Source organism: Chryseobacterium joostei (assembly GCF_003815775.1).
Taxonomy (GTDB): Bacteria; Bacteroidota; Bacteroidia; order Flavobacteriales; family Weeksellaceae; genus Chryseobacterium; species Chryseobacterium joostei.
The window spans coordinates 230,686-346,028 of record NZ_CP033926.1 but is presented as its reverse complement, the minus strand read 5'-3'; the positions used below and the strand labels follow the sequence as shown (position 1 = coordinate 346,028).

The window sequence follows — 115,343 nt, the reverse complement described above, 5'->3', positions numbered from 1 at the left end:
CTGAACTTTTAAAGCAAAGTCTTATATTAAAACCAGAAACTACTTTTATCATGATCTCAGGTCACGCAGATATTGATTCTGCTGTTTCCTGCTTGAAAGAGGGCGCATATGACTTTATTTCCAAGCCAATTGACATCAATAGACTGATCACCAGTGTAAAAAATGCGCTGGCTAAGGAAACCCTGAAGAAAGAAAACAAAAATCTTCAGACTGAAAACAAAACCTTAAAGAGAAAAGTTAGCAAAAAATACCAAATGATCGGTACCTCTCCTGCCCTGCAGAAGATTCAGGATATGATCGAAAAGGTAGCCGTTTCCGATGCCAGAGTTTTGATTACAGGACCCAATGGTGCAGGAAAGGAATTGGTAGCTCATGCTATCCACAACCAAAGTGAGCGTGCAAGAGGACCAATGATTGAAGTAAACTGTGCTGCAATCCCATCTGAACTTATTGAATCTGAGCTTTTCGGACATGTAAAGGGATCTTTTACAGGTGCTATCAAGGATAAGCAAGGAAAATTTGAACAGGCTAATGGCGGAACTATCTTCCTTGATGAAATTGGAGATATGAGCCTTATTGCTCAGGCTAAGGTATTGAGAGCGCTTCAGGAAAGCAAAGTTTCTCCTGTGGGAAGTGATAAGGAAATAAAAGTTGACGTAAGAGTAATTGCGGCGACTAATAAAAATATGCAGAAAGAGATTGAGGAAGGGAAATTCAGAGAAGACCTTTACCATAGACTTTCTGTAATTGAAATCTATGTTCCGCCATTGGATGACAGAAAAGACGATATCAAATTATTGGTTGAGCATTTCTCCGGTATGATTGCTGATGAGCATGGTACTGCTATGAAAAAGTTTGATGATAAAGCTATTGATGCTTTAAAAGCACTTTCATGGACTGGAAATATCAGAGAATTAAGGAATGTTGTGGAAAGATTAATTATTCTTGGTGGAAATACTGTTTCTGCGGATGACGTTGCAAGTTTTGTAAGGAAATAATAAAGCTATTATTTACAATATTATAAAAATTTGCAGTATCACTACTGCAAATTTTTTTTTGGACTGTTTGAATTATAAACTATATGAATCTTAAAATATTATGAAATTTTTAAACAAAAACTACACAAAAGAATGCCTGACTTTGGCTCTGCCTGTGATGCTCACCCAGGTAGGGCAAGTTTCAGTAAATTTATTCGACAATATTATTGTTGGAAAACTTTTGGGAGCAGATGCCTTGGCGTCTGTTTCATTAGGAAATGCAGTTTTTTTCTCCATATTTGTATTGGCACTTGGATTTTCATTTGCAATCCCGCCACTGGTTTCAGAAGCACACTCAAAGGAGGATCATGCTACTATTAATTCCGTGTTTAGTCATGGTTTTGTCATCAATATGGCAGTGGGAATTATTCTTATGCTTGTCTTATTTGCGGTAATGCCTCTACTTCATCATTCCGGACAGCCAGCGAAGATTATTCCGGACACCATAGGCTTTTTAAGTATTATGGTGGTCAGCATGATACCCATTATGGCTTTCCAGACGCTTCGTGAAGTATCAGAGGGCCTATCCTATACAATTGGTGTTACTAAGGCTACTATTATTGCTAATATCATCAATATTGCCCTAAACTATGTGTTTATCAAGGGACTTTGGGGAATACCTCCAATGGGGGTAAAAGGATCTGCGCTAGCAACTCTGATCTCTAGAATATTTATGGTTGTTTTCCTTTATTTTGTATTGATTAAAGAAGAGAGAACAAAACGTTATATCAAAGACTTCTCATTGAAAGTACAGGACTTCTCTAAGGCTATGTTTGATAAAATGGTAAAACTGGGATTACCTACAGCTTTACAGATGTTCTTTGAAGTAACTGCCTTTGCAGGCGCTGCCTTTATCTGCGGATTGATCTCTGCACATGACATTGCTTCTCACCAGATTGCATTGAGTATGGCTTCGTTTACATTCAACCTTTGCGTTGGGTTCAGTGTAGCTTCTACCGTTATGATTGGAAGAAAATTGGGTGAACAGAATTTTGTTGAATTAAGAAAAGTCGGAATCAATAATTTAAAGATTGCATTTATATTTATGTGCATCTGCGGATTATTCTTCGTACTAGGCAGAAATATATTACCGACATTCTTCACGAAAAAAGAAGAGGTTGAAGTCATTGCTCTGGCTTCAAAACTAATGATTATTGCTGCTTTATTCCAGCTTTCTGATGGAATTCAGGTAACAGCATTAGGAATGCTGAGAGGTTTGCAGGATGTTAAAATACCATCCATTTATACCTTTATCGCTTACTGGGTTATTACGATTCCTTTAGGATATTTCTTCTGTGTTACCCTGGAAATGGGAGCCTTTGGAATGTGGATCGCCCTTGGACTTGGATTAACGGTATCAGCTGTTTTCCTTGTTAAACGATTCCTGAATATGTCTGCCAAGAGAATTAAGCAGAATATATAATACTGAAAAAGGCTGTTTCAATAGAAGCAGCCTTTTTTTATTATTATAAACTTATACGTTATAACTTTTCAAATATTAATTAATCGAATTAAATTATAATCCCGCCATATCCTATATACGTCAATTTTGCACCTTCTACAAATTCATTAAAACTTGTATTTATATCAGCATTTTCATTGTAGAGTTCAAAATAATATTCATCAGGATTCACACTATTCTTCAATAAATTCTCTAATTTTTCTTGTTTTAAGGATCCATTTTCCTGAACAAACACCCATAGCTTAAATCTTTTAGTTTGAGGATCTGTACTAAGTAAAGGTAATTCATCTATAACTGAAATTCTTAGTACTGGACTTCCGTTAATCCTTACTGGATTTAACAATCCATTTTCAAGAATAAATTTATATTTATCATCCAAACTTTCAGAAAATTCAATAACATTAATAACATTCATGACAACCCTATTCTTTTCAATTCTGATTTGTGATCTCAAAAATCTTGAATGTTCTTGCCTTTGATATTTGGTTTCAAAATGCTCTTTTGCAGAATGATATTTTCCGCTATTAATATGGTCTAATTGTCCTTTTCCTTGAATAAAAAAAACAAAAGCAAATAGAACCATTAGTATATTATTCATGGAAAGGAAATTAATATTCTATTTAATTCTTTTACCTAAAATCACCAAACTTCTTTCAACCCCATCCAAAACAGCTACATCGGGAAGCTTTCCCCAATCTTCAAATCCAAAGTACCTAAACAACTTCAGACTTGGCTCATTATGAAGAAAGATAAGCGCTACAAGGTTGTTCACTCCAAATTTTCCGGTATTATCAATACAATACTGAAGAATGGTCTTACCATAGCCTTTCCCTCTACAGCTTTCATCCAGATAGATACTCACTTCCACCGTTCCGTTGTACGCAGGTCTTTCGTGGAATGAACTAAAGCTTACCCATCCTATAATCTGATCTTCGTGGTCTTCAACAATCCAGAGTGGCCTTGTTTCAGGATTATGCTCATTAAACCATTTCTGCTTGCTTTCTACAGAGACGTCCTCCACATCAGCTGTCACCATTCTTGAAGCAATTGTGGAATTATATATGGCCACGATTTTATCTAAATCTACCAACTCAGCATTTCTGAACTTTAATTCTTCCATTGATATTAAATCAAACTTATTTTAATACAAAAATAATAAATTTTCAAAACACCCCTTTAGAATTCAACTATTTTATATAAATAATAATGTTAAAATCAATTAAACCCCTTAAAAACAAAAACCAAAACCTTTTTTTTTAATATTTAAATTCGCAAAGGCGCGATGGATCTGATCGTATTTGATATTTTAAGACGCAAAGATTTTATCTCCGATAAAATTGAATACTGCTCATTTTACTACTCCCATTTCCAACGAAATTATTTCAAATCTTTTAAAATTCTATTTAAGCTTCTCACTGTAATTCCCAGGTAGGCAGCCATATTTTCCTTTGAAATTTGGATATTCTGTTTTGACTGCATTTTAAGCAGTTGTGCCAATGTATGTTCTATGGTATAAAGTTGCTGATAAGAAGCCCTGCTGGAAGTATTAATAATCCTTTCAGCAAAGGAATCTAGTAGCAAGTTGTTCAGGATAAGATCACTTTTAATCAGGTTCTTAAAATGATTCAGATTGATGGTATACACTGCAACATCAGTCAATGCTTCAATACCACACAAACAAGGAATATTTTTTATCAATTCTACCTCTCCAATAATCTCTCCATTCCCCAAAAACTCAACAATATATTCCTTACCATTTTCTTCTCCAAAATAACATTTTACAATGCCATCTTTAATGAGCATGACTTTGGAAAGAGGCTGATCCTGATTTAATAACCTTTCTCCCTTGGGAAAAGACTGTAACACAATATCTTCTCCATTCTGGTTATGATAAAGCTCTTCAAGATAGCTTAAAAATGATTGATTCGTCCGTAACATATTCATTCGGGACAATTGTCCTTTTCTGTTTTATTTTTTATGTTGAAATTTGAACCTGAAAATTACAAAACTAAAATGAATAATCACATTACGACTATAGCCTTTGATGCAGATGATACTCTTTGGGTGAATGAGCCTTATTTTCAGGAGGCAGAAAAAGAATTCTGTATACTCTTAGAAGATTACCTTCCTCAGCACTCTGTTTCTCAGGAATTATTTAAGACCGAAATGCAAAACCTGCATTTGTATGGGTATGGGGTAAAAGGCTTCATGCTTTGTATGATTGAAACCATCAGCAGAGTTAGCAATAATACAGCCTCTTTACAACTGGTTAACAAAGCCATTGAATTGGGCCAGGAACTTCTGCAAAAACCCATTGAGCTTTTGGATGGAGTTACGGATACGCTGGACAGTTTAAAAGGGAAATACAGACTGGTTGTAGCAACAAAGGGAGATTTACTGGATCAGGAACGGAAGCTTAAAAATTCGGGATTACAGGATTATTTCCACCATATTGAGATCATGAGTGACAAGAAAGAAAATGATTATAAAAAGTTATTGAAGCACCTTGACTGTCAGCCAGAAAATTTCCTGATGCTAGGAAACTCCATTAAGTCTGATATTCTACCTGTTTTGGAAATCGGAGGATCTGCAGCACATATTCCTTATCATGTAACATGGAACCATGAACAGCATGATGTGAATCTGGAGCATGAGCATTTTATGGAACTGAAAAGCATTGATGAAATATTAAAATACTTATGATTTTTAAGCTTTAAGGCTGCATTTTTTCACTTAAATAAAAAAGAGGTTGTTTACAGTAAACAACCTCTTTCTATATATTATTTTTTCAAACATTTTTCAAGGAACTGATCCTGTTCCCATAAAACATGCAGAATATTTTCTTTAGCCTGGTATCCGTGGGATTCTTTTGGAAGAAGAACCATTCTTACCGGAGCACCAAGGTTTTTCAAGGCCTGGAAATATCTTTCAGTCTGTAATGTAAAAGTCCCTGGGTTGTTATCTGCATCACCATGAATTAAAAGTAATGGTGTTTTCATTTTATCAGCATTCATAAAAGGAGACATCGTGTTATAAACCTCCGGAACATCCCAATAATTTCTTTGCTCACTCTGGAATCCGAATGGAGTCAATGTTCTGTTATATGCCCCACTTCTAGCAATACCACATGCAAAAAGATGAGAATGAGTCAAGAGATTGGCAGTCATAAAGGCCCCATAGGAATGCCCTCCTACAGCCACTTTCTTTTTATCAATATATCCCAGTTGATCTACCGCGTTGATGGCAGCATCTGCATTGGCAACCAACTGAGTAATAAAGGTATCATTGGGTTCTGTTTTTCCTTCTCCAATGATTGGGAAAGCGGCATGATCCAGCACAGCATATCCCTTAGTAGTCCAATATACAAAAGATCCGTAAGTTGGAAATGTAAAGTCATTATCATTCTGAGTACTTTGACCTGCTGTATTTTTATCTTTATACTCTCTTGGGTAGGCCCAAATTAACAATGGAAGCTTTTCTTTTTTCGCTTTTCTGTCATAATTTGCGGGCAGATAAAGAATACCACTCAGGGTAACACCATCATTCCTTTTGTAGGTAATAACTTCCTTGTAAATATCCTTGATACTTTCAAAAGGATTCGCAAAATAAGTTACAGCTTCTGTTTTATTAGATTTAATATTCTTTTTAAAATAATTTGGATACTGGTTTGAAGCCTCCTGAGTTGTCAAAATCTCTCCTTTCGATGGATTTAGAATATCAACGATATTTTCCTTTGCATTCTTGATGTTTGACGTATAAAGTCTTTTCTTTTTCAGCGATTTAACATCCATTTCATCAATAAAAGGATGCTGTCCGTCTTTTGTAAATCCGTCACCTATCAGATAAGTCTTCCCTCCTTTCATATCAATAACAGACTTTCCGTATTGATTTTTTACCTTGTTAAATTTCCCTGGATCACTATAGACATCCTGAACATTTCTGTCATCAATAACTCTTGCTTCTCCATTATTAAGGTCAATCAGGAATGATTTTGTGTTTCTGGTGTCATACCATTCTTCAGAAACTACAGCGTAATGATCATTGGTCCAATTAATATCTTCATATCTCTGCTTCATTTTAAAGAAAGACTTTGGAGCCGTTGTAAATGGAGCTTCCCATGTAAAGATTTCATCTCGATATTCGGCAGCTTTATGTTGATTTCCTCCGTCAAGTGCTTCAGTATACACTAGAGTTGCCGGAGCGTCGCTTCTCCAATTCATATCTCTTTTTCCTGTTCTTACTGATGAAAACCCCTTTGGCATAATCTCATTAAGCGGAACTTCGTTTACCACTTTCACAACATTTCCCTTCGTATCATACACAGTTGATGTTGAGGGAAATCTGTTCAGTGGAACAATATAGGAGAATGGTTTTTTGATTGTGGTTGTCAATAAGTAATTACCATCCGGAGAAAAGCTTAACCCTGAATACATATCTTTATCCATAAGCTTTTTAAGGTTTCCGTTCAGATCTACGTTATAAACTTCAGAAGATACAAGAACCTCAAAGTTCTTCTCATCCTGTGGATTTTTTAAAAGATCCTGATATGTTCTGTTTTGTGAAACCTTTCCATCTGCTGTAGAAACAATAGGTCCTGTTGGAAGATCCTTGCTTGAATCAATCAAGGCAGGTCTGTTCTGAGGAAGCGTTCTTATCAATAGACTTTGTGAATCATTATACCAGATATATGGATATCCTAAGTTTGCGTTCAGGGTATCTTGTGTAATCTTTTTTGCAGTGGCAGTTTGCATGTCTATGATCCACAGCTCTACTCCTTTATCCGTAGTATTGGTAAAGGCTAGTTTTTTTTCATCCGGTGAAAATAAAAGATGTGCAATTTTAGCTTCTGATGGTAGATTTTTTACCTGAGTCTCATTTTTATCCCCGATCTTTCTTATTTTAAGATTATTAAAATAAGTAACCGTACTGGCAATATTAGTAACCGGATTGATTCTTAGTCCTCCCAGTTTCATTTCCTGCTGGTTAAGATCATTCAGAGTTTTATAAGCCGGTCTATAGGTAAACACAACCCAGTCTTTCTTACTGTTCATCAAAACGGCAGGCGGCCTGTCATAATCTGCCAGTTTCAGAATTTCTGCAGAAGGCTTTTGATAGGTAATATTCTCCTGTGCATCATAAAAATTGAGAAATGCCAGAAGGCAAATTGTCAGCTTTATCTTCATATAGATTCATTTTCCACGAATGTAGTGATTTTTGAATAATTACCAACATACCAAATCACGTAGAACATCTGAAAACAAAGACAATTTCAAATATAACTCCAATAAAAAAAGAGCATCAATTGATGCTCTTTTATATTATATTCAGTAAGTTTATTACCAGTCTGAAGCTCTTTTTCTTCTTTCAATCATATGATCTACAGAAACCTTTCCGGCTCCGATAATCATCAGGAGAAGATAAACAGAAAGATAAATAAGACTCATTTCTCTTTTTTCAAAAGGGTCTGCCCCATGAACTACAAATCCTGCAATGACCATCGTAAAGATCAAAAAACCTAAGGAAATCCTTGTAAAAAGTCCTAATATCAGTAAGATTGAACAAGCAAATTCAGCAATTACCGTAAGAATCAGTGAAATCTGTGGACCTAATCCCATAAAATCGAAAAATTCAATTTTACCGCCCGCCAATAACATTTGGAGCTTTGGATATCCATGAGAAAGCATTGCAAAACCTACAAACACTCTCACTGCCAATAAAATAATATCTTTAGGTATTGAGCTTGAATTTGAATTATTATAGTTCATTTACTAAAAAATTTAGACTAAGTTAATAAAAATCTTTTAATACAAAGGAATCTACAGTGTTTTTAGTCTATCTGTACCCGAAATTCTTCAGGTCTCGGTCATTCTTTCTCCAATCCTTTTTCACCTTTACGAATAAATTCAGGTGAATTTTTTTGGAAAAGAATTTTTCAAGATCTAACCTCGCATCTGTCCCTACTTTCTTGATAGCCTCGCCTTTATGCCCAATAATAATTCCTTTCTGGGTATCTCTTTCTACATAGATAATAGAATCTATAAAGATAATTCCCTCTTTTTCCTTAAACTGCTCGGTAACCACTTCCACAGAATATGGAATTTCCTTGTCATAGTTTAAAAGAATTTTCTCACGGATAGCCTCATTTACAAAGAACCTTTCCGGTTTGTCTGTATACTGATCCTTATCATAGTAAGGTGGATTTTCAGGTAATAAAGACTTTAACTTAGGTAGGATAATTTCTGTATTAAAGGCATTCAGGGCAGAAATTGGAAGAATTTCAGCTTTAGGAATTCTGTTGTGCCAGTCTTCTACCAGTTTTTCAAGACCAGCCTGATCTGTTTGGTCTACTTTGTTTAATAAAAGAAGTACAGGAACAGGAATTTTATTTAATTTATCAATCAGGAACTCTGATGGTTCAGCTTTATCAGTTACATCTACAATAAACAGGAATACATCAGCATCCTGTAGGGAATCCTTTACAAAATCCATCATTTTTTCCTGCAATCCGTATTTAGGATCCAATACTCCGGGAGTATCAGAAAATACGATTTGAAGATCCTCTTCATTATAAATACCAAAAATTCTGTGACGGGTTGTCTGGGCTTTCTGCGTTACAATCGCCAACTTCTCTCCCATCAATTGGTTAAGTAGTGTAGATTTTCCGGCATTCGGCTTTCCAACTATATTTACAAATCCAGCTTTGTGCATAAAAATAATATTACGAACTGCAAAGTTACTAAAACAAAATTGGTCTTTACGGTTAATCTCAATATTTAAAAGAAAAAAGAGAGTTATATAATCTTATGATATGCTGCAAAGAGATATTTTAATAAAAACAGGATTAACATTTTTAATCAAAAGATTACAGTACAACCAAATTATTTAATATCGTTATAAAAAATCATCAGATTATTTTGTATCACATTACTTAAAACTGATACTTTTGAATATTAGAATTCATATTTATGAATATAGACCAGATTCTTGATCAAATTTATATACTTCCTGAGGCTTCCAAAAATAGCTTAAAAGAATATATCACAGAAGTTTCTCATCCAAAAGGATATTGCCTGATGGAGGCAGATAAGGTGATACCACACCTCTATTTTATCCGTAAAGGAATTGCACGTGCTTATTCTTCAACATCCGACAATGATATTACATTCTGGTTCGGAAGCGAGGGACAATGTATACTTTCCATGAAAAGCTATGTGGAAGACAAACCCGGTTATGAAAGCATTGAGCTGCTGGAAGATTGTGATTTATACAGACTGGAAACAGAAAACCTCAGAACATTGTTCAATGAGGATATTCATATTGCCAACTGGGGCAGAAAACTTGCGGAAGCTGAAATGATAAAGTCGGAAGAGCTCATCATTTCAAGACAGTTTAAAACATCATTGGAACGGTATAAGGATATTATCCTGTATCAGCCGGATTTATTAAAGAGGGTTCAGCTGGGTCACATAGCCTCTTACCTTGGGATTACACAGGTAAGCTTAAGCAGAATTCGGGCAGAGATAAAATAGTTTTTTTTAACAATTGTAAAATTTTTTCTGCTCATAAATTCTGAAATTTGCAGTAGAAAAATTTACAAAATGAATTGGATCATATTAGTTATCGCAGGATTATTTGAAGTTGCCTTCGCTTCATGTTTAGGAAAGGCAAAGGAGACATCAGGAACAGAGATGTATCTTTGGTACACAGGCTTCCTGATAACGATGACTATAAGCATGCTTTTGCTTATCAAAGCTACCCATACATTGCCTATCGGTACGGCTTACGCTGTATGGACAGGAATTGGAGCGGTAGGAACTGTCTTAATGGGAATTTTCTTCTTTAAGGATCCGGTAAGCTTCTGGAGAATATTCTTTATCATTACCTTAATTGGTTCTGTAATTGGATTAAAAGCGGTTTCTTCTCACTAAGAAACAGGAACTGTAAAAATAATTTCTATCTAGTTTAAATATAAAACCGCCTTCGTGATGAAGACGGTTTTATTTTTTCAGCGTATTGCTTTATTATTTCTTGAAAACTACAGGAAGAATCTCATTGCTTCTCAACCCGTATTTTTTTATTTCTTCTTCTGAAAATTTCTGTGAGTAGAAATTAGGTTCTGTTTCAAAACCGGCTTTTCTTAAACGGTCGAAATAATCCATTCCGTACCAACGAACATGATCGTATTGGCCGAAATGCTTTTGACGTTCCTTTGGGTCTTTTATGGTAAAATCTTCATAGGTTTTCTCCAATGAATTTCTCATCGGAACCTGAAGAATTCCCCATCCTCCGGGTTTCATTACTCTGTATAGTTCACTGATTGCCTTTGCATCATCTTCAATATGTTCCAGAACGTGGTTGCAGAAAACAATATCAAAGCTTTCATTTTCGAAAGGAAGATCCAAAATATCAGCTTTCACATCTACAATTGGAGAATATAAATCAGCAGAAATATAGTTCAGGTTGCTCATTCTCTTGAATTTCCTTAAAAATTCCTGTTCGGGAGCAATATGCAGAACTTTATAGCTTTTAATAAAGAAATCGGTTTCATTTTGAAGATACAGCCACATCTGACGGTGTCTTTCCAGACTTAAGGTTCCGGGAGAAAGGGCATTTTCCCTTTGCTTTCCGTATCCGTAAGGCAGAAATTTCCGGTATGATCTTCCATCAATAGGATCATAGAATGTATCTCCTTTAAAAAACTGATAAATAAGCGGTCTTGCCCAGATGCTCATTTTAATCAGCATCGGACGTGGAATTTTATTCAGTAAAAGCTTAGTTATCTTCTTCATTAAAAATCCAGTTGGAAAGGCTTTTCTTCGTCACTTACAATCCCTAAAGCTTCGTATACATAGTCAAATGTTGAAAGCAATACCGGCTTACCGTTGATTACTGCTACGTCATGTTCAAAGTGAGCAGACGGCAGATCATCCAAAGTAGTTACTGTCCAGCCATCACTATGGAATTTCACCTTTTCAGTTCCAAGGTTAATCATAGGCTCGATGGCAATTGCCAAACCGTCCTTGATAACTTTTCCGCTTCCTTGTTTACCGTAATTAGGTACTTGTGGATCTTCATGCATTTTTCTTCCTAAACCATGTCCTACAAGCTCTCTTACTACTCCATATCCTTCCTTTTCACAATGTGCCTGGATAGCATGGGAAATATCCCCGATTCTCTTTCCTCTGATACATTGCTCAATCCCTTTGTAAAGAGATTCTTTAGCAACCTGTAATAATTTTTTCACCTCTGGTTTTACTTCACCAATCTCGAAGGTATAAGCGTGATCTCCTACAAAACCGTTAAGAATAACGCCACAGTCTACAGAAAGAACATCTCCTTCTTTTACAACCTCATTGTTTGGGAAACCATGAACTACCTGCTCATTTGGAGAAATACACAGGGAGTTTGGAAAACCTCCATATCCTAAGAAAGCAGGTTCAGCACCATGATCTTTGATAAAATCATGAGCAAGTTTATCCAAATATAATGTGGTAATTCCCGGTTTTATTTCCTTTGCCAACATTCCCAATGTTTTAGAAACCAATCGGGCACTCTCCTTCATCAGACGTAGTTCGTCTATTGTTTTTAATTGAATCATTGTATTAATTTACCAATGTATTAATATATCAGTGTAACAATATTGATTGATGAATTGGTACACTGTTAGATTGTTATATTTTTCTTACCAGAAAAGACCTTTTTTCTTTTCTTTTTTAAGTTTTGAATAGGCAAGAACTTCTTTTCCTTCTACACGGAATTCTATTCTTTCCTGAATGATATTATAGATTTCACCCCATCCCGGGAATCCACCAATGTTTCTATCATCGATGAACCAGTCTGCATCCAATTTTCTGGATTGATTGGCAGGATCAAAAACTTCTCCTTCGAAACTTGAGTTTACCGCATAAAATTCTATCCCATTCTTTTTGCAGAATTCTACTGCTTCATCTAGCGTTTTTCCGTGTCTGTATGTCCAAAGAATAAGTCTGAAGCCTTCTGCCTGAAGCCTTTTTAATGTTTCAAAGGCGAAAATTTTCGGTTTACCAATTGCCGGATAAGCATCATCCACAACGGTTCCGTCAAAGTCAACAGCAATCTTTTTATTATTTAACATTTTGTTCTTTTTTAGCTTTGCAAAGATAAGAAATAAAAAAGAGTGCCAAAAAGAAAGGCACTCAATAGTTTTATAATTTAAATAATAATATGGTTCTACTAGCTCTTTACCCAGTTAAACTGGAACTGAAGATCAGGTGTTGAAACTCTGTCTGTGATCTTCTGTAGTCTTGCAGGAAGCTTCATCAGGTATTCCTGAGCTTTTTCTGCTTTTTCTGTAAGGCCTTTTACGTGTTCAATCTTCCATTCATCAAGAAGATCTTTCATAATATTAATATAATCATGACCGGTGTATACCATACATCTTTGTGCAGCATCTGAGAAATGCCCCCACAGTTCTCCAGCTTTCTGTCCTGATTGTCTCATCAGGTGAGCCGGCATTACAATCTTCTTACGCATCATGTCTTCAAACGCAAGAATCATTTCTGATGGGTCTATTTCAAGGATTTTAGCTACGAAATGCTTGTAAGCTTTAGCGTGTCTTGCTTCATCAGCTGCAATCACTCCGCACATTTTAGCTAATTTTCCGTTTCCGGACTGTTTAGCCAATGTTCCTACTCTTCTGTGAGAGATATTGGTTGCTGTTTCCTGGAAACTTGTATAAATGAAGTTTCTGTACGGATCCATACTTGTACCCAGGTCGAAGCCATCATTAATAAGATATTGAGTAGTGATCTCAACTTCTCTCATGTTCACTCTTCCACACAGATATAGATACTTGTTTAATAAGTCTCCATGTCTGTTTTCTTCAGCTGTCCAGGCTCTCACCCAGTTTGCCCAGCCTACTTTTTGTTCCTGATTTACTCCATCCACTCCCATTAGCCAAGACTCATAAGATGGTAGGGCTTCTTCAGTAATACAGTCGCCGATTAATGTTACAAACAAATCATACGGCATCTCACGGGCAAAAGTCTGAATCTCTTCTAAATCGTGTTTAAAATCATCGCTTGAAGGATCTGGCAGGTAATCAGAAGGCTGCCATATCTTTTCAATTGGCGTTAAAAATTTATCAAGAAAAGAACCTACTTCCTTTTCCAATATTCCCATTACTTCTTTCCTAACAAGCTTTTGATACATTTTACTATTCAGTTTTTAATTAACAAAGATATGATTTATTTATTATTTAACGCATAATAAAGTATGCAAGTCATACCTTATCTGACATAAATCATGAAAAAATGCCGATATATGATTATAACGGCATTTTTTTAACATTATTATTGAATTTTAGCTAACTAAAATATCTCCAGTCATGGCATTTGGTATTTCTACTCCCATTACCTTTAGGATTGTAGGTGCTACATCACCCAGTTTTCCTGGCTTTAAGCTCCATGTTTTGTCTTTATCCATTACAATAAAAGGGACCAGATTGGTTGAATGCTGTGTATTAGGAGTTCCGTCCGGATTTAGCATGACATCGGAATTTCCGTGGTCGGCCAAAATGAATACCGCATATCCGTTTTCATAGGCGGCAGTTGCTACTTTTTCGATGCATTGATCTACAGTTTCTGCTGCTTTTACCGCTGCTTCAAAAACACCTGTATGGCCTACCATATCTGTATTGGCAAAGTTCAGGCAGACAAAATCAGCTGTACCTTGCTCCAATTCTGGTACAATGGCATTTGTGATATCATATGCTGACATTTCCGGTTTTAAATCGTAGGTAGGAACATCCTTAGGGCTTGGACATAATAGTCTTTTTTCTCCTTTGAATTCTTCCTCTCTTCCTCCTGAAAAGAAGAAAGTAACATGTGGATATTTCTCTGTTTCAGCAATTCTGATCTGAGTTCTGTTGTTTTTCTCAAGAACTTCACCCATAGTCTCCTCTAAAACATTTTCGTCGAAAACAACCTGAACATTTTGGTAGGTCTTATCATAGTTAGTCAACGTAACATAATAAAGGTTTAATTTCTTCATAGAATATTCCGGAAAATCCTTTTGAGAAAGAACTTCTGTAATTTCTCTACCTCTGTCTGTACGGAAGTTGAAGCTTATTACCACATCATTGTCTATGATTTTTGCTACCGGAACAACATTTCCTGTTTCAGTGGTATTAACCAGGATAATTGGTTTAAGAAACTCGTCGGTTACATTATTTTCGTAAGAATCCTTAATCGCAGCTAACGCGTCTGTTGTTTCAAATCCTACTCCCTCCACAAGGGCGTCATAGGCTAATTTCACACGCTCCCATCTTTTATCTCTGTCCATTGCGAAGTATCTTCCTACCACAGTTGCCAGTTTTCCTGTGGTGGCCTCCATATGGTTTTGAAGTTCTTCAATGAATCCTAATCCTGAATGCGGATCACAGTCTCTTCCGTCTGTAAATGCATGTACAAAGACATTGTCATTCAAGCCGAATTCCTTTGCAGCAGTTAATAATCCTTTTAGGTGATTGATATGTGAGTGTACTCCTCCATTGGATACCAATCCGATGAAATGTACTTTTTTATTTTCTTTTTTAGCGTATTCAAAAGCATCCTGAATGACTTTCTCCTGACCAAGGGTTCCGTTTTCAACGGCCATGTTCAGTTTTACCAGATTTTGATAAACTACCCTTCCGGCTCCAAGGTTCATGTGTCCTACTTCAGAATTCCCCATTTGTCCTGCAGGAAGTCCAACAGCCAAACCACTTGCTTCAAGTGTGGTGTGTGGAAATTTTTTGTAACAGCTGTCTATGAATGGTGTGTTTGCTTTGTCTATGGCAGAAACGTCCGGGTTTGTTCCCAATCCCCATCCGTCAAGAATTGCTAATATTGCTTTTTTTGACATTTTGTAAAACTTTAGTATACAAATTTACCTAATTTCCGATGAATAGAAGAATTTGAAATCCTTAATTTCATCTACACCTCATAATCAACATCATAAACCTCTTATAAAATAGAATTCTATAAAATATTTGATTGTATGATCTTATATATTAAGTGGCTCTGATGATGAAACTCTATAGAGTAAACTTATCATTTATGTTTTCTTTAGTATGACGTTACAAAAAATCTGCATCATTTGCACAGTCTGCGAGAGGATTTAATGTATTTTCTCGCAGATTAAACAGATTGAGCAGATCTTATATCATCACTTATGAATATTCTTTAAAAAAGTCATCAAATTTCATATTATTCTTCTTTGTATACTCTCTGATATACTGATCCAAAAAGCCACTTTCCTTTAGGAACATCAAAGGATCGGTGATATTTAGAATATCATGGATTGCTTTGTGCTTATCGGTCTGTTTATTGAAATAGGCTTCTGTAATCTTATACCCCATCCAATATCCAAGGTCATTGGGACGATCATCTTTTTTACTTGTTCCATAAAGCCAGTCTGTAGAATCTGCCGTTTTTAGTGCGGTCACAAATTCTCTATATAATTTATCTGAATGAGCCTCACCGTACTGATAATAATGTGTACTGGTATTAATCGTTTCTCCGGAGATCAGTTCACTGATAAAATCTGCGCTTCCTTCCTTTATAGCATATTTAATTAAGATATCCTTTCCTTTATTATCTTGTTGATAATGGATCAATTCATGGGCAATAAGGGATACAATACCATCCAGATTGTTCAGTTTTTCTGTTCCGATGATAATTCCGTCCTTAGAAACGGTTCCTCCTGAATTGAATCTTCCATATACAAAATATACGGGTGGAAATTTAGCTTCAGGGTACCAATACTTCAATGCCGTATAAATAGCTCTGACTCTTTTTTCTTTTTGATTGATTCCGGCCAGAACATTACGACTCTTAAGATAGTCTTCTTTCCTCTTTTTTACCATTGTATACAATGAATCGGCATTGATAATCCTGTTGTTCGTAAAGCCTTTTACTCCGGCAGAACCATCCTTCATATAATCTACAAAAGGATTTTGCTTTGAGGTTTCCATTTTATCGAATGCCTTCCAGAAGTTATTGGCATCCTTTGTTTCAAAAACAGCGTTTAAAGGATCACTGGAAAAACCTGTTTGGGCGTTGGTTATCCCAAAAGTCAGAAGCAAAACAGCAAGAGCATGATTGATTTTCATATGAGTTTTTAAGGTTATAATAAGCCCAAAAATATAAAAAACTTCAACATCTTTTCCTAAAAAGGATTTACAAACCTCATCTTTGAAAAAACCTCTAAATTTCATAAAGATTTCCCTCTATAAATTCGTAAAATCTTTTTAATTTTGTCTTATGGATTTACGTGACCAACTGAAGAATCTTTTTCCTGCACACGAAGAGCAGGATTTTGAAATGCCCGAGGAAGAATTCAAGCAAAAGGATGCCTTGGTATGCAAGTTTGAGAAAAAAGGCAGAAATGGAAAGCCTGTAACCATTATTGAAGGATGGGAAGGCAGTGAGGATGAGCTTAAAAAGATCTCTAAGAAAATAAAAACCACCTTAGGAATAGGCGGTTCTGAGAAAGATGGAACGATTATCATTCAAGGGGACAACCGTGATAAAATAATGACTATCCTTAAAGATATGGGCTATAAAACCAAACGTGTTGGCGGATAGGTTTAGAAATAAACCTGGGTTTCCGGCAGTAAGGTTTTAAGTTTTTCAATTTTAGATTTTTCCATAGGATTTCCTGTAAGAATCAAGGTTTTTAATTTTTTAAGCTGACTGATTTCTACAGGAATTTCTTTTATATTATTATTGGCTAAATTCATACTCACCATCTTCTTTAGTCCTTTTATTCGGGATGAAATTTCTGTGATATTATTACCACTTACATTCAAAAATTCAAGTTCCTGAGCTTTAAAAAGGTTTTCCGGAAGTTTAACTATTGCATTTTGCTGCAGTTCAAGATATTTTAGATTTTTAGGAAAAGAAAGATTTCCCATATCATTAATCTGATTATCCGCAAGATTTAGGAATTTCAGGTTTTTGATGTGATCAAGTCTATCGGCAATAAAACTGATCTGGTTTCCCTGAAGATTGATTTCTTCCAAGGCAGGGATTTCCATAAGGGCTTCGGGAAAAACATTCAGGTTATTGGCATCAAAATGAACAACTTTTAGCTTCTGAAGTTTTGCAATATTGGGATTAATGCTGGTTAAGCTATTCAGGTTCATTGAGAATGTGGTCAATTTCCCAAGTTGGCTTATTTCATCAGGAATGTACTTAATGCTGTTTTCATTCACATTTAAAATCTCAAGCTCTTTTAATGCAAATAGTTCCTGATCCATTTTTTCCAGTTTATTGGCCATGATATTTAAAAAGAAAATAGAATCCAGTTTTACAAGCTGAGGCGGAAGATTGAACAATCCTTTTTCTCTAAAGCTCATACTGTAAACTGTTTTTTCACTTTTCAGGGCATCATCAATATTGGTGAATGTAGGATACTTAACAGGATCAATCTGAGCATGAACCTGAGAAAGTGACAAGATGGAAATAAGTAGGAATAGCTTTTTCATAAACAGAAAATGTCTGCCGACAATAAAAGGTATCGGCAGACAGGAATTATTAATAATTTACTTCTTTAAAAGTTTCACCGTTTTTTGGAAACCTCCTTCTGCTTCAATATTTAAAATTAAAACACGAGAACTTTCCAGCTGCTGTGTAAAATCAAGGTCTAATCCCTTGTTTGTTCCGTTGAATTTCTTCGTATAAACAATTTTACCATCCATACTGTAAGCGGTTACTGAAATATCTTTCAGACCTTTTGGTGAATTGATTTTTACAATACCTGAAGTAGGGTTTGGTGCTACGGTTACTGTATTTTCAGTGTTTTTGGTTTCGATGGTTCCTAAACCTCCTTCGATTCCTAAGTTTTCTTTAAGTGCAATAACAATGGTTGCAGACTTTCCTCTATAATCAATCGCATTTCCTGTTGCATCAACGTCTGTAGAGATTGTAGAATCCGGATGCTGGATTGAGAAGAATCCGAATTTATGATCTGGCGTAAAAGTTAATCCAGTAGGTTCAGATCCTGCCGGCATAGAAGCAAATAGTCTTACTTTTGGATTGGCCTGAGTATGATCTGGAGCAATTACCCAGATGTAGTTTTTACCTCCATCCTGAAGTACCCAAAGGTTTCCTAGTTCATCAAAGGTAAGGTTGTCATTTCCATCTCCCCAAGCTTCAGACTTCGTTCCCTGAGCTGTATTGAATGAATATACTGTAGATCCACCACCTACAAATGTTTCTACTTGTGAAGCCGTTGTTCCGTTATCCTGTAAACGATATACTCTATCTAATCCTTTTGCTGTAAAATAGATTCTGCCATCTAACGGGCTGATGTCTACGTCTTCTACTCCATTAAATTTAGTACCTCCCAAAGAAAAGGCAAGGTTTGCTGTATTGTTTTGGTCTGCCTGCTCTTTATTCGGAACCGGAATCCATGTTGCTGTGGTACCTACCGGATCCCCTGCTGTAGTTAACCCTTGATCTAATTTCAATACATAAAGGTTTCCTGAAGAAAGGTTATTCGGGGTATCCATTACATATTTATACACCATGTGAGTTCCACCATCTTCACCGTAGTATGCTATAGTTCCGGCATTGTTAATCACCACGTTTTCATGGTTCATGATTCCCATCTGCCAAAGTTTTCCTTTGGAACCGTTTGCATTTTTAGAAATAACCTGTGCTGTTGCAGGGTCAATTTCTACAAGCCATCCATAATCCTTGTAACCGTCTCCGTTGGTATCATTAGATGTAACAGATTCTTCTGCTGTAATTACAGTTCCCCAAGGAGTAATTCCTCCAGAACAGTTTCTGATAGTCTGCACCAAGCTAGGATCTGAAAAACTTACCGCTCTTGATTTTGTTAGCTGCCAAAGTTTTGTAGCTGCATTATAGTTAACCTCAGCCATAGTAACACCACCCGGATTTGTTTCATGGTTTACAGAAAGGAATCCGTTTGTACTGCTTCCTGATCTGGCAACATAAGCTGTAAAGTCATTTTGTCCTCCTACTAATCCACCCCCTTCAGTATAGCTATCCCCTTCTTTTAAAATAAGTTGGTACTTGTGTTCTGCAGGAATGATAAGTTTATTGGTTTGTGCTGTGGGAACAATAGATGTAAAACAGCTGATATGAGAACCATTGCATACAACAGGTGTTGTTGTATTGGTTGTGGTTTTCAGGTAAGCATCAATTCTAAGGTCAGAACTTGTAACACTTCTGTTATGTAATTCAATAGAGATTCTGTTGACTCCGTTTACAAATTTTGATTTTGGAATAGAGAAGATATTATAAACACTCTCTGCAGCCCCATCAATTATTGTACTGGAGAAAGTGTTGAAAGTAATGGTACCTGCAGGCATATTATCTCTTACCACTTCTTCTCCGTTAAGATAAACTACAATACCATCATCTCTCATTACACCAAGCTCCACATTATCTGAAAGCGTTGCCAGATCTACCGTAATATCTTTAGCAAAATAAGCTGTAGTAAGGCTTGAAGCAATGGTAGTAGTTACAGGATCTCCGTATCCTAAAGGTCCGTTTCCAACCGCCCAGGTTGAAATATCATACGTTTTAGACTTCCAGTCATCGGGTTGTGCCTGGTTGTTGTCTTTATAGCTCCAAGATGCATTCTTATTAAAGATAAAAGTCTGTGCCTGAATGGTAGTACCAGCAAGTAAAGCCAACATCCCAATTGTTAGTAGTTTTTTCTTCATTTTAATTTTGATTTATTAGACCTTGCAAAACTATTTTTAAAAGGCTTTCTTTCTGTTAATAGGACTTTAAATATAATTGGGAGAATATTAATTAATTCGAAACCCAATGTTAAGGGGATTAATTTTCTGTTAATTTGAGTTGAGAATGATGCATAAAAAGAGGTCTGATATTTTATGGATATAAGAATACTTTCTTCTAACACCATAAAATAACAGACCTCCTGTTTAATAATTTTTTTCTTACTTTGCTTTACTCACATCTGTAAGCGAATTCAAAAAGGCAATAATCTGATTGATTTCCGTTTGGGTAAGATTCAATTTATCCGGAGCAAGTGTCTGGTTTTTCATCTTTAATCCCAATCCTTCTCCGCCTCCTTCATTATAAAAATCAAGAACTTCCTCCAAAGTATTGAAAGCTCCGTTATGAAAGTATGGTTTTGTAAGGGCAATATTTCTCACTGTAACCGTTTTGAAAGAATAATCATAAATCCAAGACTTTTCCTTTTTCACAGGGCTATTTCCTCTCCCAAGATCCTGATCAAGCTCAATAGGAAGCTGCTTAATTGGTTTTGCAGTCACCCCCAGTACTTCAGATTCATTTTCATTAAAGAATGGAGGAACCAACCCTGAAAAATGAGGGGCAAAATGACAGGTTGCACAACTCGCTTTCCCCATAAACAGATTGAATCCTTTTTTCACATCATCTGAAACATCCTTTTCATTCCTCATAAAACGATCAAAATCACTATTAAAAGAATACAAGGAAGCCACATAAGAGCTTAAGGCCTTTGAAAAATTCTCCTTATTGATCTTTCCATCCTTAAAGGCAGTACGAAATGCTTTCTTATATTCTGGTTTTGTTTTCAGCTTCTGAATGATGCTTTCATAACTTGTATTGAATTCGTCTTCATTATAAATCACGTGTTCTGCCTGTTGTTCAAGGTAAAAAGCGCGAAGATCATAGAAGAATCTCTTGGCAAAAACAGCATTATATAACGAGGGTGAATTTCTCAGCACTGTTTTTCCCTCCACATTGCTTGGCGACTTAGCTTTAAGGTCTGTAAAGGCATTTTCCGGAAGATGACATGTGGCACAACTCATTTTTCCGTTACCACTTAAATTCCCGTCATAGAAAATTGATTTTCCAAGGTTACGAAGGTCCGGATTATCTTCTGATGATTTCAATAAAGTATAAAAATAAGGATCTAAAAAATCACTACTGAAAAGGTTTTTATTATTGACATTCCAACCGGAGAATTCTTTCAGGTCATCAGGTCTTCCATCCCATTTCCCCAATTCTTCGTACAAAGGCTGAATATATTTTTTATAAAATTCAATTCTGTCAAAGGTTTCAAAATCCTTATTTTTTGAAAGGTAGCCTACAGCTTCCGTTAGTTTCTGATCAGCCTTTTCAGTATTATAATTTTTAAAATAGGGATCATCATTGATATATTTTTGAATTCCCAAAAGCGCATGGCTGGCTTCTTCTGAAATATTAAGGGAACCCGGTGTATCAAAACCTGTTACCCCCAGGCTATAAATTCTGATAAGTTCTATACGCAAGGGTAATGTTTTATTATTCCCTTTACTCAATCCATTTTTTATGGTACTCAGATAAAAGCCGGAATAGCTGTTGTATAAAAAGTCTGTGATTGTTTTAATTTTTTCCTTTTCGTCTCCGGCTTCCTCCGAAAATATCAATTCATCCAAAACCTGTAACCCTTCCGGGGGAAGTGTATAGGCCGATGTACCTGCAGCTTCAATGTGGAATAAAGGTGCTGCATTCACATGCGTCTTTGTAAATTCAGGGTAATGGTAGGCAATATAGAATTCTATTTCCTTAAATGAGTTCCTTGTACTGCTTAGGGATTTTTGTAATTCTTCAAGGGAAATACGGTCTTCTGAGAATTGATGAACATCAGATTTCAATTGTTCAAGTTTACCCTTAAAATCGGATAAGCCTTTATTCACAAAGGTATTCTCACTTTTTTCTCCTTTATAAACCGGATTAAAGGACATTACTGCAAACCCTATAAAAAGGATAATTACAAGCAGTGGATAAGATCTCATTAATTTTTAGCGGCAAAGCTATTCATTACATGTTATCTCAGTTTTAATAGCAGATTAAATAATGTTTATATTTCTGATACAATATTTTTTACTAATTTTAAACCCCGAAATCAAATTCATTATTCTTAAGGAAGCCGGTTTATTCTTAAATACCGTCAAAATAATGGGGAGAGGTTATTGGGAGAGGATATTTTAATTAAATTCAAAACATCAAAACTAATATAGGAGTATGAAAACAAAACTATTGTTTGCTATTACATATGGCTGCTCCTTATAAAGAAGCAATTTTCATTAATTAAAAACAAAAAAATATAAATTATGCTAAACAAACTTGCTGCTTCAGAACTTGTTCTGAATGAAGACGGAAGTGTATACCACTTGAATCTTTTACCTGAAGATATTGCGGATAAAATCATCCTTGTGGGTGATCCGGACAGAGTGGCAAAGGTTTCAAAATACTTTGATACTGTAGAGATCAAAAAAAATAAAAGAGAATTCTATACGCACACAGGAACACTTCGTGGCGAAAGAATTACGGTAATGTCTACAGGTATCGGAACTGAAAACATCGATATCGTAATGAACGAGCTTGATGCCCTTGTAAACATCGATCTTCAAAACAAGGAGTTTAAAACTGAACACAAAGCCCTTGAATTATTCCGTATGGGAACATGTGGCAGTGTGAATCCTGATGTACAGGTTGACAATATGCTTGTTACTCAAAACGTAGTAGGTTTAGACGGATTGATGCACTTCTATCAGGATTACAACTTCGAGAATGAGTTTTCTAAGAACTTTTTAGAGAAATTCCCTTACGAAAGAATCAAGCCAATGCTTTATTTCTCAGACTGGGCAGAAGAAATGGGTGAATACTACAAGGATGCCAAATACCACGGAAATACAGCTACATTCCCAGGATTCTATGCTCCACAGGGAAGACAGCTTCGTCTAAAGGCAGTGGATGATAAATTCCTTGAAACGTTAAATGATCTTGGAATTACCAACTTTGAAATGGAAACTTCTGCTATCTATGCCCTTTCAAAATTATTAGGTCACAAAGCGATTACCGTAAACAACGTAATTGCCAACAGAAGACGTGGAGAATTCTCTGCAGATCACCACGCTTCTGAAAAGAACCTAATCACTTGGGTACTTGACAGAATTATTAAATAGATATTGGATTCATTTCCCTATTAAAATACAAGCCTTCGAATTAATTTCCGAAGGCTTTTTTATAGGCTTGGGCTAAAGCCCATTTCTATTGAAGATTTTTCTCTCTTGGATTATTCAGTTTTCTATTTATGAAATTCACGAGGATCAGGATATTGAAAAACATAATCCAGTTCTGAAATTAATTTAGAAGACAGGATTATTTTTCCTTTCAATTCCGGAGTTTTTTCTACTGTATCCTGAATGTTATTCTGAGCATTAATCACTTCCGATTTTCTAGGATGAATCGGGGCTGCTACATTATACAATCTAGCTTCTGAACCTGTTTCCATCATCTTAAGGAGAATTCCGATAATATCAGCATAATGAATGTGATTCACGGCAAAATCCGGATTGCTCACCTTATAATTTTTCAAAAGCCTGTTGTCTCCCATCAATCCACTTAATCTTAAAATATTGGTCTGTGGATACTTATTTCTAATCATCCTTTCCCCGGAAACCTTTTCCCAATGCAGATCTTCTTCAGTAAACTCTTGTGATAAATCCGGATAAACACCGGTGGAACTCATTAAAAAGACTTGACCTTTATAGTCTCCGATAAAGGAAGACAAGTTCTGAATTCTATTATATAAAGAGCTTACACAACAGCTTTTTTCTGAAATAGGAATTGTAATGATTATAGCATCCAGCTTTTTTATCTCATCCCATTGTGGAATTGGATCCTTCAATTGATAATCTGCAAAGCTTGCCACTACGGCATTAAATCCTTGTGCATTCAGTTGATCAGCCTTTTCCTGTGTGGTTACGGTAGAATAAATTGTATACTGGTCTGACATGGAAGCAGCAATTCTGGCTCCCAGCCAGCCGTACCCTATGATTCCTATTTTCTTCATATTATAGAGGTAGATTGTGTTGATAATATTTCGTCCAGAACAGACTTTAATTGTTTCTTCTTTTCTTCATCAAGATGAAAACATTTTTGAACAGCCTCCGGAATATGCTTGGCCTTATCTTTAAGACGTTTTCCTTTATCTGTAAGGTCAATAAGCACTACTCTTTCATCATCCATACTTCGTGTTCTGCTTAGAAGACCGTTCTTTTCCATGCGCTTCAGCAAAGGAGTAAGTGTTCCGTTATCCAGATGAAGATGATCTCCTATCTTACCTATATTCATTCTTCCGTTTTCCCACAATACCAGCATAACCAAATATTGAGGATATGTTAATGAGATTTCGTCCAGGTAAGGTTTATATAGGCCGGTCATATACCTTGAAACGGCATAGGTTTTAAAGCATAAGTGATCCGAAAACATAATCATAAGCTATTTTTTAATCTTACAAAAATACTTAATTTATTTTGCGCACAATATTTTTGTTTAAAATATTATATTTCAACTGAAAAATTGGTCAGGATGGGAATTATATTATAAAAAATATCACTACACTTTAGGGTATATTTAAATCATTGTTGCATTTTTTTCACCCAAGTCAGTTTTATGATTTACCTTTTTTATTAATTTAGCAAAAAACTAACATCCCTAAAACTAACTATTACACATGAAAAGTACAAAGCTATCTGACTTATCCATTGATGAGTTAACCCAAGAAGAAAAAAAACGCTGTGCCATCTATATTTCCTTTTCTATTCTTCTGGGGATAATGGTGGGTGCAGCCATCTACACTACTACAAAGAAAGGTTTCGGTGCCATTACTACACTCCCGCTGGTCTTCATCCCATTATATCTGATAATAAGGAATAGCTGGCAAAGCGTACGTAAAGAAATTCTGTCGAGAAAGGCTAACTAAAAAGCTCTTACAACATGTACGATAAATGTTTAAACTGCAGCCAGCCTGTCTCTACAAATTTTTGTAGTAATTGCGGCCAAAAATCCAGTACTCACAGGTATTCCTTAAGGCATTTTATAGAGCATGATCTTATCCATGGGGTATGGCATGTGGATAAAGGTATTTTGTTTACTGTAAAAGAGTTATTCACAAGGCCCGGAAACAGTGTGCGTGAGTATATTTTAGGAAAAAGGGCTAATTACTTTAACTTCATTACTCTATTGCTATTAACAGCTACTGTATCAGCGGTACTTTCACATTATTCCACCATAGAGTACAGCTCATTGGTTTCTGAAGAGGGGAAAGCCTCTGTGAATTCTTTTGAAAATCTGGTAACCTCCTATCTTAAGTTTTTTCTTTTACTTTCCATACCTTTCAATTCTTTTTTCAGCTATATATGGTTTAGAAAGGCTGAATTTAACTATTCTGAACACCTTGTACTCAACTCCTATAAAACGGCTGCTGAAATGATTGCCTCCATAGTACTTACTGTCATTGCATTATTTTTCAATAGTACCCCTATTGTTGTCAGTATTTATTTTACAGCATTCTGTATATTTAGTCTTGGATATGGAATATGGTTTTATTCTCAGTTTTTCTCTCAATCTGGATATTCCAGAGGATCTTTAATTTTCAGAAGTCTTATGATCCCTGTTTCATTTATGCTCTTCCAGTGCATCGTGGGACTTATTTGGGGCTTTTTGGCATTAATGTTAAAATAATACACTTTTAAAAAAGACAAATCTTATAATTTTTTTTTTCTGAATTTCATATAAAAAAGGCTTCCAAAAACGGAAGCCTTAACACCATATCAACTATAATAAAACTTATTATTATCCATTAAAATTCATTAATCATCACATAAAAATGGCCAGAGTATAAGCTGTTCGCACTTCCCGAAATATTGGTAAGATTAACAGTAATACCAGAAGTTGAAGTCATTCTTGGATTAGATATTGAAAATGTTGAGTTACCAGCAAAATCTCCGGCTGGGGAAACCACAACAACTGCTCTTGTAGAACCCGGTTGAAATCCTGCAGGAACAGCAATGTCCAATGTTGCAGATTTTCCGGGAGGCAAATTATTAATGGATACACTCGGCCATACTTCAAAAGTAATCTGATTTTTCTGTATACTTCCTTTCTCTCCCAATTTATACTGTCCGTTTACATCCAGTTTTGCAGAAGTATTTGGAGCCTCAGTTCCAATCCCTACGTTAGCAATATTATTCCCCAAAACAATGGCATTAGCCTGTGAAGTGGTTGCTCCATATCCTATTGCAGTAGAATATTGTCCCAAGGCATTAGCCCCGGAACCTACAGCAGTAGAGTTTTCTTTATTGGTGACAGCGTTATATCCTAAAGCCGTTTCACTATTTGTATTTGTCTTTGCATTATACCCCAGTGCTATAGATTGAAATCCTCCTGCTGAAGCATTGTTTCCAATTGCAGTAGATTCATTTTTGCTGGTCTGGGCATTGTATCCAATTGCTGTGGACTTAAAAGCGCCTGCTGTTGATTTATTACCTATTGCAAGGGCCTCATTGGCAGAAACTGCAGCAGCACTTCCTATGGATATCCCCTGAAATGCAGAACTTGAACTTCCAATGGCAATTCCATTCTGACCGGCATTAGCACCTAACCCAAAACTTACCGAGTTATCAACCCCCAATCTTCCAGCTGTTGCGGAATTCACCTTAAAAATAAGGTCATCCATAGTATTTGTACCCAGGGAAAGCGTTGTATTTGAGCCACTATAGTTACCACTGTTGGTACCCATTGTATTCCAGCCTGCTCCATTATCATTGGTATTAATATTTTTCCCTGTATTGCTAGACAATTTATTCCATTTAGATTCAAACCAATAGTAGAAACCGGCATCCTGTAAACTTCCGCTCCCATTGTTCCAAACAATAAGCCCATCTGCAGGAGATGGCACTGTAACATTATCTGTTGTTGAGTTTAAGGCAATGCTTGGAAGAAGTACCCCCTTATCTTTTGAGTTTACGTGAAGCATAGCAGAACGATCTGGACTAGGCAAACCAATCCCAACCTGAGCATACGCAAAAAGAGTAAACATTAAAAAGAGAAGATTAAGTAATAATTTATATTTTCTTTGCATCACCCATGTTTTTCGGAGTGCAAATATACGAATTTTCAATAAATTAGCAATTATTTTATCAAATTCACAATTAAAAACACACAACAGTGATTAAAACAATAATTACTCACCATACATTGAATATTATTTAATTTCAGCAAGTTACACAATCCTTTATCCATTAGCATTTAAAGAAAAATTCCATTTAACAGCAGAAATATGCAATTGTATAATCATCAAAAAACATCACCATAAATTGAATAAAAAGCATCATTTATTTTCTTATAAAACAACTTTCAATATGATCATTGATCATACCAGTGGCCTGCATATGGGCATAAATAACCGTGGAACCAACAAACTTAAATCCTCTTTTCTTCAAATCCTTGGAAATAGCATCGGAAATTTCTGTGGTTGCCGGTACTTCAGATAAAGACTTCGGCTTGTTATCAACAGGTTTTCCGTCTATAAACCCCCAGATATATTGAGAAAAACTACCAAATTCCGCTTGCACTTCCATAAATTTCTGTGCATTGGTGACTGCAGCAAGTATTTTAAGCCTGTTTCTAATAATACCTGCATTGTTCATCAACTCTTCTATTTTTACGTCAGAATAAACAGCCATTTTTCTATAATCAAAATAATCGAACGCCTTTCTAAAGTTTTCTCTTTTGGAAAGAATGGTATACCAGCTCAATCCGGCCTGAAAGCTTTCAAGAATAAGGAACTCAAATATCGTTTCATCATCATATACAGGTCTTCCCCACTCTTCATCATGGTACTTTCTGTACAAGTCATCTTTTTCACACCATCCACAACGTATTTTTTCCATAATTATCATATTTTGTAAGATAAAGATAGGGTGGATTTAGAAAAGGATAACAAAAGATTATGAAAAGTTTAACAAAGCAATTAAATTTTAGGAATGGTTATTGTTAATTCAATGATACCAAACAAAATTTATAATATTATGAACAATTCAGATTATAACAAAGCGGAAAATGCAGTAAATAATGTAGAAAATTCTTTACAGGATGCAGCGGACAAAACCAAATGGAAAATCAATGAATTGGCAGATAAAGCCAAGGATTACCTTAATGAAAAACGAAATAATGATGAAGAGGCAAGTCAGGAGGATTGGCTAGACAGGGTAAAAGCTAATGTATCGGATGCCTGGGAAGACATTAAGGATAAAGCAGATGAGGCTTGGGAAAAAACCAAGGATGCAGCAGAAGATGTAAAGGCAGAATGGAACAAGAAAACCAATTAAAATTTCAGTCATATAAATATTTTCAAGAAAATGGAGTCTTATAATTGATAAGGCTCCATTTTTATTATGTCATAACCACAATTATTGCTACATTTGTATTTCAATAAACATTAAAAAATTATGTCATACGGTTTACTTAAAGGCAAGAAGGGAATTATTTTTGGAGCCCTTAACGAACATTCTATCGCATGGAAGGTTGCTGAAAGATGTCATGAGGAAGGCGCAGAGTTTATCCTATCTAATGCTCCTATTGCAATGAGAATGGGAGAATTAAATGCTTTAGCTGAAAAGACAGGATCTGAGGTAATAGCTGCTGATGCAACTTCTATGGAAGATCTTGAGAAACTTTTTGATGCTGCTGTTGCAAAATTTGGTAAAATAGACTTTATTTTACACTCTATAGGAATGTCCGTCAATGTAAGAAAAGGAAAACACTATACAGATATGAACTACGACTGGTTAGAAAAAGGCTGGGATATTTCTTCTGTATCTTTCCACAAAGTAATGCGTCTGGCGTGGGAAAAAGACTGTATGAATGAATGGGGAAGCATCCTTGCTCTTACTTATATTGCAGCTCAGAGAACTTTCCCTGACTACAATGATATGTCTGACAACAAAGCATATCTTGAAAGCATTGCAAGAACTTTCGGATACTATTGGGGAGAAAGAAAAGTACGTGTAAACACTATTTCCCAGTCTCCTACTCCTACTACAGCAGGAAGCGGTGTAAAAGGTTTCGGAGGATTCCTTGGTTATGCTGAAGAGATGTCTCCACTAGGAAATGCTACAGCTCTGGACTGTGCTAACTACTGTGTAAGCATGTTCTCTGATCTTACCAAAATGGTAACTATGCAGAATTTATTCCACGATGGTGGTTTCAGTAATTCTGGAGTTACTCAGAAAGTAATCAACAGATATGATGTGGAATAATTAATTTCAAATCATTCGTTATAAAATTGAATCGGCGGCCTCAAAGAGGCCGCCGATTCTGTTTAAAATAATATTAATATGATGTTATAAAATTACGGTTTGTATAGAATGAGCAGGTGCATTCAGCTTTGCAGCCATTCCTTCGATCCAAAGATTCGTTTCAATATCATTATCTGAATCGTTCATAATGACCGTAACCAATTGCCCGTTTTCATTCATGAAGGCAGAAGAGGTAAGGGCTGCCCTGTTGGAAGAGCTTCCTATTCTTTGTGCATTAGGTTTGATATATTTTGAAACATGTCCGATGTAATAGTATTCATAGGTATAGAATACCTCCCCTGTTTTGGTATCAGCAATGATTGGTGCAAAACAGAAGTTTCCTTTATGATTGGGACCTCCGGTTTCATCCAACAAAATGTTCCAGTCTGTCCATAGGGCATTTCCTTTATTGAAATCGTTCAGCATATTCTTGCTATACAATTCTCCTAGGCTTACATCATAGATTTTATCCATTTTGAATTGCTCTTTACAACCCTCAGTAAATGCCAGGAATTTATCAGGAAAGGCTCTGTGCGTTTCTGCAAGGTTATCAAAAAGCTGGGTTTTGTTATTCCATGTTTCATACCAGTGATAACCGATTCCGTGGGCATATTTTGAAGTTTCAGGATCGCTGAGCGTTGTTGTTGCTCTTTGGTAAATCAGGTCTCTGTTGTGATCCCAGATCATCACTTTTTTATCTTTGTAACCATTTTTCCAAAGGGTTGGGCCAAGATTATTCTTTAAAAACTCTCCCTCTTCTTCAGCGGTGTAGATACAAGATTCCCAGGATTGTGTGGCCATAGGCTCATTCTGAACGGTTAATCCCCAAACATTAATTCCTCTTTTTTCATATTCTTTGATGAATTTAATGTAATAATCTGCCCAAGTCTGATAATATTCATTTTCCAGTCTTCCACCCTTATATAAACTTTTATTAGATTTCATCCAGGCTGGTGGGCTCCACGGTGAGAAATAGAAAGTAAAATTATTCCCAATAGCCTTTTGAGCCTCCTTAATCATAGGGATCTTGTACTTTTCGTCGTGGGCAAGATTGAAGGTTTTCAGGGCCGTATCATTATCTTCCACATAAGTATAAGAATCACTGGAGAAATCACAGGAATTCATATTGGTACGAACAACGGTATATCCCAAACCATTTTTTCCAAAGTAGGCATCCAGAATTTCTTTTTGCTTATTCTTTGGCATTTTGTAGAATGTTTCTGCCGATGCATCTGTAATAGCCCCACCAATTCCTATCAGCTTTTGATATTTAAAATCAGGAGCTACAAAAATACAGGCTTCTGTTTCCTTTGGCTGTCCAAATTTCTCAAATTTAACTGGACCTTTATCTGCCATTTTTTCATTAACCTTAGAATTGGTAAGAATTACCTTAGCTGTTTTTCCTTCATGTTTTTTCCAATAATTCTGGGCATTCACATTCACGGCAATACCTACTACAAAACAACTTACGATTAGTTTTCTCATGATTTTAATTTAAAAAATATATGTGGCTGCTGAACTTCCTGGAATGGTTACAGCAGCGGTTTTCCCGGCAAATTTAATATTAAAATTTTCAGCTGCTTTATTATCGTTCTGAACAATGACAACAGTTTTCCCTGAAGGCGTTTTAAAAGCTGCCGTTGATAAATATTTTGTCTGTGTTGAAGCAATACGCTGAGAGCCTGCAGGAACAAATTTAGAGGCATGGGCTATGATGTAGTAAGCAACATTTCTGGTAAAATTTTCACTATTAGAAATGGTAATGGCTCCCTTACATTCTGTACAGCCGCCATCTGTATGAGGTGCATATTTTGGGTCGTTGGCAAGGTTCCATTCCAATGCAGTTTTGCTCCAGTTTCTCATAGAACCGATGATTACATTTCTCGTATGCCAGTTCAGATCTTCGTTAAAAGTTCCTTTAGAACCTGTCCATTGTTCAGTAAAATATAGGTTTTTATCAGGAAAAGCATCATGAACTGTACTTAGTGCTGAAATATCACCTTCATATAAGTGAAAGGCAGATCCGTCTACATATTGATAGGCTTCAGGATCTTTCAGGATATCAAGAGCATATTCAGGTTTGTTGCAATTGTGGTCGTATACCACAATTTTAGTTTTGATATTGTTTGCTTTAAAAACGGGACCTAAATGACCTTTTATGAAATCTCTCTGCTGATCAGACGGCATATAAAGACTTGGATTATTTCCAGGGTGCAAAGGTTCGTTTTGAGGAGTAATTGCATCAATGGTAATCCCCTCTTTTTTCATTCCCTGAATATATTTTACAAAATAATTGGCATAGGTTCCATAAAATTCAGGCTTTAAACTTCCTCCTTTTGATTTTCCGTTATCTTTCATCCAAGCCGGAGCTGACCAAGGAGCAGCAATGATTTTAATATGAGGATTGATAGACAGAATTTCTTTCAACATCGATATTAAGGCTCTGTCTTTTGCCAAACTGAATTTTGAAAGAGAATCATCGGTTTGCCCTTCAGGCAAATCATCATAGGAAAATACTTCACCATCAAGGTCTGAAGCCCCTATACTTAATCTTAAATAACTGATCGAAATAGAATTTTTATCGTTACCAAAAAGTTCATTAAGCAAAGCTTTTCTTTTTGTCGTAGACAAACGATTGATCACTTCAACACTTCCACCCGTCAATGTATAACCAAAACCGTCTACATATTGAAACTTCTGGGTATCGTCAATTTCAATATTCTGAAAGTTGTTGGTATTATTTATAAATCTGACAGAAGCCTGAGCTTGTAATTTTACACTTTCATCGCCTTTTGTAAGCCAATACTGGATTTCATTTCCTTTATTAGAAGTAACAGATGTACATGATAAAGGAAAAAGTGCCACACCACTAAGTAGTGCGGCACCTCTAAAGAAACTATATAAGTTGTGAAACTTCATGTTTAGTAACCTGGGTTTTGGGTTAAGTTTTGATTATTATCTCTCTGTCCTTGCGGAATAGGCCACAACAGCCTGTTTGGATTAAGATTACCTGCATAAGGAAGTATATTCCCATTACCATCTTTCTGCTGGGAAAGAATGGAAATAGCTGTACCTGTTCTTTTTAGATCAAACCAACGAACTCCTTCAAAGGCAAGTTCCAGTTTTCTTTCTTTAAGCACTTTACCGATTCCGTCTGTTTCAGAGGAAATGGAAACTGGAGAAAGCCCGACTCTTGTTCTTACCTGATTAATATATCCGGCTGCTCCAGTGAAATCACCAGTTCTTACGGCTGCTTCTGCCTGCAGTAAAATGATGTCTGCATAACGAAGAATATAGAAATTTTGGGTTCCGTCTGTTTTTCTCATTTTATACATGAAAGGATAGTTATTACTTGGCCAGTAATTATCAGACCAGGCTACCGGAGAGAATTTAACGGAAGCATTTTTTCTCTGAATATCTCCTTCATCATCAAATGTCTTGACTATATCGTTGGAAGGAACATTAAATTTTTTCCAGTCTGTCCCAAAAAACATCGAGGTTCCCCAAGCCCATACACTTCCTGCATTACCATTGGCTTCAAAGATAGATTCTGCATTTGCTTCGTGATTTCCGTCAAAAAGATTATCATAAACAGGTAGCAGGCTTACACCTGAAATATTGGATGCATATTGTTTTACTTTAGCCCAGTCCGGATTGGGTTTTGATGCATTAGCTTTAGCCAGAAGTCCATAAGCAAGGTTTTTATTGGCTCTGTATTTTTCACTTCCTGCAGGTGCATTAGCCACAGCACTTTCAAGATCAGCAAGAATCATATCATATGCTTCCTGAGCTGATTTTCTTGCAGGATAAACCTGGCTGTATACCTCATCAAAGTTATCTGCATTTACTCCTATTACAGCTTTGGTTACCAAAGGAATATCTCCCCATAACTGTACAGCATGAAAATAATACATTGCTCTCATGATGGATGCCTCAGCTTTCATTTCAGTTTTTCTGGCTGGTGTAAGTGCAGGATCGTTAATTTCATCGATATAATTAAGGATCATATTACAATCATTGATGAATCCGTATAAATATTTCCAGTCTCTTTCTACATTGGAATTGGTCGCAATAATACGATATTCATCCTGCTGAAAATTTTGTATGTTATCGGCTCCTGCATAGGAGACATCCGTCTGTGCATCTCCATTCATGAAATAATCCAACTGCCAGTATTCGTTTCCGAATGCAGAATAAATGGTATTCATTCTGTTTTCTGCATCAGCTGCTGTCTTCAAAGGGTTTGTAACAGAAACACCCTGTTCAGTAATAGGCTCAGTATCCAAAAAATCATTACAGGAAACCGCAGTCAAAAGAACTGATGCTCCAAATAGGTAATATATTGCTTTATTGATTTTCATTGTAAATAGTTTAAAAATTAGCTTTTAACCCGATGATAAAGGTTCTAACCTGTGGATAAGTACCATAATCTATTCCAAAAACAGCTCTTTCTGCACCTGTAGTACCATTGTTAGGACTGAATGCATTCACTTCTGGGTCCATTCCTGAATAATTGGTAATCGTGAAAAGGTTTTGTCCCGTCACATATACATTCAGTTTGCTTACCCCTTTGAAAGGACTCATGAAATTGTATCCTAATGTTACTGCTTTCAGTTTCAGATAAGAACCATCTTCTACAAAACGATCAGAAATAAACTGTGCAGAAGCAGAGTTCGCTCTTGGTACATCTGTAATTTGTCCGGCTGTAGTCCACCGGTTTAATACTGCTGTAGATTGATTTTTATAATCATTCATCATTTCCAGATCAAATCGGGTTGCATTAAATATATCATTTCCTACTGATCCTGTAATAAGCATATCCAGATACCAATTTTTATATTTGAAATTATTGCTGAAACCAAAGGTAAAGTCGGGGTTAGGGTTTCCAATATATCCTCTGTCTTCAGGTTTCAACTCTGTATAAGAAACTACTTTTCCGTTGGCATTTACATACATCATATCTCCATTATTAGGATTTACTCCGGAAGTTTTATATCCGTAGAACATTCCTAAAGGCTGTCCTTCTTCAAATCTAACCAAGGTTCCCATTCCTTCAATATTGGCAGCAGGAATTGTTCTAAGTTCTTTATTAAGATGGGTTATTTTATTATTTGTAAATGAGATATTAAATGAAGTATTCCATGTGAAATTCTCATTTTTAATATTCATTGTATTTAAAGACAATTCCAATCCTTTATTTTCAAGGGAACCTATATTTCTGTAAATTCTAAGCTTCTGAGGACCTAAATCAAATGGTGTAATCAAATTATCCGTCTTTCTTTGATAGGCATCAATACTGAACCTGATACGGTTAGTAAGCAATCCTAAATCTAAACCAATGTTACTATCTGTTGTGGTTTCCCAAGCCAAATCTCCACTGTCATACTGGGAGACTGTATAAACAGGAACTCCATTGGTCCAAAATGGATTGTAAAGATTAAAGTGAGAATAAGCAGGAATTGCAGATGCATTACCGGTTTTTCCCCAGCCTCCTCTTAATTTCAACTCACTAATTACCTTACTATCTGCTAAAAAATTTTCTTTGGAAATCAACCAAGAAGCAGAAGCTCCCGGAAAAAATCCCCATTTATTGCCAGAGGCCAAAGCTGAGTTTCCATTTTGTCTGAAGACCCCCATTACGGTATATTTCCCGTTAAGTGTATAAAGGGCTCTTCCGAAAAATGAAACCTGTCTCAGAATTTCTTTACGGATATCATAGCTTTGATTTTTTGCCAAATCATAACTAAAATTAAAAGTATCATTAGGGAAATTATCACCTCCATAATATTTGCTCTGAAAGTTCCTTTCATTAATCTGAATACCTCCAAGCAAGGAGAAATCATGGATGGATCTTTTCAGGGTATAATTCAATGTATTTTCAAAATTATATTCCTGGAACTGGGTGAATTCCTGAGAACCAATTCCAAATTTTGATCTTCCGTAACTTGTCTGATAACCGTCTGTAAACTTAGTATTTCTGGAATCTATCATATCAAAGGAAACAGAGGGTTTCCAGGTAAGATCTTTTAGAAGTCTCACTTCAAGCCCTAAATTGCTTAAAAACCTCTGAGTAAGTGTTTTATCCTTTCTAGATTGATAAGCTACAGGATTTTCCCATGATGATTGATAAGGATTGGGACCGTACTGCCCTGGTTTATAACCATCTTTTATTGCTCCTGTCACCGGATCATATATTTCAGGATCTGAAGGATTCATTATAACCTGGTTTCCGTATACAGGAAGAAAAGTAGGGGTATTAAATGCACTTAATACAACACCTCCTCTTGCTGTACTTAGATTATCATTCGTATTCGTAAGATTGGTAATAAAATAGTTCACGGTTGAGTTTAATTTTAACCACGGTAAGATAACAGCGTCCAGATTAACTTTTGCCGATGTTCTTTGAAATCTTGAAGGTTTTATAATCCCATCAATATCCTGGTAACCCAATGCAGCGTAAGCTTTAACATTTTCATTGCCAAAGGCATAATTTACGTTATAGTTTTGATCAAAACCTGTTTGGAAAACTTCTTTTGTCCAATCTGTATTAATTCCTGCATAACGAGGATTGTTTGCTGTAGAAAGGTAATCTCCACCACCATTCAGCTTGATATCTCCTAATAACGATCTATATTGATCCTGATTAAGAACATCAATATTTTTCATGGTTTTAGAAAATCCCCAATAGGCATTAAAGTTCAATTGAGGTTTTCCGATCTTTCCTCTTTTGGTTGTAATAATCACAACCCCTGAAGAACCATTGATTCCATAAATTGCTGTAGAAGACGCATCTTTTAGAATCGTCATATCGAGAATGTCATCGGTATTGATCCCGCTGATATCATTGGTCTGTATGCCATCCACCACATACAAAGGGCTTACAGATGATGAGATAGAATTATTACCCCTTATTTTAACTTCTACTCCTGCTCCGGGCTTTCCGGAAGCCTGGGTTACATTCACTCCTGCAGCCTGCCCTTGCAATGCTTGCCCTACATTGTAAATAGGCCTATCATCAAAGGCGTCTGATTTTACAGTAGAAACAGCACTTGTAAGATTCTGCTTTTTAACCCCTCCATACCCTATCATTACAATTTCTTCTATTTTGTTTTCTTTAGAAACCGTGTCCTTCTTGGTTTGGGCACTGAAGTTAGCCGTAAAATAGAGGACGGCAATCACTCCTAGGCTTCTCGATATTCTTACGTTCATATACAGCTATTTGTTTTAATTCTCAAATTGAGACAATAAAAATATATTTTTTTTCATTCAATTAACATTAGATTCACAAATATTTTAATTTTTCGTTTATTATTGAGGGTTAAAAGCCATATCTTAGCACCAATAATTCATAAAAAGTTATAAAAATTCATAAAGCTAATCCCCGAAATGACCGCCAAGATCTCTCATATTTCCCTTCCGTTAAAATTAACTTTTCTTATTTTCTCTATGGTTTTAAACTGTATGGGGCTTATTATCCTACAGCTTTCAGAAGCCAATATCACCTATGGAGAGCTGGGATTTCTGGAATCTTTTAAGGATCTTCCCATTGCTTTTATCTCGCTTTTTGCAGTGGGATTCATCAACAAAACGGGTGCAAAAAAGGCATTGATCTCTGCATTGGCTATTGTGGGGCTATGCTCTTGTCTTCTCCCATTTATAGCAGATTTTTGGTTTTATAAATTATGGTTTGCCATCATCGGAGCCTGCTTTGCTATTGGTAAAATCTGTGTATTTGGGATCATCAGGAATAATATTTCGGATGAAAAATCATTGGCAAAAACAATGAATAGCGTGGAAGCCTCCTTTATGATAGGGATCTTTGTGGTGAATACAGGTTTCGGATGGCTGATTTCAAGCCAATATTCTGAATTCTGGAAATTTGGGTTTCTACTGATTGCCGTTTTATCTGCTGTTACCATTTTTCTAATCTCAAAGACAGAAATAACAGAGTCTAAGCCCTTGGAAAATAAAAGTATCTTCACTGAGCTATCTGGATTTACGACTCCTGTTGTAGCCTTATTTCTGGGTGTCGTTTTCTTTATTGTATTTGTAGAACAAGGTTTCAACTCATGGTTACCCTCTTTTTATAAAAACCATTTGAAAGTGAATTCATTTTTTGCTCTTCAGGCGACTTCTTTTCTTTCTCTTTTTTCATATGCAGGGAGAACAATTACTGCCAATGTCATTCGCAGGTTTTCATTATCAGGTTACTATATTTCGTGTATATTTTTAATTATTGCCTTGCTGCTTACCATTTTAGGAATTCAGTACTTTGGTACTGAAGATTCAAGACTGATCCTTTTCTTATTTCCGGTAATAGGTTTGTTTTTATCGCCGCTCTATCCTGTCATCAATTCAAAAATGATTGCACAGGTTGATAAGGAAAAAGTAAATCTGTTTACTTCTCTTATTGTTATTTTCTCTTCCCTGGGGAGTTCCGTAAGCTCTATTATTATGGCTATACTCTTTGGGAAACAACTGCTAAACTTTTATCCATTATATATTTTATTCTCTGTAATTCTTCTTTTTGTGATTAGTTTGATGTATTTTAACGTCTCAAAAAGATTATATAGAAAATAGTTTTATTTTTACAACCATGAAAATCAAAGACACAAAGAACAAAGAAACACTTCGGGAACTTATAGACACAAAAGATTTCGTTGCTCATATCTCTGTTGACTGTACTATATTCGGCTTTCACAATAATATTCTGAAAGTATTGTTATTAAAGTATCATGATCTGGATCTGTGGTCACTTCCTGGAGGTTTTGTTTTTAATGATGAGGATCTGCGGGAAGCTGCAGAGAGAGTACTTTATGAGAGAACACATCTTCAGAATTTATTTTTAAAGCAGTTTCATACGTTTGGAAGAATTGACCGTACCGAAAATAATGTACATCAAATCCTGCTTAAAAATAAGGGTATAGAAGTACCAGAAGATCACTGGATTTTTCAAAGGTTTATTACCGTGGGTTACTGCAGTCTTATTGATTTTTCAATAACAGATACGTTTCCGGATGCCTTTAATGAAAGCTGTGAGTGGTTCGAAGTCAGCAATTTGCCCAAGATGGCATTCGATCATGACAGAATTATAGAAACGGGTTTGGAATATCTGAGAATGAATATCAATACTGAAGTGGCGGCCAGTAATCTTCTCCCTGAGAAATTTACAATGAAAGACCTTCAGGCTCTTTATGAAACTATTTTAGGCCAAAAATTCAGAAGAAATAACTTCCAGCGAAAAATTTTAAGCCTGAATATTCTGGAGAGACTGGAAAAGCTCTATGATGGTTCGGCCAACAAGGCTCCATACCTGTATAAATTTAAAAGTGAGGTTCACAATGCTACCAACCAGTACCCTATCTCCAATGATGAGGAGATCTAAAATGTGAAATTTATCTCTAAAACAGGGAAAACCTGAATTATCTATTTGAAAACCAGCGTTAATATAAGTTTTCAAAAAAATTTTTCAAACACCACGAAAAATGTTATTTTTAACAAAATCAAAAAATCATGTCATATTATCCTCTTACAAGCATCCCTGATTATTATGGAATTGATGCTTTACTTACTGAAGAACACAAACTGATCCGCCAATCTGTAAGAGACTGGGTTGAAAGTTTTGTAATGCCGCAGATTGATCAGGCAGCCCAAAATCATACAGATATTCCGGGCTTAATGAGAGAATTGGGGAAAATTGGAGCATTAGGTCCCTATATTCCTGTTGAATATGGCGGTTCCGGATTAGATCAGATTTCTTATGGTCTTATCATGCAGGAATTGGAAAGAGGAGATTCTGCAGTACGTTCTGCTGCTTCTGTACAAAGTTCTTTGGTGATGTTCCCAATCAATGAATTTGGTTCAGAGGAACAGAAAAAGAAATATCTTCCGAAGCTTGCTGCAGGAGAAATGATTGGTTCTTTTGGATTAACTGAACCGAACCACGGTTCTGATCCAAGCTCTATGGAAACCTACTTTAAGGATATGGGAGACCACTATCTTTTAAATGGTGCTAAAATGTGGATTACAAATTCTCCTCTTTGCGATATTGCAGTAGTATGGGCAAAGAATGAGGAAGGAAAAATACAAGGATTAATCGTTGAAAGAGGAATGGAAGGCTTCACAACTCCGGAAACGCACAATAAATGGAGCTTAAGAGCTTCCAAAACAGGAGAATTGGTATTCAACGATGTAAAGGTTCCGAAGGAAAACCTGCTTCCGGGAGCTACAGGATTAAAAGGACCTCTATCTTGTCTGAATTCTGCAAGATATGGAATTTCATGGGGAGTAATTGGTGCTGCTATTGACTGCCACTGTACTGCTGTTCAGTATTCTAAGGAAAGAAAGCAGTTTGGGAAACCAATTGGTTCTTACCAGCTTCAACAGAAAAAACTGGCTGAATTTTTAACAGAGATCACAAAGGCTCAGTTATTATGTCTTCAGTTAGGAAATCTTAAGAATGCACACAAGGCTACACCTGCTCAAATTTCAATGGCGAAACGTAACAACGTAAAAATGGCGATTGATATTGCAAGAGAATCAAGACAGATTCTTGGAGGAATGGGAATCATGGGGGAATTCCCGATGATGAGACATGCTGCTAATTTAGAATCTGTAATTACCTACGAAGGAACTCACGATGTTCACTTGTTAATTACCGGTTTGGATATTACAGGAATCAACGCTTTTTAAATAAAGCTCACAATATAATTAAGGAGTCTGATCTACTGATCAGACTCTTTTATTTTACTCACATTTTAGAGAATTGATATTCAATGAATAGCTATTGATGCCTTAATATTTTTGCGGATTTGATAAAACCATTACCTTAATACCACTTAAAAGACAACGATATGAAGAAAATCACTACTTTTCTATTAGGATTTACTGCTCCGTTCTATTTTGCCCAACAGGCAGGCGATGTAGTAAGCGCTGAACAAAAACTGGATTTAACCCCACAGGGCGTTATTAATTTTATTGCCAACAATCTCGGTGAACAAGATGCTCCAGACTTTGCAAGTTATCTCAATAGCTTCAATGTAGGTTTAAAAGGTTATAAAATCACCTATTACACCAAAAATGAAAATAATGCCCTTGTAAAAGCTACCGGACTTCTCATGTATCCCAACGTAGGCTATAAGCTCTCCACTGTTGTATCTGATCACGGAACTACCGACAGCAGGCAGAATGTTCCTTCTAATTTTAAAGGGGCTTTAACTGCCGGATTTGTGGTTGAACTTTCCTACGTCCTCAATGGTTATATTTTGATGGCCCCTGACTATGTAGGGATGGGAACAGGAGATGGTGTTCATCCTTATGTAGACTATGCTACCGAGGCTGGAGCCACCATAGATTTTGTTACGGCTGCTAATAAGGTATTGGCACAATTGGGTATAAAACGTTATGATGAATATTTTTTGGCCGGATATTCTCAAGGGGCGCACGCAGCAATGTCTACCCTAAAAAGATTAAGTATCTCCAACCCTACCAATCTGAAATTTAAGTATGCCTACATGGGAGACGGACCTTATGACTTCTCCGGAGTTACCTTGAATAAAGGAGTTTTAGAAAAAGATTTTTATCCGTTTACTTCATTTCTTGCCAATGTTCTTCATACCTGCAACAATACAGGGTTCAAAACTTATAATACAGATATTTCTGAAGTAATCTCTGCGGAATACCTTGACAAATACAACTACCATGTGGTTCAGGATAACGGCGGTTTATTATGGGGGCCTGTGATCTGGAAGAAGCTCTTCACCAACAATTTCATCAATGATGTCACCAATAACCCGAACAACAAGCTTAGACAGTGTATGAAGCCTAAGGATGTGTACGATTGGTATAACAAAACCCCAATGACACTGGGCCACTCAACCGTTGATTTGGCCATCCCGCCTGAAAACACCTCCAAAACCATTGATGTACAAAGAGGATATTACGCCTGGTGGGATTTGAATAAATATAAACTGGATTCTTTTTATTGGGGACCAATAGGTCATGTTGGCGGAATTCTTCCCTTTACATTAGCGTCCAATGCGAAATTCAATACGCTAAGAAGCGGAGGTCTTCTTAATCAATGGGCAATAGCAGGATCTGTTTTTGGTAAGCAGGCTGCAAACAGTACTGATCAGGAAACCCCTCCTCTATACTCCTCTCAGATCAAGCCTCAACTGGGAAATATGGAACTTCTAGAAATCACAGATTTTAATAAAGAAAAAGCAGCAAGTAGATCCGCAGCAAACCGTAGCCTGTCCTCTTTAGAAGATGGTGTTTATCTTTTAAAAGTGTCGGAAAACAATGAAAGCAAAATGATTCCGTACATTAAAAACACCCCAAAGGAAGTAGCAGAAAATGAGATTGTACAATCAGAAAGCGCAACGCTTTTGAAATTAAAGATCAATCAGGATGAGCTTTCTTCCATCAATATCTTTGACGAAAATAAATCTTTGGTTAAAACTATTTCTAAGGATCAATATCTGAAACAAGACGGGATCAGCCTGCAAAATCTGGATTCCCAGAAGTATACGTTTGAAGTGATAACTTCTTACTACAATCTACAGTTCAGCAAGTCTCTTGGAAAACCATCTGAAAACAATGCTGATATCTTTACACAAAACCGACAGATCAAGGTCAGGGCCAATCAAGACATTAAAAACATCAGTATCTACAACATTTCCGGAGCTTTAATTCTTCAGCAGGAAGTCAATGCTGTTCAATTTGAATCAAGAAGTTTGGATTCCGGAGTTTATGTAGTACAGGTTATCCTTTCCAATGGAAAAGCAATTAATAAAAAAGTTAAATTATAGCACCTAATCCATTTTCTATAAATATCATTTCAAGTTAATTTTTGCACTCCAGCAATGGAGTGCTTTTTATTTTTAAAAAACATTTTCAATTTTTAATATCTCAACGCTGCAGGCTGTTATCTCTTTTACAAAACACAGATAACTCAAAAAAAAATAATTGAAAATATTATTTAAAATCCATAATAATTCCAAGGAAATAAAAAGTTCACAGATGGTATAAAAAAAAGAACCTTATCCGAATAAATAAGGTTCTTTTTTTGTTTTAAAACTTAAACCCTATACTGAAATAGATTCGCGAGAAATCAAGCTGATTATTTCGGGAGATATTAAGGTTAATAGGTCCTAAAAGTGATTCGTAGCCTAAGTTCACTCCATAGCCAAACATGTCATAGCTATCATTAAAGGGAGAAAACTCATCACTCACCTTACCATAGGTAAAGGATGGACTTAGGTATAGCTTTTTCATAATTCTGTACTGAAGAGACAACCCTACTTTAGCTACAGACGTCATTGGTAGCTCTTTTTGACGAAGACCGTTAAATTCCGGGTTTAAAAGGTCAGAATTATATTCACTGCCTCCCAGGTTATATTTTTGGTTTAGAAACAAATAAGGAACCTTATCTTCTCTCTGTGCGCCAAAGCTTGTTCCTAGAAACACATTGGCTTTAGCAGCAAGTCTCCTTGTAATTGGGTAGGCAAAATTCTCATTCAGTGTAAATGAAACCAGATTCTTAGGCTCATAGTAATAAGAGTCCTTAGGATTCAATAAAGGGTATAATAAAGGCTGTACTGTTTCAAGATCATACAATTCATATTGGTTTCCGTAGTAGAATCTTGTGCTCACCTGAAGATGATTTCCTCTTGTAAAGAAGTATCTTTTATTCAGATTATTCTGCTCGAATTTCAAAAATGTATTAAAATTACTGTGATTGTAAAGCTTTTTGCTATAATTATCAAACTTTGCCTGATCTACTTTATCCAGTAAACTGTACATCCTTTCAGTACTGAACTCTGTTCCAAGAGAAATAACAGCATTAGGACTGATATTATAATTTACAGCAATTTTCCCCGTTATGTTTCGGTACATGTGGTTAGGGAATCTTGTATTATAATCCTCATCAAGGCTAAATACCCTGAACGTTAAATCATTACTTTTAAGATGAACAATCTTGGCTTCAAGATCCAGCCACCAATGATCACCGCTTCCCAAGAATCGCTGATAAGCTAATCGAGCCTTAAAACGCTCTGAAACATCGATTGTCGCAAGGAATCTTGATCTGTTGGCAAGAATATTTCTGTAGGTATAATTAACAATAATTCCTACAGACTGTTCAGTATCATAATGAAGAGCCAGCTTAAAAGCTCCTTTTTTTATCTTTTTAACAAAAATATTCATGACAAGGCCATCTCCTGCATTGGTATAGGTATAGTATACCTTTTCATACTGACGCATCCCGAAAACCCTATCTATTGCTTCGTTCACTGTTTTTGCATCATAATACTTTCCTTCGGATAATCTCAGTTCTTTTTTAATAACATCTATTTCAACAGGATCAGTAAGCGGGGTCCCATTTTCTTCGTTAAACGTAAATTTTAAGGTTGGCAGCTTAACCTCTTCAATCATTTCGTGTTCATATGTAATCCCTGCTTTTCGTTGGGCTTCTGCCAGTGCTACAAACTCAGGAAGATGCTTTCTGGCCTCTGTTTCACCAATTTTAATGATTCTTCTGAATCTGGCAAAGTCCTTTGTTGTAATATCTCCCAAAGGGTCTACAAAATCCACCAGAACATTAGAAAGTGCTTTCTGATGCTTGAAATCCTCTACAGAACGAATCGCATGAGTCTGATAGATCATCTTCATCGGATTTTCAATTTCCTTTTTGGTGAAAAGTCTGAAGCCGGTGTATCCTCCGATCACAAAGTCAGCACCCATCTGGCGGACTTCATTGGCAGGATAATTACGATCCAATCCCCCATCTACCAATAGCTTTCCATCAATATAAACCGGTGCAAATGCAGCAGGTATTGCCAATGTAGAACGGATGGCTAATGGCAATGATCCTTTTTTCTGCATAATCAAACCTCCATTTTCAATATCTGAAGAAGTAAGTTCCACAGGAATACGTAACTGGCTGAAATCGTTGATGTGTTTTGCATTAAATGTAAGGGTATTCAGAACCTCACCCATATACTGTCCCTCAATGTAGGAACTCGGAAGCGTCGGAACTCCTTTTACTACCGGAAACTCAAGAATATATTTATCATATTCATCCTTTTCACTGATATTAACCTTGCTATAAGGGATTTTGTTGCTTAAAATTCTGTTCCAGTCTACCTTATAAATAGTTTTCTTTAGTTGATCAGCATTGTAACCCATTGCATATAAACCGCCAAGAATTCCTCCCATACTGGTTCCTGTAATATAATCCACTTTAATTCCCAGAGAATCAATCATCTTCAAAATACCGATATGTGCAAATCCCTTTGCTCCACCTCCACTCAGTGCCAATCCAAACTTGGTATCCTTAGTGATATTTTGTAATCTGACATTCAGGGAATCGTTTATTTGCTGGGATTGAAGTGATAAAGAAAAAACGATTGTAAAAAATATCAGGAGCTTTTTCATGTGACTGCCAATTTTATAAGGTAAAAGTGAAAAATTTTGCAGTAAATATACAATTATACTCCAAAATTTAAGAAAAAAACAACAGCCATCACCCTCAAAAAAAGCTTAAAAAGTCATTAAAATATCTGCTTAAAGCATACGAAGAGTACCGTAACAGGAATGTATTTTTACCTAATAAGATTTTATACTCTCTACAAAATTGATATCCGGGTTCAGAATCTCCAGAATAAGACTTTTCACAGACTTCATGGCATCATCAATATCTCCTTTATCAAACTGTAAGGATACCATTCCCTTTTTAGCCTCAGCAAAACTCCAGATTCCTGTTTCAATCGGGAATCCCCAAAACTCAGGAAGATGCTGCACCACATAATGATAAATACAAAGCTGAAGAGCCTGCTTTCTATCACTGTTATGGAAATAGTCAGCCACATTATTTTCATCAATCTTTACATTGAGATTTTTGATCTTGGCTGTTTTATAGTCAATGATTCTTAGCGTCCCGTTTAACTTATCGATCCTGTCAATGAATCCCAGAAATGAAATTTTGTCATTTCCATCCAAATAAAAATCTACATTTTCAAACTTTCTTTCGATGTCTACAATCTCTAATTTATTTCCTTGTTGTACCAATTCAAGATCATGGTTCAGGACATTTTCAATCACCTTTTTGGCAATAGCTTTATGGATGTAGTTCATCCCCTTTTCGTAGAATTCCGGTTGATGCTTAAGCTTCTCAATAGCTATTTCTATATACCTATCTATCGCTTTAACTGAATCTTTTAAATCGCTTTCTTTTAAAACCTTACCCTTAAGAACCTCATACACTTCTTGAAGTGAATAATGCACCAGGTTCCCATAGTTTTTTACAGACAGTTCTTCCTCAATTTCATCCGACTCTGAAGTATTTAAAATCTTGGATAAGTAAAAATCTATCGGGTTATAAAGATAACTTGTAAGGTGGGAAGCGGATACTTTTTCCTTCCATTTTTGGAGACGTTCCTGTACAATTTCTGTCTTGGAAATTTCTATTGGTTTGGTAGCAATTGGCTCAGAAGAATTTTCAATAATTAAATGTTCAATCTCATGTGAGCTTTCCATTTCAATCTGCGTAATAAACCTGCTCTTCTCTCCCGTATTAACTCCAGAACTTAGAGCATTATACAAAAGGTGAACATTTTTCGCATCCTGAATCAGCCTATAGAAGTGATAGGCATAAATACTGTCATTTTCCAGGAATGTATGAAGATCAAAGAATCTCCTGATATCGAAGGGAATATAAGTATTCTGTGAATTCCCCAATGGCAGCTTCCCTTCATTAACGGAAAGCAAAATTACATTTTCAAAATTCAGAAGACGCGTTTCCAGCAATCCCATAATCTGTAGTCCCCTCAATGGCTCTCCCTGAAAATCTATACTCTCAGAATTAATATGCTGATTAATCAGAATTTCCAAGGTTTCCATTTTAATCTGGATATTGTATGGGGTCAACTGGTTCTTAATAATCCTGAACGCATTTTCAAAATGAGAAACATTCTCATACTGAATATCATCAATTTTAAGCCATTTTACTTTCTGACAAAAGTCTATAAGCACATCCAGATAAACATTGGTACTTGTGGCCTTTTGAAGAAGTCCGAAATAAGACAAACTACCCAACAGCTCATGTAAAAGCTTTCTGGAGATATAAACAATATTTCGTTCTTCTATCTTGGTCTTAAAATCATTGATAATCTGCTCATCTTCAGCAGACTTAGGAAGCTCCTCCAGAATTGGAAATATATCTCTGTAGTAATAAGACGATTTATTTTTCTCCAGCTGCTTTTGCAGATAGAAAAGTCTTTTCACTGCATTAGAAAAGGAAAGATTCTTCAACGGAAAACCCATTGTAATATTCAGGTTGTCAACACCGTGCATTACATCCAGGCTCGCAGGAAGAAGATTTTCATCCAACAGTACTACCGCCGTATTGGAATAGGTTTTATTGTTAATTTCCTTAAAGATCTCCGGCAAAACCTTAGTCTGCGTCACATTTCCGGAAACTTCATATACCTTGATCTTTTTGGGTTGGTTAAAATCATCCTCAATCCATTGAAAAGCTCTGTTATCATCAAACTCTTTCCATGTTTTATGATTTCTGAGGAATTTTCCGGCCTCTTGTCTTTCATCATCAAAATAATAACGGTCTGCCTGAAAGAAGCACTGTGCTTTATTCCATTGTAAAAGACTTCTTACCAATTTCTCTTCAACCGGCGTAAAGGCATTAAATCCGCAGAAAACAAATTGCTCTGAGGTATTCTTTGCAAAATCTATGATACTCGCTTTAGCAGCCTCGTGGATCATTCCTGAGGTAGCCCAGTTCTTCTCCTTTAGTCTTTCTTTTAATGTTGGAAGAAAAACATTCATATTCTGCCAAAAATTAAGGAACTTCTTTCTCGGAACATCATCATCCTCTCCCAAATCCTGTGCCCATTCCTTGATCCTTTCCTCATCAAACATATACTGCAGAACCGCCTGATCATTATCTGAAAATTTCAGAATATCATCCCAGTCTTTCTGTAAGGTGGGAAACCATTTCAGGAATTCTGCAAAATCATCATTGGGAATAAGATTAAGGCTTCGGTACACATCAAACGAAAAAAGCCAGAGTGGAATTCCCTGGATAACCTGTTTGTCTGCAATGGTATTAATCAGCTCCTCTACTGTAAAAAAGTTGGGAAGAAATCCCGAATAATTATTTTCCTCAAGAATCTGTCTTATAAATACAATGGGACGCTTTCCCGGCAGAATAATGTTGAACGCAGAGAGATCCGGGTTTTGGTCCAGCAGTTCGTGTATGATCTTATTGAGGAATTTCAAGGGGTTTGATAGCTTTTAAGGTTTTCTAGTTCTTCAGAAATGAGGGCATTATATTCTGCCTGCTTTTCCTTGTTCATCCCATGACGGGTTTCTTTATCATAGGAAATCTGAAAATTTTTATAGTTGTTGGATATCTCGTTATAAACAGCTTTAAATAATTTATTATAATCGCCGGAGGTTCTTACTTTTTCAGAAACAATCTTCCGAAATTTTCTTACAAAAAGTTCCGCAATATCAAAATGCTTTTGCTCATGCAGCAAGATATAATCATTTATTTTTTTTGCATCTTTCCAGGACTTGTCTTCGTTGAAGATGGTTTTTATTTCAATTTTAACGGGTGACTTTGGGTTTGTAGATTTTACTACAGAATATTCCCAACCACAATTGGTATACGCTGCCACGTCCGGATTATTTTTTCTATTGATCGGGCTTTTAAAATTATCCCACATCAGTTTTTGGTCTTCCTGCCAGTAAATTTTCTGCCCAAAGATCATATTGGCAGTCAGTAAACAAAATGCAAAAGTTAATTTCATTATTTTACCACAATGGTTTTGGTAATCCAGCTATTTCCTCCATTCCAGAATTTGAAAGTATACTTTCCTTCCAGTTGTGGGCGGAAATTGATTTGATTAGCTCCAGTAAAGCTCTGTTGGGTACAAGGGCCACCAGTAATATACTTGTAGGCAGTAATAGACCTCCCAAACGGACTATCATGAATATAATCATATCCATAGAATCCCTGACACTGAGAAGAATATCTGGAATATGTCTTGATACTCTGTACCGCAAAAACATCCATGGTATCGCTTACAATTTTCACACTGTCTATTTTGATTTTGTCAATAGATTCAATGGTCTCATAATCATCATCATTACAAGACACTGTAAGTAAGCCAAACAATAGTGCTGAAAAACCAATATTTAAAAGTTTTTTCATAACCTTTAATTTTGCGATTATTAATAAATATTTAGCAAAAATTATTCCTTAATTAAACAAAATTAAGAATTAAAATTACCTTTTGATAAATAAACTACTTTTTTAGTATCAAAAAACTCTTCGTCAAAATAATTTTTAAGATTGAAAATTTCACATCTAAGTCCGGCAAGCTCTTCTGCAAGATCACCGCCTTTTAAATATAAAATTCCATTATGCTTAGGATTAAACTGTTCTTTTTCAAACTTCCCTTTTAGCCATCTTAAAAATTCCGGCATCTGAGTTACGGCTCTACTGACTACAAAGTGGAATTTTTCCTTTAATTTCTCTGCTCTTCCGTGGATGGCAGTTACATTTTTCAATCCAACTCCCTCAGCAACAGCATTTACCACGCTGATTTTTTTTCCAATGGAATCAATAAGCGTAAATTCTGACTCAGGAAATAAAATGGCCAGTGGAATCCCAGGAAAACCTCCTCCGGTACCAATATCCAGTACTTTAGTTCCCGGTGCAAATTCCATTACTTTTGCTACACCCAAGGAGTGTAGAATATGCTTTTCATACAACGATTCCATATCTTTTCTGGAAATCACGTTGATCTTTTCATTCCATTCATTGTACAGTTCTTCCAGTTTTGCAAACTGTGTTAGCTGTGTTTCTGTAAGATCCGGAAAATATTTTAATAGTAACGATGTAGACATGTGAATTATTATAATCTACAAAAATAAGTTTTATTTCTCTTGTAGTCAAATCTACTTTTCCCGATCACTCTCAAAAATCAAATCACCAATCACAATATTATTTTGCAATATTCGGAATTACAGGCACATTCAGATTTCCGGACTGGCTGACTGTCTGTATAGCAAAAATATAATTATCCTTTGAAAATGGTATTCTGGCAGAAAGTTCTGTTGTAAATATTTTCTTTTGCCACACAGGACTGTCTGTTTCCCGAATCAAGACAAAATACCCTGCCGGTGTTCCTGATTTTGGTTTTTGCCAGTGAAGCGTTGTAAAGTTAGTAAGTTCCTTAACGTCCATTTCTACCCGCTCGGGTTTCGAGGTAGACTTTGCAAGACTTGCCAGCACGGCAACATTGGCAGCAACGTTTTTTTTCAGATACTTAAAATCTATAAATTCTGGCAGATCACCATATTGCTTGTTGTTTTCTACTCGTATGTCCTGATGCTGATGATCATAATTTTCGTAATATTCTGTAAGTCTTACTGATGGAAACCCATTGGTAACAAAGCTGGTATGATCTCCTCCGCGTAAAAACCGGTCATTCCTGTAGATCATTTTTACATTAAGGTTCTTTACATATTGTTCTGTAATTTCTTTGATGTAACGGGCAAGTTGTCTGGAATCACTATCATTTTCAAGTCCCAGATTTCTAATGGTTGGTGCTTTTTTATCCATCTCCATGTACGGCAACCCTTCACTGAATACTCGTAATGTGCCGGTATTGATTTCCCCCGTCTCACTAGCTTTTGGATTACCAATCATATCATTATTCAGAACGGCTTCTAACTGTAGATTTTCTTTTTTAATTTTCTCTGCAAGAAGTCTGGAACCCAGCAGCGACTGTTCTTCCCCTGAAAAAGCGACAAAAATAATGGAAGCCGGAAACGAGGATTTGCTTAGTATTCTTGCAGCTTCTATCACAGCACTCACGCCACTGCCATCATCGTTGGCACCAGGGGCTACTGAAGTTCTGTTCATCACATCTGTCACCCTTGAATCTAGATGTGCTCCAATCAGGAAAACTCTTTTATCATTAGGATCTGTACCTTTCAGGAAGGCAATGGCGTTGCCTAGGTTCACCGTCTTATCAATACGTTTTCCATCCGGCTGCAGATCTTCCTGCTGAAGATACACCTCCATTCTTCCACCTGAGTTTTTCGCATAGCTTTTAAATTGTTGAATAACCCAGTTCCTTGCAGCTCCAATCCCTTGTTTTGGATCATCTGTTGTACTTAAAGTATGCCTTGTCTGGAAACTTACAAGTTTGCTGATATACGACTTTAATGAATCTTCATTTACCTGTGAAACGTATTTCTTTACTTCATCATCTTTTAAACGTCCCTGAGAAAAGACTGTACAGGAAATTAACAATAGAAAAACGGAATATTTCATAAAATAGATCTTAGATAACTTAAAGATACAAAACCCTGAGTTTTGGAAGCATCTTTTTATTCTTTTATTAGCTATCTTGAAAGTTGAAGCAACAAAAAAACCTAGTAAAAAGGCATTATATGGCTTAAATGCCCTCAAATTCACCAATAGAAAGTTATATTATTTCCAAACAAGGTGATTTGATTGAAACCTGACAAATATCTTTAAAGCAACCCTATTTTTATTACTTCTACAACATGTTTTTATTCTATATTTGTTAAAATTCAAAAAATACATGGACAAACTTTCAGATAGAGTAAAAAGATTAGGTTACTCACAGACTTTTGTAATGTCTAATAAAGCCAGAGAAATGAAAGCTAACGGAATAGATGTTATTAGCTTAACTCTTGGCGAACCGGATTTTGATGTTCCGGATAATATCAAACAGGCAGCCTTTGATGCCATCAATCAAAACTATAGCCACTATTCTCCTGTTCCGGGATTTCTTGAACTACGCGAGGCTATTGCTTACAAATTAAAAAGAGATAACAACTTAGAATATAAACCAACACAAATCTGTGTTTCCAATGGGGCTAAACAGGCTATTTTAAATGTTCTTGCAGCCATTATTAATGATGGGGATGAAGTTTTACTTCCTGCTCCTTATTGGGTAAGCTATGATGAAATGGTAAAAATGATGGGCGGAAATTCTGTGATGCTTCCAACATCTTACGTTACTGATTTCAAGGTTACAGCAGAACAGATTGAGTTGGCGATTACAGATAAGACCAAGGCCATTCTTTTCAGTTCACCATGTAACCCTTCTGGGGGATACTACACCTATGATGAATTAAAATCTATCGCCAAGGTAATTGCCAAATATCCTCACGTTACGATTATTTCAGATGAGATCTATGAATTCATCAATTATGAAACAAAAACCACTTCCATTGCCCAGTTCCCTGAAGTGTATGAACAGACTGCTGTAATTAACGGAATGTCAAAGGCCTTTGCAATGACCGGATGGAGAATCGGGTATTCAGCTTGTCCGGAATGGTTGGCAAAAGCTTGCGAAAAAGTACAGGGACAGATGACAAGTGGTGCAAATACGATGGCTCAAAGAGCATCTATCACAGCTTTAAAAACAGATCCATCAGAATACAAATACATGATTGATGCCTTTAAAAAGAGAAGAGATCTTGTATATGAACTGATTAAGGAAATTCCTGGTTTCAAAGTATTGCTTCCAAAAGCTGCATTTTATTTCTTCCCGGATATTTCTTATTACATCGGAAAGACATTAAACGGAACAGAAATTAAAAACTCTGATGACTTTGCTATGTTTCTTTTAGAAAATGCTCGTGTTGGATGCGTGGGAGGTTTTTCATTCGGAAGTCCTGAGTGCATCAGATTCTCTTATGCTGCCTCTGAAGAAGATTTAAGAGAAGCAATGAAGCGAATTAAAGATTTGTTAGACCAATTCAATTAAGAATTTTAAAAATAAATAAAACACATCTCAACTACAATGAATCTGTTAAAAAAACTAACAATCGTTTCAAGCATTGCTGCGGCAAGTTTTGCGGGTCATGCTTTCGGACAGGATTTTCAGTGGAAAGAAGCTACTTCCAATGGCTATAAGTACAGGTATGTTACCAACGACCCTACTTCAGCAAGATATTATACTTTAAAAAATGGGTTAACTGTTATTCTGAGCCCTACCAATAAGGAGCCAAGGATTCAAACCTATATTGCTACAAAGGCAGGAAGCAAAACAGATCCCGCAGATCATACAGGGCTTGCTCATTATCTTGAACACATGCTCTTCAAAGGAACCAATCAGTTTGGATCTAAAGACTGGGCAAAAGAAAAACCTCTTTTAGACCAGATTGATGCTCTTTACGAGAAATACAATCAGACAAAAGATGAAGCTAAAAGGAAAGAAATCTACAAAGAAATTGACAGAGTTTCTGGAGAGGCTGCCAAGTATGCTATTGCCAATGAATATGACAAAATGATGGCCGGTATGGGCGCTGATGGCACCAATGCCTTTACTTCTTTTGAACAGACTGTATACACAGAGGATGTTCCCTCTAACGTTATTGATAAATTTCTGGCTGTACAGGGAGAAAGATTCAGGGAGCCGGTACTTAGACTTTTCCATACGGAGCTTGAAGCGGTATATGAAGAAAAAAACAGATCTCTTGATGATGATGGAGATAAGGTTTTTGATATGATGTTTGCGAACCTTTTCCCTAATAACAATTATGGAAAGCAAACTACTATCGGAACCATTGAACACCTGAAAAACCCTTCTCTGCATGCCATCAGAGAATATTATAACAATTACTATGTTCCCAACAATATGGGGATCATCATGTCCGGAGATTTCAATCCTGATGAAGTAATTACCAAGATTGACAAGGCCTTCTCTTACATGAAATCCAAGCCTGTTCCTGAATACAAAATCGGACAGGAAAAAGCGATAGCTTCTCCGGTAATCAAGGAAGTTGTAGGACCAGATGCAGAAAGTGTAATGCTTGGCTTCAGATTCCCAGGAGCTTCAACAAAGGATGCAAGATTATTAAATTTTGTAGGAAGCATGCTTACCAACGGTCAGGCAGGGCTAATTGACCTTGATTTGGTGAAAAAACAAAAGCTGCTGGGAGCCTTTGCTTTCCCTTATGCTCTGAAAGATTATTCAGTTTTATTACTACAGGGAAAACCTACTGAAGGACAATCTTTGGATGAAGTAAAAAATCTTCTTATTCAGGAAATTGATAAATTAAGAAAGGGTGAATTCTCTGATGATTTAATTCAATCCATCGTAAACAACGAAAAGAAGAACATCATTCAGAAAGATGAAAAATATTCTTCAAGAGCAAGTCTTTTGATGGATGAGTTTACTTCAGAAGTTGATCACAAGGCCAACCTTGAATATGTTGAAGAAATCTCCAAGCTGACTAAAAAGGATATCATGGATTTTGCAGCGAAATATCTTCAAAACAACAATTATGTAGCAGTTTACAAGAAAAAAGGTGAAGATAAGAGCATTGTAAAGGTAGACAAACCTACCATCACTCCGGTTTCTGTAAACAGAGAAGACCAGTCTCCTTTCCTTAAGAAAATTGACGAAATGCCGGAAAAAGCCATTGCTCCGGTTTGGCTGAACTACGATAAAGATATCACCAAAAATAAACTGGGTGATGTAGATGTACTTTCTGTAAAAAATACAGATAATGCTTTATTCAGAATGTACTATCACTTCGATTCCGGAAAATGGAACAATAAAATGCTTCCATTGGCTGCAGAATATCTTCAGTATCTTGGAACGAATGATAAGTCTTCTGAAACCATCAGTAGAGAATTCTATAAACTGGCATCTAGCTTTAATGTAAGTGCCGGAAATGAAGAAACCTATGTATCTATAGAAGGCTTAAATGAAAACTTTGATAAGTCCATTGCACTATTTGAGGATCTGATCAGAAACTGTAAGGCAGACCAAGCTGCACTGGATGCTTATAAAGCGAGACTAAAAAAAGCCAGAGCCAATGCCAAGCAAAACAAGGCAACGATCATGGCAGGATTGAGAAGCTACGCACAATATGGCGCGCAAAATCCATTCAACAATGTATTGAGTGATGCTGAGCTTGATGCATTAAAAGCTGAAGATTTGATTAATATTCTTCATGATTTATTCAACTTTAAACATAAGGTATTGTACTATGGACCAAAGTCGGGAGATGAACCAGTAGCTTCACTGAAGCCTATTCATAAACTTCCTGCAAGCCTTAAGGAGCTTCCTAAGACCAAGACGTTTGTTCAGATCCCAACGGATAAGAATAAGGTACTATTCGCTCATTACGACATGGTACAGGCCGAAGTATTCTGGGTAAGAAATTCAGATCAGTACAATCCTACCCTTACCCCTACTGTAAGCTTGTTCAATAACTACTTTGGAGGAGGAATGGGATCTATTGTATTCCAAACCATCAGAGAATCTAAAGCACTAGCCTATTCTACTTACTCTTATTTTGCTCTTCCAAGCAAGAAATCGGATAAAGACATGGTGATGGCTTATGTAGGAACTCAGGCAGATAAATTCAACGAGTCTACTACGGCAATGAATGAACTTCTGACAACACTTCCAAAGTCTGAGCAATTGTTTGAAACAGCAAAAAGCGGATTGAAAAAATCTATAGCTTCTGAAAGAATTTCTCAGGATGGCATCATCTTCTCCTATCTAAAGGCCCAAAGACTTGGAAATAACTTTGATATGAGAAAGAACGTCTATGAACAGGCACCAAAATTGTCTTTCGCTGACATTAATGCTTTCCACGACAAGGAAATGAAAAATAAGAATTACACCTACTGTCTTGTCGCAGCACAAGATAAAGTAAATGAAGCCGATATGCAGAAATTAGGCGAGGTAAAAAAACTCAATCTAACAGAAGTATTTGGTTACTAAAATCAACAAAAGGTCCTGATTTCAGGGCCTTTTTATTTAATAACATGTCAAAAACAATTATAGATTTTATTTATCGATATTCGTTTGTTCGATAGATAAAACTTCTCTATATTTGCATTAGAAATTTAAATATAAAAACAGAAAATTATGTCTTTAGTAGGAAAAAAATTCCCGAATTTAACAATCGACGCAATGTCTGAAATGGGTGACGATTTAAAAATCAACATCCTTGAAGAAGCAACAAAAAACCAACAGAAAGTACTTTTATTCTGGTACCCTAAAGATTTCACTTTTGTATGCCCTACTGAGCTTCACGCTTTCCAGGAGGCTTTAGGTGAATTCGAAAAAAGAAACACTAAAGTAATCGGTGCATCTTGTGATACTAACGAAGTACACTTTGCATGGTTGAACACACCAAAGGATAACGGTGGTATCGAAGGGGTAACTTACCCACTTTTAGCTGATACTCACAGACAATTAGCAAACACTTTAGGAATCGTAGATCAGGATTTCGAATATAACGAGGAAGGAGAAGAAGTTTTCACAGGTTCTAACGTAACTTACAGAGCAACTTACCTTATCGACGAAACTGGAAAAATCTTCCACGAAGCGGTAAACGATATGCCTCTAGGAAGAAACGTAAAGGAATTCTTAAGATTAATCGACGCTTACACTCACGTTCAAAAACATGGTGAAGTATGTCCTGCAAACTGGGAAGAAGGTAAGGATGCTATGAAAGCTGACAGAACTTCTACAGCAGAATACTTAGCAAAAAATTAATATTTTAATATAACAATGTAACAATCTAACAGGATAACAATTTTAAAAGTTTTTTTGAATTGTTAGATTGATAAATTTTTAGATTGTTACATTGTTTATTTTCTAAAAATAAAATTATGTACACAGAATTAACAGAAGATACATTACAGAATATTGTAAATGACAACGAAAAAGTAGTTGTTCAATATGGTGCAACATGGTGCGGAAACTGCAGAATCATGAAGCCAAAATTCAAGAAATTAGCATCTGAGAATGACGCCATTCCTTTCTTATATGTAGATGCCGAAAAGCTTCCTGAAAGCAGAAAACTAGCAAAAGTAGACAACCTGCCTACATTCGCGATCTTTAAAAATGGTGAATTGGTAAACCAGGTTCAATCTAACCAGGCTGAAAGTTTAATTAACCTTTTTAACGAATTATCATAATGAAATTACCAGTAATCAGACAATTCTATCAGAATCAGACCCCTGAGAACCTTGAAAAAACATTAGAAGTTCTGGAAAGCTTCTGCGAGTTCAGAGGAACAAGTGAAGAAGACCTAAATGTTGCAGGAGAGCTTATTACAAACATTTGCGGAGCTTTGGAAGTTCATGCTAATGTACAAAACGGAATGAGCGAAAAAGACGCCCTAAACTCATTTGCACAAAAGGTTTTAGGCTCCATCGATAAATAATCTTTTACTTACTAAAGATTATAAAAACACAAAATACCTGAGGTTTTCCTCATTACTATACTTTTTCTTTATTCTTTATGATCCACCTGTATCTTACTTCAAAAGGCTTTTTGCCCTATGAGGTCAGGAATTACATGGGCATCAATTAAAGAATATCCAACAAAATCCCGATGAACTGTCATCAGGATTTTTTGGTTCAATCCTAAAATCAAATATTCTTTTCGTTAATATCAGCAATACAAATAACACTGTGTTATTCGTGACCCTTGTGTTAAGACAACTATTTAAGAATAAAAAATCCTGATGATATGATCACCAGGATTAGTATTAAGAAATTCAATATTGAATTAACTTCTCTTGCTCATTAAAATATTCAGAATATACCAGAACAAAAGCATAATAGATGCAAAAAGCTGTAATGCCGCTCCTACATACTGATTTGTTCCATAAGAATCCTTTAGCTTACTTGTTTGATATAAAATAGTTGCCGAAGCCAAGATCACCATTCCAACAGAGAACCACAATCCTAAGTTGAAACCAAATGCCATCCCGCCAACGATTAATCCGATTGAAATAAATCCTCCGATTACAATAATATTCCTTAAAAAAGAAAAATCTCTCTTGGAAGTAAATGCAACTGCAGAAATACCGGCAAACATTGCCACAGTTAAAGTAGCAGCCTGGAAAATCACATTAGCTCCACCCGCCATATTAGTAGCAATAAAAAGCAAAGGCATAAAAATGATAGCTTCCAATACAATGTAAAATCCTAATCCTAAATATTGCGTTGATTTACTTTGTGAAAGTGACCATTTAGAGGCCAAAATAGAAGCCAGCCAAAACACACCAATGATTAATAACCACGTATATCTCTGACCGAACATCATTGCAATGATCTCTACAGGTACAGTTTTCAATAAAATAGTTTCAACTCCAATAAATGCAAGTATTGACAAAGCAACATGCAAATAGGTTTTCTTGTAAAAGCTCGCTTTCTCCACATCCGAAGAATGAGCAACTAAAACATCTGTCATCATAGTTAATATTTTTTTAATTTAATCGAAAATAAATCTATTGATCAACCCCAATCGGCATCACTCCTAAAATTTTGCCGTTATCTTCAAATATTGCACTCAATACCTCCTTTGAAGAAGCATCCCCTGCATATTTATACTTGATATTGGGATGATTCAATCCATCCATTGTTGAATAATAGCCAACCTTTAGAACTTCAAGCTTTTTACTGGGATCAATACCATCCTTAACTTTCTTAAGGATATCTTCTGTAACAATCTCTTTTACCTTATCGGAAATTAACTCATCAACAGTCTTCTGGTCAGAAGATTGCAAAGCATCAAGGAATTTAAATAGATTACTGTTATATAGATTTATTTTCTCCTTGCTTATTGTTGCCGGTACTTCTTGCTTCTGGTTTTTGTCGACCTTTAACCCTACAACCTTTTGGGCAAACATCAGCTGCCCACCCACAATCGCAAGACTTAAAAATAATTTTCTCATACTGTTCATTTTGTTATTTAGTGATATAGGTCATGGAAGATACGAAAATCAGACCACTTCTAAAAATTTCATAGTATCCACATTATCCGCATAGGTATCTAGACTTGGGCTTTGTGCTTCTCCAAAAGAAATTGAATTCAATCCAAGTTCACCCTTAGCTACAATACACTGAATGTCTTCTTCATTTTCAGCAATAAAGTTTTTCACTTCATCCAAAGATTCATATCTGCTGAAATTAATGACAGAAAGTGGACTAAACAGCTTATCATCTTCTTTCAGCATCACAAAGTTATTATCCCAGAATTTATCCTGATTCAGAAGATATACAGCCCTGTTGTAATCATAGTTGTTTGCATATTTATTATGATGGATAATATCCTGGAAATCAAGGAAGCTCTCAAACAACCTATCGATAACAAAATCCTTTGGAATAAAGATTCTTGTTACATTTCTGCATCCCAATCCAAAATATTGGAAAATATCATTAGCCAGAAGTTGCAATTCTTCTTCTGTTTCATCTCCTTTTAAAACAGCAATTGAAGTTCTGTTTTTACGGATAATGCTTAAATGATTTTTAAAATAATACTCCAGATATCTTGCTGTATTATTACTTCCTGTGGCAATTACAGCATCAAAATTCTCTAATCTCTCTACAAATTCAAACTGGATGGCATCATTAGAAAACTCTTTCCATTTTTTTAATAGAAACGGAAGCATTGTTTTATCTTTTGAAGACAATTTAATAAGCGGAATATGATTACTTAAAATCACGGAAATCACATCATGAAATCCTACCAAAGGAATATTTCCCGCCAAAATAAGTCCAACTTTCTTTGAAACTTTAGAGATTGAATAATTTTGAAGCCAGTTTTTTATATTCTCTTCAGTCAGTAAATCAGTCCATTGCCGTAAAGCAAATTTCTGATTATCAATTGTAAACCATGGATTTTCTATTTCAGACTTCTTTAATAATAATTCAATATTAACATCATCTTCGTTATAATCATCTGGTTTCTTCGCTAAAAACGCTTTTATATAATCACTTAATTTAATAAGTCCTAAAACTTGATTTTCGGTATTCATAATTACTTTAAAATTGGGGAATATTTTGTAATTTTGTGCAAATTTAAAAAAAATTAGCGATGGCTATTAAAATAACTGATGAATGCATTAATTGTGGGGCTTGTGAACCAGAATGTCCAAATAATGCAATATATGAAGGAGCCGTAGACTGGAAAGCTTCGGAAGGTACTGCACTTCAAGGCACTATAACATTGCCATCAGGACTTACTGTAGATGCAGATGCATCACAGGAGCCTGTAAGTGATGATGTATATTTTATTGTAACAGACAAGTGTACGGAATGTAAAGGGTTCCATGAAGAACCACAGTGTGCGGCTGTATGCCCTGTAGACTGCTGTGTTCCTGATGAGGATCATGTAGAATCTGAAGAGGCTTTGCTTAACAAAAAAGCATTCTTACACGGCGAATAAAAAAATTCCGTCTCATAAATTTGTGAGGCGGCTTTTTTTAACCGGGAATTCAACAAAACCAAAAATAAAGCTAAGGAAATCCAATTCCGGATGCAACCAAAAAATAAAAATATGAACAAAAAGCACAACTTCAGCGCGGGACCATGTATCTTACCACAAGAAGTATTCGAAAAATCGGCACAGGCAATCTTAGACTTTAATGGTATAGGATTATCACTTCTTGAAATTTCTCACAGAAGCAAGGATTTCGTTGCTGTAATGGACGAAGCACGTGCTATTGTAAAAAGATTAATGAATCTTGGTGATGATTATGAAGTTCTTTATTTAGGAAGCGGAGCCAGCATGCAGTTCGCAATGGTACCTTATAACCTAATGAAAGTGGGTGGAAAAGCAGCTTACCTGGACACAGGAACATGGGCAGCCGGAGCCATTAAGGAAGCAAAAAAATTAGGAACAGTAGATGTAGTAGGTTCATCAAAAGAGGAAAACTATTCTTTCATTCCTAAAGATTATACGGTGGGTTCAGAATACGATTATTTCCACTGCACCTCCAACAACACAATCTATGGTACACAGATGAAATCTTTCCCTGAAGTGGATACCCTGATGGTGTGTGATATGAGTTCAGATATTTTCTCCAGACAACTTGATTTTTCAAAATTTGATTTAATCTATGCAGGGGCACAGAAAAATATGGGACCAGCAGGCGTTACATTAGTAGTGATCAAAAAAGAAATCCTTGGGAAGACAGGAAGAGAAAACATGCTGTCTATGCTGGATTATTCTCAACATATATCTAAGGAATCCATGTACAATACTCCACCGGTATTCCCTATTTATGCTTCTTTATTAACGCTTCAATATCTTGAAAAAAATGGTGGTATTGCAGCTGCAGAACAAAGAAACGAGGCAAAAGCCAAACTTCTTTATGGTGAGATTGACAGCAATCCATTATTTGAAACATTTTGTGTAGAAGAAGACCGTTCATTCATGAATGTTTCTTTCAAAATTACAGATGAAAGCAAAAAAGAAGAATTTGACAATGCTTGGAAAGCAGCAGGAATTAGTGGACTGAACGGACACAGAAGTCTGGGAGGATACAGAGCCAGCTTATACAACGCTTTACCCATTGAAAGCGTACAGGTATTGGTAGATGTAATGAAGTCGATAAAATAACTTATATTAGGCGACCAAAAAATTAAAAAGATTATTAGATCACAGCTATCACATTTCAGACTTTGAAAGTTCCGATTTTGACAGCTCAAATCTAACATCTATAATAAAATAACACATGAAAGTTTTAGCAAACGATGGAATCTCAAAAGCAGGAGAACGCGCTTTAAAAGAAGCCGGAATTGAAATTCTGGACAATAGAGTGGCCCAAGATCACGTTATTAATTTTATCAACGATAATAATGTGGGTGTTCTTCTTGTAAGAAGTGCAACAAAGGTAAGACAAGACCTGATTGATGCATGCCCAAGCCTTAAAATTATAGGACGAGGAGGCATCGGAATGGATAATATTGATGTTGAATATGCAAAAAGCAAGGGTATAAAAATAATAAATACCCCTACTGCATCTTCAAAATCTGTAGCAGAATTGGTATTTGGGCATTTTCTTTCATTGGCAAGATTCCTTCACGAATCAAACAGATTAATGCCTTTGGAGGGAGAAACCCACTTCAATGCCATGAAAAAGTCATTCAGCAATGCATATGAACTTTCAGGAAAAACATTAGGAGTAATAGGCTTTGGAAGTATTGGCCAGGAAGTCATCAAAATAGGAATTTCCCTGGGAATGAAAATTCAGGTCCTTACAAGAAGCCCAAAAACAGAAGTTCTTACGTTGAATTTCTTTGATGGACAATCTGTAAATTTTGAAATCACTTCCACCAATGATATGGAGGCATTTCTTAAAGAAGCAGACTTCATTAGCATCAATACTCCTAAAACGAACGAATACATTATAGATACTCCACAATTTGAAAAAATGAAAGATGGTGTCTATATTGTAAATACTGCAAGAGGCGGTGTGATTAATGAAGTAACACTGATTGATTTCATAGATTCAGGAAAAGTTGCAGGAGCGGCATTGGATGTTTTTGAAAATGAACCCAGCCCAGAGCTTCCTTTATTAATGAACCCAGCACTATCACTTTCTCCCCATGTAGGAGGAAATACGGTAGATGCGCAAGAGAAAATCGGTATCGAACTTGCAGAACAAATTATTAAGCTACAAAAAGAAACTATAAGATAAATATGCCTGTTTTTAAACCTTTCCGTGGAATAAGACCTCACAGAGACTTTGAGGATACTTTCCCTACCCATCCACTGGATAATTTTACCCAGGAAGAAATCGCTGAGAAAGCTCAGGTTGAAAATACCTACATCAATATGATTAAGCCATATGTTGTAAGTAAATCCAAGGATATTGACCGGAACCTGAGGAAAATCCGTTCTACCTTTGAAGAACTGCTGGACGAAAAAAAATTGGTCCAGGATAATTCTGCATACTATCTTTATGAGCAGATATATCCTAATAAGCAGATTTTCAGAGGACTTCTGGGATTGGCAAGTATTGAGGATTTCTGGAATGGAAAAATCAAAAGACATGAAAGTACCATTCCACAGAAAAAGGAAAAACTGGCTCATTACCTTGAAAAAGTAAATCTGCAGGCAGAACCTGTACTTCTTACCTACCCTGCCAACTCAAAAATTGAGTTGCTGATGAACCACGAGGAAAAAAACGTTCCCATCTTCAATCATGTAGACACCATTGGGATCAGACATAAAATCTGGAGAATAGACAACCGCTTAAAACTACAGCAGTTTAAAGAAGTGATTGACCAGATTGATTCATTTTATATTGCCGACGGACACCATAGAATTGGCTCTACAGCAATAAATGCAAAACGTCACAAAGATAAGAACAAGAGACATAACGGCACAGAACTTTACAACTTTGTATACAGTTTTATTGTTTCCAACCAATCCATTAAGATTCACGATTACAACAGAATCTTGCACGACCTGAATGGGATTTCAAAAGAAGATTTCCTAAAGCAGCTTGAAGAATATTTCCTCATCCACGAAAAAGGAGAAACATCGTATTTCCCATCTCAGAAATTCCATATTTCAATGTATTTAGATGGTAAATTCTATTCTCTTCACGTGAAGCATGATCTTCGTTCAAAGGAAATGTCATTGGATAACCTGGATCACCATTTATTAGACAAGTACATATTCAAGGGTATTTTAAAAATAGAAGATCCGGATAGCTCTGAATTAATTTCCTATGTGAAAGGTACATCTAACCTTAACGGAATTAATCTTTTAAAAGAAAAGGTAGATAACAACGAAGGCAAGGTAGGTTTCGGTATTTATCCTGTAAGTTTTAATGATATGATTAAAATTTCAGACTTAAAATTAAGTATGCCTCCAAAATGTACATTCATCGAGCCAAAATTGATTACAGCCCTGTTAATGTACGACATGAAACCTTAATAAATTCCTATTTTTTCCCTACTTTTAACATCGGAAAAAGAAAGGTAAATAAAAAATGAAAAAAATATTCATTATACTTCCACTCTTTTTGAGTGGATTTTTATTTTCTCAGAAAAAGCCACATAAAAATCCGGCAAAAAAAAATACCACAGTCAAATTCAACTACCATGATGAATTCAAAAATATCTCTGACGAGATCTTAACTAATGGTACAGCCTATGAAAACCTTGCAGAACTTACCAAAGGAATAGGTCCACGTTTCAGTGCTACTTCGGGATACGCAAAAGCAACCGAATGGGCGGAAAAAAAGTTCAAGGAAATTGGTATTAACATGATCTGGCGGCAAGAAGCCAAAGCTCCCATCTGGATCAGAGGAAAAGAGTCTCTACAAATAAAAACAGAAAATGGAGATTGGAAAAATATCAGAATGCTATCTTTCGGAAACTCTGAAGGAACAGGAGGAAAAGATCTAATGGGGGAAATTATTTTAATTAATTCCACTTCAGAACTTAATGCCATGTCAATAGGTCAACTAAAAGACAAAATAGTTTTCGTGAATGTACCTATGGATCCTACCATTGTGAATACAAGTGATTCCTATTTACTGACAGCAAAATCAAAATTAATTTCCGCGTCCGTAATTGCGAAAACAGGTGCAAAAGCATTAATTATAAGATCATTAACAACCGCTAATGATGACACCCCTCATGCCAAAATGATTTACTACGAACCAGATGATAAAGTGAAAATACCAGCTTTATCAATAGGAGTAAGATCAGCGGATGAATTAGAAAAAACATTAAAAAAGCAAAAAGTTACGGCTAAAATCAACATGACAGCCGAATCTAAAGGCAGCACAACAAATCCAAATATTATTGCTGAAATTCAGGGTAAAAAAGATTCTAAAGTGATTGTTTTAGGTGCTCAGCTTGATTCTTGGGATATTGGCGAAGGAGCCATTGATGATGGAACAGGAGTTGCCCAGTGCATTGAAGTTTTAAGAACCTTAAAAGCCCTTGGGTATGAAAATAATCACACCATCCGGGTGGTTTTGTATGCCAATAGTGAAAACGGTGGACAAGGTCGTGAAATGTATGCTGCTTATGTGAAAAAGAAAGAAGAAAAACACGTATTCGCCTTAGGAACAGATGCTGGAGGGTACTCTCCAAGAGGATTCTCGTTGGACATGCCTCCACAAAGACGAAAACAAATTTTCGAATGGAAAAACTACTTCCTCCCTTACGGAATTTATGACTTCGATCAAACCTACGCCATACAAGATATTTCCCCGTTGAAGAAACTGGATATTCCATTGGCAGAACTGGTTGTAGATACCCAGCGTTATTTTGATTACCATCACTCTGCAGAAGATACTTTTGACAAGGTAAATAAAAGAGAACTTCTCTTGGGTGCAGTAGCCATGACACAGTTGATTTTTATGATTGATAAAAACTGGTAACATGAAAAAGATTGTAAACCTATCATTAATCACTTTAGGAGTAACCTTTTTATCAGGGCAAACTAAAGAAGACTCCATACAGTTCAACAAAATCTCAACAGAAACCCTAAACAATGGAAAAGGATACAATGATTTGCGAGAACTTACAAAAAATATAGGCCATCGTTTAAGCGGTTCAGAAGCCTATGAAAAATCTGTAAAATGGGCAGAGCTAAAACTTCGTGAAGCAGGAGCAGACAAAGTATGGCTTCAGGAAGTCATGATCCCTGTATGGGTAAGAGGAAAAGAATCCCTACACATCAAAACCTCCAACGGAAGCTGGAAAAACCTTAAAATGCTGTCCTTAGGAAACTCTGAAGGAACTGATGGTAAGGATGTTTCAGGAGAAATCATCATGGTCAAATCTCTGGAAGAATATGACCTGTTACCAGCAGAAAAAGTAAAAGGCAAGATTGTTTTCTTTAATTATCCCTTCAATCAAGGGCATGTGCAAACTTTTATTGCCTATCGTGAAGCAGGAGCCTATAGAAGAACGGCAGCTTCATTAACAGCAAAAAAAGGAGGTAAATTTGCCATTATTCGATCTCTGTCTTCTGCTTTTGACGACGTCCCTCATACTGGAAACATGAAGTATGAGGACAATATTGCAAAAGTTCCCGCGGTAACAATAGGAAATACAACAGCAGACGAACTTGAGGCCTTATTGAGAAGTCAAAAGATCACCGCAAAACTCAATTCCAACTGCGGAATGAAAGGTGAGAAACTCTCCCACTCCGTTATTGGCGAAATTACAGGTAAAAAAGACCAAAGCGTAATCGTAGTTGGCGGACATCTTGATTCCTGGGACGTGGGTGAAGGTGCACATGATGACGGCGCAGGAATTGTTCAGAGTATTGAAGTAATAAGAACATTCAAAAAATTAGGAATACAAAACAACCATAGCATTAGAGCCGTCTGTTTTGCAAACGAAGAAAACGGAACAAAAGGCGGAAAACAATATGGAAAAACAGCTAAAGAAAGCAATGAAAAACATCTTTTTGCCATAGAATCCGATGCCGGAGGTTTTTCTCCCAGAGGAATTTCACTGGAAATGGATGATGCTAAAAGGAATCAGATCAAAAGCTGGGTAAACTTATTTTTACCTTACGGCGTTTATAATTTTGAAGGAAAATATTCAGGTTCAGATATTGCTCCGCTTCACGAAATGGGTGTTCCAACGGCAGAGCTTGTTCCGGATCCGCAACGTTATTTTGATATTCACCACACCGCAGAAGATACTTTTGAAAAAGTAAACCGCCGGGAGTTACTGCTTGGAGCAACGGTTATGACACAACTTATTTATATGATTGATAAAAATTGGTAAACAATGAAAAAGATACTAGGAACCTCATTATTACTTTTTGGTATGGCTGTTTTTGGCCAGTCTAAAGAAGATTCTCTACAGTTCAGTAAAATCTCCCTGGAAGTTTTAAACAATGGAAAAGGATACAATGATTTGCGAGAACTTACAAAAAATATCGGCCATCGTTTAAGCGGTTCAGAAGCCTATGAAAAATCCGTAAAATGGGCAGAGCAAAAACTTCGTGATGCAGGAGCAGACAAGGTATGGCTTCAGGAAGTCATGATCCCTGTCTGGGTAAGGGGAAAAGAATCCCTACACATCAAAGCCGCCAACGGAAGCTGGAAAAACCTTAAAATGCTGTCCTTAGGAAACTCTGAAGGAACTGGTGGCAAGGATATTTCGGGAGAAATTATCATGGTAAAATCTATGGAAGAATACAACCAACTCCCTGCCGAAAAGGTAAAGGATAAAATCGTATTCTTTAATTACGCTTTCAAACAATCATTCATTGAAACCTTTAAAGGATACAGTGATGCTTCAAAATACAGGTCAACTGCAGCTTCATTAACAGCCAAAAAAGGTGGAAAATTTGCCATTGTAAGATCGCTTTCCTCTGCATTTGATGATATTCCCCATACAGGAGCCATGCGTTATGACGAAAGTGTTTCCAAAATACCCGCTGTAGCCATTGGAAGTACCACAGCAGACGAACTTGAAACCTTATTGAAAAATCAAAAAATCACCGCAAAACTTAATTCCAACTGCGGAATGAAAGGAGAAAAGCTCTCTCACTCCGTTATTGGTGAGATCACAGGCAAAAAAGATCAAAGCGTAATTGTAGTGGGTGGACACCTTGATTCTTGGGACGTGGGTGAAGGGGCACATGATGACGGGGCAGGAATTGTTCAAAGCATTGAAGTACTAAGAACATTTAAAAAACTAGGAATACAAAACAACCATACCATCAGAGTCGTTTGCTTCGCCAATGAAGAAAATGGCGTAAAAGGAGGAATTCAATATGGAAAAACAGTAAAAGAAAACAATGAAAAGCATCTTTTTGCCATAGAATCCGATGCCGGAGGTTTTGCCCCAAGAGGAATTGCTCTTGACATGGATGATTCCAAAAGAAAACAAATCCAGGGCTGGTCAAAATTATTCCTTCCATACGGAGTCTATAATTTTGAAGAAAAATTTTCAGGAACCGACCTCTATCCACTTCATGACATGGGAATTCCTGCCGCAGAATTAATGCCGGATTCTCAACGTTATTTTGATATCCACCACACAGAAGAAGATACCTTTGAAAAAGTAAACAGAAGAGAACTTCTACTAGGAGCTATAACAATGACTCAGGTTATTTATATGATTGATAAAAACTGGTAAAATTTTATAAAAAGACCGTTTCTGTTTTGAAACGGTCTTTTTAATAGCAAATTTATTCTATTCTTTTAATCAATCCTCTACTTTTTGGAAATGTTAAAATTTGTAAACATTGTAAGTAGCAATTACATAAAAAACTTTGTATTGAATTAATAATCTATTTTTTTACTTTCTCATTAATTGATATAATAAATTCTTACAGACATGATTTATTCCTCCGCCCGATTCCCAATTTACATCGAACTTACCCACCCCCAATGCATAAGATGGTATTGAAATCTTAGAATGAAACATAGGCGGATTATCTTTTATTTTAGCAAAATAATCTATTTCAAAGTTTGATTTTCTATAATACTGAATTTCAATCAAAGTTTCTTTTTAATCAGCTTTGAAAATATATAAATTGATATCATAAAGATCATGATACTCATTATTTAACACTTCTATTGCAGCGTCTAAAGTGATTGGTGTTTTTGAATTATTTATCATTTTTCTAGATTCTCTCCGCTTAAAAAGATCTGCTCCATCAAATTCATTAGAATCAGATAGAATAAAAACAAGATTTAAAGAAATCCTATTCCAACAATATTGGCCTGACAACTGCAGAAGATCATCGATTGATCTGTTAATCCATTTAATCAAATTTTCATGATTCATTTTTCTAATTTAAATAACTTCATTGAAAACATTTTATAAAATTCATTTTCATCATTTACAATATAATGAATTTAAAAATAAAGCTTTTTCTTCGTTTAAGGAAATATCACACTAGATAAACTCATAAACAACACATTACAGTAAAATAACTCAAACTGTTAATAGTAGAGTTATCACTTTGGCATGAAATTGGCATTTAATTTTTCGAGAAAAAATTAAAAAAACACTAAGGATGAGAAAAAAGGTTTTCTGTGGATTTTCAGTTTTCCACTGATTCAAAGTTCATATTGATGTATATGAATCCTTTTTTTTCTACGATGCCGTAAAAGATACGGGAATGTGATAGATTAACACTCGGTTAATTTGTTACTGCAGAATTATGCCCCGTATCTAACTGGTATCATTTTAAAAACCCTATGAATCATTTATTGATTCAAAAAATTATAAATCCCGGACTCTAAGCCCGGTATAATGACATAGATAAACGGCAAAGTCATCATGAACCTTAGCCCAGTAAGAGAATATGCCATTCTTTTTACCTTGATGATTGCGTTGCTTTATTCTAGTTAATTAATGTATAACCCTTAAAATGTAAGTAATGATGAGAGCCTTTTTTGAAATGATTTTTAAGAGAAATGAAGACGCAGCGAAAATGCATATCTTGAGCCTGTTATTGGTTTTAAGTTTTGCAGTCTTTTCTGTATTGATATACACCTCGAAACCAAGCTTTAACAGCTTAATTATATATCTGACAGCATTTGCTGCCTATATCGGCTTTGGTCTTGTATTCATCAGTTCCTTAGCCGGAACAGGAATGAAGAAAAGATCAAGCAGAAACATATAACTTTTTAATCTTTCTTTTACTGAAAAACCGCCCTTTTGGGGCGGTTTTTTTATAAATTATACTTTCAAAATCTATTCATTAAAGATATCTTTCATCATCTTATCAAGGAACTTTGTAGTTTCTACCTCAATAATTTTTTCAGATTTTGCGACTAGCTCTGTGTGAAAAGGCTGGCAACAGGCTTTAATTCCAAATCCATCATCTGTTTTTACAAACTCCGGATGTAGGTTATGTTCTTTACAAACTTCAGATTCTATTTCCTGTTTTATTAAATCATAATTTAGATCAAACATGTTCTTTTATTTTTGTTTCATTGGTGATTGATAAAGATAGAAATATTTTTCATTTATAGAAATCCGGATTTCTACGGTACTTTTATAAAAACAAAAAAAGCCGCTCTTTTCAGAACGGCTTTCATATCTTAAAAAAGATTCAATTATTTTACTTTTACAAGCTCAACATCGAAAACTAACCAAGAGTTTGGTGGAATAACTCCTCCTGCACCTCTTTCTCCGTAACCCATTGCTGGTGGAATCAATAAAGTAGCAGTCTCACCCTCTTTTAACAATAGGATACCTTCATCCCATCCTTTGATTACTCTTCCCATTCCAATTGGAATTTCAATTGGCTCGTTTCTCTTGAATGAAGAATCGAACTCAGTTCCGTCTACTAACTTTCCAGCGTAGTGTACAGATACGTTATCACCAGATTTTGGAGCTTTACCATCAGCTGTTTTAGTGATTTTATAGTAAAGACCTGATTCAGTTTTTTGCATTCCAGCTTTTAGGTTTTCAACTAGTTTTTCCTGGTTTGCCTTAAATTCTTCTTCTTTTTTCTTTTTTTCAGCCTCTTCTTTAGCGATGAAAGCTTTGTTGTTTTCTGCAATTTTAGCTTTTCCTTCGTTGAAAGTCTTAGCAGCATCGTAGTTTTTGTACTCATCACCTTTTCCGAAAACAGAAACTTTCTCTAGAACGATATCTGTTTTAGGCTTATCCTGAGCTCCTTTTTCAACATTAGCAATAGCATCAATTACATCATTACCTTTTACCACTTTTCCAAAGATTGTGTGTCTTCCGTCTAACCAAGGTGTAGCTACTTCAGTGATGAAGAACTGAGAACCGTTTGTATTTGGTCCGGAGTTCGCCATAGAAAGAATACCTTTTCCTGTATGTTTAAGGTCATTTCTTTCATCCTCGAATTTATATCCCGGATCTCCCATTCCTGTTCCCTGAGGGTCACCTCCTTGAATCATGAAATCTTTGATCACTCTGTGGAAAATAGTTCCGTCATAGTAAGGAACTCCCTTAGCCTTAGCTTTGTTATCGATTTTCCCTTCTGCAAGACCGATAAAGTTGGCTACAGTTACTGGTGCTTTCTTGTCCTCAAACTTAACAATTAAGTTACCTTTTGTGGTTTGAAGATTAGCATAAAGTCCGTCATTAAGACCTTCGTAAGTTTCTTTGTCTACGTTCATTTTTTTATAAATTGGGGTACAACTCATCAGCGAAATACTTGCCGCTGCCAGAATTATATTTTTGTTAAACAATTTCATGTATTATAAAGCTTTTAATTTTATGATTAATGGGATATCGTTGTCTATTTTCTTTTCGTCTCCAAAAGTTCCATAAGCTAAAGAAGACGGCACCAAAAGCGTTACTTCCTCTCCATCATGTATAAAACGCAAAGCATTTTCCACCGCTTTCAGTTCATCAAAATGCCCGAATTTGGCATCTCTTCTTTCAAAAGGCTGATCATAGATCTTTGTCTGATCAAAATCGTACAATTCATATGAGTAAGAGATAAGAGTATTATCTATTCTCCTTTTCCTGCGATCATAGCCATCCACCGTAACCCAATAGTTAAGCTGCGTAGGATAATACTTGACCGATTGTCCGTTAATCCAGTCCTGGATTTGACCTCTTTCTATAACATTCAGATTTTTCATCCTGTTCTTAGAAACATCCAGATCTTTTTGGCTTAAAACACCTCCTACAGGAGGATGAGCCGTCTGTGCATTTCTATTGCAACTCAACAGGCTTATGGCTGATATGAAGAGTAATTTTTTCATAAACTTATGCGAAAATACACATTTCATGAATTAATTACAAAACTTATCCTAGGATTTACCATAACAATTTAATATAAATAAAAAAAGCCGGGAATTTCCCGGCTTCTATATGATTTTATCAGTTAAGATTAAACTGTTTCTAAAGCGTGATCTACCACTACTCTCCATCCGAATGGATCTTCAGAAAGATTGTTTTGTAGATCTACCAAGTCTTTCTTAAGGGTAGCTGCATAGCTATCTGCATCAGATAATTTTGGAAGCGCCAGTTTCTCACCTTGGTATCCTAAAGCCTGGAATACTGTTGTAACTACTGCTGTACCTACTCCCCAAACTTCTTTCAAAGTACCATTCTTCTGAGCTTCAATTACAGTTTTCACAGGAATTGGTTCTACTTTTACTTCAATTCCTCTTTTCTTAGCCAATTGAAGGAAGCTGTCTCTTGTAACACCGTCAAGAATTTTCTCAGAAGTTGGAGGTGTATAAATTGTATCGTTAATTCTTACAAATACGTTCATTGTACCACTCTCTTCAAAATATTCGTGAGTAGCATCGTCAGTCCAGATAATTTGCTCATATCCTTCTTCAATAGCCAATTGAGTTGGGTAGAAAGAAGCGGCATAGTTCCCTGCTGCTTTTGCAGAACCTACCCCACCGTTTGCTGCTCTTGAATAGTGATCAGAAATTTTTACAGAAACTGGTTCTGAATAATAGCTTTTAGCTGGTGTTGCAACAATAGCAAACATATATTTTTCAGAAACTCTAGCTTTCAAAGCTTCTTCTGTAGCAAAAATCAAAGGTCTGATATATAATGACATTCCTTCTCCTTGAGGAATCCAGTCTCTATCAATATCTACTAATGCTTTTAATCCGTCTAAAAACATTTCCTCAGTCACCTCAGGCATAGCAAGACGCTTCGCTGACTTGTTGATACGTTCAAAATTCTTTTCAGGCCTGAAAAGGAAAACCTGCCCATCTTTGTCTTTATAGGCTTTCATCCCTTCAAAACAAGCTTGTCCATAGTTTACCCCCATCATAGCAGGTGTAAATGGAATGGGACCGTAAGGAACTAATTTTACATCACCCCATTTTCCATTTTCGTACTCACATATAATCATATGATCAATGAATGTACCACCAAAAGAAAAATTGTTTGGGTCAAATGTAGAAATTCTGGAGTTTTCAGTTTTTTGAATTATCATTTTTTAAAATTTTTACGATGTTCTACAAATTTAACATAATTTTCTAAATATAAAAATTTTAGAGTAAATTTGACAAAAAAATAGCTTGAAAAGAGAGATAAAGACCACAAACGACGGAAGTAAAACATTGTTTATCAATGATTTAAATGAAAACTACCATTCTCACCACGGAGCTCTTCAGGAAGCAGAACACGTGTTTATCAAAAATGGATTAAATCTAATAAATGATTGCGAAATTAATATTTTAGAACTGGGTTTTGGAACAGGTTTGAATGTTTTAGTGACAATTAATGAATATTTAAAAACTGACAAAAATCATGTCATCAATTATTTTTCTCTTGAAAAATACCCCATAAATGAATCGGAAGTTAAGGATTTAGCCTATTTTGAACTTTTTGATAACCCAGAGTTAAAAAATATTTATCAGAAAATTCATCTAGCAGATTGGGAAAAGCCAGTTGAAATCATTAGTGGATTCAACTTAAAAAAGATAGAATGTGACTTTTTTGATCTAAAGAACATAGATCTGCCTAAAATTAATCTTGTCTACTTTGATTGTTTTGGGGCAAGAGTACAACCAGATCTTTGGGAAAAACCTTTATTTGAAATGGTTTCTGACAAAATGGCCATTAACGGATTATTAACAACCTACTCTTCCAAAGGGAGTGTAAGAAGAATCCTACAGGAGCTTAATTTTAATGTAGAAAAAAAACAAGGGCCTCCGGGGAAAAGAGAGATGATTAATGCTGTGAAGCTGTAAGATATCAAATGAGCGTTATGCTTAATAGGCTAAGTTATTGTTTTGTTATTTTAGCTTTTTTACCTCTATACGCCTCATAAAAATTCCTTACATTAGCTATACAATTATTTTACATTATATATATGATAGACAAGATCAACATTAGAGTGTATGGCTGTGCGGTAAAAGATAAAAAAGTTTTAACCTTGTTTGAGGAATATGCCGGTGAACCTTTAGTGAAATTTCCTGGTGGCGGATTGGAATACGGAGAAGGAACATTAGACTGCCTGCATCGTGAATTTGATGAAGAACTTAATGTAAAGATCGATATTGCAGAACATTTTTATACACAGGAGGATTTTCTGGTTTCCCGCTTCAGAGAAAATGAACAACTGCTTACCATATATTATATTGTAAACATTGTAGATGAAAATGAATTTCTTATTATGGATCCATGTATTGAAAGAACTGAATGGATGGATATTGACAGACCAGACAATCCTTTTCCTTTGCCTATAGACAAAATTGTATTTGATAAATTAAAAGAAAAATTCCTGTAAGATTACTTACAGGAATTTTATATTTATTTCTTTACCTTAAAGTCACTTGCCCCAGGATAAGGCTTCAGATATCCTGAATTCCAATTGGACTGAAGTAATGATTCCACAAATTCATCGGTTCTGTTGGTATGGGGATTATATCGCTCCTTAAGATCAATATCAGCCATCTTACCCTTTAAATTCCACCAAAAAGCACTGAATCCTCCTCTAAGTTCTTTAATGATTTCATATACATTTTTACCGGTAGCTCTATTCATGAGCTTGGCAAAAACCTGCCCTTCAGTGGTTGTAAGATCTCTCAGTTGTTTTTCATACTGATCTGCAAGAATATTCTGTCTCTCTCTTACAAATTTTCTTTTAGCCTTACTATCCATATCATTCATATCTACCTGAATATCTCTGTACTGCTGCAAAGCAGTTACAAATAACGGATATACTCTGTACAATTTCTTATTAAGGAAATAATAGTAATTTTTATCCAACTGATTATTAAACCTAGGCTTATTAACCAAAACCAACTCATCCATTACTACTACAGGCTCTCCGTTCACTTCATAGATCTTCACCTTCTGCTGTTGGTCGTAATAATACTTATTGCCAAATTCATCTACCTTCAGAGACTCGGGTGGATATTGGTTGAGGGGTTTTGCTACCACAGAATCCTTTTGACCAAAAACACTGACTCCCAAAAAGAAAATAAAAAGGCAGATAATCTTACTAAAATTCATTATTTTTACACTTATAAGAACAAAAATTAAACGCAAAAATCATTCCTTTTTATGAAATTTGAAAAGAAATCTTTGAAATTTTTAGAGAAATATTTAAACACTTCATCACCAACTGGTTATGAACACAGGGGACAAGAGGTTTGGATGGACTATATCAGACCATATGTAGATAAAATTGAAGTGGATCATTACGGAACATGCTATGGTATCATAAATCCTGAAGCGGAATTTAAAGTAGTTATTGAGGCTCATGCTGATGAAATTTCATGGTATGTTAATTATATAACTGATGAAGGGTTAATCTACGTCATCAGAAATGGAGGTTCAGATCAGACTATTGCTCCATCCAAGGTAGTTAACATTCACGGAGAAAAAGGAATTGTAAAAGGGGTATTCGGATGGCCGGCCATTCATACCAGAAGCAATCAAAATGAACCTACTCCCAAAATTGAAAATATATTCATTGATTGCGGAGCTATTTCCAAAAAAGAAGTGGAAGAAATGGGAATCTTTGTAGGATGCATGATCACTTATCCTGATGAATTCTTCGAAATGAATGACAGGTATTTCGTGTGCAGAGCCTTGGACAACAGAATTGGAGGCTTTATGATTGCTGAAGTAGCACGACTTTTAAAGGAAAATAAAAAATCCATCCCGTTTGGTCTTTACATCACTAATTCCGTACAGGAGGAAGTTGGATTATACGGAGCAGACATGATTGCTGATACCATTAAACCTAATATTGCGATTGTAACAGACGTTACCCACGACACTACAACCCCAATGATTGAAAAGGAAAAAGAAGGAAATCAGAAATGTGGCGACGGGCCAGTTGTATTCTTCGCTCCAAGTGTTCACCATACCATCAGAGAGTTGATTATTGACACTGCAAAAACTGAAAAAATCCCTTATCAAAGAGCAGCGGCAAGCAGAGCAACAGGAACAGACACTGATGCTTTTGCCCACTCCAACGGCGGAGTACCAAGTGCATTAATTTCCTTACCTTTGCGCTATATGCATACAACAGTGGAAATGGTGTCTAAGGAAGATGTAGGAAACGTCATCAAGCTTATCTACGAAACCGTTCTGAAGATTAAGCCCGAAATGAAACTGAAGTATCATTAATAGAATCAAGATGCAAGACACAAGATTCAAGAGACTTAAATATGGATAGAAAACACTTATTTTCAACGTATCTAACTTTTGATTCCTGACTCTAAATATCTAATATAAAGTAAAAATGAAAACGAAGCTTATTGCTCCATCCCTTTTATCTGCAGACTTTGGGAATCTGCAAAGAGACATTGAAATGCTCAACAACTCCCAGGCCGACTGGTTCCATATTGATGTAATGGACGGGAGATTTGTACCTAACATTTCATTTGGTTTTCCTGTAATGAAAACTGTTCAGCAACATGCTAAAAAATTCGTGGATGTTCACTTAATGATTGTGGAACCTGAAAAATATGTTGATGAATTTATCAACCATGGTGCAGATCTAATTTCTGTACATTATGAAGCATGTACACACCTTCACAGAACTATCCACCACATTCAGAGCAAAGGAGTAAAAGCCGGTATTGTTTTAAATCCATCTACTCCCGTTTTAATGCTGGAGGATATTATTGCTGATGTAGATTTGGTATTATTAATGAGTGTAAATCCAGGATTTGGAGGACAGAAATTCATTGAAAACACTTACAAAAAGATTGCTGAAACTAAGGATCTTATTGTAAGCAATAATTCTACAGCTCTTATTGAAGTAGACGGAGGAGTAAATCTTGACAATGCCTCAAAGCTTTTTGAAGCCGGAGCAGATGTTCTAGTTGCAGGAAACGCAGTATTCTCTACAGAAAGTCCGGAAAGAACCATTGAGCTTTTGAAAATCTAAAATAAAACAGATTCAAATAAACAAAAAGGCAGTTCTTATAGAGCTGCCTTTTCGCTGGAATTTGAGTCGTCGTGGTTATTAATTTTCTTTCAAGATTCTTTAAATGTCTAAATTCTTCTTACTAACAACTCAAAGGTCTGAATAAAATATCAGATAAACTTCCGTAGAAATACGGTATTTATATTTGAGTATTTCTACTGATTCAAAACTTTTCATACATCCTTATTCCAGATACAGGCACACACTACCAGAACAATACTGATTACGGAAAAAACAGTTCTAATATTGTTCAGAAAATTCCATCTGTTTTCAAAATTCTCACGTACTTGCTTTATAGCTTCTGCTGTAGAAGTAGAGATATCAAATTGATCCAACAGGTTATTCATCGGTACATTCCCTACTACAGTAACCCCAAAAACACCTATCAGATAAGCAAATGTTGCCAATAAAAGAAAAATAAAAGTCGGCTGTTCACCTCTAAACAAGAAAGCAGATATAGGAAGAAGAATTGCAGTTCCCATAAAACTCATAAAAAATACAGGATTCTGGATTTCCCGGTTAATGTTCTGCATCGCTTTCAGATATTCTGCATCAGAAAGCTTTCCCAACCCAAGAACCACGGAACAGGAATAAGCGTAAAAAAGTCCGGCAATAAGAGCGGTAAACACTGTGGTGATAATTAATAATACAGTTATTATTTTCATATATTTTGATTTGTGATTATTATAGATAACAGAGCTGTTTTTAATAAGGGTTCCACTTTTTAATGATATTCTGAGCGGTCAATATCATTTCCGTATCCCAAGTATCGGTTTTAAAATAATGAAATTCCTGATTTTTAATTAATGAAACATCCGCACTATCAAACAACAATCTCGTAAGCATGGTTTGCTCCTTGTGCAAAAGCGTATCTTCCAATGGACTTTCTGAAAGCTTTAGTACCTTTTTATTCCAATTATTTTTTTCCTGATCTCTCCAGTCAGACTCCGATATAAGCTTTTTAACCTTAGCAAAATCCTTAAGAAAATCATCCTTTTCACTTTCTAAATGAATGCTATGGCCAAGTCTTTCAATAATGACATATTCAAGATTTTGACATTGAGAGAAGACCCATGGCAATACAGATAAAATTTCTTCAGGAATAACATCATCATGGGTATCTCTCCGAATAAGTTTCTCTCCGTAAACACTATTCTGCCAGCTCCCTCCTGAAAGATGGATTTCCTTTACTTTATCCAACGGATACGAATTGATAATCTCCCGCATCTCAACTTCAAAATTACAGGATTGACAGTAGACATTATGAAGATCCAAAATCAGAAATCCATCGGTATCTTCAATCAGCTTATCCAGAAACAGTCCTTGTTCCCTGACATCATCTATAGAGAATGAAAATGCCAGATTCTCTATCCCAACAGGAATATCCAATGCTTCCTGAAGCCTGAAAATCCTATCCTTTCCTATTTGTAATGTTTTAGAATGTAAAGAAACCGGTAATGGTACTCCCTGATGGAAATTCTCAGTATTCATGAAGCCGAAATGCTCCGTAATGTGATTGTATTTTCTCTTTTTAACTTCTTTCTTTAGCTTATTCAGCCATATATTCTGCCTTTCTGTCCATCTCGCATCAAATAATGAATAATAAACCCCATGCCCGATCAGGCGGTTGTTTTCGGAAAAAAAATTTAGCAGATCTCCAAGCCAATCTGGTTCTTTCGTATGATAAAGGGTATCAAAAGACCATTCCAATACATCAACAGAATTGCTTTGCAACAAAGGCAAAATAGCAGAAACAAACTCTGTTTCCGCCATCATCGATAATCCTAGCAGTGGCTTTCTCATCTCCTATCCCATCCCACAGGCAGGGCAATTACGAGGATCAAATCGAACTGTATCTTTTCTAACAATAACTTTAGGAGTTGTGGTAGGCTTAGGTTTTTTAGCTGTATCGGAAGCAGCTACCTTTCTAGTTTTCTTTACAGGCTTTTTTGTTTTAGTGGAAGACTGGGTACTTTGTGCAGAAACACCTACCGCTAATAAACTGGCCATTAATAATGTTGGAATTTTCATAATCGCTTTTTAATAAAAAATTTGCAATAAACGTTCCATTTATTTCAAGCCTAAAATACAACAATTTATTATTGAGTATTAATTTTTTAAATCCACTCAGAAAAAACATATCTAACTTCAAGCTAAAATCAGCTGAAATGGCAGTTATTGTGACAACAAGGCCACCGTTTTCAATATTGAATAGAAGTATTTGTCACTATAAAAAACAAGATCCGAAGAATATTCTCCGGATCTTTTATTTTGTAAGGTAATTTTCTTAGAAAATCTCTCTTCCTGAAAAATGGAATTGAGCCTCGATTAATGCATTCTCGTTAGAATCTGAACCGTGAACTGCATTTTCTCCGATGCTTCTTGCAAACATCTTTCTGATTGTACCTTCTGCAGCTTCTGCAGGGTTAGTAGCACCAATCAATGTTCTGAAGTCTTCAACTGCATTGTCTTTTTCTAAAACTGCAGCTACGATAGGACCAGAACTCATGAATTCTACTAGCTCACCATAAAATGGTCTTTCAGCGTGTACTTCATAGAATTTTTTTGCATCAGCAACTGTAAGCTGAGTTAATTTTAATGCTTTGATTTTAAAACCTCCTTCAGCAATCTTACCCAATATTGCACCGATATGTCCGTCAGCAACAGCATCAGGCTTAATCATAGTGAATGTAATGTTAGACATAAATGTATATTTTTTAATGGCGCAAAATTACAAAAAATATCTTTGATTTTTATTTTAATTTTTTTTTAACATAAAAATAACTTTTATTAAGAAATTATGAACTCGTCTTTGGCACAGTAATTGTTTATTCTATTGCGATTCTCATGTTTAATTTGAGTTTTCATGGTTATTAGTTTTTACCCAGCTTCGGCTGGGTTTTTTATTTGCAACAAATGAGTGTTTTTATTGCTGATTTGATAAAATTAAAAACCATATAAAAGTATATTAACACCTTATTGCTTCTAATACAATCAATGAAATAATCGATTTTTTTTGAAATATTTTTTATAACCTAGAATTCAGGTATTGAAAAGTAGAGTTATGTGACAAAATATTCATGACAAAAAGTGGAATTATTCTAAAAGAGAATTTTTTAAAGTAAAAAAAAAATCAATTCAGTTACTAAAAAACATTCTTATATATTTTTTTTTTAATTTCTTTTCTTGAAATCAAAAATGTAAACTTATAGTAAAAATTGATTCTGAATATTAATTCCAGATTTTAAATGAGTGTACAAAAAAAACACCTCGGATTACTATAAAATTAATCTGAGGTGCTGTATGTTATAAAATTTTCCTGTTATTTTTGAGAAGCTTCCTCTGCCTCATCCATAAGTTTGATGTAATTGGCATAACGAGAATGCTGAATTCCTCCTTCTTCAAGCGCATCAATAACAGCACATTTAGGCTCATTAATGTGAAGACAGTTATGAAATTTACATTCTCCTCTTTTCTTGAATATTTCAGGAAAATAATGCTGAACTTCTTCTTTTTCAATGTCAATCATTGCAAACTCACGAACTCCGGGAGTATCAATAACGTTTCCTCCAAAATGCCAGAAATGCATCTGAGCAAAGGTTGTGGTGTGTTTTCCCTTTAAATGGGTATCTGAAATTTCTGAAGTTTTCAAGTTTAGTCCGGGCTGTAAAGCGTTGACTAATGTAGATTTTCCACAGCCTGAGTGTCCGAAAAATACAGAGGTTTTATCTTTAAGAAGTTCTTGAAGCTGATCCAGATTTAATCCTGAATAAGATGAGATTTCCAAGGTATTGTAACCTATTTCCTGATAAATAAACTCAACATCTTTTACAATTTCAATTTCTTCTTCATGTAAAACATCAATCTTGTTGAAAAGAATCAATGGTGTAATATTATATGCCTCACAACAAGCTAAAAATCTATCCAGGAATCCCAATGAAGTTTCCGGATGCTTCAAGGTAAAAATAAAGCATGCCAGATCTATATTGGAAGCGATGATATGTGCTTCCTTTGAAAGGTTAACGGATTTTCTGATCAGGTAATTTCTGCGTGGTTCTATTTTTGTGATCCATGCAATGTCATCCTGTTCCAGTTGAAACTCAACAAAATCTCCTACAGCAAGCGGATTGGTAAGTCTTGTTTTGATCAATTTGAATTTACCTCTGATTCTGGCCTCGAAAATTTTATTTGTTTCCAATTCCAAAACCTGGTACCAACTGCCTGTAGATTTAATGATTTTTCCTTTCATAAATAATATGGTGCAAATATAAGAAATTAGGGCTTAGGGTTAGGAAATAGTTTACCTAAATCCCGACTCCCTAAGCCCTACTAGCTATTATCTGTTTTCAACAAGTTATTTCTTGTCGATCATGATGTTATTCTGTACCTCAATAGACTCCTCGTGAATTGCTTTGAATACTTTTTCAATAAACTCCTGAGACATTCCTGTTTCTTTCGCTTTTTGTGTAGCGTATTCTGTAATTACTTTCCAACGTTCAGGCTGGAAGATCGCAATATCATTCTCTTGCTTAAGCTTACCAATTTTTTCTGAAATCTTCATCCTTTGAGAAAGAAGCTCGATTAACTGGAAGTCAAGATCAGAAATCAATGTTCTGTGTCTTCCCATTTCTCCTTCAAAACCAGCAAGATTAGAGTTTCTTACTTTTAAGTTACCGATAAGTTCTGCAAGTACTTCAGGCGTAATCTGCTGAGAAGCATCACTCCACGCTTCATCAGGATTACAGTGCGATTCAATAATTGCTCCTTGGTAGCCAACGTTAAGCGCTTCCTGAGTAATATCTGCCAAACCTGTTCTGTTTCCACAAATGTGAGAAGGGTCAATCAACATTGGGATATCCGGGAACTGGCTTTTGAAATCAAGGGCAATCTGCCAGTTTGGATTATTTCTGTATTTTGTTTTCTGGTATGTGGAAAACCCTCTGTGAATTACCCCTAGATTTTTAATATCCTGACCTAAAAGCCTTTCCAAAGCACCAATCCATAATGCAAGATCCGGATTTACAGGATTTTTAACAAATACAGGTTTATTAGTTCCTCTTAATGCCATTGCAATTTCCTGAACGGTAAATGGGTTCACTGTAGAACGTGCTCCAATCCAAAGAACATCTACATCAGCCTCCAAAGCTGCAAATACGTGATGTGCATTAGCAACTTCTGTGGCCGTTTTGAAACCGTATTCTTCTTTTACTTTTTTTAACCAGTTCAAACCAATCACCCCTACTCCCTCGAATCCATTTGGCTTCGTACGTGGTTTCCAGATTCCTGCACGGAAAACCGATACATTGGCGTTGGATTCTTTAATTCTTCTCGCTGTTTCAAGCATCTGAGCTTCACTTTCTGCGCTACATGGCCCCGCAATCATTAATGGTTGTGTAAGCTCATTGATCCACTCGTTTTTTAAATCTTTTAAATTCATATTCTAAATTTTATTGTTTTTTAATATTTTTTTAGGTCACAGCAATAGCCCTTTGATTATAAAATTTAATTTATAATTCTTTTCAAAAAATGCCGTTCAAAATTGTTTAAAGGAATCAGGAAAATAATAGGGCTCTACTTCTCCTGTATTTTTTGGAAAGAAATTCAGTTAACAGTACCAATAAAATCGGTAATACGTTCTGAAATTTCTATAATAAGAAGCAGAAAAACTAAAATAACCGCTAAAAAAGTAATTAGCGGGTGCAAAAAAAGACAGATATGTATTATTCAGTTTTTCCATTTTATTCTGGAAATGTCTTTGTTTTAGCGTTTCTGGTTGCAATTTGTTCTTGTCGAAAATTTATTTTCAACAGAAAACTTTGACAAATATATAAAAATTATGTCAAATCAAACTTCATTAAATCATCAAGATCTCTTAAAAGTGGATTTTTTTCTATAAATTTTTCAAATATTTTTCTTTTGGTGACTACTTCAATCTTCAGATTTTCAACGTCTCTCTCGTATTCTACCTCAATGGCATGGTTCTGAACTTTTTTTCTGAAATGATTGAAAAATTCTCCACTCACCTTATCAAATTCTACCTTGGCAGAATCTGATGGAAATAAAACTTTAATTTTATTCTCTTCTTTTTTCTCCAGCTTAAATGTTTTAACTGCATTAAAGATAAAAGTATTTTTTACCTGCAGCTGCTTAAGCATGATTTTCCATTCCATCTGCAGATCTGTATCTGTAAAATGGTGTTGGGGAAGATTTTCAGTTTTTACAACAACATTTTCTGTTGTCTCTACTTTTTCTTCTTTATTCAAAAAGGAATTAATGCTAAAGCCTGAAGAAATTCCAGGTCTGGATAACGGCTTTGTTGTTTTATTGATTGTAGTATTCTGAACCTCTTCAGACTGTACAGTTTGTACCGTCTTAACGGGCTCTTTTTTCTCCGGAGCTTTTTCAGGGATTTTCACTTCCTGCTTCTCACTGAGAAAAGGAGCTAGTATTAAGAACTTTTTTTTTTAGTATCACCTGAATTAGCTGTCAGAGAAGATAGCTGCATCAGTGCAATTTCAACGGTAAGTCTTGGATTCTTTGAATTCTTATAATTAATATCTGCATGGTTACAGATTTCAATGCCATCAATCAGTTGCTGGGCAGTCCATTTTTGTCCTTGTTCTATAAACTTAGATTTAGTCTTCTCTCCTACTTCAATAAGATCAATTGTAGAAGTATTCTGTGCCATCATCAGGTCTCTGAAATGATTCCCTAGTCCGGCAACAAAAATATGGGGATCAAAACCTTTTTTAACAATATCATTAAAGGCAGACAGTACTTCAGGAATTTTGTTTTCCTTGGCAAGATCTACAATATTAAGGTATTGATCATAGTCCAGAATATTCAGAACTTCTGCGGCTTTTGCGAGTGTAATGTTTTTCTGGGAGAATGTGGAAAGCCTGTCGAAGATTGAAAGAGCGTCTCTTAATGCACCATCTGCCTTTTGGGCAATCAGGTATAGAGCGTCATCTTCGTATTGTATATTTTCCTTTTGAGCAATATTTTTCAGGTGTGCCTGAATATCTTCAATGGTAATTCTCTTGAAGTCATAGATTTGACAACGAGATAAAATGGTTGGAATAATTTTATGTTTTTCCGTAGTCGCCAAAATGAAGATAGCATGAGCTGGCGGCTCTTCAAGTGTCTTAAGAAAAGCATTGAAAGCGGCAGAAGACAGCATATGAACCTCATCAATGATATATACCTTGTATTTACCAACCTGAGGAGCAAAGCGAACCTGATCTATCAGTTCTCTGATATCATCTACAGAGTTATTGGATGCAGCATCCAATTCATAGATATTATAAGCAAAGCCGTCTTCTGAAACCGAACCATCTTTCTCATTGATCTTTCTTGCAAGAATTCTGGCACAGGTAGTTTTTCCCACACCACGAGGGCCACAAAAAAGTAATGCCTGAGCTAGTTGGCTTTCTTCAATTGCATGTTCTAAAGTATCCGTAATATGGGATTGTCCTACAACTGTATCAAACTCTTGAGGACGATATTTTCTTGCAGATACTATAAAATTTTCCATTGGTCAAAAATAAGAAATATAGTTCTAATTTGAAAATTAAAAGTTTTCAAATATCAACAAAAATGTATTTCTGCTCAAATTGGAAAACTTTTAATTTTTATTTCTTTTTACTGTATGCAAAATCAATCAATTCAACAATAGCCTGTTCAATTTCCTTTCTTCCTTCTTCTGTTTTCAGATCAATACCGCAGAAAACACTTGCGTTATATCCTGTATAAAGGTTAAGGTAATAAGCTCCTGAAACAATTAGTGCCATGATTGCTCTATGTCTCGTTGCTGCGCCCTCTCCAAAGTATGGGTCTGAGATATTTCCAAACAAAACCTCTCCTACTTCTTCACGCTGTTCAACCAACTTTTTAAGAATAGGTTTATTTTCTGAAAGTTCCCAAAGGATAATTTTTTGAAGTTCTTTATTTTTCTTAAGGTTCTCAAACTGGTTAAGCACAACAAATTTGGTAAGCTCATGCCCTCCGTCAGAGTAATCTACTTCTACATCTTTATTTACCTGACTCCAGTAATCCTGAGACTTAATATATTCATCGATTAGCTTATCAGTACTTCCAAAGTACTCATAAATCAATTTTTTATCAAAACCTGCAACTGCTGCTATTTTACTTACTTTTAAACCTGAGTATCCTTTTACTCTTAAAATTTTACCAACTGCAGCAAGCAGTTTCTGTTTTGTTTTTTCTTTGTCCCTAATTGGGCCTTGCACTACTTTTCTAGGCATAATTTATTATTTTTTTGCAATATGCAATTTTTTATTAATATCATCAAATGCGTTGAGTGTTTTATCCAAATGTTCCTTTTCATGTCTCGCTGTTACACTCATTCTGATACGTGCATCTTTTCGTGGCACTGCCGGATATAGAATAGGATTCGTATAAATCCCTTTTTCTATTAATAATTTTCCGACATCTCCTGTTAAGTATGGATCTCCTATTTTTACAGGAACAATCGCAGAGCAGGTAATTCCTGTATCTAATCCCAGATCATCAAGTCCTTTTTTGAAATAATTGATATTATTCCAAAGTCTTTCTCTCCAGATTGGTTCTTCGTCTATTAAATCAATGGCTTTAACGATTCCTGCGGATGATGGTGGGGCTGTTGCTGAGAATATCTGCTGACGGGATTGAAATCTGATAAATGCTGCCAATTTTTTATCGGCAATAACGTATCCACCTAGGTTACCAAACGTTTTACTGAATGTTCCTGTGATGATATCTACTTTATCAAGTAATCCGGCTTGTTCCAAAGTACCTCTTCCTGTTTCTCCAAGGATACCGACACCATGTACGTCGTCTACCATTAGAAAGGCATTATACTTCTTCACCAGATTATAGATCTCATTAATATGCGAGGTATCACCATCTTGGGAATACACTCCATCCACAATAACGAGTTTCGTACGGTACAGATTTTCAGATACCTTCAAAATGTGTTCCAAAGATTCCAAATTATTGTGTGGAAATGTTTTTTTATTGGTAAAGGCACATCCTTCATGTACGCTGGCATGTACTGCCATATCTAAAATCGCAAGATCTTCTTTCTGCATTAAGCATTGTAAAGTGGCGCTATTAGCAGTATACCCGGTAGTAAAAACTACAGCTTCATCTTCAGTTCTTTTAAAAAAACTTGATATCTTTTTCTCTAAGGCATTATGGTAATCAAAATAACCACCAATAAGAGGGGTTGCTCCTGTTCCTGTGCCATACTTTTCTATTCCCTCAATAGCAGCCTGTTTTACTTTTGGGTGCTGTGTAAACCCTAAGTAATCACTAGAAACAAAACTAACAAATTCTCTGTTTTGATTTGCAATATTTACATTCAATACTGCATTGGTCCCTGAAGTATTCTTCAGTCTGTAATTCATATGCCCGTTAGACTTCACGAAGTCCAGGTATTCATAAAATATTTCAGCTCTTTGAGCCATATCATTATCTGGTATATTCTCAAAGTCTTTAATAGTTGCTGTTGTGAAATTGATGCTCATCCTTAATCTTGTTTGTTGTGGTTCGAAGAAACAAATATATGACTATTTAAAGGGCTTTGATTCACATAAAAGATTAAATATTATTAAAGACTTAATATTTTTATTCTCTTAATCCGTAAACCAAACTACTCTATTATATAGATGCAACTTTGAACATATTTTTTATTGAACTTGTCAGTTTTTAGTAATGGAAAATTAGTAAAAAAAGCAATCAATAAAGCAATATTAGTGAAGAAATAGCAAAAAAATACTATTAATTTTTACAACCATCTCATTTATAAAAGATTATTTTTTATTATTCTTTAGTTACAACGTTTTAAAAGCTCTATTTTGGTTGAATTTTAACATTATTAAATCCCATAAAGGAGAACAGGCTATGTAAAAAGATACTAGTAAAGAGGTTTCAAAGAAGCCAATTAAAAAATTTAAATTGGATGATATTTCCTAAAATTACCTGGGGTAAAACCTGTCATTTTTTTAAAAAACTTTGAAAAATTAGATGGATCATAGGTAAAAATACGGGCGATTTCTGCTACGGATTTGTCGGAGCTGGTAAGCATCCATTTAGCTTCCTGAATAATTTTTTCATCATAGAAATAGCAGGGATGCTGTCCTGTTTCCTTTTTGATAGTATCGGTAAGGTGTTTATGAGAAACCGCCAAATGCCCAGCAATTTCATTTAATTCCATAAATTCGGAAATACTTCCTGAAATCACATCACGAACATGCTTTTCTAAAAATATAAAATACTGATTTGCAATTTCTTTACTTCTTTTCATCATGTTTTGGTTTTATGCTGCTTTAAAGCATCAATTTAAAGTTAAGAATTAAAAACCACATGGTGAACTTTTCGGATCATTAATAGCAACAACTCTCTAATACAAGCACATTACACTGATTTTATCTATAAAAAAGATGACTATTTTTAGATTTAAAATATGAATTCGAATAGGAAATGTTGTGAAAAGCAAAAAGATCTCCTGAAAGAGACCCTTTACTTTTGAGGCAAAACCGTTTGTGTTCTTAGAATCATCTAAATTAATTAGAAGCCTCTTTCATCTTTGTGGGAACCGTTTGCAAAAATAGGGAAGCTATTTAGCCTGATCAAAAAAAGCATGTAGAATTAACACAATATCATTGTAAAATTTTTGCTACAAAAAGACAATAAATGAAAAATACACACTACACCCCATACAAAACATAAAAATAAATTATATACATTACAGGCATTTAATTGATATTCAACTCATTAAATTAAATAAACATCATTGAGTTATCATATCAAAGCTTAACCATTTTTTCTAACATCAGCATTCTCAGTCATGAAATCTAAGAAAAAACAACAAATTAAAATCATGGTTTCTGTTACAAAATTCATTTTATCAAATCAATTTTCACTATTTGTAGAAATATTACTACAAAAAAACCGACAAATATCTGCTTCATTGTCAATAAATACACACAAAACTCATGGTAATACCCATCAAAAAATACTGATTTATCTGTATAATTTCATTATTTTTACAGCATCAAATAAATCTATTTAACACATAAAACACAAACGACTAAAAAAATTAATGATAAAAATTTATTCTCAATCGTTCCTACCCATTAAAAAAACTTCGACTTGTACAAAAACTATTATTAACCGTTTTATGCATTAATGTATAAAACATAGATCAGTTGTGCACATATGAGGGCTTGGGCATTGTTTTTTACTTGCTTATATTTCAACATTTACGGACAGCGCCATACTTCAACATGGTACAATATTGACAACGGACTTCCACAAAGCAGTGCAAAGGCCATTGTTAAGGATAAGTATGGTTTTATATGGATTTCTACAGAAAATGGGCTTGTGCGCTACGATGGTAGTTCTTTTATTACTTTTAATAGTTTTAAAATAAATAATCTGCACTTTGGAGAGTTTATTGGGGATCCACTTTTAGACAGTATTACTGCTCTTAATAATTTTCAGGAAAACAAGATCATTATAAAAAATAGATTTCCAAAAGTTACCAATCTTCATAGTAGTGATAAAAAAGATTTTGTAGAAGGAGAAATGTATGTAAACAGGGTTGCCAATAATATCATTGCATGTAATTTTTATAATGACATTAACTACTTTATACAGCTTAAAAATTCAACATACAGCTTTACAGCAAAAAACACTATCGTATACAAGGATAAAAATGGAAAAGAAACAAAAATATCTCTTCCTTTTACAAACAAGGATCTGAACAATATTTTTGTATTTAATGAGGTTCTTTTTATTAATAACCTAAAGACAAGGAGAACCTATTCTATTGATAGGGGAAATCTTGTTGTTCATGAGAAAGAAAGTCTTTTTAATGATCCAAATACAAAGGTTTACTGGCAGCAAATTACTAATCAGACCTTTATCATCAATCACAATAACATTTATCTTGTAGAAGGAAAAGGACGTGAAATCACTCTGAAATTCCTTGTAAAATATAATGAGATAGGCAGCCATCCCTATTATTCCATGTTCTATGATAAGGATTTTAATAAGCTTTACCTTGGAACCCTGAATAATGGCCTGAATGTTCTTTCACTTTCAGATTTCTATGTTGCCAGAAAAGAAGCTGATTTTTCAAATAATGTATACTACGCCTCTCTCCCATTCAGCAAAAATACGATCATTGCTGAAGACGGAACAGAGTTTGGAAAACATGGAGTTATCAATAAATATCCATTTGGAAATAATGATAATTATCTTATGATGTATGACAAGTCTGGGAATATCCTTATCCAGAAAAGGAGCAGTATCATTAGATTTTATAAGAATTCTGGCTATAAAAGAAAAGATTCCACCTTCATAAAGCAAGGATTTGAATTTTTCTTGAAAAGCGGAAACCTATATGGCTCTTCGTTTTCAGATTTTTCTAAAAGCCAGTTGCATCTCTCTACAAAAGATATATTTTCAAAGCCGGATTTTGTTTATGATTTTAAAAGCTTTGTCAATACTTTTGCCCAATACAGCAAGAATCAAGTATTGGTTGGCAACAGCAATGGGCTGTACTCTATTACTTTGGGAAAGGAAACGATTACTCCCATTCTGCAAAACATTCATGTTAAAAGTATTATTCAGACAAAGGATAATCTCGTTTGGATTATGACCAATAAGAACGGTTTTTATCTTTTCAGAAACCGAAAACTTACTAAAATGCCAAATGACAGGAACAACTACCTTCAATCTGCACATTATATTCTTGAAGATCGAAAAGGGTTTTATTGGATATCCTCCAATAATGGACTGTTTAAAGTCCCTAAGAAACAGCTTCTACAGTATGCTGAGGATCAAAAAAAACCGGTTTTTTATTATCGATTCACCAAAAAAGACGGATTCTTGACGAATGAGTTTAATGGAAGCTCACAACCTAATGCCTACATACTGGAGAATGGAGATTTTGTATTCCCGTCTATGGATGGATTTGTATTTTTTAACCCAGACAGTATCAAGACCTATTATCCGGACAAAAGTGAAATTTATATTGAAAGGGTAAAGATTGGAAATTCCGAACCTCAATATTTTCACCATCTCCTTGATTTAAAAAAAGATTATAAAACAGCCGATATTTTCATTGATATTCCATATTTCTCTAATCTGGAAAACCTTTATATAGAGGCCAAAGTATCAGGTACGGAAAATACGGAATGGGAACAAATCACCACTGGAAAAGAACTGAAATATACCATCAGTAATCTTGCTCCCGGAGAATACAAACTCAGCGTAAGAATGCTGGTATCTCCGGATGGGAAATACGAAGAAAAAAACATGCAGTTTAAAATTCAGCCGTTTTTTTATCAAACACTGCTGTTCAGGGTGTCTGTTTCTATTATTATTCTGATTATCATTACTATAATTGTTCAGTTAACCACTAATTTTTTAAGAATAAAAAACAAGGCCTTAAAACAGATTGTTCACAACAAAAATTCTGAGTTGAAAGAAACAGCTCTCACTCTTGAAGTGGTAAAAAGTGACTTACAAAAGGAAACTGAGTATCAGAAAAAATTGGTTGAAACCATTAGCCATGACATTACTACTCCCATTAGATTTATTGCCATGCTTTCGCAGAAATTGTATGAATCGGATGATGTAGAATTGCAGAAAAAGTATTTTGACAGTATTTATAAATCTTCAGAACAACTTTATCAGTTTACCTTAAATTTAAAAGAATATACCGAACTTTATAAGGCTGAAAATATTTTTGAGGAGGAAGAATATCCTATTAACAGGATTTTGGAGATCAAGAAAAAATTATTCTGTGAGATAGCCAAAGAAAGAGGCACTATGATTATCAACATGGCTAATATCAAAGTTTATTCTCATGTGAACGAAAGTATTTTAATGGCCATTATTCACAATATTCTTGATAATGCCGTAAAGAATACATTTGATGGACAGATAACGCTGAATATTACAGAAAATAACCAAAAATCTACCATAACAATAACAGATACAGGAGCAGGAATGTCTGCAGAACAAATAGCCATCTACATGAATCTTTTTAAAAATCCTAAGCTGGAAACACCTAGCTTTAAGGGAAAAGGATTAGGATTGCACATGGTGATTCATTTAGTTAAAAAGATTAATGCTGAAATAAACTTTAGACAGAATCATCCCAAGGGAATTGTTGTAGAAATAATGCTCAATAAAAACTAATTTATATGAATGAAAGAATTTTAATTGCTGATGATCATTATGTAGTCAGAGCAGGAACAGCACTGGTTTTGGAGTCTGCTTTTCCTAGCCTGAATATAGACTTCGCAGAGAACTATGAACAGGTAAAAAAGATGTTGGAAACCCAGCAATATGATCTGCTTATTTTAGATATTGATATGCCCGGAACTCAATATAAAAAAATGATTTCTGAACTTAAAGACATCCAGAAAAATATAAAAATCCTTGTATTTTCCGGATATGATAAAGATGTTGCCATACAATATATCAGAGAAGGGGCTGAGGGGTACTTGAATAAGCAAAGCAGTGAAGAAGAAATCAAAAATGCTGTAAAAACAGTTCTTGAAAAAGGGTATTTCTATCCTGCTGAATTAATTGGGCTTATCATCCAGAATAAAAGAGATAATCCCGCTGAAAAACTTTCTTCCCGCGAATATGAGATTTTTAAACTCTTGGCAGATGGAAATGGAAATCTGGAAATTGCCAACCGACTAAACATTCAAATGTCTACCGTAAGTACCTACAAAAAGAGGATATTCCAAAAACTTGATGTAGGAAATATTGCAGAGCTGATTAAAGTGTATGAAATGATGCATTAATGATTCTTCAACCATGCTTTCATTTAATTCAATAAATATTTTATTAAAATGAGGACCGGAAAATTCACAAAATTCCGGTCCTGAGAAAAACACAACTTTAACTTGGTCACAATAAATGGACCTGTTAATTGATTCCTTGAATTATTTTGTTCATCATTTGTTTTTAGAATCAGAGATGTCAAATGGTAAGTAAAGAAACTCCATTAATATAGTCTTTGTACAGAAAGAAAGAGTTCCCTTGTATTATCGGTGGTACTTGAGTCTGTAGTCGTGGCATTACTGCTTCCTGTCATAGATTTGTTATCTACCCGAAATGCGTAGTACACCCTATACCATCTTGGCTCCGGCTGCTGTATGGTAATATCAAATGTTACGGTTTCATTATGCGTTTGTGTAAGGTAAACACCATCATCAAACTGTCTGAAAGCTCCAGGTGACAGTTTAATATTTCCGTTATCAGAATCACCAGTATGGGTTGACATTTCTGAAACCCAAATCTTTATATCAGATGATCCTACATTATAAAGTCTGGGATTAAAGGTAGTAGAAGATCCTGTTCCTGCCGAGCTTCCATCAAACTGAGCATCAAGCCTCAAAACTCCTCCCAGAATAGGAAGATCAGAAAGATAGGTGCTTGCAAGAATATTGGCCCCTGAAGTTCCGGCAGGTATACTTCCATGGTAATAAGTCAATTCTCCGATTGAAATATCATCACCATCATTTCCACCAAAAGAAAACTTCCAGGTTTCACCATTAAACATATAGTATCCCGGCTTGTCTACTTTTGCAGTTTTAACAGATGGCACCGTGACAGCTTGGGTCACATAAACCAATGCCCCGGTATGTGCGGTAAGATATACATCATCTTTAGCCTTTAGCTGATCTCCTGTCAATTTTGGAGCCATTACGCCATCTGGCACAGTTACTATATCCGGTTTACCTACAACATCTAATGTAACTTTGGGGGAATCTGTATTTATCCCTACCTGGGAAAAAGCATTTACAGATAAACACAATATCATACTACAAAGAGATAATTTTATTTTCTTCATTTTAGTTATATTTGTTAAAACAATTATTTGATTTATTGATTATGTATATACAATCATGTAGATTAATTTTTCAGATGAACAGCTAGTTTGATTCGGTTATCCTGATGCAAAGTTATGTTCACTGATAAATCAATTTTATAAATAATCAATGAAAAACAGGAAACAGCTACAACAAAACACAAAATACTGAATATCAAAAATTTAAGCCAGTCATTTTTAATATTTGACTGACAGAAATATGTTGAAAAAAAATAAATTATCTCAAACCACAAATGACCGCTACAAAAATTGAAAAAATTGAACAATACAAAAGAGAGCTGATTCAATACTATAATGTTCTGATGTGGATCATCCTTGCTGTCTTCGCTTTGATATTTACATTTATCATTCCTGATAAAATGATGTCTTGGTATCTTTATGGAGGACTTTTTTTACTGATTTACACTTATTTGATTGTTCACAAAAGCTACTCGGTGAACGTATTGGTTCACTCCTACATTATTACTGCTACACTCTACAATTTTTATGTTATGCTTGCCTTTTGGAATAATTCTGTAGCAAGTTTTGTATGGCTTATTCCTATTCCGTTGGCTGCATATGTCTTTTTTTCCAGAAAATATGTCTTTATTTATGGGCTATTTGTGTTATTCAACATAGCTGCGGGATTTATTATTTCAAAAAACTTCACTTTTAATTTTCAAAAACATAGTCCGGAAGATGTAAGATTAACAGATATTGTTCTCGTTACATCCAATGTAGCAGTAGTTTCGCTTCTCATCTACTTTAATGATAAAATAAGAAGGGTTGAGATTTATCATGAAATTCAAGAGGAAAAATTATATCCGGAAATACAGTCGGGGACTACAACAGAAAAAATTCCATTTTTTGCAGAAGAGTTATTTGAAAAAATAGAATCTGTAATGAATGAAAAACAGCTGTACAAGGACGTTAATTTTAATATTTCCAAGCTTTCTATAGAAATGGATATCAATAGCAGTTATATATCCAAATCGATTCGATATAAAGGATATCCCAATTTTAATAACTACCTGAATATGCACAGAATTGAATGTGTAAAAAAACTGCTTAGCGAAAATGATATTGAAAAGATAACTCTTGTGTATATTTATACAGAAGCAGGTTTTTCCAATCAATCAACATTTAACCGTGTATTTAAGCAGATGGAAGGGATCACTCCATCAGAATACATCAATAATATGTAGACCCATCGATTTGTTTTACCAATAAAAATTTTTGAAATAATGATTTCTGAAATTAAAAAATAATCAGGAACTTTACGGAGCCTTATTTCTATGAAGTTACTGCATTTTAACGGCAAAAATCATGAATCTATTTGAAAAAGCTGATCAAGGAAGCCAACGTTTCCGATTTATAAAACTTTGTATTTTCTTTTCCGGACTTTCTGTATTTGCACAGCTTTATCTTTTTCAGCCAATGCTACCCATGGCTGCAGAACACTTCAAAGTATCTGTGGGTGATACTTCCCTGCTTGTATCATCCTCTACCATAGGAATGGCACTAGGCCTATTATTTTTTGCCTTTAAAGCCGATAGCTATTCCAGAAAAGAACTGATGGCTTTCTCCCTGATATCTTCGGCTTTACTTACCATCATTTCAACCTGGATTCCAAGCCTTAGTCTTCTGATTGCCATCGGAATCTTCAAAGGATTTGTTGTCTCAGGAGTTTCAGCGGTTGCCCTCGCCTATCTTACCGAGGAAGTAAATGCTGCTGTAATAGGTGCAGCCATTAGCATGTATCTGAGCGGGAATACCATTGGTGGGATGAGTGGAAGAATATTGGCAACCCTTATAGCCGGAGAATTTGGATGGCGCAATGCTGTTTTAGTGATTGGAATAGAAAGCTTGATCCTGGGCATTATATTTTGGAAACTATTTCCGGAATCAAAATTTTTCAACCCTCAGAAAACAGATTATCATCTCAAGATGAAGCAGATGAAGTTTTTTCTGACCAATCCTTATATGCTTCGTTTATACTTCATTGCTGCTTTGGTAATGGGTGTTTTCGTAAGTGTATACAATTATCTGACTTTCAGATTAGAGGCTGCTCCTTTTTCCCTGAGTCATTTTATCATCGCATTTATATTCCTGATGTACGTTTTTGGGGTCTTTGGAACTATGATTGTTGGCCGTCTATCCAAAAGGTTTCCTGCCAATAATATTTTAAAGGCTTCCATCCTGTTTATGATTGTAGGAGCATTGTTGCTTCTATCAGAAAATCTTTATATTCTCATTTTTGGACTTGCTCTTTTTACGCTTTCCTTTTTTGCCTCTCATACTATGGCCAGCCAAATGACTGCACTCTATGCAAAGCGAGGAAAGTCTTCTGCTACTTCTATTTATTGGTTGTTCTATTATTTCGGATCAAGTATTTTAGGAAGCGGTACCGGATATCTTCTCCACTCCTATTCCTGGAATGTCTTTATAGCATTTCTTATCTTTTCTATTGTGATTGCTCTTCTTTTGGCCACTGCCAATAAGTCTTCAAAGGAGAAAAAAATTCACTGATATAATAGTGCTGCAACATTCAATTTTTTGAAAACCAATTATAATTCTGTTATTTTAACATAATATTAATTTTTTAACGAAAAATTTAACCTAATCTTCACTAAAACAACTCTTTAAAATGCCATGCAAGGCATAATATTTGATAGTTATACCCTATACCAACATCATCACAAAAATCAAAATATTATGAATGTAGCAGATCTTAAAATCAAAAACTTAGTCGAGTACAAAAATCAGATTTATACGATCACTGAAATCTTTCAGAGTGTAGAAAAGGAGTATTTTGTTCACATTGAAAATGATATTCAACGTATTTCGGTTCCGGCAGATTCCATTAAGCCAATTAAAATAACTGAGGAATGGCTGGAGAGGCTTGGATTCTCAAGAACGTTCAGTTCAGATCAAAGCATCCGATACGAAAGACCGGAAGCTTTTATAAAGTATGATATTGACTTGAGTTCAAGAAAAATACTGGAAGGATTAAAAATTTATGGAAATGCTATAAAATGTAGGTACATCCATGAATTTCAAAATATTTTTTCATGCCTTTTCGGTAAGGATCCTTCTTTACATTATGGCTACCTGAAAACAGAATCATAATTAAATAGTTCTTAGTTATTGAAAACCACAGTTTATGATATTAATCTGTGGTTTTCATTGTTATAGAAATCTATCAGAAATTCTGAATAATCAATAAAAAAACTGCCTCAGTTATGAAGCAGCTTCTCAGCACAAATATGAAATGTGCTCTTTCTTGATTATATTTTTAACTTTTGAAAACTGTTTTATTCGCAAGTTTCAATACATAGCTATTTTTTTTACCTTTCGTCAAAGTATATTGTCCTTTTTTATAAATAACAGCCTTTTTAGATGCTACCTTATCAAGTATAAGACTTCCGTCAGACGATGGTAAAAACAACTCTGCTTTTTTCTCATCCTGGCTAAGAATTATGGCAGCATTAGAGGTATATGATTTTTTAGTATCTACTTCTTTCAACTGAATTTTTTCATCAAAAAGCCTCACACAGTCATTTTTTATAACAGAGAAAGTATATCCTGCGGATCCTTTACATCCATGTTTATCTTTATCGGAACCGGCTCCTTTTGGAGTAAGCTGTGCAGAAGCACTTGAAGCGAACATTACAACTGTAATCGCTGTAATTAATAGTTTTGCGTTTTTCATATGTTTAAAATTTATGGAACATTTTTTTTGTACTGAATAAAGGACATTGTTTGAATAAAGCAATCTGCTTTATTGAGGCGGGAACATAATTTTTAATTATTTAAATATATTTCTTGCTAAAAATTTGATTCATTTATTATTTTCATATTTTGCATTACAAATAGTATTCCACTTTTATGAAAATATTATTTTATCTTCAAAAGAATAAGATACAACTTTTTCAGATATTCAACTTAAAATATTATCATTTTATTTTATTAAACTGTATGTTGAACATATTGTATCCTGATAACACAAATCCTTTCATCTTAGTATTATGATACTTAAAATGAATGCGTCCAAAAAAAATGGTTCTTTAGAATAAAAACTCTCCCGGCCTAAAGGATGTAAAATAGCGCCGGGGACTAACTAAAATGGGGGAAAATAACATAAAAAGACTAATAATTCTGATTGTTTATCCTCATTTAATTCAATAAATTTGTGATAATATGGATATAGAAAAGGGAGCAATATCACAATTACAACTTGCCACACTAGAAAGCCAGGGATTACTAAGGAATTCTTCATTTGGAACAGGAAAAAGTGCTGTACTGAAAGCTTTGGAGCATCTTGGCTATATACAAATTGATACCTTATCAATTGTTGAACGTGCTCATCACCATACCCTTTGGACAAGGGTTCCCGACTATCAGCCAAGCTACCTGGAAAAGCTGGTAGAAGAACGTAACGTATTTGAATATTGGTTTCACGCTGCCTCCTATCTTCCTATGAAAGATTTCCGTTATGCCTTACCTCAAATGCTCAATGTTCAACAAAATCAATCTCATTATTATAATGCAGATCCAAAAGTGATGCAACATGTGCTTGATGTCATTCGGAATGAGGGTCCTAAAAAGGCAAGGGATTTTGAAAATGAGAGTAAAAAAACAGGAAGCTGGTGGAGTTGGAAACCTACTAAACTGGCTCTTGAAAGGCTGTTTATGCAAGGAGATTTAATGATTTCTAAACGTAAGGGTATGGAAAAAACGTATGACCTCCGCGAAAGAGTTCTGCCAGCTCATATTGATGTAACGGAACCTACTCCATTTGAGTTTGCTGAATATCTGGTAAAAACATACCTCCGTGCCTATGGTTTTACAACGTTGAAGCAAATAACCCACCTAAAAACGGGAGGAATCTTAAAAAAAGATATCAACGAGGTTTTACAATCAATGCTTCAGGAAAAGACCATACAACAGATGGATTTTGATGGGATTGCTCCTATTTTTGTACAAAGTGATTTACTGGAAAGAGTGTTTGATGCACCTCCACGTGTTCAGCTTTTATCTCCTTTTGATAATTCTGTTATTCACCGTGACCGCATTCAGCAGATCTTCAACTTTGATTTCCGTCTCGAATGCTATGTTCCCAAGGAAAAGAGACAGTATGGTTATTTTTGCCTGCCTATTCTATTTGGAAATACATTTATTGGCAGAGTTGACTGTAAGGCACACCGAAAAACCAAGCAGTTTGAGCTTATTCATCTGCATATTGAAAATATAAGTATAGTCACCGAATTGTGGCTGGCATCCTTTATAGAGTCAGTAAAACAGTTTGCCAGTTTTAATGGTTGCACTACTCTACTTCTAACAAAAGTAAGCCCTGCAAAATTTACCGGAATAATTAAAAAAGCTCTAAATAAACGAGCCTAATTGCTTATTATACTTGTTCACCTTGAATGTAAAAAAAAACTATGATACTCCATACATTTTCTTTTCCCAAGTTTTCAATTCAGTTACCATGGGTTCAGATTTTGTCATAATTTTTTCAAGTAAGGCCGTAAAATTATTGGCTAGCCTTTCTGCTTCACCTGTTTCGTAATCTACCATCACAATGGGAGGATTGTCCATAGACGCATTAAAGTCAAAACATACTTCTCCATAATCAGAAAAGTCCCCAATCCCAAGATATCCCTGATCCAAGAGAACCTCTTTCATGTTTTCATTATTTTCTTTTAAGATTTGGTTCCATTCCCCGATAGGCTTGGGATAAAGCCTGATATCATTGTACAGAAAAATTGTATAAAAATGTTTATATCTTAAGTATTCTTTGTAAGAATCCGGGAAAGTAATTTTCAGATCAGACTCTAGTTTTTCGATATCATTATCAGTAATGGCTGCATCTATTGGTTTCCAGATCTTATCATGCTCAGAAATCAAACTTAATAGCTCCGTGGTTGTGCCTTTTTGTTCCAGATTTACTTTTGCTGGTTTGTGTTTGAAAGTATCCCTGTCCATCTCATTTTCCATTTCAGGGTGAACTTCTTTTTCATACATAAGATATTCTTTGTTCCTTTCTACCAGTTCAATTGCTTTATCTATATTAAGTTTTTATGATGCTCATTGGAAATAATTTTTCCTGAAAATTAATACTTTTCAAGATAATCAGAATCAATATTCTATCTTAATTTGGAAATTCACTTGTATACGTTCTATATTACTCTTTAAAAACCAAGTTGGCCCATTGCTAAAAGCAATGGGCCAACTTATTTGTTCTATATTTTACTTCAGATTTCTGGATTCCAGTTCTTTTTCTAATGCCTGCTTATTCTTTTTCCATTGATTAGCGGCATAAAATGCAAAAATAAGTGGTAAAAAAGTAAAAAGCCCGATGCCGTTTCTCACACCGCTGTATGTGGCAATACCAATCAGAAAGCCAAGAATAGCTCCATTGATTATATTTTCAGACTTGGATTTTTTCTTCTTTTCCAGTAGTTCCTGATCTGTTAGCTCATTGAGTTCTTTTTCCCTCATTCATTTAAAGTTTTTTGATTATTATTTTTGATTAGTTTTCATTCGCTAACTTACAAAAAAACATCATTTTCTTCAAAAACTAATGCCATCAGAATTAATCCTATTTCTTACATTATGTTTAAAAACCTCTTACATAAAGCAAGAGGTAAATGAACATATAATGAAAATAAAAAGTAATTTAATCTGCATTAATGTTCTTTCAAACAATATTATCCACATACTAAAAGTGTATGAATTTTATGTTGTAAAAAATATAAAAATATGAGACTGAAATTACAAGGATATCATTTTTAATACCCTCGTAATTTTAATCAAGATTTAATTATGCTAACTTTACATTAACAGCATTTAAACCTTTATCGCTTTTTTGTACATCAAAAACTACTTTATCATTTTCACGGATTGAACTTGTGTTTAATCCTGAAGAATGTACAAATATGTCTTTACTCCCGTCTATTGGAGAAATAAATCCGAAGCCTTTTGCTTCATTGAAGAATTTTACTGTTCCTTCTTGCATTGTAATTATTATTAAAAATTGTATGTATTATAATCTGTAGACTTTACAGATTTTATTTTTGAAATAAACTAACAGGCATTGTAAACCCTATCAGTTGTTGAATATTTTTTAGATCTAAGCATTCCTCAGTATCACAAAACGAAATAGCGGTTCTTTCTGTACCGGATCTTCCTGTTTTTCCAATTCGGTGAACATAGGTTTCCGGAACATTTGGAAGTTCATAATTGACGACATAGGGAAAATCCTCAATATCCATTCCTTTTGCGGCTGTGTCAGTAGCAACCAACACATTAATTCTGCTGTTTTTAAAATCATCAAGGGCTGTCTGTTTTGCTTCCTGTGATTTGTTTCCATGAATAGCTGCTGCAAAAATCCCTACACTTTCCAGCTGCTGAACAAGTTTATTGGCAACCTGCTTCGTGCGTGTAAAAACCAATGATTTGATGCTATCTTTTTTGCGCAGTATATCAATAAGTAAGTCAGCTTTGTTTTCTTTCTGTACAAAATACACTGATTGTTTAACTGCTTGAGCTGTTAAAGCCCCGGGGTTTATTGTAATATTTACAGGATTATTCAGGGTTGTTTCAGCAAATTTCTTTAAGCTTATCGGCATTGTACCAGAAAAGAATAATGCTTGTCTTTTCTGAGGAGTCTGTTTTAAAATCTTTTTTATATCATTTACCAAACCAAGATCAAACATCTTATCTGCTTCATCCAAAACAAGTATCTCAATTTTAGAAAGATCAATATGTCTTTGATTATCCAACTCCAAAAGTTTTCCGGGAGTTGCTACAAGAATATCTACTCTTTTTCTTAGTGCAGCAAGTAAGCTTCCCGTTGAAATACCCTCATAAATAGAAAGTTGGGATAAAGGTAAGTACTTACTATAAATTCCCAAGTCTTCTTCTATCTGCATAGCCAGTTCCCGGGTTGGGGTAAGTATTAAAGTTCTTATTTCTTTATGTTCGGGAGTGTGTCTTTTAAGTAACTGTAGAATTGGCATTGCAAACGCGGCTGTTTTTCCGGAACCGGTTTTAGCACATCCAATTATATCTTTTCCTTCCAAAATATGCGGAATTGCAATTTCTTGTATTTCCGTAGGTTTGGAATATCCAGCTTCTGTAACAGCACGGATAATTGGATTGATTAGATTTAAATTTTTAAAATTCATTATAAATTCCGGTCTTCCGGTAGTTTGTAAGCAAATCTGTTTATCAGAATTTGATTTGGTGTATTGGGATAAAACAAATTAAGGAATACTCTTTCGGCTTATCTTTTTGCTTTCTTTAAGCTGTATCAATAATATAAAAACATTATTGATTACCCTGCAATAACATATCGCTCCTATTTACAATAGGATTTTATAATCTCTTTCGCATTGAAATAAAGACTATAAATTGGTAGCTGAAAAAGCAAAACTGAAAGAAAGGATTATGATTTTAAAGTCTTACAGAATGGCAAAGGCAGTGACCCGTTTTATAAATGCTATGCAAACATACAATAAAGAAAAACAATAAAAATATATTTAATTGATTGATTATCAAAAATATATTCGTAGCTTTCGCACGTCAACCTAATTATTTGCAAGTGCGGATGATTTTAAGCTCCGAAGTATGCAAACATCTTTACCCATAACAGATCCTTCCCCCTGTACTTTAGAATCTCATGCTGTACCCCATATCAAAATTGCTTATTTTATTATGGTACATCATAAACCTGAGGCATTTAAAGCCATGTTTCAGAAAATCTACACAAGGGATCAGTTTTATCTTATTCACATTGACAGAAAGTCGAATCCAAAATTCACGGAAGAGATCCAATTGTATATTGTTCAATTTCCCAATGCTTATATTTTAGAGAGCCTGAATATTGTATCGGGTGGCTTCAGTATGATTCAGGCGGAACTTAATGCTATGGAATTTCTTTTGAATGTAAACCAAGGGTGGGATTATTTTATTAACCTAAGTGGTGAAGACTATCCCCTTAAATCCCAAAGTATCATTCGTAAATTTCTTACGGCCAATAAGGGTCGGAATTATCTCTTTTATTATGACCAGGAGTTTTACAGGCCCGACACACTGCAGAGAATACAGAATCATTTTACGGAATTAGCCTACATGGTTTCTTCATTCATTTATAAAAGAGATTTTATGAAAGGGGTAATACCTTACATCGGAGGGAAATGGTTTATGTTTACAAAAGAAACCTGCATGTTCTTAACCAACAATAAAAGAGTCATGGATTTTGAAGATTACTACCTTCATACTTTTTTACCAGCCGAATCGTTTTTCCAAACTGTTCTTATGAATACCTCATTCAATGATATTATCGTTAATGATGATAAAAGAGCAATCTTTGGGAAATCATTTTTCCAAAATAAACAGAGTATACTTACCTATATCGAGTCTTTGAAATCCAGCAACCAACTTTTTATCAGAAAAGTAAATAAAAAAACAGATGAAAATATCCTGAACTACATTGAAGACAGCTTTCTCTTTCCTTTACCCGAAATTGATGAAATTGAAAGAGAATTAAAAAGGAATGATCGTCAAAATAATTGATTTTCAAGGCAACAACATACTTTAGTACACTTCATAAGCCTTACTCATCACTTCTTTTTGATAATAATGTCTCCCTCTGCCAATCTAAGTTTCTCATTATGGATATTCACTTCAATCCAATGATCAGGATTATCCGACTCGCAATCGTTTATTATTCTATAGTCAGAATATCCGGTATTAGAATCAGGTAATTCCAGAATGGTTTTAATTGTTTTTTTATTGATCTGGTGATTATCTAAAATACTTAATAAATAGATGGTTTCTGACAACTCTTTTTTAAGTTTCAAATTAGATTCTTTATTTACTTCCCTACTTATTAAATCGTTTAATTTATCTATTTCTCCGGCTATAAATTCTTTTGCTGTCATGACTTATTATTTTATGGAGGTTTCGATATAAATTGCTATTATTTTTCACCTTAACCAAACATCTGAGCATCCTTGAACAAAAAAGCCCCGGATTTTAATAAACCGAGGCCATATATATATCAAATAGTATTCTCTACAGGCTGATATTGTCTAAAAGAGCCTTTACTTCTTCTAAAGGAGTTTTATTTCCAGAAGCTACAATAGAATATCTGTTTCCTTCCAGATATTGGATGTTTGCCATTTCATCACTTTCATACATACTTGAATCAAATAAGGCCTGCCATCCTTTGTAACTCTTAATAGTAAGCTTATCACCCAGCTCTTCTATTGCTTTAATTTCTAAATAATTAAGCAAACTTGACTTTACCTGATCCGCTCCCGGCCCCGCTCCGTCTGCTACCATCAGGTAAACATTTTGATCCCCTTTCTTGTAATTTGCTGTAGCAAATGAACCGGTATCTTTATCTTCAAAAGCATCAACTTCTGTCAACTTAAATCCAGCCACTTCCTTTTTAAATTTAGCCTTGAATTCATTTACAGTAATAGGCTTTATTTTCTTTAAATCCTTAGCCAGTTTCTCAACTTTCAATGAATCTGGATTTTCATATGCTTTTTCAATTTGAATAGTTGGTCTTTTGCCAAAAACAGAATTAGATCCCACCGTAAGTACCAATGCCATTGCTAAAAATCCTGTTCCCAGATAAGTAATTTTCATAATTTATTATAGTTTTAACAGGATCACCCTCTGCAAAAAACACACCAATGTGTATTTCATTCAGAATAAAATATACTTTAAAATACCCTATTCCTGCTACGTTTGGAAAATTTTTGTATTGAAAAGTTATAGCTTAAAAAAATTATATCATCATATCATCTCTTTAGTAAACTCTATACTTGATTAAAAAAATACCATTAATTTAGTGAGATAGAATTTACACAGGTTCTACATTTAGCACCAAATTTCACAAAAAATGGGTTTTATTTCTCTTTTTTAATAAATTTCATTAAGTCTGTGTGGGTTTTAAACGTTTTTTTGAAATCATCCAAATTATATCCTATATTTTCTAGAACTATTAAATTTATATGGGTCTTAGGATAGTAATAGGCTGCCGAAGGAAAACCCGGAGCATACCCAAATGCCCCTATCTGAGTATTTTGTTCACCGTCTAGAAATAATAATCCATATCCATATTCTATTTTGTCAAAAACAGGATGATTTCTGGTGGCGTATCGTGTTTTCATCATATCCAAAGTAGTGGTCTTTACAAGCTTCCCTGAATATAATAACCGATACCATTTCAGAACATCTTCAGCATTCGATATGAAGCCACCGCCAGCTATATATTTTACAGGATTACCTGTAGCATAGATAAGCTTACCATTTTCATCCTCTTCATATCCCTTTACGAGATTATTGTATTTTTTATTATCAGGATGAAAAGTATTTTTCAGTCCATATTGAGTAAATAGTTCTGTTGCTATTTTTTCAAAAGATTTATGGCTTATTTTTTCAAGTATTTGGCCTAATAGCCCGAATCCTATTTGAGAGTAATGAAATTGGGTTCCCACTTCGAATTCGAGAGGCTTGTCAATTTCTAAAATCCCATGGGTATGGGTAAGCAAATGATGAATAGTGACCTGCTTGGCCCAAGGTTGCTTAATTTCAGGGAAATACTTATCAAGTTTATCAGTTAACTGTAAATTTCCCTTTTCATATTCTCTAAGAATTAAAACAGCAGTAATTTGCTTACTGATAGATCCAATATAAAACTGATCTTTTGTTTTTAATTTTGTTTTGTTATCAATATCAGAATATCCAAATGCTTTTTCATACTGAATAGTTGAATCTTTTGCTACTAATATCACTCCATTGAAATGATTATTTATCGCTATACTATCGATTGTTGATAATGAAGAGGAAGATTGACTATTGTTTGTATTGTTAATTGTGCATGAAGAAGTTAGCAGTAATAAGGATATTCCTAAAACACTTAATTTCATTATATTTATTTACGAATTTTCTCAAAAATACAAAAAGCCTGGAATGAAACACGTGGGAATTAGGTTCCTCATCTCAACTATTATAAAAAAGGTAATGTTAATCACGTTTTCCATTAATATAGGCATACATTGCGGTATCTACTATTATAATTTCATCTGCAAATCTTATGGTGCTCTCCAAACATCTGCTTAAAACATCCTGCGATTTTTAACGACTAGACACAAACTTATTTTCATTGATTTTAACTCATTTTTATGGATATAAAGATACTCGTATTAATTACAGATACTAATATACATTTCTTTAAGGAACTTAAAATGTAGGACAAAGATTCAATCAACTGGCCATTAATTTTTATTAAAAACTGATAATCATTTATTTGAATTGAATTTTACAACATGTTTTAAGGACAATAAATACCCCCTAAAGCTTTTTGAACATTTCAAAAAGCCTTGGCAAAAACATACAAATAAAAAGCGGTTTGAGTTTTTAATATTTATTTTACTCTAAATCAATGGGATTATATCCTTTTTTCTGTTTCATTTATTTTTTGTCTTTTCTGGTCATCTGAAAATACAGTCCTCATCTTTTCCAATTCATATTTGGCATTTTCTCTGAAATTTTTCATTGCCTGAATTAAGCCATCTTTTGTAACCAGCTGTTGCAAAAGCAAAACAATTACAAACACAGAGTATCCAACAATAATACCTACAACACCCGGAATGATTGACTTAAAAAGCAATAATATCAGCGACACACAAATAGCACTATAAATAAGTAAGGCTACTAATGATATTTTTTGATTTATTTTGAACATTGGCGGGTTTCTTTTTTATGATATTTTCGGGATTTTGCTATTCTGGATTTCCGCCCATTACCCCAAAAATATTTCCTGTTTTGTAGAGTTCGATTATCATTTATCTTCTTCCATTTTGGTAATGACCAGAAAATTATCTTTATAATTTTTGAATGTTACTTCGTAATACAAGGCTTTTATCAGCGGATTTTTGGGCGGATTTTTAAAGTATTTATGCGACCAGATGTAAAAATTTTTGTTGCCTTGTTTCAAATCGTAGCTGGTGATTACTTTCCTGATTTTCTTTAAATTGTTTTTCTTCAAAAAATCATTAAACCGGCTAATCATTACCACATTTGGCTTTCCTGTCCCTAAAATCTGGGCATTGAAGCTGACTTCCGATACTTTTTTCGATAAAATATCATCCCTTGAATATAGATTTGTGGGCGACAATTTTATCATTCGGTTATCTTTCAGCAAAAGGCTGTCGCTGGTTTGTGCAAACGCATTAACGGAAAACAGCAGAACGAAGCATAAAATTATTTTTTTCATCATTTTAATTTTATCATTTACATCGAAATCGAGTTCGACCAAATCACGGTTTTCCTTTTTCCAGCTTCTTTAAAATCAAAGTCAGTTGGTTTTTGAGCGTTGGTTGCTTTCATTAAATTAAAACCGATTTTAAACTTTCGTTCCGAAGTTTTTATGGCAGGATTTACGAAAAACCGAATGCTTACTGTTGTCGATTTTCCGGATGCCAATGTGAGAATGAGCGGAATATTTTTGTTGCAATCAAAGGTTTGAAGCTGTAGTTTTTTGTTGTCGGTTGTATAAAGTTCTTGCCACGAACAACTTGTACTGAAATACCTCAATGTTTCTTTGCTATGGTTGGAAAGCGTTGCCATCACCCAAATGACGGGTTTTCCTCGCTTTTCTGTTTTTATCTTTTCTATCACTAATTCGTAATTTCCGGTTTGTGAAAATGCGGAATTTGCTAGTAGAAAAAGGGTTAGGATTGTGATTAATTTTTTCATTTGTAAAGGTTTTGGATAATGAAAAGCGGGTTTATCATTCAGAATAATCTATAATTTCAAAATCAACTATTTCTTTTTCAAAGTATTCTTTCAAATCATCTAAATATGTCCACAGATAAGAGCTTCCGTTTTGGCAGACATATAATCCATCGGGTTCAAAACCAACATATAAATTGGGCATTTTTCCATTATTTTCAGGATGCCTGAACTCAACTACCTTTTCATCTCTTTCATAAAAATACCGGTTGTTCTCAAGTAATTCAGCTATTTCACTTCTCTGTTTTTGTGTGAGTTTTGCTGTTATTTTATATTCGTGTCCCATAATTGGTGATTGATTTTTAATCCTTAAAATTTTATTGTTGGCTATACTAAAAATCTCCAATATCAGATTTGTTTAGATTGTTTTCTTTTTGGTCATTGAGATTGATGGTCATTGTGTTTGTCATAAAAATTTACTCTTCTTTAAACATTTCCGATTTTTGGATTTCAAATCCTATCTGCTTTAGATTGTCGTTGGTTTCTTCATACAGTTTATAGTCAAACGGAATGTTCATCAAGGCATCAGTCACCTTCCATTTGGGAAAATTGTTTTCTTCATAATAAAAATCGTAGCTGTATTCCGGAAAAACGTGTATGGTTTTCAGCGCATCGGCTTTATTGGGTGTAAAAACGGCTATGTTGCAGGTAACGCAGGGCTTATTCCCGTAGATGTCCGTTTTGTCGTTTTCGTAACAGTTGCCCACCCGAAATCTCAATCCTCTTTCTACCAAATCTGACAGTCTTCCTTCCATATTCATCTGAAATGCTGTGGTCGCATCTTCTTCGGTTGGCTTCATTGTGGCAACTATCAGTTTGTCAGGCATCGGTTTGTTGCGTTCTTCTTCCTTAAATTCTTTGGTAAAAGGAAATTTGTAGTACGTATAAAGTGCAGTTTCGTTGTCAGGAAATGGCTCCAGATTGTTATCAAATTTTTCTAAAAGTGTGTAGCCACCTTGCGGTATGCTGTCTTGCTCCACTTGTGTTTCCTCTTGCGTTTCGGGGGTTTTACTTTTAGAAATCCTGGAAGTGATTTCGTACTTCACATCCTGGTAAAATTTTTCCAAGCCAATTCTGGTCTGGATGAGATAAACCATTCCCACAGCCAAAAGCAGGAAAACGATAAGTAAGATTTTTTTCATTTTATTCATAGTAATTATTATTCCCAAAGTCTTTTGAAGTATTGAGTTTTGGTTTTAGGGATTTTTTCAACTTTATAACTTTCGGCGATGATATCGAAATAATTATTGTGACCTGCGAAATGAAAATGATGATAGATTTTATCTTTCCAGCCAGTCCAGTTATCGTAATGTTTTACCCGTTTTTCAAACATTTCTTTTAGCCAAAGGGAATTTTCTACCACGAAAATGGACGATTTATATTTGAACTCTTCTTTGGGATAAATGTCGTAGAATTCAATATCGAGCGAGGTTACTGCCCACGCATTTTGAAAAGTTATTTTGCCGATATAATCTGCATATGTCGGTTCGTTATCAAGCCAGCAATCGAAGTAAAGAAAACAATGGTCACGGCATTTTTCCATTATCACATTTCCCTGCGGGTCTGCCCAGATTGGCAGTTCTGTTTCGGTTAGGTATTGCATTTTTTTCTTTATAATATTTTCATCTCCCGAAGTTTCGGGACAGTCTCTTCGGGATTTTCTTCTTACACATTTCCGTATTTACGCTATTACTTTTGTGTCAGGAACATTGATTTTAACTTTTTACAGTATCATAAAATCACTCTTCAACAGGGTCAAAATTGGAGAAAAAAGTTGCGCCACTGTCGGAATTGTAGGCTTGTTTTTTCAGCAATATTTCCTTTCCGTTTTTAATTTTATAACTGTAAACGGTATCTATGTAATATTCAACCCGGGCAAAATTTTGAAGCTTATTGCCATTTATTTTCAAAAAATAAGTAGTGTTGCCACCGTGAAAAGCGTAGCCGTTTACGCAGTTCCTTTTGGCATTGTAATGCAGGTTTGGATATTCCTGCGAGTTGACAATATCTTCCAATTTCTGTGTTTTCGGGTTGAAGATGAATAGCTTTGTGATTTCGTTGGAACCTCTTCCGGCTTGCTCGTAAGAGATTTTTATATCATTGTAGCCGTCGTTGTTCAGGTCTTCGTCGGTAGTTACGTACAGACCGAAATCGGTTTGTTTTTTGAAGCTTCCGTTCTGAATTTCCTGCCAATTCTTCCCCGATTTTCTGAACAATTGAAAACGCACAACCGCTTCGGGTTTTTGATTGGTCTGCGTGATGTTGATTTTGTATTTGCCAGACTTTATCACCGTTTTTGCATCGGTAAAATGTTCGGTTTTTTGGGCGTGGCAAATGTTAACAATCAGCAAAAGGAAAAATAGTAGTTTGGTCATTGTTTAATTATTTAGATTTATTCTCTTAAATCGTTTCCATTTTCATCCATCAACTTCTGCAATCTCCCAGTTTTTGTAGGAAAGCGTTTGTTAGATTTGTTTTTTGTATAACATTTGTTTTAATCGATAACTTTTACAAAATTCACACTCACTGTTTCACATTCTATTTCGGCGGATAAACCACAATTGGCTTCAATTGTGCACAGAATGCTATTTTCAAGTTTTTCAAAATTCATTTCCCAAATGGAATTCTGATTGCTGAAGTTTTCGAAACTATTTTTCATTACATTATTAAATTCTAATTCAATCTGGTAGCGTTTTCCGAAATGTAATATGGATAGTAACAGAACCAATTTTGGGTAAAATCCTGATGAGGAAATCTCCAATTTTAAAGACACAATTTCGCCATCGTGAAATTTCGGCAACTGCCCGAAAACGGATGTGAGCAATGTGCTGTTCTGTATGAATTGTTCGGGGTTCATAGATTGATTTCTTCTTTAAATTCTTCCAGCAATTTGTAGAACATTTTGACTGATGCAATGTGTTGTTCTTTAGTAATAGTCGTTTCTAAAAACTTGTTCCAGTTGATGGTTTTAGGCTTAAATCCTATGGTGTAGGCAACAATCATATTTACCCAGCCTGCTGTTGATGAACTGTACCCAACCTTATTGGCTATCCAATCGAAAAATGGCTCTTCTTTTCCAATTTCGAGCAATCCATTTTCAAGCAAAGCGTGGTAATAACCTGAAACAAACGGTTCTATACTTCGCAGGCTGTATTCATTTGTCCAAGCGGGATAACGAGTTTCGATGCGTTTGAATAAAGGGTAAAGTTCGAGTATCATATTTTATAATTTTTTCATCTCCTTAAATTTCTTGACAGGCTCTTCGGGATTTTGTTTTTAACTGTTATGGTTAAACTGCCTTTGTCATTATTTCAGGAATGTTCCATTTGGGTTTGGGTTCATTCATTTTAATTGCTTTATCTTTTTTAGGGTTGTATGCTAATATTTCAGGGCATTGGTTGGTGCGGACTTTGTCTATAATTTCTCTGGCCATCACACTGGTTTCAAACCATACATTTCTAAATGTTTTTAACCGCCAAAAAAGCATCACTGCAATTCCTTTATCACATAAGGGATGTTTTAGAATTAATTCGTCTCTGCCATCGAGATGATATTTTACGAAGGAAGCGATGTTATATAGTTCCATTGATGTATCGCAACGTTTGATTTTATTTTCTAAAATTTCACCAAACCAACTATCTACCTCACTTTGTTCTAAATAAATGTATGTTTCTTCACCATTGGTGGGTTGTTTCATAAAATCGGGAACTTGTAGTTGTTGGTCTGTAATGTGCGTGCTTGGGTCAAAATGGATGTCAGACTTCTTGTAAAATCCGTTTTCAAAATTGTTCAGAATTGTTTTAATTAATTGAAATATCTCGTTTTCGTCTCCCACATTATCTCCTTTAATAGTTTCTGTGAGTTTATAATTTTGAAAATCCTACGGTTGAGCCAACCAGAAAATCTGTAATGCAGTTGCTTCACTGCAAATATTACTTTCGACAATCCATTGCAAAACCTTTACGCCATTATCCCAGTTATGTTTATCAGCCAAATAATGTAATTCTTCCGGCTCAGTCAGCATTTCAAATTTTGTCCTGTCAAGTTCATTATCGTCAAGTCCTTCATAAAAATTGTCGTCGATAAACAGTTTCTTTTCTTCTGTTAGTTTTGCCATTGGTGTTGTTAATAATTAATTTTTGTTTATAATGATTTTTTCTTTTTAAAACGGTTCAAAGTCTATTCTCGATTTTAACTAAATCAAATTTTTAAGTTTTGAAAAAATTAAGGAAAGTCGATTTTTATAGGTTGTAATAATTTCATTTTGTTCATCATTTTAAGCAGTTCGAAGCGGTTGTTTTTGTGAAATAATCTACAAATAGTTTTGCTTCCAGCTTGGCATAGCTGTTGGAAGATTTTTTCTTGTTTTTAAAGTGACTGTCCATTTTTCCTGTCTATATTTTTACATTTTTAAGTACATTGCCCAAAGTATAAGCCTGCAATTTTATTGATTTTTAATTCATTTTTAATGAAAACGTAACCAACGGCATCAGAGAGATAAAGGATGTCTCTGTATTCTTCGGGAAAATTACCGGCATAGAATTGCATCAGAAATCTATGATCTTCAAAAACCAATTCTTCTTGCAAAAATTCTGGACTGCCTCCAAGGAAATTTCCTTCATCAGCATTTTCAGAAAATGAAAATTCAAACGCTGGAATTTCGTGTTCGGATAGGTTAATGGCTTCCTCTTTTTGATGATAAATGATTTGGGTATTTTGTTTGATGATATCCAGTTCTTCTGCATCATTACAGTTATAAATTACCTTGTCTAGAAAATAATCTTCTCTGCTATAAGTACTAAAAATGGAAAAGAAAGTATTTTCTGCTACTTCTATATTCATAACACGAGTAACTGTTTCTGCGGGAATACTGGCGATGAACAGCATCGCATTTTCATTTTCATCCTTTGGCCAAAGATGGTCGGGAATGAAAGATTTTCCACCAATTCTTGGAACAGTTGACTTACTTTCTGTGGGTTTTGTGAATGCTATATGGTTCATTTCTTCCTTTTCTTAAACACCATTTTGGTGCTGAATTTATCCCTTTTCAAAACATTATCTGTAAAATTTAGCGCACTGTTACATTCGTAAATCAATTGACTGTTTAGGATATTCATTTCACAGTAAGATGAATGATGGTCGCTGTTTTGGGCATACATATTTCAATCTCTGCATTTTTATTTCTTAAAAAATTTTACTCATTGATATTAAATTTTTCTTTCCTGTATTTTTCACGTTCTTCATCCGATAACCAAATAATATGCTGTGGTCGCTGAATGTTAGGTTGCCAAAAATCATCGTAATAATTTTCTTTAAACATTACATTATAAGGCTCCAGACCAAAATAAACATTGGCTAATACGTGCAAATCTGCACCGCCGGAACGTTTCTTATTTTTTACTTTTTCAGGGCTTACCAATAACTCTTCGTTGAACAGAATTTTATACTGATGGCTTACAATTGGTTCCTCATCAGCATTCCATACAGAAAGAACCCTTGCGATGATGAGTTCTTCTGTAGTGATGTTGTCTTTCTCCTGCTTTATTTCAAACAACGTCAATACGGGCGATGTTGCGGTTGAATGTGTACCTACAATTTGCCCAAACGAAAATGTACCATCCAAAAGCGGAACAGAAAATACATCGCCGATTTCCCATTTCTGTTTTGGTGGTCTTTTCCATTTTTTTAGCTGATTATAAATATCATCCAACTCAGCTTCTGTAATTTCTGTTCTTTTTTCAGGAACGGTGAGTTGGTAAATAGTTTTGGCAACCGTAAAAATAGCATCAGCATTTTTGCTTGAAACTTGTACAAAATCGCTTTCGTAGTCGATGTTTGGTTTGGGTTTCAAATCAGGCGATTTTAGTGCATCCTTTAAAATTCCCACAGCTTCGGTTTGAAATTCTTGACCAAATAATTCGGCTAAATCTTCGAATATTGAAAATTCGGCTGAACTTTTATCAGGCAGTTGTATGTTGAAATGTGCAAATTGAATTTCGGTCATTTTTGTACTGTTTATTCTATCTGTTGATTTACTTTGAAGCTTTTTAGTATTGAAAATTTTCATTCCTGAAAATCATCGTTTCCCAGATAATAATTTAAGGTCTATCTTCGAGGTTTTAATTGGTTACTGTTGTTTTGCTATAATCTTTTCATCCCTTCGGGATTTTTGTTTTTATGCTATCGTTTCAATATCGCCGTCTTTCTCAAGGTAGGTTTCCAGCAAATCTTCAAATGATGGATATAAAACTTTCCATTCATCAGCATTAAATTCGTGGAAAGCATCCAGGATTTTCGTAGAATGTACTTCGGTTGCATCCCAAACCAGATTTTCCTGACCACGAGTGTGCATTATCGGGATTAATCTTTTGCCTGTGTATTTTTCCTGCTCCTGATAATCAATCAAGGTAAAAGAACCATCAAAATTGTAGGCTTCGATAATTTCTTTAAGGCTCAGGAAATAATTGCTGTTCCAAATAATGCTTCCCAAATCTTCAGGGTTTTGAAGCTCTTCGGTTTTAAAAAGATTATCGGCAAAACAACCGCCATTGTTCAACAGGTAAAATGCTTTTAAAACCAATGGAAGTTTGATATTTAAAGTGGTTTCAAAATTTTCTATTTCACTTTCTGATGCACCTTTCGCAAAAAGATTTCGCTCTTTCAGTTGCAGTGATTTTTGTTTGAGTTTTTCTGTGATATTCATAGGATATTTTTCAAAATTCTGTCGTATGCATACTTTGCCATTTTTTTCAACTCTCCTTTTTTTGTGCTGATAATGCTTTGCAAAAAAGGAATGGATGCCATTGTTCCAATATCAGATAAAACGGCACACGTTATTTGCAATACTTCTTTTTCTTCTTTTGTTACATTAAAACCAATTAACTTTTGTTCTGCCTCTGGATGTGGTGCATAGAACAGTGAGCCGATTGCTGTAATTTTTTCTCCAATATCGTTGGTGTCCACACATTGTAAAAGTGTAGAGATATCATTTTCTAAAGTCTTTCTTATTGGCGGAAACTGCTTTAATATGTAATGCTTTGTTATTTTATCTTCCTTATCAATTCTGTCAATTAAAAATTGAATATCATCAATCTTATTTGTATTTCTAATGATGCCACCAAGTATTATATATACCGCAATTTTATCTTCCTGATGCGGAGAATTTATGATGAAATCTTTAAGTTCAGGTAAAAAACTGGCATCATTCAATTGCCCAGCTTCTCTTATCGCATTGAAACTTGTATGCTGACCAATGCCACCACGTTCATCACGTTCTTCTGTTTTATCATTAATCCTGCTTATTAAATCAAGAATATATTTGTTCATATTTTAAAATATCATTCTTTTTCTTGAAAACTTCTTCTCTAAAATCTGCAGGTGCCGGTTGTACGGCGCTGTCTTCGTTCCAAATATTAGGGCGTATCCTAAAAATCAGTTGTTTGTTTTTTACTTCGAGGTCAATGTGTTCGTCTTCTGTATTGATAAAAAGTTTGTTGTCTTTCGGTAAAGCCTGCAATTTTATAGGTGGGGCTTCACCGGAACCAATATCGATAACCGTAGCGTAATTTTTCCCGGCTTCAAATTGTATTTCGATGGTATTGGTTTGAAATTCAGTTTCTTTTTGCCAGGTTCCTGCAAATTGTGTTTTAAAACTTTCGGTAAAATGTTCCTTGTTCTTAACAGAAGAAAGCGTATCAAATTCAGATACGGTTTGTTCTTTGTTATTGGTCGTTTGCTTACAAGAGCATAATATGATAAGCAAATAGAAAAAGAGAATTGATTTTTTCATTGGGTTGATTATTGATTACTAAAAACCATACTTCTCACACAGTTCATCGTGCAAATCATACAATTCCGGTGGCATTCCTTCTATAAATCCTTCGGGTTCTTCTACCATTTCACCTTCCAGTTTTTCAAACATTATTACAGGAATTTCACGTACAATGGTTTTATCCAGATATTCTTCTACCCAAACGGTTCCTGAAAAATCTGCGGTGTTTGGGTCAAATGAAAAATTTTGTTTGTTATAAAAGCCATTCAAATATTTGCTTTCGATATTTTCAATTAAGTCAAATTTTGATGTATTACTTCCTGCTTCTTCACGGTTTTTAAACTGTTTAAAATACCGTGGTCCCGACATCCAATACAACATTAAAGCAGTTGCTTTGTCGGTGTTGGGATTATCGGCAAGCCAATGCAAAAACACAGAGGTTTCATTCCATTCCATTGCCATTTGGTGCCAGATTTTCGGCGTTTGCTTTTCTGCGAACTGGATAACCATTTCATCAAAAAGCTGTTGGAACTCGTCGTTTGATATTTTTTGTTTCATAGATGATACTTTATTTACACTTAAATATTTTTATGAGTTACAAATACTGTATCCCGAAATAGCCCACTTCTCTTATCGGAGCATATTTTCGGTAATTTTGGTCTATCCAGAAATAAGCTAATCCTTCAAGAAAAACACCTTCGTATTCTTTATGAAGTTTTGCCAAATCATATTCATTGAGTTGAATGATGGGTTGGTATTTCATTGCAGGTTGAGGATGTACATTGTCCTGCAAGAAATGAGGTACCGAAAAAAGTTTGCTTTTATCCGTTCCTTCTTCGTTGCTTTCCTGCATCACTTCTTCATTGGTGAAATGGCGTTTGCTCATTGTAATTACTGGTAAAACACCGTTTTCGCTTATTACGGAAACAGGCGTTTCCGATTTTTCAAGTAGCAATGCTTTGGCATATTTTTTTGAAGTTGCAAAGCTGTTGTTTTCCTGAATGGCATATCGTGTGCTGAAACCACGTTTCAATTGTCCTCTTTCATTGGTTTCGTTATCTAGAAAAATACTGATGCAATATTTATCATCAAATTGATTGCCACCAAAAATGTTGCTGAACGCGGTACAAAAATGTATCATTCTTTTGCCGTGTTCGTTCAATGGCCAATCGCTAAGATTTTTCAGGTAAGGATTTCCGCCCATTACCCCGAAAATATTTTCTGTTTTGTTGAATTCTATTATCATTGGTTTACTGCTTTAAAGTTTTCAGGCCAATTATTAAATCTGCTTTTGGAAAACGTCAGCCGAGCCTTAGCACAAAAGTTTTTCTTTTAAATTTGGGTCGTTGTTTTTATCCCAATAACCAATGAATGTTACTCTAGCGGTATTTTGTTTTTCGGCTGTGGTTATGGTGTTTTCATTCGCATTTTTTTCTTGTCCGTTGCAGGAATATACAAATGGCAATATTGTTAGTAGTAGAAGTTTTTTCATAGTTTAAATCATTTCTTGTTTCTCTCCGCTGTATTTTA

Annotated in this window: 116 protein-coding genes (1 of these 116 running past the window's edge); 39 read left to right on the top strand and 77 right to left on the bottom strand. The window is 35.1% G+C overall.

From position 1 onward, the window contains the following. Both EG359_RS01610 and EG359_RS01605 read left to right on the top strand, forming a co-directional pair. On the top strand, positions 1 to 998 hold the 3' portion of the coding sequence (locus EG359_RS01610; protein ID WP_076355651.1) for a sigma-54-dependent transcriptional regulator. 187 nt of this gene lie to the left of the window's left edge; only the last 998 of its 1,185 coding nucleotides appear in the window; its start codon lies beyond the left edge, outside the window; the stop codon is at positions 996 to 998. 100 nt (positions 999 to 1,098) lie between these two features. Beyond that, positions 1,099 to 2,460 (top strand): MATE family efflux transporter, encoded by a 1,362-nt coding sequence (locus EG359_RS01605; RefSeq protein WP_076355653.1) that lies wholly within the window; start codon positions 1,099 to 1,101, stop codon positions 2,458 to 2,460. Between the two features lie 88 nt (positions 2,461 to 2,548). On the opposite strand, the gene EG359_RS01600 is transcribed toward EG359_RS01605, so the two are convergent. The 3 genes from EG359_RS01600 to EG359_RS01590 all read right to left on the bottom strand — a co-directional run bounded on the left by EG359_RS01600 (position 2,549) and on the right by EG359_RS01590 (position 4,437). Then, complete coding sequence (locus tag EG359_RS01600; protein WP_123867244.1) at positions 2,549 to 3,097, bottom strand: hypothetical protein; 549 nt, start codon at positions 3,095 to 3,097, stop codon at positions 2,549 to 2,551. Between the two features lie 18 nt (positions 3,098 to 3,115). Continuing rightward, positions 3,116 to 3,619, bottom strand: coding sequence for a GNAT family N-acetyltransferase (locus EG359_RS01595; RefSeq protein ID WP_076355657.1), 504 nt, complete (start codon positions 3,617 to 3,619; stop codon positions 3,116 to 3,118). A 257-nt stretch (positions 3,620 to 3,876) separates the two neighbouring features. Next, the gene (locus tag EG359_RS01590) at positions 3,877 to 4,437 is read right to left on the bottom strand and encodes a Crp/Fnr family transcriptional regulator (RefSeq protein WP_076356030.1); all 561 of its coding nucleotides are present in this window, start codon (positions 4,435 to 4,437) and stop codon (positions 3,877 to 3,879) included. Between the two features lie 75 nt (positions 4,438 to 4,512). Here EG359_RS01590 and EG359_RS01585 point away from each other — a divergent pair, with 75 nt between their 5' ends. Then, complete coding sequence (locus EG359_RS01585; RefSeq protein ID WP_076356032.1) at positions 4,513 to 5,202, top strand: HAD family hydrolase; 690 nt, start codon at positions 4,513 to 4,515, stop codon at positions 5,200 to 5,202. Between the two features lie 77 nt (positions 5,203 to 5,279). Here EG359_RS01585 and EG359_RS01580 read toward each other — a convergent pair whose 3' ends face one another. The 3 genes from EG359_RS01580 to era all read right to left on the bottom strand — a co-directional run bounded on the left by EG359_RS01580 (position 5,280) and on the right by era (position 9,207). Continuing rightward, positions 5,280 to 7,682, bottom strand: coding sequence for an alpha/beta hydrolase family protein (locus tag EG359_RS01580; protein ID WP_076355659.1), 2,403 nt, complete (start codon positions 7,680 to 7,682; stop codon positions 5,280 to 5,282). A 153-nt stretch (positions 7,683 to 7,835) separates the two neighbouring features. Continuing rightward, on the bottom strand, positions 7,836 to 8,264 hold the full coding sequence (locus EG359_RS01575; protein ID WP_076355661.1) for a DoxX family protein: 429 nt from the start codon (positions 8,262 to 8,264) through the stop codon (positions 7,836 to 7,838). Between the two features lie 67 nt (positions 8,265 to 8,331). Further along, positions 8,332 to 9,207 (bottom strand): GTPase Era, encoded by an 876-nt coding sequence (gene era / locus EG359_RS01570; protein WP_076355663.1) that lies wholly within the window; start codon positions 9,205 to 9,207, stop codon positions 8,332 to 8,334. Between the two features lie 257 nt (positions 9,208 to 9,464). On the opposite strand from era, the gene EG359_RS01565 reads away from it, so the two are divergent. Both EG359_RS01565 and EG359_RS01560 read left to right on the top strand, forming a co-directional pair. Next, positions 9,465 to 10,028 (top strand): Crp/Fnr family transcriptional regulator, encoded by a 564-nt coding sequence (locus EG359_RS01565; protein WP_076355665.1) that lies wholly within the window; start codon positions 9,465 to 9,467, stop codon positions 10,026 to 10,028. A gap of 69 nt (positions 10,029 to 10,097) precedes the next feature. After that, on the top strand, positions 10,098 to 10,427 hold the full coding sequence (locus EG359_RS01560) for a DMT family transporter (RefSeq protein WP_076355667.1): 330 nt from the start codon (positions 10,098 to 10,100) through the stop codon (positions 10,425 to 10,427). A 93-nt stretch (positions 10,428 to 10,520) separates the two neighbouring features. Here EG359_RS01560 and EG359_RS01555 read toward each other — a convergent pair whose 3' ends face one another. From EG359_RS01555 to EG359_RS01530, 6 genes are all read right to left on the bottom strand, one after another. Continuing rightward, positions 10,521 to 11,288 (bottom strand): class I SAM-dependent methyltransferase, encoded by a 768-nt coding sequence (locus tag EG359_RS01555; RefSeq protein WP_076355669.1) that lies wholly within the window; start codon positions 11,286 to 11,288, stop codon positions 10,521 to 10,523. Next, on the bottom strand, positions 11,288 to 12,097 hold the full coding sequence (gene map / locus EG359_RS01550) for a type I methionyl aminopeptidase (protein ID WP_076355671.1): 810 nt from the start codon (positions 12,095 to 12,097) through the stop codon (positions 11,288 to 11,290). The genes EG359_RS01555 and map overlap by 1 nt, the downstream gene beginning before the upstream one ends. An 84-nt stretch (positions 12,098 to 12,181) precedes the next feature. Beyond that, complete coding sequence (locus EG359_RS01545) at positions 12,182 to 12,613, bottom strand: BT0820 family HAD-type phosphatase (RefSeq protein ID WP_076355673.1); 432 nt, start codon at positions 12,611 to 12,613, stop codon at positions 12,182 to 12,184. A 98-nt stretch (positions 12,614 to 12,711) separates the two neighbouring features. After that, positions 12,712 to 13,689 (bottom strand): acyl-ACP desaturase, encoded by a 978-nt coding sequence (locus EG359_RS01540; RefSeq protein ID WP_076355675.1) that lies wholly within the window; start codon positions 13,687 to 13,689, stop codon positions 12,712 to 12,714. Positions 13,690 to 13,839: 150 nt separating this feature from the next. After that, on the bottom strand, positions 13,840 to 15,381 hold the full coding sequence (gene gpmI / locus EG359_RS01535) for a 2,3-bisphosphoglycerate-independent phosphoglycerate mutase (protein WP_076355677.1): 1,542 nt from the start codon (positions 15,379 to 15,381) through the stop codon (positions 13,840 to 13,842). 307 nt (positions 15,382 to 15,688) lie between these two features. After that, positions 15,689 to 16,630: a DUF2268 domain-containing putative Zn-dependent protease gene (locus tag EG359_RS01530; protein WP_076356034.1), complete on the bottom strand. Its 942-nt coding sequence runs from the start codon at positions 16,628 to 16,630 to the stop codon at positions 15,689 to 15,691. A 151-nt stretch (positions 16,631 to 16,781) separates the two neighbouring features. Between EG359_RS01530 and EG359_RS01525 the strand changes: the two genes are divergently transcribed. After that, entirely contained in the window at positions 16,782 to 17,105 is a 324-nt protein-coding gene (locus EG359_RS01525; RefSeq protein WP_076355679.1) for a translation initiation factor, read from the top strand. 2 nt (positions 17,106 to 17,107) lie between these two features. Here EG359_RS01525 and EG359_RS01520 read toward each other — a convergent pair whose 3' ends face one another. From EG359_RS01520 to EG359_RS01510, 3 genes are all read right to left on the bottom strand, one after another. After that, on the bottom strand, positions 17,108 to 18,007 hold the full coding sequence (locus EG359_RS01520; RefSeq protein ID WP_076355681.1) for a leucine-rich repeat domain-containing protein: 900 nt from the start codon (positions 18,005 to 18,007) through the stop codon (positions 17,108 to 17,110). A gap of 57 nt (positions 18,008 to 18,064) precedes the next feature. Continuing rightward, the gene (locus tag EG359_RS01515; RefSeq protein WP_076355683.1) at positions 18,065 to 20,218 is read right to left on the bottom strand and encodes an alkaline phosphatase PhoX; all 2,154 of its coding nucleotides are present in this window, start codon (positions 20,216 to 20,218) and stop codon (positions 18,065 to 18,067) included. A gap of 240 nt (positions 20,219 to 20,458) precedes the next feature. Then, positions 20,459 to 22,288, bottom strand: coding sequence for a cytochrome-c peroxidase (locus EG359_RS01510; RefSeq protein ID WP_076355685.1), 1,830 nt, complete (start codon positions 22,286 to 22,288; stop codon positions 20,459 to 20,461). 318 nt (positions 22,289 to 22,606) lie between these two features. Here EG359_RS01510 and EG359_RS01505 point away from each other — a divergent pair, with 318 nt between their 5' ends. Next, positions 22,607 to 23,461, top strand: a complete 855-nt coding sequence (locus tag EG359_RS01505) for a nucleoside phosphorylase (protein ID WP_076355687.1) — start codon at positions 22,607 to 22,609, stop codon at positions 23,459 to 23,461. A gap of 122 nt (positions 23,462 to 23,583) precedes the next feature. Here EG359_RS01505 and EG359_RS01500 read toward each other — a convergent pair whose 3' ends face one another. Next, entirely contained in the window at positions 23,584 to 24,351 is a 768-nt protein-coding gene (locus EG359_RS01500) for a Rossmann-fold NAD(P)-binding domain-containing protein (protein ID WP_076355689.1), read from the bottom strand. Further along, positions 24,348 to 24,776, bottom strand: coding sequence for a MarR family winged helix-turn-helix transcriptional regulator (locus EG359_RS01495; protein WP_076355693.1), 429 nt, complete (start codon positions 24,774 to 24,776; stop codon positions 24,348 to 24,350). The genes EG359_RS01500 and EG359_RS01495 overlap by 4 nt, the downstream gene beginning before the upstream one ends. A 238-nt stretch (positions 24,777 to 25,014) precedes the next feature. On the opposite strand from EG359_RS01495, the gene EG359_RS01490 reads away from it, so the two are divergent. Next, entirely contained in the window at positions 25,015 to 25,263 is a 249-nt protein-coding gene (locus EG359_RS01490; RefSeq protein WP_076355695.1) for a hypothetical protein, read from the top strand. Between the two features lie 14 nt (positions 25,264 to 25,277). Then, positions 25,278 to 26,024 (top strand): DUF3667 domain-containing protein, encoded by a 747-nt coding sequence (locus EG359_RS01485; protein WP_076355697.1) that lies wholly within the window; start codon positions 25,278 to 25,280, stop codon positions 26,022 to 26,024. A gap of 118 nt (positions 26,025 to 26,142) precedes the next feature. Here EG359_RS01485 and EG359_RS01480 read toward each other — a convergent pair whose 3' ends face one another. Together EG359_RS01480 and EG359_RS01475 are read right to left on the bottom strand one after the other, a co-directional pair. Beyond that, a complete protein-coding gene (locus EG359_RS01480; protein ID WP_076355699.1) occupies positions 26,143 to 27,423 on the bottom strand; it encodes a hypothetical protein in 1,281 nt (426 codons plus the stop codon). A gap of 253 nt (positions 27,424 to 27,676) precedes the next feature. Further along, positions 27,677 to 28,234, bottom strand: coding sequence for a DNA-3-methyladenine glycosylase I (locus tag EG359_RS01475; protein ID WP_076356036.1), 558 nt, complete (start codon positions 28,232 to 28,234; stop codon positions 27,677 to 27,679). A 138-nt stretch (positions 28,235 to 28,372) separates the two neighbouring features. On the opposite strand from EG359_RS01475, the gene EG359_RS01470 reads away from it, so the two are divergent. Together EG359_RS01470 and EG359_RS01465 are read left to right on the top strand one after the other, a co-directional pair. Then, positions 28,373 to 28,672, top strand: a complete 300-nt coding sequence (locus EG359_RS01470) for a hypothetical protein (RefSeq protein WP_076356038.1) — start codon at positions 28,373 to 28,375, stop codon at positions 28,670 to 28,672. Positions 28,673 to 28,792: 120 nt separating this feature from the next. Continuing rightward, positions 28,793 to 29,602: an enoyl-ACP reductase FabI gene (locus EG359_RS01465; RefSeq protein ID WP_076355701.1), complete on the top strand. Its 810-nt coding sequence runs from the start codon at positions 28,793 to 28,795 to the stop codon at positions 29,600 to 29,602. Positions 29,603 to 29,686: 84 nt separating this feature from the next. Here the strand turns inward: EG359_RS01465 and EG359_RS01460 are convergent, their stop codons facing one another. The 4 genes from EG359_RS01460 to EG359_RS01445 are packed head-to-tail and all read right to left on the bottom strand — an operon-like array spanning position 29,687 to position 36,850. Further along, complete coding sequence (locus EG359_RS01460) at positions 29,687 to 31,126, bottom strand: glycoside hydrolase family 30 protein (RefSeq protein ID WP_076355703.1); 1,440 nt, start codon at positions 31,124 to 31,126, stop codon at positions 29,687 to 29,689. 9 nt (positions 31,127 to 31,135) lie between these two features. Then, the gene (locus tag EG359_RS01455) at positions 31,136 to 32,560 is read right to left on the bottom strand and encodes a glycoside hydrolase family 30 protein (protein ID WP_076355705.1); all 1,425 of its coding nucleotides are present in this window, start codon (positions 32,558 to 32,560) and stop codon (positions 31,136 to 31,138) included. A 2-nt stretch (positions 32,561 to 32,562) separates the two neighbouring features. Continuing rightward, positions 32,563 to 34,002 (bottom strand): RagB/SusD family nutrient uptake outer membrane protein, encoded by a 1,440-nt coding sequence (locus EG359_RS01450; RefSeq protein ID WP_076355707.1) that lies wholly within the window; start codon positions 34,000 to 34,002, stop codon positions 32,563 to 32,565. A gap of 10 nt (positions 34,003 to 34,012) precedes the next feature. Beyond that, positions 34,013 to 36,850, bottom strand: coding sequence for a SusC/RagA family TonB-linked outer membrane protein (locus EG359_RS01445; RefSeq protein ID WP_076355709.1), 2,838 nt, complete (start codon positions 36,848 to 36,850; stop codon positions 34,013 to 34,015). 177 nt (positions 36,851 to 37,027) lie between these two features. On the opposite strand from EG359_RS01445, the gene EG359_RS01440 reads away from it, so the two are divergent. From EG359_RS01440 to EG359_RS01425, 4 genes are all read left to right on the top strand, one after another. Further along, complete coding sequence (locus tag EG359_RS01440) at positions 37,028 to 38,221, top strand: MFS transporter (protein ID WP_076355711.1); 1,194 nt, start codon at positions 37,028 to 37,030, stop codon at positions 38,219 to 38,221. A 16-nt stretch (positions 38,222 to 38,237) separates the two neighbouring features. Next, positions 38,238 to 39,026, top strand: coding sequence for an NUDIX hydrolase (locus tag EG359_RS01435; protein WP_076355713.1), 789 nt, complete (start codon positions 38,238 to 38,240; stop codon positions 39,024 to 39,026). 128 nt (positions 39,027 to 39,154) lie between these two features. Next, on the top strand, positions 39,155 to 40,333 hold the full coding sequence (locus EG359_RS01430; RefSeq protein ID WP_076355715.1) for an acyl-CoA dehydrogenase family protein: 1,179 nt from the start codon (positions 39,155 to 39,157) through the stop codon (positions 40,331 to 40,333). Positions 40,334 to 40,494: 161 nt separating this feature from the next. Beyond that, positions 40,495 to 42,450, top strand: coding sequence for a T9SS type A sorting domain-containing protein (locus EG359_RS01425; protein ID WP_076355717.1), 1,956 nt, complete (start codon positions 40,495 to 40,497; stop codon positions 42,448 to 42,450). 262 nt (positions 42,451 to 42,712) lie between these two features. Here EG359_RS01425 and EG359_RS01420 read toward each other — a convergent pair whose 3' ends face one another. The 6 genes from EG359_RS01420 to EG359_RS01395 form a co-directional block, all read right to left on the bottom strand. Next, a complete protein-coding gene (locus EG359_RS01420; RefSeq protein WP_076355719.1) occupies positions 42,713 to 45,076 on the bottom strand; it encodes a patatin-like phospholipase family protein in 2,364 nt (787 codons plus the stop codon). A 171-nt stretch (positions 45,077 to 45,247) separates the two neighbouring features. Further along, entirely contained in the window at positions 45,248 to 47,935 is a 2,688-nt protein-coding gene (locus EG359_RS01415; protein ID WP_076355721.1) for a PD-(D/E)XK nuclease family protein, read from the bottom strand. After that, positions 47,932 to 48,468, bottom strand: a complete 537-nt coding sequence (locus EG359_RS01410) for a DUF922 domain-containing protein (protein ID WP_076355723.1) — start codon at positions 48,466 to 48,468, stop codon at positions 47,932 to 47,934. The genes EG359_RS01415 and EG359_RS01410 overlap by 4 nt, the downstream gene beginning before the upstream one ends. After that, complete coding sequence (locus EG359_RS01405) at positions 48,468 to 48,872, bottom strand: hypothetical protein (RefSeq protein WP_076355725.1); 405 nt, start codon at positions 48,870 to 48,872, stop codon at positions 48,468 to 48,470. The genes EG359_RS01410 and EG359_RS01405 overlap by 1 nt, the downstream gene beginning before the upstream one ends. Before the next feature lie 62 nt (positions 48,873 to 48,934). Continuing rightward, positions 48,935 to 49,570: a 16S rRNA (guanine(527)-N(7))-methyltransferase RsmG gene (gene rsmG, locus EG359_RS01400; RefSeq protein WP_076355727.1), complete on the bottom strand. Its 636-nt coding sequence runs from the start codon at positions 49,568 to 49,570 to the stop codon at positions 48,935 to 48,937. 97 nt (positions 49,571 to 49,667) lie between these two features. Then, the gene (locus EG359_RS01395) at positions 49,668 to 51,005 is read right to left on the bottom strand and encodes a M20/M25/M40 family metallo-hydrolase (protein WP_076355729.1); all 1,338 of its coding nucleotides are present in this window, start codon (positions 51,003 to 51,005) and stop codon (positions 49,668 to 49,670) included. A gap of 274 nt (positions 51,006 to 51,279) precedes the next feature. Between EG359_RS01395 and EG359_RS01390 the strand changes: the two genes are divergently transcribed. The 5 genes from EG359_RS01390 to EG359_RS01370 all read left to right on the top strand — a co-directional run bounded on the left by EG359_RS01390 (position 51,280) and on the right by EG359_RS01370 (position 56,902). Further along, positions 51,280 to 52,473, top strand: a complete 1,194-nt coding sequence (locus EG359_RS01390; RefSeq protein WP_076355731.1) for a pyridoxal phosphate-dependent aminotransferase — start codon at positions 51,280 to 51,282, stop codon at positions 52,471 to 52,473. Between the two features lie 36 nt (positions 52,474 to 52,509). Further along, the gene (locus EG359_RS01385) at positions 52,510 to 55,449 is read left to right on the top strand and encodes a M16 family metallopeptidase (RefSeq protein WP_076355733.1); all 2,940 of its coding nucleotides are present in this window, start codon (positions 52,510 to 52,512) and stop codon (positions 55,447 to 55,449) included. A 147-nt stretch (positions 55,450 to 55,596) separates the two neighbouring features. Next, positions 55,597 to 56,229: a peroxiredoxin gene (locus tag EG359_RS01380; RefSeq protein ID WP_076355735.1), complete on the top strand. Its 633-nt coding sequence runs from the start codon at positions 55,597 to 55,599 to the stop codon at positions 56,227 to 56,229. 116 nt (positions 56,230 to 56,345) lie between these two features. Next, positions 56,346 to 56,654, top strand: a complete 309-nt coding sequence (locus EG359_RS01375) for a thioredoxin family protein (RefSeq protein WP_076355737.1) — start codon at positions 56,346 to 56,348, stop codon at positions 56,652 to 56,654. Further along, on the top strand, positions 56,654 to 56,902 hold the full coding sequence (locus EG359_RS01370) for a DUF6952 family protein (protein ID WP_002980002.1): 249 nt from the start codon (positions 56,654 to 56,656) through the stop codon (positions 56,900 to 56,902). The genes EG359_RS01375 and EG359_RS01370 overlap by 1 nt, the downstream gene beginning before the upstream one ends. 347 nt (positions 56,903 to 57,249) lie before the next feature. On the opposite strand, the gene EG359_RS01365 is transcribed toward EG359_RS01370, so the two are convergent. Genes EG359_RS01365 through EG359_RS01355 form a run of 3 tightly spaced genes read right to left on the bottom strand, consistent with a single transcriptional unit; the run spans position 57,250 to position 59,503 of the window. Continuing rightward, the gene (locus EG359_RS01365) at positions 57,250 to 57,939 is read right to left on the bottom strand and encodes a Bax inhibitor-1/YccA family protein (RefSeq protein ID WP_076355739.1); all 690 of its coding nucleotides are present in this window, start codon (positions 57,937 to 57,939) and stop codon (positions 57,250 to 57,252) included. Positions 57,940 to 57,973: 34 nt separating this feature from the next. Continuing rightward, positions 57,974 to 58,420: a peptidylprolyl isomerase gene (locus tag EG359_RS01360; protein ID WP_228435081.1), complete on the bottom strand. Its 447-nt coding sequence runs from the start codon at positions 58,418 to 58,420 to the stop codon at positions 57,974 to 57,976. A 48-nt stretch (positions 58,421 to 58,468) separates the two neighbouring features. Further along, positions 58,469 to 59,503, bottom strand: coding sequence for an acyl-CoA reductase (locus EG359_RS01355; protein ID WP_076355743.1), 1,035 nt, complete (start codon positions 59,501 to 59,503; stop codon positions 58,469 to 58,471). A 59-nt stretch (positions 59,504 to 59,562) separates the two neighbouring features. Between EG359_RS01355 and EG359_RS01350 the strand changes: the two genes are divergently transcribed. From EG359_RS01350 to EG359_RS01320, 7 genes are all read left to right on the top strand, one after another. Next, positions 59,563 to 59,913 carry a 4Fe-4S binding protein gene (locus tag EG359_RS01350; RefSeq protein ID WP_076355745.1) on the top strand — a complete coding sequence of 117 codons (351 nt, stop codon included), beginning with the start codon at positions 59,563 to 59,565 and terminating at the stop codon, positions 59,911 to 59,913. A gap of 111 nt (positions 59,914 to 60,024) precedes the next feature. After that, positions 60,025 to 61,089 (top strand): 3-phosphoserine/phosphohydroxythreonine transaminase, encoded by a 1,065-nt coding sequence (serC, locus tag EG359_RS01345; RefSeq protein ID WP_076355747.1) that lies wholly within the window; start codon positions 60,025 to 60,027, stop codon positions 61,087 to 61,089. A gap of 115 nt (positions 61,090 to 61,204) precedes the next feature. Beyond that, entirely contained in the window at positions 61,205 to 62,170 is a 966-nt protein-coding gene (locus EG359_RS01340; protein WP_076355749.1) for a D-2-hydroxyacid dehydrogenase, read from the top strand. Positions 62,171 to 62,172: 2 nt separating this feature from the next. After that, entirely contained in the window at positions 62,173 to 63,417 is a 1,245-nt protein-coding gene (locus tag EG359_RS01335) for a DUF1015 domain-containing protein (RefSeq protein WP_076355751.1), read from the top strand. A gap of 55 nt (positions 63,418 to 63,472) precedes the next feature. Next, complete coding sequence (locus EG359_RS01330; RefSeq protein ID WP_076355753.1) at positions 63,473 to 64,876, top strand: M28 family peptidase; 1,404 nt, start codon at positions 63,473 to 63,475, stop codon at positions 64,874 to 64,876. Position 64,877: 1 nt separating this feature from the next. Then, positions 64,878 to 66,239, top strand: a complete 1,362-nt coding sequence (locus EG359_RS01325) for a M28 family peptidase (RefSeq protein ID WP_076355755.1) — start codon at positions 64,878 to 64,880, stop codon at positions 66,237 to 66,239. Positions 66,240 to 66,242: 3 nt separating this feature from the next. Beyond that, the gene (locus tag EG359_RS01320) at positions 66,243 to 67,601 is read left to right on the top strand and encodes a M20/M25/M40 family metallo-hydrolase (protein WP_076355757.1); all 1,359 of its coding nucleotides are present in this window, start codon (positions 66,243 to 66,245) and stop codon (positions 67,599 to 67,601) included. Between the two features lie 375 nt (positions 67,602 to 67,976). Here EG359_RS01320 and EG359_RS01315 read toward each other — a convergent pair whose 3' ends face one another. Continuing rightward, positions 67,977 to 68,255: a hypothetical protein gene (locus EG359_RS01315; RefSeq protein ID WP_076355761.1), complete on the bottom strand. Its 279-nt coding sequence runs from the start codon at positions 68,253 to 68,255 to the stop codon at positions 67,977 to 67,979. Between the two features lie 598 nt (positions 68,256 to 68,853). On the opposite strand from EG359_RS01315, the gene EG359_RS01310 reads away from it, so the two are divergent. After that, the gene (locus tag EG359_RS01310) at positions 68,854 to 69,099 is read left to right on the top strand and encodes a hypothetical protein (RefSeq protein WP_123867243.1); all 246 of its coding nucleotides are present in this window, start codon (positions 68,854 to 68,856) and stop codon (positions 69,097 to 69,099) included. A gap of 71 nt (positions 69,100 to 69,170) precedes the next feature. On the opposite strand, the gene EG359_RS01305 is transcribed toward EG359_RS01310, so the two are convergent. The 4 genes from EG359_RS01305 to EG359_RS01290 form a co-directional block, all read right to left on the bottom strand. Then, positions 69,171 to 69,392 (bottom strand): hypothetical protein, encoded by a 222-nt coding sequence (locus EG359_RS01305; protein WP_076355765.1) that lies wholly within the window; start codon positions 69,390 to 69,392, stop codon positions 69,171 to 69,173. Between the two features lie 143 nt (positions 69,393 to 69,535). Beyond that, a complete protein-coding gene (locus tag EG359_RS01300) occupies positions 69,536 to 70,573 on the bottom strand; it encodes a peptidylprolyl isomerase (protein WP_228422314.1) in 1,038 nt (345 codons plus the stop codon). A gap of 81 nt (positions 70,574 to 70,654) precedes the next feature. Further along, positions 70,655 to 71,167 carry an FKBP-type peptidyl-prolyl cis-trans isomerase gene (locus tag EG359_RS01295; RefSeq protein ID WP_076355769.1) on the bottom strand — a complete coding sequence of 171 codons (513 nt, stop codon included), beginning with the start codon at positions 71,165 to 71,167 and terminating at the stop codon, positions 70,655 to 70,657. A 128-nt stretch (positions 71,168 to 71,295) separates the two neighbouring features. After that, positions 71,296 to 72,366, bottom strand: a complete 1,071-nt coding sequence (locus EG359_RS01290; protein ID WP_076355771.1) for a branched-chain amino acid aminotransferase — start codon at positions 72,364 to 72,366, stop codon at positions 71,296 to 71,298. A gap of 85 nt (positions 72,367 to 72,451) precedes the next feature. On the opposite strand from EG359_RS01290, the gene mnmD reads away from it, so the two are divergent. Next, positions 72,452 to 73,126 carry a tRNA (5-methylaminomethyl-2-thiouridine)(34)-methyltransferase MnmD gene (gene mnmD / locus EG359_RS01285; RefSeq protein WP_076355773.1) on the top strand — a complete coding sequence of 225 codons (675 nt, stop codon included), beginning with the start codon at positions 72,452 to 72,454 and terminating at the stop codon, positions 73,124 to 73,126. Between the two features lie 122 nt (positions 73,127 to 73,248). After that, entirely contained in the window at positions 73,249 to 73,665 is a 417-nt protein-coding gene (locus tag EG359_RS01280) for an NUDIX domain-containing protein (protein ID WP_076355775.1), read from the top strand. 23 nt (positions 73,666 to 73,688) lie between these two features. Here the strand turns inward: EG359_RS01280 and EG359_RS01275 are convergent, their stop codons facing one another. Next, the gene (locus EG359_RS01275; RefSeq protein ID WP_076355777.1) at positions 73,689 to 74,393 is read right to left on the bottom strand and encodes a DUF4294 domain-containing protein; all 705 of its coding nucleotides are present in this window, start codon (positions 74,391 to 74,393) and stop codon (positions 73,689 to 73,691) included. Positions 74,394 to 74,444: 51 nt separating this feature from the next. On the opposite strand from EG359_RS01275, the gene chrP reads away from it, so the two are divergent. Both chrP and rpe read left to right on the top strand, forming a co-directional pair. Beyond that, the gene (chrP, locus tag EG359_RS01270) at positions 74,445 to 75,518 is read left to right on the top strand and encodes a chryseobasin maturation metalloprotease ChrP (protein ID WP_076355779.1); all 1,074 of its coding nucleotides are present in this window, start codon (positions 74,445 to 74,447) and stop codon (positions 75,516 to 75,518) included. Positions 75,519 to 75,633: 115 nt separating this feature from the next. Then, positions 75,634 to 76,284, top strand: a complete 651-nt coding sequence (gene rpe / locus EG359_RS01265; RefSeq protein ID WP_076355781.1) for a ribulose-phosphate 3-epimerase — start codon at positions 75,634 to 75,636, stop codon at positions 76,282 to 76,284. Between the two features lie 212 nt (positions 76,285 to 76,496). Here the strand turns inward: rpe and chrI are convergent, their stop codons facing one another. From chrI to EG359_RS01210, 11 genes are all read right to left on the bottom strand, one after another. Continuing rightward, positions 76,497 to 76,988: a chryseobasin maturation helper ChrI gene (chrI, locus tag EG359_RS01260; protein ID WP_076355783.1), complete on the bottom strand. Its 492-nt coding sequence runs from the start codon at positions 76,986 to 76,988 to the stop codon at positions 76,497 to 76,499. 40 nt (positions 76,989 to 77,028) lie between these two features. After that, positions 77,029 to 78,126, bottom strand: a complete 1,098-nt coding sequence (chrH, locus tag EG359_RS01255) for an MNIO family chryseobactin maturase (RefSeq protein WP_084180480.1) — start codon at positions 78,124 to 78,126, stop codon at positions 77,029 to 77,031. Positions 78,127 to 78,129: 3 nt separating this feature from the next. Then, the gene (chrA, locus tag EG359_RS01250; RefSeq protein WP_076355785.1) at positions 78,130 to 78,354 is read right to left on the bottom strand and encodes an MNIO class RiPP chryseobasin precursor ChrA; all 225 of its coding nucleotides are present in this window, start codon (positions 78,352 to 78,354) and stop codon (positions 78,130 to 78,132) included. 256 nt (positions 78,355 to 78,610) lie between these two features. After that, positions 78,611 to 79,027, bottom strand: a complete 417-nt coding sequence (locus EG359_RS01245) for a nucleoside-diphosphate kinase (RefSeq protein WP_076355787.1) — start codon at positions 79,025 to 79,027, stop codon at positions 78,611 to 78,613. A 618-nt stretch (positions 79,028 to 79,645) separates the two neighbouring features. Beyond that, on the bottom strand, positions 79,646 to 80,572 hold the full coding sequence (gene rsgA / locus EG359_RS01240) for a ribosome small subunit-dependent GTPase A (RefSeq protein WP_076355789.1): 927 nt from the start codon (positions 80,570 to 80,572) through the stop codon (positions 79,646 to 79,648). Between the two features lie 105 nt (positions 80,573 to 80,677). Beyond that, positions 80,678 to 81,760: a chorismate mutase gene (locus EG359_RS01235; protein ID WP_076355791.1), complete on the bottom strand. Its 1,083-nt coding sequence runs from the start codon at positions 81,758 to 81,760 to the stop codon at positions 80,678 to 80,680. 397 nt (positions 81,761 to 82,157) lie between these two features. Continuing rightward, positions 82,158 to 82,739, bottom strand: coding sequence for a hypothetical protein (locus tag EG359_RS22675; protein WP_084180482.1), 582 nt, complete (start codon positions 82,737 to 82,739; stop codon positions 82,158 to 82,160). 32 nt (positions 82,740 to 82,771) lie between these two features. Continuing rightward, positions 82,772 to 83,857 (bottom strand): DNA polymerase III subunit gamma/tau, encoded by a 1,086-nt coding sequence (gene dnaX / locus EG359_RS01225; protein WP_076355793.1) that lies wholly within the window; start codon positions 83,855 to 83,857, stop codon positions 82,772 to 82,774. A 97-nt stretch (positions 83,858 to 83,954) separates the two neighbouring features. Continuing rightward, complete coding sequence (locus tag EG359_RS01220) at positions 83,955 to 84,587, bottom strand: TetR/AcrR family transcriptional regulator (protein ID WP_076355795.1); 633 nt, start codon at positions 84,585 to 84,587, stop codon at positions 83,955 to 83,957. 6 nt (positions 84,588 to 84,593) lie between these two features. After that, positions 84,594 to 85,850: an aminotransferase class I/II-fold pyridoxal phosphate-dependent enzyme gene (locus EG359_RS01215; protein ID WP_076355797.1), complete on the bottom strand. Its 1,257-nt coding sequence runs from the start codon at positions 85,848 to 85,850 to the stop codon at positions 84,594 to 84,596. Positions 85,851 to 86,275: 425 nt separating this feature from the next. Then, the gene (locus EG359_RS01210) at positions 86,276 to 86,632 is read right to left on the bottom strand and encodes a helix-turn-helix domain-containing protein (protein ID WP_076355799.1); all 357 of its coding nucleotides are present in this window, start codon (positions 86,630 to 86,632) and stop codon (positions 86,276 to 86,278) included. Between the two features lie 911 nt (positions 86,633 to 87,543). Between EG359_RS01210 and EG359_RS01205 the strand changes: the two genes are divergently transcribed. Both EG359_RS01205 and EG359_RS01200 read left to right on the top strand, forming a co-directional pair. Continuing rightward, the gene (locus EG359_RS01205; RefSeq protein ID WP_076355803.1) at positions 87,544 to 90,537 is read left to right on the top strand and encodes a sensor histidine kinase; all 2,994 of its coding nucleotides are present in this window, start codon (positions 87,544 to 87,546) and stop codon (positions 90,535 to 90,537) included. A gap of 5 nt (positions 90,538 to 90,542) precedes the next feature. Next, positions 90,543 to 91,154 carry a response regulator transcription factor gene (locus EG359_RS01200; RefSeq protein WP_076355805.1) on the top strand — a complete coding sequence of 204 codons (612 nt, stop codon included), beginning with the start codon at positions 90,543 to 90,545 and terminating at the stop codon, positions 91,152 to 91,154. A gap of 203 nt (positions 91,155 to 91,357) precedes the next feature. Here EG359_RS01200 and EG359_RS01195 read toward each other — a convergent pair whose 3' ends face one another. Continuing rightward, a complete protein-coding gene (locus tag EG359_RS01195; RefSeq protein WP_123867242.1) occupies positions 91,358 to 92,206 on the bottom strand; it encodes a hypothetical protein in 849 nt (282 codons plus the stop codon). 272 nt (positions 92,207 to 92,478) lie between these two features. Here EG359_RS01195 and EG359_RS01190 point away from each other — a divergent pair, with 272 nt between their 5' ends. From EG359_RS01190 to EG359_RS01180, 3 genes are all read left to right on the top strand, one after another. Then, complete coding sequence (locus EG359_RS01190; RefSeq protein WP_076355811.1) at positions 92,479 to 93,429, top strand: helix-turn-helix domain-containing protein; 951 nt, start codon at positions 92,479 to 92,481, stop codon at positions 93,427 to 93,429. 121 nt (positions 93,430 to 93,550) lie between these two features. Further along, positions 93,551 to 94,753, top strand: a complete 1,203-nt coding sequence (locus EG359_RS01185) for an MFS transporter (RefSeq protein WP_076355813.1) — start codon at positions 93,551 to 93,553, stop codon at positions 94,751 to 94,753. A 186-nt stretch (positions 94,754 to 94,939) separates the two neighbouring features. Continuing rightward, positions 94,940 to 95,353, top strand: a complete 414-nt coding sequence (locus tag EG359_RS01180) for a hypothetical protein (protein ID WP_076356044.1) — start codon at positions 94,940 to 94,942, stop codon at positions 95,351 to 95,353. A gap of 166 nt (positions 95,354 to 95,519) precedes the next feature. Here the strand turns inward: EG359_RS01180 and EG359_RS01175 are convergent, their stop codons facing one another. Continuing rightward, positions 95,520 to 95,936: a hypothetical protein gene (locus EG359_RS01175; RefSeq protein ID WP_076355815.1), complete on the bottom strand. Its 417-nt coding sequence runs from the start codon at positions 95,934 to 95,936 to the stop codon at positions 95,520 to 95,522. Between the two features lie 488 nt (positions 95,937 to 96,424). Here EG359_RS01175 and EG359_RS01170 point away from each other — a divergent pair, with 488 nt between their 5' ends. Then, entirely contained in the window at positions 96,425 to 97,627 is a 1,203-nt protein-coding gene (locus EG359_RS01170) for a winged helix-turn-helix domain-containing protein (protein WP_076355817.1), read from the top strand. A gap of 39 nt (positions 97,628 to 97,666) precedes the next feature. Here EG359_RS01170 and EG359_RS01165 read toward each other — a convergent pair whose 3' ends face one another. The 4 genes from EG359_RS01165 to EG359_RS01150 form a co-directional block, all read right to left on the bottom strand. Beyond that, a complete protein-coding gene (locus EG359_RS01165) occupies positions 97,667 to 98,251 on the bottom strand; it encodes an SMI1/KNR4 family protein (RefSeq protein WP_084180484.1) in 585 nt (194 codons plus the stop codon). 225 nt (positions 98,252 to 98,476) lie between these two features. Further along, a complete protein-coding gene (locus tag EG359_RS01160) occupies positions 98,477 to 98,728 on the bottom strand; it encodes a hypothetical protein (RefSeq protein ID WP_076355821.1) in 252 nt (83 codons plus the stop codon). Positions 98,729 to 99,050: 322 nt separating this feature from the next. Continuing rightward, positions 99,051 to 99,245: a cold-shock protein gene (locus EG359_RS01155; protein ID WP_076355823.1), complete on the bottom strand. Its 195-nt coding sequence runs from the start codon at positions 99,243 to 99,245 to the stop codon at positions 99,051 to 99,053. A gap of 52 nt (positions 99,246 to 99,297) precedes the next feature. Further along, a complete protein-coding gene (locus tag EG359_RS01150) occupies positions 99,298 to 100,416 on the bottom strand; it encodes a DEAD/DEAH box helicase (RefSeq protein ID WP_076355825.1) in 1,119 nt (372 codons plus the stop codon). A 442-nt stretch (positions 100,417 to 100,858) separates the two neighbouring features. Between EG359_RS01150 and EG359_RS01145 the strand changes: the two genes are divergently transcribed. Next, positions 100,859 to 101,806, top strand: coding sequence for a beta-1,6-N-acetylglucosaminyltransferase (locus tag EG359_RS01145; RefSeq protein ID WP_076355827.1), 948 nt, complete (start codon positions 100,859 to 100,861; stop codon positions 101,804 to 101,806). 47 nt (positions 101,807 to 101,853) lie between these two features. Here the strand turns inward: EG359_RS01145 and EG359_RS01140 are convergent, their stop codons facing one another. The 22 genes from EG359_RS01140 to EG359_RS01040 all read right to left on the bottom strand — a co-directional run bounded on the left by EG359_RS01140 (position 101,854) and on the right by EG359_RS01040 (position 115,305). Then, positions 101,854 to 102,174: a hypothetical protein gene (locus EG359_RS01140; protein WP_084180486.1), complete on the bottom strand. Its 321-nt coding sequence runs from the start codon at positions 102,172 to 102,174 to the stop codon at positions 101,854 to 101,856. Positions 102,175 to 102,307: 133 nt separating this feature from the next. Further along, positions 102,308 to 102,889: a hypothetical protein gene (locus tag EG359_RS01135; RefSeq protein WP_076355829.1), complete on the bottom strand. Its 582-nt coding sequence runs from the start codon at positions 102,887 to 102,889 to the stop codon at positions 102,308 to 102,310. A 263-nt stretch (positions 102,890 to 103,152) separates the two neighbouring features. Continuing rightward, entirely contained in the window at positions 103,153 to 104,175 is a 1,023-nt protein-coding gene (locus tag EG359_RS01130; RefSeq protein ID WP_076355831.1) for a serine hydrolase domain-containing protein, read from the bottom strand. A 521-nt stretch (positions 104,176 to 104,696) separates the two neighbouring features. After that, positions 104,697 to 104,993, bottom strand: coding sequence for a hypothetical protein (locus tag EG359_RS01125; protein ID WP_123867241.1), 297 nt, complete (start codon positions 104,991 to 104,993; stop codon positions 104,697 to 104,699). A 96-nt stretch (positions 104,994 to 105,089) separates the two neighbouring features. Next, complete coding sequence (locus tag EG359_RS01120; protein WP_123867240.1) at positions 105,090 to 105,524, bottom strand: hypothetical protein; 435 nt, start codon at positions 105,522 to 105,524, stop codon at positions 105,090 to 105,092. A 17-nt stretch (positions 105,525 to 105,541) separates the two neighbouring features. Continuing rightward, positions 105,542 to 106,006, bottom strand: coding sequence for a hypothetical protein (locus tag EG359_RS01115; RefSeq protein WP_076355837.1), 465 nt, complete (start codon positions 106,004 to 106,006; stop codon positions 105,542 to 105,544). A gap of 34 nt (positions 106,007 to 106,040) precedes the next feature. Beyond that, on the bottom strand, positions 106,041 to 106,328 hold the full coding sequence (locus EG359_RS01110; RefSeq protein ID WP_076355839.1) for a hypothetical protein: 288 nt from the start codon (positions 106,326 to 106,328) through the stop codon (positions 106,041 to 106,043). Positions 106,329 to 106,458: 130 nt separating this feature from the next. After that, positions 106,459 to 107,184 (bottom strand): hypothetical protein, encoded by a 726-nt coding sequence (locus EG359_RS01105; protein ID WP_123867239.1) that lies wholly within the window; start codon positions 107,182 to 107,184, stop codon positions 106,459 to 106,461. Between the two features lie 17 nt (positions 107,185 to 107,201). Continuing rightward, entirely contained in the window at positions 107,202 to 107,645 is a 444-nt protein-coding gene (locus EG359_RS01100) for a hypothetical protein (protein WP_076355843.1), read from the bottom strand. A 136-nt stretch (positions 107,646 to 107,781) separates the two neighbouring features. Then, entirely contained in the window at positions 107,782 to 108,417 is a 636-nt protein-coding gene (locus EG359_RS01095) for an XAC2610-related protein (RefSeq protein WP_076355845.1), read from the bottom strand. A 119-nt stretch (positions 108,418 to 108,536) separates the two neighbouring features. Continuing rightward, entirely contained in the window at positions 108,537 to 108,899 is a 363-nt protein-coding gene (locus tag EG359_RS01090) for an Imm50 family immunity protein (protein WP_076355847.1), read from the bottom strand. Then, on the bottom strand, positions 108,896 to 109,261 hold the full coding sequence (locus EG359_RS01085; protein WP_123867238.1) for a hypothetical protein: 366 nt from the start codon (positions 109,259 to 109,261) through the stop codon (positions 108,896 to 108,898). The genes EG359_RS01090 and EG359_RS01085 overlap by 4 nt, the downstream gene beginning before the upstream one ends. A 70-nt stretch (positions 109,262 to 109,331) precedes the next feature. Further along, positions 109,332 to 109,877 (bottom strand): hypothetical protein, encoded by a 546-nt coding sequence (locus tag EG359_RS01080; protein ID WP_228435083.1) that lies wholly within the window; start codon positions 109,875 to 109,877, stop codon positions 109,332 to 109,334. A gap of 45 nt (positions 109,878 to 109,922) precedes the next feature. Next, positions 109,923 to 110,159 carry a DUF4274 domain-containing protein gene (locus tag EG359_RS22670; RefSeq protein WP_228435085.1) on the bottom strand — a complete coding sequence of 79 codons (237 nt, stop codon included), beginning with the start codon at positions 110,157 to 110,159 and terminating at the stop codon, positions 109,923 to 109,925. Positions 110,160 to 110,452: 293 nt separating this feature from the next. Continuing rightward, on the bottom strand, positions 110,453 to 111,043 hold the full coding sequence (locus tag EG359_RS01075) for a DUF1963 domain-containing protein (protein WP_076355851.1): 591 nt from the start codon (positions 111,041 to 111,043) through the stop codon (positions 110,453 to 110,455). Positions 111,044 to 111,236: 193 nt separating this feature from the next. Then, positions 111,237 to 112,046 carry an Imm26 family immunity protein gene (locus EG359_RS01070; protein WP_076356048.1) on the bottom strand — a complete coding sequence of 270 codons (810 nt, stop codon included), beginning with the start codon at positions 112,044 to 112,046 and terminating at the stop codon, positions 111,237 to 111,239. Positions 112,047 to 112,217: 171 nt separating this feature from the next. After that, complete coding sequence (locus tag EG359_RS01065; protein WP_076355853.1) at positions 112,218 to 112,745, bottom strand: SMI1/KNR4 family protein; 528 nt, start codon at positions 112,743 to 112,745, stop codon at positions 112,218 to 112,220. Then, positions 112,742 to 113,368, bottom strand: a complete 627-nt coding sequence (locus EG359_RS01060) for a hypothetical protein (RefSeq protein ID WP_076355855.1) — start codon at positions 113,366 to 113,368, stop codon at positions 112,742 to 112,744. Before EG359_RS01060 ends, EG359_RS01065 begins: the two co-directional genes overlap by 4 nt. After that, the gene (locus EG359_RS01055; RefSeq protein WP_076355857.1) at positions 113,349 to 113,831 is read right to left on the bottom strand and encodes a hypothetical protein; all 483 of its coding nucleotides are present in this window, start codon (positions 113,829 to 113,831) and stop codon (positions 113,349 to 113,351) included. Before EG359_RS01055 ends, EG359_RS01060 begins: the two co-directional genes overlap by 20 nt. An 18-nt stretch (positions 113,832 to 113,849) precedes the next feature. Continuing rightward, on the bottom strand, positions 113,850 to 114,371 hold the full coding sequence (locus tag EG359_RS01050; protein WP_076355859.1) for a DUF4274 domain-containing protein: 522 nt from the start codon (positions 114,369 to 114,371) through the stop codon (positions 113,850 to 113,852). 37 nt (positions 114,372 to 114,408) lie between these two features. Next, a complete protein-coding gene (locus EG359_RS01045) occupies positions 114,409 to 115,059 on the bottom strand; it encodes a DUF1963 domain-containing protein (protein ID WP_076355861.1) in 651 nt (216 codons plus the stop codon). A 66-nt stretch (positions 115,060 to 115,125) separates the two neighbouring features. Then, a complete protein-coding gene (locus EG359_RS01040; RefSeq protein WP_076355863.1) occupies positions 115,126 to 115,305 on the bottom strand; it encodes a hypothetical protein in 180 nt (59 codons plus the stop codon). Positions 115,306 to 115,343: the final 38 nt, after the last annotated feature.

Excerpts from the sequence above, each read along its gene's own strand:
- chrP (WP_076355779.1), top strand. The coding sequence starts at position 74,445 with ATGAAATTTGAAAAGAAATCTTTGAAATTTTTAGAGAAATATTTAAAC.
- EG359_RS01315 (WP_076355761.1), bottom strand. The coding sequence starts at position 68,255 with ATGAATCATGAAAATTTGATTAAATGGATTAACAGATCAATCGATGAT.
- EG359_RS01405 (WP_076355725.1), bottom strand. The coding sequence starts at position 48,872 with ATGAAAAAACTTTTAAATATTGGTTTTTCAGCACTATTGTTTGGCTTA.
- EG359_RS22670 (WP_228435085.1), bottom strand. The coding sequence starts at position 110,159 with ATGGCAAAACTAACAGAAGAAAAGAAACTGTTTATCGACGACAATTTT.
- map (WP_076355671.1), bottom strand. The coding sequence starts at position 12,097 with ATGATTCAATTAAAAACAATAGACGAACTACGTCTGATGAAGGAGAGT.
- EG359_RS01100 (WP_076355843.1), bottom strand. The coding sequence starts at position 107,645 with ATGCAATACCTAACCGAAACAGAACTGCCAATCTGGGCAGACCCGCAG.
- EG359_RS01245 (WP_076355787.1), bottom strand. The coding sequence starts at position 79,027 with ATGTCTAACATTACATTCACTATGATTAAGCCTGATGCTGTTGCTGAC.
- EG359_RS01165 (WP_084180484.1), bottom strand. The coding sequence starts at position 98,251 with ATGTATGAAAAAGAAGTTCACCCTGAAATGGAAAATGAGATGGACAGG.
- EG359_RS01575 (WP_076355661.1), bottom strand. The coding sequence starts at position 8,264 with ATGAACTATAATAATTCAAATTCAAGCTCAATACCTAAAGATATTATT.
- EG359_RS01460 (WP_076355703.1), bottom strand. The coding sequence starts at position 31,126 with ATGAGAAAACTAATCGTAAGTTGTTTTGTAGTAGGTATTGCCGTGAAT.
- EG359_RS01210 (WP_076355799.1), bottom strand. The coding sequence starts at position 86,632 with ATGATGAAAAGAAGTAAAGAAATTGCAAATCAGTATTTTATATTTTTA.
- EG359_RS01355 (WP_076355743.1), bottom strand. The coding sequence starts at position 59,503 with ATGAATACCGAAAATCAAGTTTTAGGACTTATTAAATTAAGTGATTAT.
- EG359_RS01530 (WP_076356034.1), bottom strand. The coding sequence starts at position 16,630 with ATGAAAATCAATCATGCTCTTGCTGTTTTGCTTCTGACTTTTGGGATA.
- EG359_RS01145 (WP_076355827.1), top strand. The coding sequence starts at position 100,859 with ATGCAAACATCTTTACCCATAACAGATCCTTCCCCCTGTACTTTAGAA.
- EG359_RS01435 (WP_076355713.1), top strand. The coding sequence starts at position 38,238 with ATGAAAATCAAAGACACAAAGAACAAAGAAACACTTCGGGAACTTATA.
- EG359_RS01095 (WP_076355845.1), bottom strand. The coding sequence starts at position 108,417 with ATGACCAAACTACTATTTTTCCTTTTGCTGATTGTTAACATTTGCCAC.
- EG359_RS01130 (WP_076355831.1), bottom strand. The coding sequence starts at position 104,175 with ATGAAATTAAGTGTTTTAGGAATATCCTTATTACTGCTAACTTCTTCA.
- EG359_RS01600 (WP_123867244.1), bottom strand. The coding sequence starts at position 3,097 with ATGAATAATATACTAATGGTTCTATTTGCTTTTGTTTTTTTTATTCAA.
- EG359_RS01375 (WP_076355737.1), top strand. The coding sequence starts at position 56,346 with ATGTACACAGAATTAACAGAAGATACATTACAGAATATTGTAAATGAC.
- EG359_RS01505 (WP_076355687.1), top strand. The coding sequence starts at position 22,607 with ATGCTAAACAAACTTGCTGCTTCAGAACTTGTTCTGAATGAAGACGGA.
- EG359_RS01480 (WP_076355699.1), bottom strand. The coding sequence starts at position 27,423 with ATGCAAAGAAAATATAAATTATTACTTAATCTTCTCTTTTTAATGTTT.
- EG359_RS01490 (WP_076355695.1), top strand. The coding sequence starts at position 25,015 with ATGAAAAGTACAAAGCTATCTGACTTATCCATTGATGAGTTAACCCAA.
- EG359_RS01110 (WP_076355839.1), bottom strand. The coding sequence starts at position 106,328 with ATGGGACACGAATATAAAATAACAGCAAAACTCACACAAAAACAGAGA.
- EG359_RS01190 (WP_076355811.1), top strand. The coding sequence starts at position 92,479 with ATGACCGCTACAAAAATTGAAAAAATTGAACAATACAAAAGAGAGCTG.
- EG359_RS01515 (WP_076355683.1), bottom strand. The coding sequence starts at position 20,218 with ATGAAGAAAAAACTACTAACAATTGGGATGTTGGCTTTACTTGCTGGT.
- EG359_RS01470 (WP_076356038.1), top strand. The coding sequence starts at position 28,373 with ATGAACAATTCAGATTATAACAAAGCGGAAAATGCAGTAAATAATGTA.
- EG359_RS01565 (WP_076355665.1), top strand. The coding sequence starts at position 9,465 with ATGAATATAGACCAGATTCTTGATCAAATTTATATACTTCCTGAGGCT.
- chrA (WP_076355785.1), bottom strand. The coding sequence starts at position 78,354 with ATGAAAATTCCAACATTATTAATGGCCAGTTTATTAGCGGTAGGTGTT.
- EG359_RS01215 (WP_076355797.1), bottom strand. The coding sequence starts at position 85,850 with ATGAGCATCAATTTCACAACAGCAACTATTAAAGACTTTGAGAATATA.
- EG359_RS01370 (WP_002980002.1), top strand. The coding sequence starts at position 56,654 with ATGAAATTACCAGTAATCAGACAATTCTATCAGAATCAGACCCCTGAG.
- EG359_RS01140 (WP_084180486.1), bottom strand. The coding sequence starts at position 102,174 with ATGACAGCAAAAGAATTTATAGCCGGAGAAATAGATAAATTAAACGAT.
- EG359_RS01485 (WP_076355697.1), top strand. The coding sequence starts at position 25,278 with ATGTACGATAAATGTTTAAACTGCAGCCAGCCTGTCTCTACAAATTTT.
- EG359_RS01280 (WP_076355775.1), top strand. The coding sequence starts at position 73,249 with ATGATAGACAAGATCAACATTAGAGTGTATGGCTGTGCGGTAAAAGAT.
- EG359_RS01350 (WP_076355745.1), top strand. The coding sequence starts at position 59,563 with ATGGCTATTAAAATAACTGATGAATGCATTAATTGTGGGGCTTGTGAA.
- EG359_RS01195 (WP_123867242.1), bottom strand. The coding sequence starts at position 92,206 with ATGAAGAAAATAAAATTATCTCTTTGTAGTATGATATTGTGTTTATCT.
- EG359_RS01585 (WP_076356032.1), top strand. The coding sequence starts at position 4,513 with ATGAATAATCACATTACGACTATAGCCTTTGATGCAGATGATACTCTT.
- rsmG (WP_076355727.1), bottom strand. The coding sequence starts at position 49,570 with ATGTCTACATCGTTACTATTAAAATATTTTCCGGATCTTACAGAAACA.
- EG359_RS01235 (WP_076355791.1), bottom strand. The coding sequence starts at position 81,760 with ATGAATTTAAAAGATTTAAAAAACGAGTGGATCAATGAGCTTACACAA.
- EG359_RS01300 (WP_228422314.1), bottom strand. The coding sequence starts at position 70,573 with ATGAACGTAGACAAAGAAACTTACGAAGGTCTTAATGACGGACTTTAT.
- EG359_RS01305 (WP_076355765.1), bottom strand. The coding sequence starts at position 69,392 with ATGTTTGATCTAAATTATGATTTAATAAAACAGGAAATAGAATCTGAA.
- EG359_RS01295 (WP_076355769.1), bottom strand. The coding sequence starts at position 71,167 with ATGAAAAAATTACTCTTCATATCAGCCATAAGCCTGTTGAGTTGCAAT.
- EG359_RS01170 (WP_076355817.1), top strand. The coding sequence starts at position 96,425 with ATGGATATAGAAAAGGGAGCAATATCACAATTACAACTTGCCACACTA.
- serC (WP_076355747.1), top strand. The coding sequence starts at position 60,025 with ATGAACAAAAAGCACAACTTCAGCGCGGGACCATGTATCTTACCACAA.
- EG359_RS01365 (WP_076355739.1), bottom strand. The coding sequence starts at position 57,939 with ATGATGACAGATGTTTTAGTTGCTCATTCTTCGGATGTGGAGAAAGCG.
- EG359_RS01410 (WP_076355723.1), bottom strand. The coding sequence starts at position 48,468 with ATGAAATTAACTTTTGCATTTTGTTTACTGACTGCCAATATGATCTTT.
- EG359_RS01135 (WP_076355829.1), bottom strand. The coding sequence starts at position 102,889 with ATGAAAATTACTTATCTGGGAACAGGATTTTTAGCAATGGCATTGGTA.
- EG359_RS01160 (WP_076355821.1), bottom strand. The coding sequence starts at position 98,728 with ATGAGGGAAAAAGAACTCAATGAGCTAACAGATCAGGAACTACTGGAA.
- EG359_RS01120 (WP_123867240.1), bottom strand. The coding sequence starts at position 105,524 with ATGAAAAAAATAATTTTATGCTTCGTTCTGCTGTTTTCCGTTAATGCG.
- gpmI (WP_076355677.1), bottom strand. The coding sequence starts at position 15,381 with ATGTCAAAAAAAGCAATATTAGCAATTCTTGACGGATGGGGATTGGGA.
- EG359_RS01525 (WP_076355679.1), top strand. The coding sequence starts at position 16,782 with ATGGATTTACGTGACCAACTGAAGAATCTTTTTCCTGCACACGAAGAG.
- EG359_RS01200 (WP_076355805.1), top strand. The coding sequence starts at position 90,543 with ATGAATGAAAGAATTTTAATTGCTGATGATCATTATGTAGTCAGAGCA.
- EG359_RS01065 (WP_076355853.1), bottom strand. The coding sequence starts at position 112,745 with ATGAATATCACAGAAAAACTCAAACAAAAATCACTGCAACTGAAAGAG.
- rsgA (WP_076355789.1), bottom strand. The coding sequence starts at position 80,572 with ATGAAAGGAAAAATCATTAAATCTACAGGCAGTTGGTACCAGGTTTTG.
- EG359_RS01420 (WP_076355719.1), bottom strand. The coding sequence starts at position 45,076 with ATGAAAAAGCTCCTGATATTTTTTACAATCGTTTTTTCTTTATCACTT.
- EG359_RS01105 (WP_123867239.1), bottom strand. The coding sequence starts at position 107,184 with ATGAAAAAAATCTTACTTATCGTTTTCCTGCTTTTGGCTGTGGGAATG.
- EG359_RS01475 (WP_076356036.1), bottom strand. The coding sequence starts at position 28,234 with ATGGAAAAAATACGTTGTGGATGGTGTGAAAAAGATGACTTGTACAGA.
- EG359_RS01340 (WP_076355749.1), top strand. The coding sequence starts at position 61,205 with ATGAAAGTTTTAGCAAACGATGGAATCTCAAAAGCAGGAGAACGCGCT.
- EG359_RS01500 (WP_076355689.1), bottom strand. The coding sequence starts at position 24,351 with ATGAAGAAAATAGGAATCATAGGGTACGGCTGGCTGGGAGCCAGAATT.
- EG359_RS01450 (WP_076355707.1), bottom strand. The coding sequence starts at position 34,002 with ATGAAAATCAATAAAGCAATATATTACCTATTTGGAGCATCAGTTCTT.
- EG359_RS01320 (WP_076355757.1), top strand. The coding sequence starts at position 66,243 with ATGAAAAAGATACTAGGAACCTCATTATTACTTTTTGGTATGGCTGTT.
- EG359_RS01185 (WP_076355813.1), top strand. The coding sequence starts at position 93,551 with ATGAATCTATTTGAAAAAGCTGATCAAGGAAGCCAACGTTTCCGATTT.
- EG359_RS01390 (WP_076355731.1), top strand. The coding sequence starts at position 51,280 with ATGGACAAACTTTCAGATAGAGTAAAAAGATTAGGTTACTCACAGACT.
- EG359_RS01175 (WP_076355815.1), bottom strand. The coding sequence starts at position 95,936 with ATGAAAAACGCAAAACTATTAATTACAGCGATTACAGTTGTAATGTTC.
- EG359_RS01055 (WP_076355857.1), bottom strand. The coding sequence starts at position 113,831 with ATGAAAAAATCAATTCTCTTTTTCTATTTGCTTATCATATTATGCTCT.
- EG359_RS01155 (WP_076355823.1), bottom strand. The coding sequence starts at position 99,245 with ATGCAAGAAGGAACAGTAAAATTCTTCAATGAAGCAAAAGGCTTCGGA.
- EG359_RS01380 (WP_076355735.1), top strand. The coding sequence starts at position 55,597 with ATGTCTTTAGTAGGAAAAAAATTCCCGAATTTAACAATCGACGCAATG.
- EG359_RS01325 (WP_076355755.1), top strand. The coding sequence starts at position 64,878 with ATGAAAAAGATTGTAAACCTATCATTAATCACTTTAGGAGTAACCTTT.
- EG359_RS01445 (WP_076355709.1), bottom strand. The coding sequence starts at position 36,850 with ATGAACGTAAGAATATCGAGAAGCCTAGGAGTGATTGCCGTCCTCTAT.
- EG359_RS01425 (WP_076355717.1), top strand. The coding sequence starts at position 40,495 with ATGAAGAAAATCACTACTTTTCTATTAGGATTTACTGCTCCGTTCTAT.
- EG359_RS01440 (WP_076355711.1), top strand. The coding sequence starts at position 37,028 with ATGACCGCCAAGATCTCTCATATTTCCCTTCCGTTAAAATTAACTTTT.
- EG359_RS01070 (WP_076356048.1), bottom strand. The coding sequence starts at position 112,046 with ATGACCGAAATTCAATTTGCACATTTCAACATACAACTGCCTGATAAA.
- EG359_RS01560 (WP_076355667.1), top strand. The coding sequence starts at position 10,098 with ATGAATTGGATCATATTAGTTATCGCAGGATTATTTGAAGTTGCCTTC.
- EG359_RS01540 (WP_076355675.1), bottom strand. The coding sequence starts at position 13,689 with ATGTATCAAAAGCTTGTTAGGAAAGAAGTAATGGGAATATTGGAAAAG.
- EG359_RS01360 (WP_228435081.1), bottom strand. The coding sequence starts at position 58,420 with ATGAGAAAATTATTTTTAAGTCTTGCGATTGTGGGTGGGCAGCTGATG.
- chrH (WP_084180480.1), bottom strand. The coding sequence starts at position 78,126 with ATGAGAAAGCCACTGCTAGGATTATCGATGATGGCGGAAACAGAGTTT.
- EG359_RS01290 (WP_076355771.1), bottom strand. The coding sequence starts at position 72,366 with ATGATAATTCAAAAAACTGAAAACTCCAGAATTTCTACATTTGACCCA.
- EG359_RS01075 (WP_076355851.1), bottom strand. The coding sequence starts at position 111,043 with ATGAACCATATAGCATTCACAAAACCCACAGAAAGTAAGTCAACTGTT.
- EG359_RS01125 (WP_123867241.1), bottom strand. The coding sequence starts at position 104,993 with ATGTTCAAAATAAATCAAAAAATATCATTAGTAGCCTTACTTATTTAT.
- EG359_RS01180 (WP_076356044.1), top strand. The coding sequence starts at position 94,940 with ATGAATGTAGCAGATCTTAAAATCAAAAACTTAGTCGAGTACAAAAAT.
- chrI (WP_076355783.1), bottom strand. The coding sequence starts at position 76,988 with ATGAAAATAATAACTGTATTATTAATTATCACCACAGTGTTTACCGCT.
- EG359_RS01275 (WP_076355777.1), bottom strand. The coding sequence starts at position 74,393 with ATGAATTTTAGTAAGATTATCTGCCTTTTTATTTTCTTTTTGGGAGTC.
- EG359_RS01605 (WP_076355653.1), top strand. The coding sequence starts at position 1,099 with ATGAAATTTTTAAACAAAAACTACACAAAAGAATGCCTGACTTTGGCT.
- EG359_RS01510 (WP_076355685.1), bottom strand. The coding sequence starts at position 22,288 with ATGAGATCTTATCCACTGCTTGTAATTATCCTTTTTATAGGGTTTGCA.
- EG359_RS01455 (WP_076355705.1), bottom strand. The coding sequence starts at position 32,560 with ATGAAGTTTCACAACTTATATAGTTTCTTTAGAGGTGCCGCACTACTT.
- EG359_RS01040 (WP_076355863.1), bottom strand. The coding sequence starts at position 115,305 with ATGAAAAAACTTCTACTACTAACAATATTGCCATTTGTATATTCCTGC.
- EG359_RS01060 (WP_076355855.1), bottom strand. The coding sequence starts at position 113,368 with ATGAACAAATATATTCTTGATTTAATAAGCAGGATTAATGATAAAACA.
- EG359_RS01495 (WP_076355693.1), bottom strand. The coding sequence starts at position 24,776 with ATGATTATGTTTTCGGATCACTTATGCTTTAAAACCTATGCCGTTTCA.
- EG359_RS01555 (WP_076355669.1), bottom strand. The coding sequence starts at position 11,288 with ATGAAGAAGATAACTAAGCTTTTACTGAATAAAATTCCACGTCCGATG.
- EG359_RS01045 (WP_076355861.1), bottom strand. The coding sequence starts at position 115,059 with ATGATAATAGAATTCAACAAAACAGAAAATATTTTCGGGGTAATGGGC.
- EG359_RS01520 (WP_076355681.1), bottom strand. The coding sequence starts at position 18,007 with ATGAAAAAGCTATTCCTACTTATTTCCATCTTGTCACTTTCTCAGGTT.
- EG359_RS01310 (WP_123867243.1), top strand. The coding sequence starts at position 68,854 with ATGATGAGAGCCTTTTTTGAAATGATTTTTAAGAGAAATGAAGACGCA.
- EG359_RS01595 (WP_076355657.1), bottom strand. The coding sequence starts at position 3,619 with ATGGAAGAATTAAAGTTCAGAAATGCTGAGTTGGTAGATTTAGATAAA.
- EG359_RS01580 (WP_076355659.1), bottom strand. The coding sequence starts at position 7,682 with ATGAAGATAAAGCTGACAATTTGCCTTCTGGCATTTCTCAATTTTTAT.
- EG359_RS01090 (WP_076355847.1), bottom strand. The coding sequence starts at position 108,899 with ATGAACCCCGAACAATTCATACAGAACAGCACATTGCTCACATCCGTT.
- EG359_RS01395 (WP_076355729.1), bottom strand. The coding sequence starts at position 51,005 with ATGAAATATTCCGTTTTTCTATTGTTAATTTCCTGTACAGTCTTTTCT.
- EG359_RS01050 (WP_076355859.1), bottom strand. The coding sequence starts at position 114,371 with ATGAAACAAAAAATATCAAACGACGAGTTCCAACAGCTTTTTGATGAA.
- rpe (WP_076355781.1), top strand. The coding sequence starts at position 75,634 with ATGAAAACGAAGCTTATTGCTCCATCCCTTTTATCTGCAGACTTTGGG.
- EG359_RS01465 (WP_076355701.1), top strand. The coding sequence starts at position 28,793 with ATGTCATACGGTTTACTTAAAGGCAAGAAGGGAATTATTTTTGGAGCC.
- dnaX (WP_076355793.1), bottom strand. The coding sequence starts at position 83,857 with ATGGAAAATTTTATAGTATCTGCAAGAAAATATCGTCCTCAAGAGTTT.
- era (WP_076355663.1), bottom strand. The coding sequence starts at position 9,207 with ATGCACAAAGCTGGATTTGTAAATATAGTTGGAAAGCCGAATGCCGGA.
- EG359_RS01205 (WP_076355803.1), top strand. The coding sequence starts at position 87,544 with ATGAGGGCTTGGGCATTGTTTTTTACTTGCTTATATTTCAACATTTAC.
- EG359_RS01545 (WP_076355673.1), bottom strand. The coding sequence starts at position 12,613 with ATGTTAAATAATAAAAAGATTGCTGTTGACTTTGACGGAACCGTTGTG.
- EG359_RS01150 (WP_076355825.1), bottom strand. The coding sequence starts at position 100,416 with ATGAATTTTAAAAATTTAAATCTAATCAATCCAATTATCCGTGCTGTT.
- EG359_RS01590 (WP_076356030.1), bottom strand. The coding sequence starts at position 4,437 with ATGTTACGGACGAATCAATCATTTTTAAGCTATCTTGAAGAGCTTTAT.
- EG359_RS01335 (WP_076355751.1), top strand. The coding sequence starts at position 62,173 with ATGCCTGTTTTTAAACCTTTCCGTGGAATAAGACCTCACAGAGACTTT.
- EG359_RS01220 (WP_076355795.1), bottom strand. The coding sequence starts at position 84,587 with ATGCCTAGAAAAGTAGTGCAAGGCCCAATTAGGGACAAAGAAAAAACA.
- EG359_RS01330 (WP_076355753.1), top strand. The coding sequence starts at position 63,473 with ATGAAAAAAATATTCATTATACTTCCACTCTTTTTGAGTGGATTTTTA.
- EG359_RS01430 (WP_076355715.1), top strand. The coding sequence starts at position 39,155 with ATGTCATATTATCCTCTTACAAGCATCCCTGATTATTATGGAATTGAT.
- EG359_RS01385 (WP_076355733.1), top strand. The coding sequence starts at position 52,510 with ATGAATCTGTTAAAAAAACTAACAATCGTTTCAAGCATTGCTGCGGCA.
- EG359_RS01115 (WP_076355837.1), bottom strand. The coding sequence starts at position 106,006 with ATGAAAAAATTAATCACAATCCTAACCCTTTTTCTACTAGCAAATTCC.
- EG359_RS01085 (WP_123867238.1), bottom strand. The coding sequence starts at position 109,261 with ATGATACTCGAACTTTACCCTTTATTCAAACGCATCGAAACTCGTTAT.